We start from the raw sequence: 115,056 nt of genomic DNA, 5'->3' as shown, positions 1-115,056 counted from the left end.
CCGCAAGCGAGTGGTAACGCACCGCCTCGAACGGCTGCGGCAGCCCCTCGAACAGGCCGGTCCCGTCGTGCAGCACTGGTGAGGTACGGCCGTGCCGGGGTTCCGGGGCGCGCCCCACGGTGGCGCCGTGCTGGAGCGCGATGCCCTGGTAGCCGAGGCAGACTCCGAGCAAGGGCAGGTCGCAGCGATCCACCAGCTCCCGGCAGATGCCGAAGTCGGCGGCGTGGGCAGGGCTTCCCGGACCGGGTGAGAGCACCACGTTGTCGAACTCAGCGAGTCGGCCGAGCCGCCAGGAGGGGTCGTCGTTGCGGACCACCACCGGATCCTCCCCATTCACCCTGGCGAGGGAGTGGAAGAGGTTGTACGTGAAGGAGTCGTAGTTGTCGACGATCAGAGTGCGCACGGCTGCTCCGCGGCGAGCCGTCCGGTGCCGTCGGCCGTCCGGTCGCCAGCCACCTCCCACAGCATGTGCTCGACCATGTCGCCGGCGTCGGGCACGGTCACGCTGCGCAGTAGCCTCAGCTCCCGCCCGGTCTCCCTTGCGATGCGCCGCAGTGCGGTGAGGTCGCCTCGGCTGGAGAAGTGCAGAAGGGCCCGGCCGCCAGGGGCGAGACGGTCCGGTGCCTGTGCCAGGTACCGGCGGTGGGCCGTGTACCCGGGGTCGACGTAGGCCCGTTCGTGGACCGAGCGGTAGCGGTAGTCCGGCGGGGCGAGCACGAAGTTGGAGTGCCAGTAGACGGTGTCCACGCGCTCATCCGCCGGGAGGCCGGCGAAGAGGTCGCTGTGGACGGCACGGACGCGATCGGCTACGCCGTGCCGGGCCGCATTGAGCGCCGCGTTCCGTACCGCGTGGGGGTTGATGTCCGAGGCGATGACGCGCTCGCAGCCGGACAGCGCAGCGCTGACCGCGATGGCGCCGGTGCCGCACCCGATCTCCAGCAGCGAGCCTGCCCACGGCCACGACGGGGACCCGGACAGACCCAGCAGGGCCATGGCGACGGCGGTCGACGCGGTGTGCGTCGGGTCGAAGACCTGGTCCAGCAGGTCCCATTCGCGGCCGTTCATGGTGAAGACGTTCGGGCGGTCCTCCCGGGTGAGGGAGTCCCAGCTGCGCTGGAGTGAGTTCTGGTAGCTCCGGACTTCTGACATCAGGTCCCCTGTTTTCCGGTGGCATCAGGACCCGTGTCCACGTGCATCACATCGGTAGCCGGGCGCCGCCTCGACACCCCCTGTGCTGATCATGACGCGAGGTAATGGATTGGCAAAGGTGATCGCGTCACACTTCCCTCACGCGATCCGGTGCTCCGGCCACCATCTCTGCGCCACCCCTCTGCCGCAGCGCCTCGGTCCACTGCCGTGCGATGGGGTCGAAATCCGCAAAATCAGCCATTTCTAGTAGCCTGGGCCAACGATTCGAAGTTGATCTGGGGGCTATGCCTTTGACATGAGGGAGTCATCGTGACGGCGACCACGCAACAGAACCGTCCTGATGCCCTGGCAGTGCTCGAACTTCTGGCCCGCCGGGAGCCTCCGCGGCGCTTTGAGGAACTTCTCCAGCGCGCCCGCCGGAACGGCACCTCCGTAAAGGACATGGAAAAGCTCGACCGGGCAGTCCGTCTCGGCCTGGACATCCATGACCTCTTCGGTCGAGCTCAACAACGGGAGGCCGGGCTTACCGCGCTGGTGGACAACGCCCGCCAGCTGACCCACTCGCGCGACCAGGGCGACCTGCTCAAGGAGGTGGCCCGGCGGGCCCAGCGGCTGCTGCACGTCGACATGGCGTACATCGGCCTTCACGACGCGAACGACGGCACGATGACCATCCGTGCTTCGGAAGGCGATACCACCGCCCTCAACGTCGGGCTCACGGTACGCCGCAGTGCAGGTCTCGGCACCGCGGTCCTGGCCGAACGCGCTCCGTTCTGGACCCCCGACTACCTGGTCGACGAGCACATTCAGCATTCCGAAGAGATCGACGATGTGGTCGAGGCGGAGGGTATCCGCGCCATCATGGCGGTCCCGCTGCAGTGCTGCGGCAGCGTAATGGGCACGCTCTACGGCGCCGACCGCGAGGTGCGGCACTTCCGTCCGGACGAGATCAGCCTGATGTGCTCACTGGCTGATCTCGCAGCCGTCGCCATCGAACAGACCGCGGAGCTGGCGAAGGCCCGGACCGAGGTCCGGGAGCTGGAGCGTGATACCTCACAGGCCAGGACCGTGCTCACCACGGAGCAGCAGCTCGAAGCCGTCCATAGTCGGCTGATCGGCCTCGTCCTGGACGGCCGCGACCTGCATGCCATCGCCGAGGAGGCGGCCGTGGCGATGCGCGGCACGGTGGCTGTACGTGACCCCGGCGGCCGACTGCTGGCTGCCATCGGCGAACCGCCCCGCTGCGACGAGGTGGAGCTGGCCAAGTGCCGGCTGGACGCACACGCCGGCGGTGAGCCGGTCCCGCTGAGCGACGGCGCTTGGATCGCCCCGGTCGCCGCCGGTGGGGAGAACCTCGGCACTATGTTGCTGGCCCCCGAGGAGCCGCCGGCCGCCCCCTCCGATGTCCGGCTGCTCTCTCTTGTCACCCAGGCCATGGCGCTCGCCCTCCTGCTGGAGCGCAGTACGGCGCTCGCCGCCGGGCAGGTGCGCGACGAGTTTCTCGACGAGCTGCTGGCCGGACCGCGCCGACCGTGGCGGCAGGTCGAAGAGCGGGCCCGCCGGCTGAGCATCAACCTCGACGACTCCCATGTCGTCGTGGTGACCCGCCCGGAAGGCGGCTCCCGAGGCCGGGCGGTCGTCTGGGCCTCTTCATACGCACACCGCAAGCAGGGCCTCAAGAGTGTCCATGACGGCTGCATCACCCTGCTGCTCCCGGGGGACGATGCGAACGCTGCTGCCAGGGCCATCTACGACGAACTCTCATCGCTCCTCGGCCACCCCGTCACAGTCGGCGCGGCCGGCCCCACATCCGGCCTCGACACCGTCCGCCAGATACACCGCGAAGCCCAGTACTGTCTCCAAGCCCTCACGGACCTCGGCAGCACCGGCTGCTTCGCCACCCCCCAGCAGATGGGCTTTCTCGGCGTCCTCCTCTCCGACACCTTCGACGTCGAGGACTACATCCACTCCGTCATCGGTGCCGTACTCGACTACGACACCCAGCGCTTCACCGACCTCGCGCACACCCTGGACGCCTATTTCGCAGCGAGTGGCAGCCCCCGGCACGCGGCCCGGTCCCTGCACGTCCACCCCAACACGGTCTCCCGCCGGTTGGATCGGATCACCGAACTCCTGGGCCCCAACTGGCAAAAGCCCGACCGCGCGCTGGAGATCCAGCTGGCCCTTCGGCTGAACCACACCCGTCGCACACTCCGGGACCATCGTTCAGCCGCCCGTCAGGCGGATAGCCCTGGCAGCACGAGCGGGTCCCCCAACTCCCGCTCATAGAATGCTTTGTGGCTGGACCGGTCGGAACTCCACGACTCTCCTGGCCCGGAGTGCAGCACCACCTCCGCATGGGCCGCGGAGGCGAGCGTCATATGCCGATGCCAGCCGGGGAAGGACCGACCCTCGAAGTCCCTTAGTCCCAACCGGTCGCCCACCCGCTCCACATCGCGGCCCACCTTCTCGGCAAGCTTGACCAGCCTCAACAAGGAGCCGGCCAGGCGTCCTGGCGAGCTGGGCCACGTGTCCGGCAGATCGGCCAGCCAGATCCGCGCCGGCCCGCGCCGCAGATCGTCGTGCCATTCGCCCAGCAGCACGCTCCTCCGGGCGAGCCAGGTCGGCTGGGGGCCTGCCCCCGACCGGGCGAGCCGTACGGGGACCGCTACGGCGAGCGTGGTCCGGCATACGCCGGGCACGACCGGATGCGTCCACACCACTGGGCGGGCCTGCCCCTTGACCGACTCAAGGATCCGCCGTGCCGTGAGCGAACCCAGGCCGGATCCGGACCGCGCCGAATCGGCCGGCACCAGCCGCGTCCGGTCATCGATCCGCATGAGCAGCGGAACCCCAGCCTTCGCGAACGATCGGGCAGCCACACCGGGATCACTCACCTCGACGTCCAGAACCACCGGCTTGGCCGACAGCCCCCACGCCTGCACGGCCTCAAGGCCCGTGGCAATGGCACACTCCCACGGCGTCGCCTCACCTACGCCCCGGGGTATCTCCGCCCGCGATCGCTGTACCTGGTCGTCGAGCCAACTCGGCGGCAGGAACAAGCGCCAGCCGACCGGAACACTGAGCTCCTCCGAAGCAAACCAAGCGCCATGTGCCAACTGGCCATTCATCATCTGTCCGCGGTCGACAATGAGCTGCCGCCCCACACCTACCGATTGCGTCCCCGACTTGGCAATCGGCAACGACTGCACCACCCATGCCTGTTGGGTCGCCACGCACTCCATGAAACTCGCCAGCGCGGCCCGCATCGGCTGCCAGTCCCACGTGGAACGGGAGATGAAGTGGTGCAGGCTCTGCTCAGCGGCGGTCCCGCCCTGCAGCGTGGCGATATTCCGTATCGACTTACGCCCCTGGGTCGTCAGCAGCCCGCTCAGGTACTGATCCGCCTTCTTGCGCTGATCGCTACGGCGCAGGACGGAGAACAGCGCTGCCCGCAGATCCGCACACCCGCTCCCGCCCTCTCCGTTCTCTTCGGCACGGGCGGGCTCCACATGCTGCCCAAGAGAATCCCTCAGACTCAGCGCAACTGCTTGGTTCACAACACTCCGTCCGCGGTTCGGCCGCCTGGCGACTGACCCTTCAACGGTGGCCGTTGCCCACCGCCAGGACGAGGTGCACCGATCACACAACCACGCCCGGAAAGGAGCGCGGCAGCACCGCGGAGCACGGAGCCGGAGCTGGTTCACCCCCACCTCAGCGAGCCGTACCGCGAGGCGACCACGGCGGAAGTCCGGCTACTTCCCTCAGATCCGGCGTGAGTTCATGAGCACCGAGTTCCGCGTCGACCGCAAGACCATCGGGTTGCTGGACCACCGCCCCGCGATGGGTTCCGGAGCGCGCGTTGCCTTGCCGGAACCGAATACTTCCCAACGCATCCGTCGCGATACCCCGGCCCACAGTGCGATCCTGCCTTGCCCGTCCTGGCCTCGTGCCTTCTTCACGGAGTCCCAGCTGAGACCTGACGAAGTCGGCGGGAATCCTTGCGTCCGGGCATTGGCCTTGAAAAGCTCCTCCGCAACGAGCCATCTCGGGGCCCTAACCCTGTGAATGGCGTCCTATCGCTACACGAAATGAACCAACGTGAACGTCGTCGCTTCGTATCGCCGTATGACCGGAGAGCACCCCGCCGCGGTCGGCGTGGCATCCGTTCGCCCCGAGCCGCATCTGGGTTCGGGTGGCCGGTCCGAGGTGCAGTTCCGGAACGACGCCGTTGCCGAGATGCTGCAGGGGCGTGGCTCGTACGCGTAGGAGAGTAAGCCAAATCCCGTACGCCGCCGTCAGTACTCAAAGCGTTAAATTGCTGATTTCCGGCGGAGTGCACGGACAACGGGGGAGAAGGCACGCAAGTTCGCCTTCCATGGCTTCTGCGGCGGTGCCGCAAGCAGGACGGCAAGCGGCTTGATCGCTTGATCACCCTCGTCGCCGAGGGCAGCGCACTGCTTGCGCTGACTGCTCACACTCGCCTCGTGGTCGATGTGCCATAACCGAGCCGTTACTGCGATTTCCGTACCCCTGGACGACCTCTTCGTCAGGCTGGTTCCCGACGCGCTGCAGGAAGTTCGTGTCACGCATTACGCACGAAAGGGCTTCCGCGTGACGTGCGTCTCCTCGTTCGAGGAATCCGTCATGTATCAGCACATTCCCGCTGGATATGGGATGAGGCCAGTGATGTCCGCCTCCGCATTCGTCTCATGAGAGGCACCCGCGGCTCATGCCGCTGTCTGCCGCCCCCGCAAAAGGAAATGAAATCCCTTGATCACTGCAAAAGACCTGACCAAGGTCTACCGCTTGCGCGGCCGCGAGGTAACCGCCCTCGACGGCGTGGATATGCATGTCCGCGAGGGCGAGGTATACGGCATCCTTGGGCAGAGTGGCGCAGGCAAGAGCACCCTGATCCGTTGTGTCAACATGCTGGAGCGGCCGACTTCGGGGACCATCACCGTGGCAGGCGAGGAACTGACCACGCTGGCCGGCCGCTCGGGCCGGGCGAACTCGGCGCTCCGCAGGGCTCGTAGCCGCATCGGTATGGTCTTTCAGCATTTCAATCTGCTGTCTTCGCGGACCGTTCAGGAAAACGTAGAGCTGCCGTTGGAAATGCTCGGACTCCCGTCAAGGGAGCGCGCAAGGAAGGCAGTTGAACTGCTGGATCTGGTCGGTCTGGCGGACAAGGCGAAGAGCTACCCGGCGCAGTTGTCGGGTGGACAGAAGCAGCGTGTCGGAATTGCCCGCGCACTGGCCGCCGACCCGAAAGTTCTTCTTTCGGACGAGGCAACCTCTGCTCTCGACCCGGAAACCACGCGATCGATTCTCCAGCTGCTGCGTGACCTCAACCAACAGCTCGGGCTCACCATTTTGCTGATCACGCACGAGATGGACGTCGTCAAGACGATCTGTGATTCGGCCGCGGTGATGAAAGGGGGCCGGGTCGTCGAATCCGGCACCGTTCCCGAGCTTCTTGCGGCGCCAGGATCAGAGTTGGCGAAGGAGTTGTACCCGGTTGCGGGCGAGGTAGCCGCCATGGACCGGACCGTTCTCGATGTGACGTTCCACCAGGGGTTGGAAAACCAGTCCGTGGTCTCTCAGCTCTCCCGTATGCACAACGTCGAAGTGGAGGTCCTCGGGGCGTCGTTGGAGAGCGGTGGCGGACGCCAGCGAGGGCGGATGCGGATCGCGTTGCCCAAGCAACCGGCGGATAACTCGGCGTCAATCGACTTCCTGCGCGAGCGGGGAATACGGGTGGAGGAGATCCGACTGATGACCGGCGATGCCGTGGCCGCGCATGACAACAAGGACGTACCGGCCATGGAGGGTGCAAAGTGAACTGGAGCCATATGCAGCCTCTGCTGTTCCGCGGGCTTGTGGAGACCCTCTATATGGTCTTCTGGTCGTCGCTGATCGCCGTCCTGGCCGGCCTGCCGCTCGGCGTCCTGCTGGTGTTGACCGAACGAGGCGGACTGCTGCAGAACGCGGCAGTGAACAAAGTCCTCGGCGCGGTCGTGAACGCCGCTCGCGCCCTGCCGTTCATTGTTCTGATGGTGGCGCTGATCCCGTTCACCAAGTGGGTGACCGGCGCCACGATCGGCGCGGACGCGGCGATCGTGCCACTCGCGATAGGTGCCATCCCCTTCTTCGCCCGGCTGGTGGAGACATCGGTACGGGAAATCGACAACGGTCTGGTGGAAGCGGTGCAAGCCATGGGAGGCAGCACCTGGACCGTGATCCGCAAGGTACTGCCGGAGTCGTTCCCCTCTCTGGTGGCCGGGATCACCACCACAGTCGTCACGCTCATCGGCTACTCGGCGATGGCTGGTGTGCTCGGGGCAGGCGGCATCGGCGACCTGGCGGTCCGGTACGGCTTCTACCGCTACGAGACCGACGTCATGGTGATCACCATCGTCATGCTGATCGTGCTGGTCACGATCGTCCAGCTGATCGGCGATCTGATTGTCCGCAGCCTCCAGCGACGGGGCCGCGCCGCCGCGTCGGCCGTACGGCTGCGACTGCTGAAGACGCGTCGCAGCGCCGCGGCGGGCACCAAGGGGACGAACCATGCGCTGTGAGTCTGCCCGTACGGGCCGCTCCAAGGGCCTTCCCGCGGGACTCGCCAAGGGCCTTTCCTTGGTCGCCGCCGCTGTGCTGGTGCCCGGTCTGGCCTCCTGCGGGCTGTCGATCGGGGACAAGGACGCGCTGGTCATCGCCGCCAGCCCGGTGCCGCACGCGGAGATCATCAATTACGTCAAAGAACACCTGGCGGACCGCGTAGGACTGAAACTGGAGGTGCGTGAGTTCACCGACTTCGCGACGCCCAACCTGGCGACCGATGAAGGTTCGGTCGACGTCAATTACTTCCAGAACAAGCCCTACCTTGACGACTTCAACAAGGAGAGGGGCACCCATGTGGTGCCGGTCGTCAACGTCCAGCTTGAACCCTTCGGCCTTTACTCGAAGAAGATCAAATCGGTGGACGAGCTGACCACTGGGGACACCATCGGCCTCCCCAACGACACGGTCAACGAGGCCCGGGCCCTGCAACTTCTGGAATCCAAGGGAATTATCAAGCTTCGGAACGGTGCCGGAACTTCCGCCACCCCGAACGACATCGTCAAGAACCCTAAGAATCTCCGATTCAAGGAGTTGGAGGCGGCGGGAGTATCCCGGGCGATGGACGACGTCGAAGGCGTCATGCTCAACGGTAACTACGCCTTCCAGGCCGGGCTCAAGCCGTCCAAGGACGCGCTCGTGCTGGAGTCTCCCAAGAACAATCCGTACACCAACTTCATCGCCGTCAAAGCTGGCCACGAGAGCGATCCACGCGTACAAAAGCTGGCCAAGCTTCTGAACTCCGATGAAGTCAAGAGATTCATCGAGCGCAAGTATCAGGGCTCCGTCCTCCCGGCCTTCGGGAAGCCGTAGAAAGCCCTTACGCGCACCTTTTCACCTCCCCTATTCCCTTGATTCAGTGACGCCACTTCGTCGCGCACGAAAATTTCTAGAAAGGAAACTCCGTGACCATCACGGCAGATATCCAGGAAAAGAACATCGCCTCCTACGGCACCCCCGTCTACTCCCTCTTCCAGGCGATCGAGGTCGACACCCTGGAGCGCAAGAACCTCGAACTTCTCGCGGCAGGGACTCTGGGCGCCATGCGGGTCCGGGACTTCTTCACACCGGAGCAGTGCGCTGAGATCATGCGGTCGCTCGAAGACTGCGAAATGGGCAGCTATGACGAGCAGCTCGTGCAGCCGCGGGTTCCCAAGCTGGGCCCGGCCACGTACGACTACTACACCCGCTACGCGGACAAGCAGCTCCCGGACGCGTACTGGGAGCACACCGAGCAGTCGAACAAGTCCCGCGCCACCCTGCTCTTCGGCGGCGATCCGCTGGATGCCGCCACCGAGAAGATCGGCAAGGCGTGGGGCGGTCCGATCGCCAACGCCACCTCCGAGGGGCGTGCGATGTTCGCCGGTATGATCCGCGAGTCCATCAAGGGCGTACGGATGCACTTCGACGAGATCGTCCGTGAGATCCCTGGTGCGGTTGACGAGCCCCCGATCTGCCAGCTGGCCTTCAACGTCCACCTCGCCATGCCCGAGTCGGGCGGCGACACGACGATCTACCGCCGGCGCTGGAAGCCCACCGACGAACTGCCGGAGAACCGGGACAGCTACGGCTACGCCGAACACATCGCCGCCGACGAACCGGCCCTCACAGTACGTGCGGCCGTGGGCGACGCGATGTTCTTCGACCCGCGCAACTACCACATCGTGCGGCCGAACACGGCTGAGGGACGCCGGGTCACCCTGTCGTTCTTCGTCGGCATCACCGGCAGCGGCAAGTTGATCGTCTGGTCCTGACCCCCGCTGGCACGCCGGGAGCTGCCGCCGCACCTCTCTCCCGGTGCGGCGGCAGCTCCCGGCCCGTGAACGGCTCGCCGGCGCAATCAACGTATCCGACGCAATCGAGAAGGCACACGCGTGCAGAATTCGCTGCTCAGTTTCCTGGGAGTCGCCGCGCTCCTGGTCATGGCTCCCGGTGTTGACTTCGCCCTAGTACTGAAGAACTCCCTGGTTGCGCGCCGGCAGGGGGTAGCGACTGCCCTCGGGGTCGTCAACGGGATGCTGCTGCACACCCTGCTCGCCGTCGTCGGCCTCACCGCGATCCTGACGTACGACCTGGCCGTGCTGCTGTTGTACGCGGTGAGCGGTGGCTTCCTGGTCTACCTCGGGATACGCGGCCTCGTGAGTGTCATCCGTACCTTCCGCCGATCCCGAGAATCCGCAGCCCAAGGGGAAGTTGGATCCGAGGAGCCCAACACACTCGGCAAGGGACGGACAGTAGCCGCCTTTCGGAGCGGATTCCTCGTCAACGCGCTCAATCCCAAGGCGCCGGTGCTGTTCCTCAGCATCATGCCGCAATTCATTCCGTCCGGAGCATCCCACGTTTCCTACACGTTGCTGCTCGGCACCGTTGTCATCGCTTGTGGTCTGCTCTGGTTCCCGATGGTGGCAGTGACCGCGCACCGGCTGGGCCCCCTGCTCACCCGCCCCAAGGTCCGGGTAGCGGTAGAAGGCGCCACCGCCGTGGTCATTCTCTCCTTGGGGGTTCTCCAGTGGGCCGCGCTCTTCTCCTGAACCCGCTATCCACAGGGAACTCCCTTCTCAACGCAGCCCATACCCCCTGCCCGTCGACACCTCGGGGAGTCTCAGCACCATGACCAGGCACGGTGACACCTTCCATCGTTCCGGGAATACGCCGCTCTCCCGGTCCCGGGCACAGGCTGCTGGTCCCGCCGTGGCCGAATACCGCGACCGGGTCGCGAGGATGGCGGAGACCCGGAACCAGGTCCTCGTCCTTGCCGGTGCCCGTATCCGCCCCGGCGACACGGTGGCCACTCTCGGGGCCGATGACCGACAGCTCGCCGCGGAGGCGGTCCGCCGAGCAGGACCGACGGGGCGGGTGGTCACCGTGGACGTGCCTGCCCAGCCCCTCGCGACACTGCCGGTGGCGGCCCTGCGCGCGGTCAGCGAGTCCGTCGAGGTGCCCCTGGAGGACGGCGCCGCGGACGTGGTGATCTCACGGTCCCCAGCCACTTACCTGACGGACCTCCAGGGCGTGTTGAGGGAAGGGGCACGGGTACTGCGGCCCGGTGGCAGACTGTCCGCCTGCCAACCGGTCCATGCGCGCCGCCGCTACCACGTCCGACTGCACGGGCTGGCTCCGCGTGAGCTGGCCGCGCTGGGGGCACGGGCCAGGGCGGGTGCGGCCGAGGTCTTCGCAGCCGAACGGCTGTCGGCCGCGGCCGAGTCGGCCGGTCTGCTGACCGAGAGTTCGGCGTTCGAGGACACGGTCCGGCAACTGCACGGCGTAGCCGAGGTCGAGGCGCACCTACGGCTTCGGGACAGCGGGGCACTCACGCTTCTGGAACATGCAACCGCCGCTCTTGGCACCCGAGGGGCGCAGCGCTACCTCGACGCCTGGCTCGATGCGGCCCGTGAGCACGGCACGATCGCGTACACCACCCCCGTGGTGTACGCGACCTTCCGCAAGCCCGAGCCCCGACAGGACGGATGACGGGCAGGCGCTGACGTGCAGCCGCATGAGCCGTCGGCCCATTGGCCTACCGGTGCACGAGATCGCCCGGATCGGTATTCGCACCGCACAGCACCACACACACCTTTTCTCCGGGTGCGGGGACGTAGGCACGGGACAGCAGTGCCGCGAAAGCAGTAGCACCGGCCGGTTCCACTGCGATCCGGTACTCGTCCCACAGTCGCTGCCGTGCCGCGGCAATCGCGTCGTCGGGGACGAGGACCGAACGGGTCTCGGGGCGCTGCGCCCAGTACAGGGCGGCCGGCGAGATGACACGGGCGCCCAGGGCGTCAGCGGCGATGGATCGTACGGACACCGGGACCGGGGCTCCCGCCAGGAGCGCCGCATTCAGCGCGCGGGAGTGCTCCGGCTCGACGGCTACGGTCCGTATGCCGTAGTGGTCGGCGACTGCGGCGGTACCGGCGAACAGCCCGCCACCACCGGCCGCCACGATGACGGTGTCGAGGCCGGGCAGGGTGGTGCGGACTTCGTCGAGGAGGGTGCCCGCCCCCGCCGCGATCAGGGGGTGATCGTACGCATGCGACTCCAGGGCGCCAGTCGTCGCCGCGTAGCTGCGGGACGCTTCGAAGGCCGCGGTGTACTCCGTCCCAACCTGATGTACCTGAGCGCCGAGCGCCCGAAGTCCGGCCACCTTCACCGCGGGTGAGGTCTCGGGCAGGAAGACGGCGGCCGGGATGCCGTGCCGGGCTGCGGCCCAGGCGCAGGCCATCCCTGCGTTGCCTCCCGAGGCGATAACAACACCGGCCTCCGGCATCGTTCCCGTCTCCCTGTGCGCGGTCGTGAAGTTCGCCGCGCCACGGGCCTTGAAAGTGCCCGTGTGCTGCATGAACTCACAGGCGAACCACACCTGGCCACCGGAAGCGTCCGGATCGGCGGGGGCGAGCGACACCGGACGGACCTGCCCGGCGATACGGGTGGCCGCGGACTTCACATCGCCGTAGGTGAGCTGGGGCATAGCAGCGAGCCTCCAAGATCTGGGGAGCCCGGTGTGCGGTGCGCACCGGTGCCGCCGCGGGCTCCTCGACGGCACCGGTGAAGCCCGGCGCTGAAGGGCAGGTTCAGCCGGCCAGTTGGGCGAGGACTTCAGCCTGGGGGAGCTGGGCCAGGAACCGGCCAGGAAGGATCACCTTGCCTCGGCGCCGACCACTGCCGATGAGCACGTACGGACTACCCGCGACCGCCTCGTCGACCAGCACGGGCCAGTGCGCCGGCAGACCGAGCGGGGAGATGCCGCCGTACTCCATCCCGGTCTCCGTGACGGCGATGTCCATAGACGCGAAGCTGGCCTTACGGGCACCGAGGTGCTTGCGCACCGTCTTGTTGACGTCGACCCTGGTGGTCGCCAGCGCAACACATGCGGCGAAGGTCACCTCCTCGCCACGCTTGGCACTGACGATCACACAGTTCGCGGAGGCATCCAGCGGTACGTCATAGGTCTCACAGAAGACGGACGTATCAGCCTTCTCCGGATCGGTGTCGACAACCAACACCGACTCCACCGGCTCGGCTCCCTGCCATTCCCGCAGGGTCGCGGCTGTGGACGCTGCCAGTAGCTCCGGACGCTCAACGGCTCGCCAGGCTGCCTCGAAACGACCGAACGGCGTGGTCAGAGAGTTGATCATCGTCTCATGGTATCCGCTCCTCGCACGGGACCTCCGTCTCGACCGGCTCACCGATGCGGCCATCCCGTACGCAGCAGATGCCATCTGGGAACCGTCCGCACTCCCTGCCGCGGATGACACGTCATCGGATGACGTGCAAACCCCCGCAGACACCCTGGTGCAAGCGCTCAGCGCCAACGCCGGCCACCAGCACGAACACCCTGACTGCTCAACCAGTCGCTTACGGCCTCGTTCAGCACCGTCCACCACCCGCCCGACACCTTGCTCCACAGCAGGGACACGTAGGTCAATCGCCAGACCAGGGCGAAGGGTGAATGCCCTGGTGGTCGAACATCAACGGTCCTCATGCCACAGGACGCAGACGGCAAGCCGGACATTCGGCTCGGGAAGGACGACAACCTCGACCGGCCAACGCTGCGACCCGTGATCGGGGCGGGATGCGCCTGCCCGCCCCGATAGCTCCGCCCGACACCAGCCGAGTGGCCACCCGCCGCTGCCACACCTGTGACGCCCACGCATAGGACACGGCGCGCCACATACCTGGCCAGCCGCCCGTCATGCGTGAGCGATGCGTGAGCGGATGGCGGAACATGAGGCGCCGAAAGCCGGACCCAGCATCCGGCCGGACGACGTTGACCTGCGAGAACAGCGCCACCCGGCACGAGCGAACACCCTCGATCACGGATTCGATCCCACTCCTAAAGCGGGTGTCGCAGGTTCGAATCCTGCCGGGGGCACCGGTGAAGAGGCCATCCAGGACGGTTCCTGGGTGGCCTTTTGGTGTTCAGGGGCGTTGGTTGAAAGGAACTGTGCGGCCGGGGGGCGGAGTTCTAGGGTCCTGGCCATGGTGGCTGCGACTGTGCGTGAGTGGTACGAGGAGGAGGGGTGGGGGGTGCTCGACTCCGCTGAGACTCCGGGTGGGTGCTTCGGGCACTTCTCGGACATCGAGATGAGCGGGTTCCGCACGCTGTCGGCCGGGCAGCGGGTCGAGCTCGAATGGGAAGCCCCCGGCTTCCAGCAGGACGGGTACGACTACCGCGCGCTGCGTATCGTGCCCCGGCTCGGCTGACTCCCCTCCTCGTCCCCCTCCCTCTCTCCCCCCGCGATGTCGACGGCGGCGACGACCGGCGGGGGTGGAGTTATCCACAGGGTCTGCGAGGGGTGGGGTGGAGCTCGTAGGCTTTCGGGGTGGTTCGGCTGACGTGGGAGTGATCGTGGACGTGGACGTAGCGGCGGAAGGTGCCCGGGAAGCGGGCGAGGCGGTGCAGGTGCTGCGCCGGGTGTTCGGGTACGACGCGTTCCGCGGGGATCAGCAGGAGATCATCGAGCATGTGATCGGGGGCGGGGACGCGGTCGTCCTGATGCCCACCGGCGGCGGGAAGTCGCTGTGCTACCAGATCCCGTCGCTGGTGCGGCCGGGCGTCGGGGTGGTGATCTCGCCGCTGATCGCGTTGATGCAGGACCAGGTCGATGCGCTGCGGGCGCTGGGAGTGCGGGCCGGGTTCCTCAATTCGACGCAGGATTTCGAGGAGCGGCGGCTGGTCGAGGCCGAGTTCCTGGCCGGGGAGCTGGATCTGCTGTATCTGGCGCCGGAGCGGCTGCGGGTCGAGCAGACGGTGCAGCTGCTGGACCGCGGGAAGATCTCGCTGTTCGCCATCGACGAGGCACACTGTGTGGCGCAGTGGGGCCACGACTTCCGGCCGGACTACCTGGCGCTGTCGATGCTGCACGACCGCTGGCCGGACGTGCCGCGGCTCGCGCTGACCGCGACGGCGACGCAGGCCACGCACACCGAGATCACCTCCCGACTGCGGCTGGACGAGGCCCGGCACTTCGTGGCCAGCTTCGACCGGCCCAACATCCAGTACCGGATCGCGGCCAAGAGCGAGCCCAAGCGGCAGCTGCTGGACCTGCTCCGCGGGGAGCACTCCGGGGACGCCGGGATCGTGTACTGCCTGTCCCGGGCCTCGGTCGAGAAGACCGCGCAGTTCCTGGTGGACAACGGGATCGACGCGGTGCCGTACCACGCGGGGCTGGACGCCCGGGTGCGCGCGGAGAACCAGGCGCGGTTCCTGCGGGAGGACGGCCTGGTCGTCGTCGCCACCATCGCGTTCGGGATGGGCATCGACAAGCCCGATGTGCGGTTCGTGGCCCATCTGGATCTGCCGAAGTCGGTGGAGGGGTACTACCAGGAGACCGGGCGCGCGGGGCGGGACGGCCAGCCGTCCACGGCCTGGCTGGCGTACGGGCTGCAGGACGTGGTGCAGCAGCGGAAGATGATCGACGGGTCGGAGGGGGACGACGCGCACCGGCGCCGCCTGTCCGCCCACCTGGACGCGATGCTGGCGCTGTGCGAGACGGCGGCGTGCCGGCGGGTGCGGCTGCTGGCGTACTTCGGCCAGGAGAGCACCCCGTGCGGCAACTGCGATACGTGCCTCACGCCGCCGGAGACTTGGGACGGGACGGTGCCGGCGCAGAAGCTGCTGTCGACGGTCGTGCGGCTCAAGCGCGAGCGGGGGCAGAAGTTCGGGGCGGGCCAGATCATCGACATCCTGCTCGGGCGGAAGACCGCCAAGGTCATCCAGTTCGATCATGACGCGCTGAGCGTCTTCGGCATCGGCGAGGATCTGCGCGAGGCCGAATGGCGGGGCGTGGTGCGGCAGTTGCTCGCCCAGGGGCTGCTGGCCGTGGAGGGCGACTACGGCACGCTGGTGCTCACCGAGGCGAGCGGTGAGGTGCTGCGCGGCCAACGCGAGGTGCCGATGCGGCGGGAGCCGGAGAAGCCGGCGCGGGCGGCCAAGGCGAAGACCAAGGGCAAGCGGGCGCCGGTGGACCTGCCGGAGGAGGCGCTGCCGGTCTTCGAGACGCTGCGCGGCTGGCGCGGCCGTACGGCCAAGGAGCAGGGCGTTCCCGCGTATGTGATCTTCCATGACGCGACGCTGCGGGAGATCGCGGTGACGCGGCCGACCAGCATCGCCGAGCTGGGCACGATCAGCGGAGTCGGCGAGAGCAAGCTCGCCAAGTACGGGGAGCCGATTCTGGAGGTGCTGACCGGAGGCGGCGCCGCGGACGCGGGCACGGACACGGACGAGGGGACGATCGAGCGGGCGTCGGGGACGGCCGCGGCGGCGTCGGCAGGCGCGGCGGCGATCGAGGAGGACGAGGTGCTGCCGGAGCCGCCGGACGACATCGACTGGTGAGGGTCGGCGCCTCCGGCCCACGGCTACGGGGTGCCCGGCGGGGGCTGGGGCGGAAAGGTCAGGACGGCGCGGGCGCCGCCGTCGGGGGCGTTGCCGAAGTGCAGGTCGGCGCCGAGGACGGCGGCCTGTCCGACGGCGATGGTCAGGCCGAGGCCGTGCCCCCTGCCCCGGCCGGGGGCGTCGGTGCGGAAGCGCTGCGGGCCGTGGTGGAGCAGTTCGGCGGAATAGCCGGGACCGTGGTCACGGACCTCGATGGTGGGGGTGCCGCCGGGCGGGGCGTCGACGGTGACGGTGACCGGCGGCCGGCCGTGCCGGTGGGCGTTGAGGACGAGGTTGGCGAGGATGCGGTCCAGGCGGCGCCGGTCGGTCTCGACGACCGTGTCGGCGCGGATCCGCACGTCGGCGTCGAGGCCGGTGGCGCGTACGGAGCGCAGCACCAGCGGGCCCAGTTCACAGGCGGCGAGGTCGGCGTGCTCGATGCCGGAATCCAGTCGGGAGATCTCCAGCAGATCCTCGGTGAGCCGGTGCAGGGCGCGCAGCCGGTCGTTGATCATCTCCTTGGGGCGGCCCTCCGGGAGGAGGGCGGCGGAGGCGAGGATGCCGGTGAGCGGGGTGCGCAGTTCGTGGGCCACGTCGGCGGTGAAGCGCTGCTCGGCCTGGAGGCGGCTCTGGAGGGTGGCGGCCATGGAGTCCAGGGCGGCCGCCACGGCGGCCAGCTCGTCCTGTGCCGCGCGCCCGCCGCGTGGGCTTCGACCCGCGGTTTCGCCGACCCGGGCGTCCAGGTCCCCGGCGCTGATCCGGCGGGCGACGGCCGCTGTGGTGGTCAGCCGGCGGCTGATGTGCCGGGCCAGGAAGAGGCCGGCCGCCGCGACGGCCGCGGCGGCGAGCACGGCCGAGCCCCAGATCGCGGTGTCGAACTTGTCCAGGGTCCAGCGGGTGTTCCCGTAGGGCGACCAGACGGCCATGATCTGGTCGTCGGCGGGCGCCGCCGCCCACATGACGGGCCGTCCGCGATAGCTGCCGACCATGCTGCCGCGCCGCCCCTTGCGCACCGACTGCCGTAGCGCATCGGGGAGTTCGGGCGGATCGAGGACGGAGTTGATGCCTTCGCGCGAGGTGCCGTACTCGAAGAGGTCCAGGGCGGTGTCGAGGTCGGCGCGGGTCTCCTTGCGGACCTGTCCGACGGTCTGGCGGGCCACCGCGTTGTGGACGAGCACGCCGAGGACGGCGGCGACCGCGCAGCACACCGCCGTCACGGTCAGCGAGATCTTCCAGCGCAGCGAGACGGCGGGGCGGGGGCGCCTCACGGGGGATTCCCGGTGAGGCCGACGGCGGGGGCGGGGGGCGGCGCGGGGGCCGGCGAGGAGGGCCGGCTCTTGCGGGCCACGTCGAGGGTGAGGTCCCACAGGCCCATGGAGCGGCCGTCCCAGACGTAGTCGGTGACGCTGACGTAGCGCGGGTCCTTGGTCGGTTCGCGGATCGCGAGGTGACCGGCCGCGAGCGCGACGCCGGCCAGTACGCCGCGCAGGGCGAGGATCCGGGTGACCACGGCGTGCCGGACGGTGTAGACGCGCAGCTCGCTGGTGCGGCGGTCGAGGTCGACGACGGCGATCAGGTCGGGCTTGCCGTCGTCGGTGAGGTCGTGCAGCTCCGGGCGGCGCACCGAGGCGGGGCGGGGCGGGGTGCCGCCGGAGGAGGTGAAGTCCGCATCGAGGACGGCCAGCGGGTCGGCGTCGGCCATGGTGCCGCTGGGGATGCGGGGGAGGGTGGGGAGCGGCTTGAGGACAGCCGGGTTCTCGTTCTCGCGCAGCGGGGCGGGCGAGTACCGCGGCCAGAGGGCCAGCGGCGCGTTCACCCGGCGGGCCCGGCCCTCGTCCTTGAGGCCCTCGGGGCTGGCGCATCCGGCGAGGAGGGCCGAGGGGAGGAGCGCGAGGGTCAGCGCGAGCGGCGCGGCGAGGGCGCGCGGGACGGGCGCCGGGGTGCGGGGGCGGGCGGCCGGCGCGCGTCCCGCGGGGCGGAGCGCGGGACGCGAAGCGGGGCGAACGACGGGGCGAACGTCGAGGCGAAATAGGGACATAGCCTGACCAAGCTACCCAAGGTGAAGGGCCCGGGAATCTTCGGGACGGCCGTTCCGGCGGTGCGCACGGACGGTTGGGCCGGGTGGCGGGCCGGACGGTGGCCGGAGCGGGCCCGGCCGGGACGGTGACCCGGGCGGCGGGCGGGAGCGACACACCCGTGCGGCCGGTCCGTGCGGCCGGTCCGTGCGGCCGATCCGGCGGCTCCGTCACACGACTGTCCGGAGAGGTGGGGCTGGCTGTTACACAACCTACGGATCACCGTTATCGACCCTCCGTAGCGTGCTCTCACGTACCGCATCCCCGGGCAGCCGCCGGCTGCCCCCGTCGAGGAGTCCCCATGCGTGGTCAGCACCGCTCCGTGATCCGTTCCGCCACCGTCGCGACCGGTGCGCTGGCCGTCATGCTGCTCCCCTCGGGCGCCGCGTTCGCCGCCGACATCAAGGCCCCGACGGAGAGCCGGACGTCGATCATCCTCCCCGACGAGGGGCTGGCCGGACTCGCGGAGAAGGCCGGGCACCTGCCGAAGGCGGACCTCATCGGTGGCGCCGCCGCGCTGGGCGCGGTCGGCGTGGGCGTCGCGCTGCAGCGCCGCCGGCAGGTGTCGGCGGAGCGGGCGCACTGACCCCGCACTGGGCGCACTGACCCCGCATCGGCCACACCGGCCGCACTGACCGCGCACCGGCCGTCGGCACGACGCCGGCGCCGGTACCGGCCCGAGCCCCGGCGCCCGGCCCCGGCCGCCTAGGCCCCGTCGTCGCCGACGGACCGGTCGCCTCCTCCCCCGGCCAGGTGCTGCACCTCCCCGTAGGCCGGGACCTCCCCGTACACCGGCCCCCCGTCGACGCCGTAACCGGGCGACGCACCGCCGCCGTCCGCCGGCGACTCCGCCGCGCCACCCCCTGACGCCGCGCCACCCCCTGACGCCGCGCCGGCCCGGATCGCGTCCGCCGCCGCGCAGGCCGCCCCCAGGGCCGTACGGAATAGCAGCGAGCCGGTGCTGATGCGGCGCACACCGAGGTCGGCCAGTTGGCGGACGGTGTGCCGGCCGGGCGCGAAGAGGACGTTGAGCGGTGCGGCGACGGCGCGGACGAGCACCGCGATGTCCGCGTCGGCGGTGACGCCCGGGACGAAGACGCCGTCCGCCCCTGCGGCGGCATAGACCTCCGCGCGGGCGAGCGCCTCCGACAGCGGCGGCGGGCTGTCCACCAGCCAGTGGGTGTCGATCCGGGCGTTGACGAAGAGGTCCGGGGTGCGCTCCTTCACCGCCGCGATCAACTCGGCCTGGCGGGCGGGGTCCTGCAGCCCTCCGCCGCCGGGCCGCCCGTCCTCCAGGTTGATCCCCGCCGCGCCGTGGCGCGCCAACTCGGCCGCCAGGTCGGCGACCTGGCCGGGCCCGCCGCCGAATCCGCCCTCGATGTCGACGGTGTACGGGCAGGGCAGCCGGCCCGCGAGCCGGCGCGCCAGGGCGAGGGTGGCGGCCCGGACCTCGGGGCGGCCCTCGCCGTCCGGGTAGCCGTGCGCGGCGGCGACGCCCAGGCTCGTGGTGCCGATCGCGGGGTGTCCGGCGTTGGCGAGGGCGACGGCCGAGGCGCTGTCCCAGGCGTTGGGGAGCAGCAGCGGACGGCCGGGGGCGTGGTGCAGGGCCCGGAATGCCTGGCAGGCGGCAGAGGCGGCGCGGGCGCCGTCGTCCGGGGTGCGGGAGGCGGCGGGGTGCGGGGTCGGCCGCGGCGTGCCGTCCCCGTGCTGGCGCGGGTCACTGGTCATGCGGGCACCGTAGGGCGATGACGTATCGGTGGTGGCCGAAGTGTCGCGGCGGACAATGGAACCATGACGTCGCCGAAGCGGACATCGGAACGGACACCGGCCGCCGCACCGGAACGGGCGGAGCCCCGGGGGTGGGCCCCCGGGCGGCGGGCGGCAGCCGGGACGGCGTCGGCGCGGCCGGGCCCCCCGGCGGCCCCCGACCACAGCCATGAGCTGTCCCGGTTGGCCGCGCTGCTGGCGGACCGCACCCGGGCCGCGTTCTGCCTGGCGCTGCTCGACGGGCGGGCCTGGACGGCCGGCGAACTCGCCGCCTACGCGCGGGTGGCGCCCTCGACGGCCAGCGAGCACCTGTCCCGGCTGATCGACGGCGGGCTGCTCGTCGAGCGGCGGCAGGGCCGGCACCGCTACGTCCAGCTCGCCGGGCCGCGCGTCGCCGAACTGCTGGAATCGGTGACCGCCCACCTCGACCCGCCGGCAACGGCACCGCGCGGGCTGCGGGCGGCCACCGCGTCCGCGGCGCTGGCCCGCGGCCGCACCTGTTACGACCACCTGGCCGGGCGGCTCGGCGTCGCCCTCACCGACGCCATGACCGTGCGCGGCCTGCTGGACCAGGACGGCGGTTTCGTACTCACCGACACCGGCCGGGAGTGGTTCGAGGGCGCGCTGGGGATCCCGGCCGACGCACTGCGCGCCGGCCGTCGCCCGCAGGCCCGGGGCTGCCTGGACTGGACCGAGCGCCGTGCGCACCTCGCCGGCACGGCCGGCGCGCGGCTGTGCGAACGACTGCTGGAGCGGCGCTGGATCCGCCGGATCGGGACCGGGCGGGCGGTCCGCCTCACCCCGGAGGGCACGACCGCGCTGCGGGAGCTGCTGGGGCTCGACGAGGAGGCGGCGGGGCTGGTGTGACGGCGGCAGCTCCCGCGGCCGAGCCGGCCGGGGCCCGGCGGCGCTGTCGGGCCCGCGGGCTCAGCAGCGGTCCCCGCCCCCGGGGTGGCTCACCCGCGCGTACAGGGTGATCCGCGCCCCGGGCACCGCCGCGCTGCGGCAGACCGCGAACGCCGAGCGCAGCGTGGCCCGTTTGGCCAGCTCCTGGTCGCTGGTGTCGAGCGGCTGCCCGGGCGGATCGCCGGCGACCACGATCCGACGACTGGTCAGCATCCGGTCGCGGATCTCGTCGCCCGACACCTCCGTCCCGTAGAGGCTGTGGGACGCCACCGGACTCCGCTCCAGGGCCAGATCGCGCAGTCCCCGGAAGTCGTGCGGCCGGGTCGCGCGCCAGATCCGGCGGCGGGACGGCGTGAAGAGCAGCCCGTCGCCCGGCTCGGACATCCGGCGGACGGCCTGCGCGATCGCGGTCACGTCGTCGTCCCGGCTGTCCGGGCTGCGCAGGTGGACGTCCACGGGCAGCAGCGCGACCAGCGCCAGCGCCACCGCGGCCGGCCACCGCAGCCGCCGGCCGCGGGTCCCGCCCGCCGCGCCGGCCGGCCGCAGCAGTCGGGCCAGCGCGGCGCCGGCGAGCAGCGCGAAGCCGACGACGTAGTAGAGGACGTAGCGGTCCACGTAGGCGGGCTCGACGTTCGACAGGAGCAGCAGCAGGGCCGTGGGGAGGAGCAGCAGCGGGAGGCCGAGGGCACGCAGGCCGATCGGGCCGCGGGCGCGCACCGGGACGCGGGCGCAGAGCGCGCCGAGCGCGGCGAGCAGGGCGAAGGTGAGGAGTTGCACCGGGTCCGGCCACATGAGCCAGCTGATCTGCGCCGACTGGCGGGTGCTGAAGACGGCGACGGGGGCGAGCAGCACGAGGACGGCGCCGGCCGCACACGTCCAGGACCGCCGGTCGCGGCGGGGCAGCCGGGCCAGGACCACGGCGGCGCCGTGCGCGGGCAGTGCCAGTGCCGCGAACTCGTGCAGCAGACAGGCGCACAGCATCAGCCCGGTGTAGCCCAGCCACCGCGCGCGGCACGGCCGGGACACGGCCAGGACCAGCAGGTACGACGCCCAGACGACCAGCGCGCAGACCGCCGCGTACGAGCGGCCCTCCTGCGCGTACTGCTGGACGACCGGGATCAGCGCGAAGGTCAGCCCCGCGCACAGCCCGGCGCGCCGGCCGACCAGGCGCTGCCCCAGCAGGGCCACCCCGGCCGCGGCTGCGGTCATGGCCACGACGGACGGCAGTCGCAGGCCGATCACCGCGCCGAGGGCGTCGCCGAGGGCGACGTCGTAGACGGCGAACCAGCAGTGCATCAGCGCGTAGTACAGGCCGTGCACGCAGTCGACGTGCAGCAGCGTCGCCCCCAGGTCGGGCAGGCTGCGGTGCGCCATGTCGTAGGTGACCGCCTCGTCCCGCCAGACGGCGTCCTGGCGGCGGATCCCCCACGCGCCCAGGAACAGCATCAGCCCCGCGGGCCCCAGCACCACCGCGCTCCGCGCGGCCCGTGCCGGGCGGGCGGCGGCGAGGAACCCGGCGGCAGCGGAGGGGTGCGGCGGGAACGCGAGGGCCGCCCCGGCTCCGGCGGAGGACGGTAGTGCCCGGGTTGCCGGGTGCGGCTGCGACGGCTGGTGCGGCTGCGGCGCTTGCGACGCGTCGATGGCGGGCTCCGGTCACCTCGGGGGCAGCGCGGCCGGACGGCCGCCGGGCGAACAGGCGAAACGGCCGGACCGCCGGAGGGATGCTAGCCATCCTCCCGGCGGTCCGGCCGTCATGCCGTCATCTCAGCCCAGTCGCGTCAGCTTCGCCCCGAAGGAGGGTTCGACCAGGTCCTTCTGGAGGGCCACCGGCACCCGCTGGGCCTCCGCCCCGGTGCCGACGATCAGCTCGCCGACCACGGTTCCGGCCTTGGCCTGGTGCGGGACGGTCTTGCCGCCGGCGCCGACCTGCAGCCCCACCTTCTGGCCGGGGACGCCGATCGCCGTCAGGTCCTTGGTGGCCACGACCGGGGTCTGACCGCCCAGGCCGTCGTCCACATAGCCGACGACCTGGCCCTTCTTCACCGCGGTGGCCGAGGTCAGGGCGTTGCGCACCGCCTCGATCACCTTCTTGCTGTTGTCCTGAACCATCGTCAGGCTGTTGGAGCCGTTGGGGTCCAGACCGTTGAAGTGCTGGTCCATCATCGTGCCCAGGATCAGCCGGTCCTTGCCGTCCACCGTCTTGTACGCCGCCCACGACAGCGTGCCGCCGGCCGCCGAGCTGGAACCGGTCTTGATGCCCTTGACGCTCAGCCCGGCCACGATCAGACGGTCGTTGTTGTTGTTGATCCGCTCCGGCAGACCCGGGATGTCGGCGTTGGGCAGGGCGACTATCGGCCGGAAGGCGTCGAACTTCATGACCGCCTCGGCCAGCTTGAGCTGGTCGACCGCGGTGCTGACGGTCTTGGGGTCCAGGCCGCTGGGGTCGGTGTAGGTCGTGTTCGTCATGCCGAGTTCCTTGGCGGCGTCGTTCATCTTCTTGACGAACGCCGCCTCGGAGCCGGACTGGCTGTCCCAACGGGCCAGCAACCGGGCGATGTTGTTGCCGGACGGGATCATCAGCATCTTGAGCATGTCCTGCTCGCTGAACTTCTGACCCGCCGTGAGCCCCTTGATGCGCGACTCGCTCTCGGAGGTGCCCTGCTCCACCGTCTTGGCGTCGACCTCGATCTGCGGGCCCTTGTCGTTCTTGTCCTTCAGGGGATGGTCCCGGAGGATCACATAGGCCGTCATGATCTTGGCGACGCTCGCGGTCGGAACGGGCTTCTCCTCGCCGAACGTCCCCAGGGAGCCGGAACCGACGACCTTCACCGCCGCCTGCCCCTTCGCGGGCCACGGGATGGAGAGCTGGCCGCCCTCGAAGGTGTACGACGACTTGGCGTCGCCCACGGTCAGCGTCGGGCCGGGCAGCGGCCGCACCGCCTGGACGACCGCGAAGACGATCACCAGCAGCACCGCCAGCGGCGTCCAGATCTTGAACCGCCGGACGACGGCGCGCAGCGTGGTCTCGGGCGGCGGCGGGGTGTTGGTGAGCTTCGCCAGCAGGTCGAGCGGCGGCAGCGGCTGCTGACGGGTCCGCTCGGATTCGACCTCGGCCGCGGACGTGCCGGGCGCGTCGGGGGCACCGGCGTCGGGCTTCCGGTCGGACGCGGCCGGCGCGGCGGCCGGCATCGCACCGGGCGCCTTGCCCGCGGCCTTCTCGGCGGCCTTCTCGGGAGCCTTCTCAACGGCCTTTTCGGAAGCCTTCCCCGGGGCCTTCCCGGGGGCCTTCGTCGGCGCACCGCCCGGCGCCTCGCCCTTGGCGGCGCCGTCCGCCGCTCCCCCGTCCTTCGCCGGCCCCTTCTTCTGGTCCTGGTCCTTCGGGTCCGTGCCCGGGGTGCTGCCGGGCTTGCCCAGCGGGGCCTTGGGAGCGGTCTTGCCGATCGACCGCCCCGCCGAGCCGTCGTCCGCCGACTTCAGCGCCACGAACTGGCTGGTCCGCTCGGCGTCCCGCTCATCGGCGTCGGCAACGCCCTCGGCGGCGTCCTTCGCCGCGTCCTTGCCCTTGGCAACGTCCTTCGCCTCGGCGTCGGCCCCCTTGGCAGCGGCGCCCTTGCCGGCGTCCTTGCCGAGCTTGAAGACGGCGGTGGCCTGGTCGACGGGACCCTCCGCGGACCCCTTGCCGGACTCCGCCGGCTTCTTGGCCTTCGCTACGGCAAACACCCGCGTCGCGTCATCGGCCGGCGCCTCCTCGGCGCCCGCGCCCTTCTCCGCGTCGTCCTTCGCGGCCTCGGCCTTCTTCGCCTCGCCCTTCTTCGTGTCGGCCTTCTTCGCCTCGGCCGTCTTCGGCGTGACCGTCTTGAAGACGGCAGTCGCCTGATCGACGGCCTTGTCGTCGGAGGCGCCGTCAGCGTCGGAGGCGGCGTCGACACCGGAAGCGCCGTCGACGTCGGAGGCGCCCGCAGTCGACGAGTCCTTCCCGGAACCCTCCTCGGAGCCCTTCCCGGACTCCTTCACCGCGGTCTTCGCCTCGTCGGCCGCCCCGGCCTTCGCGTCCGCCGGCGCACCGGCCCGCAGACGGCCTTCACCGTCCTTGGCCTGCCCTTGACCCTCGGCAATGCCCTTCGTGGCCTCCTGGGCCGCCTCAGGCGCCTTCACGGGCTCCTTCGCGACCTTGGCCCCGTCGGCCTCACCGGGCACCTGCTCGCCGGAAGCCTCCTTCGACGCCCCCTGGGCACCCTTCTCGGAACCCTTCCCGGCATCCTCCGCGGAGTCCTTCTCGGAACCCTCCGCGGAACTCTCCTCGGAAGCCTTCTCGGAGCCCTTCCCGGAGCTCTTCACCGAACTCTTCCCGGAGTCCTCGCCGGAGTTCTTACCGGACTCCCCCGCGCCGTCCCGTTCCCCCCGCTCCTCGCGGAGGACCGCCAGCCGCGGGTCCCGTTCGGTGCGCGCCGTCTCCCCCGACGACTGCTCCTTGCCCGACTTCTTGTCCGACTTGTCGGGGGACTCGCCCGCCACCGATGTCTCCTTCACTACGTCGCACTGCCCTGCCTGGTGCCAGCTGGTACCGAACGGAACCAGTGTTCCCAAGTGTCCTGTGTCCGAACTGCCGCTTCCCACTGCCACGCGAACCGGTCCCGGCCGCGCCTCTCGGAAGACGTCGCCGACCCGCTAGACGAGAACGACATACCTACCGGTTCCCTACCGAACCCCCCAGGCACCCTCGACAGATGAATGTGAGAGGGGTCACCCTGTCATTCATCCACGCGGGGAGGCTTGGATGGGCAGGAGCCGCAGAACAATTCCGGAGGAGCTTCTGCTGCTGGCTTTGGACCCGGCCACGGGCACCACAGCGCAGCCGCAGTCGCTCGACCTCGGCCTGGCCGGGGCCCAGCTAGTAGAGCTGGCCCTGGCAGGACGGATAGCCCCAGACGGGGATCGTATCGCCGTGGTGATGGCACGGCCGACAGGAGATCCGACTCTGGACTCCGCGCTCGAACTGCTGCGCCGTCGCGGCAGTCCGGTGCGCGCGGTCCACTGGATCGGCGGGCCCCGACTGGGGCTGCGCCAGACGTATCTCACCCATCTCGAACGGTGCGGCATGGTGCATGCCGTGGCCGGCCAGATGTGCGGGGTACTGCCGACGACGCGCTACCAGGCGACGGAGACGGCGATCAGCCGGGAGATCAGGGCCCGGCTCGACAACGCGATCCGCACCGGCGTCCCACCGGACCCGCGGACCGCGGCGCTCGCCGCGCTGGCCCACGCGGTCGGCCTCGGCAAGCACCTCTACCCCGGGAACGAGGGGCGTTCATCGCGCTCCCGGCTCCGGGATCTGATCCGCCACGACCCGATGGGCGGGCTGGTCGCACACGCCGTCATGGATGTGCAGAACGGCGTCGCGGCGCAGCCGCGGCGGGGCTCGGCACCGGGCAACGGCCCGGGCGCCCGCAAGACGGCCCGTTCGACGACCGACGCGGCCGGCGTACCCGGCCAGTCGCGGCGACACGGGCACGGCAGCATGGCCAGGGTCGGCGCCCACTGAGGCCACCGGCGCCGCGACACGCGGACCGGATGCCGTCGCGCACCACCGCACCACCAGGGCCGCGCCCCGCAACATCCGGGTGCACCCGCCGGCGCCACGCACCACCCCTTCCCGGACCCGTTCGGGAGCCGCAGTAAGAGGCGCGGGGTGGCGGGCCGAGCCGTTCGGACGACGGCGCGGCCCGCCACCCCGTGCGCATGTGCGCTCGCCTTCTGTGTTCATTTGACTGCGCGGTGTCCACGGAAAGTGGCAGTCTGCTCAAGAAGAAATGACAGCAGTGCGGAGCCGGAGGTGCGCGTACCGTGGCGTCCAACGTCAACCCGACCGTCAGGCGCCGTCGATTGGGCCAGGAGCTGCGCAGGCTCCGGGAGGACAAGGGCCTGACGGCGGAGCAGGTGGCCGAGCGGCTGCTGGTCTCCCAGTCGAAGATCAGCCGACTGGAGAACGGCCGCCGCAGCATCAGCCAGCGCGACGTCCGCGACCTGTGCGGGGTCTACGAGGTCGAGGACCGCCGGATAGTGGATTCGCTGATGCAGATGGCCAAGGATTCGCGCCAGCAAGGCTGGTGGCACGCCTTCGGTGACATTCCGTACAGCGTCTACATCGGTCTGGAGACCGAGGCCGCGTCGCTGCGGACGTACGAATCCCTGCTGGTGCCCGGTCTGCTCCAGACGCCCGGCTACGCCGAGGCGGTGATTCCCGGCACGATCCCGGAGCTGGCGTCGGAGGACCTGGACAAGCGCATCCAGGTGCGGATGCGGCGCCAGGAGCGGGTCCAGGACGGGGAGCGCCCGCTGCGTCTGTGGGTCGTGCTGGACGAGAGCGCACTGCGCCGGGTGGTCGGCAGCCACCTGATCATGCGCGAGCAGTTGGAGCACCTCGCCGAGCTGAGCAAGCTGCCGCATGTGACGGTGCAGGTGTTGCCCTATGGCGCCGGTGCGCACGCCGGGATGTCGGGGACGTTCTCGATCCTGGAATTCGACGACGCCGCGGATTCCAGCGTGGTCTACATCGAGGGGGTCACCAGCGATCTCTATCTGGAGAAAACCAACGATGTGCACAAATACACCATCATGTACGAGCATCTGCGGGCGCAGGCACTGAGCGCGGAAGCGAGCCGGGAGTTCATCGCCGAGGCCGCGAAACGGCATGCGGACGCCGTGAGTTGAGGGCGAGAGCTCGGGATGCCGGTGCGGACGGTGCGGAATGTTGAATTCCGGTGAACGGGGCCGCACGGTACACCTGGGCCACCGCGCCTGAAAAGAGATCGCGGAATACGCCATTCGGACGAGTGAACGACCCTCTGCGGCCAGTGATGTTGGCGCGTAGCGTCGTTCTCACCGAATCCGCGGTAACTCAGAGTAAGGTGAAGTCACAATGGCCGTTAAGCCCAATTCCGCGTTCTCCTGGACCAAGTCCTCGTACTCCGGCGCCAACGCCTGCGTGGAGATCGCCGCGCCGACCACCGCGGCCATCGCTGTGCGCGACTCCAAGGACCCCGAGGGCGCGCGCCTGACCTTCGACAACTCCTCCTGGAGCAGCTTCGTGTCGGACATCGCCACGGGCGCGTTCGACCTTGCCTGACCTGAGGCGTCACCGACTACCGTCCGTGTGACACCAGCGCGGATACGAGCCCTCTCGACTGGATCGCCGTCCCGGCCGAGGGGGCTCGGCCATGTCCGCGCGACGACGGATGCCGGGGACCGCCGCGGGCGGTCATCGGCTGCGCCGCTCAGCGGAGTTCGGCTACGTAGCGATCCGTACCGGGGATGGTCGGGATGAAGGGGGCCACCAGCTCGACGCGGCCCAGGCCGGCGGCGGCGACCTCGGCCGTCAGGTCGGTGAAATGCGCCGCCCAGGCGCGGCGCGGGTCCTCCTCCAGGAACCACAGCAGGGTCAGCCGGGTGTCGACGCCCTCGACCTGCTGGACGTAGGACATCCGGTCGCCGGGCAGCGGCGTCGGGCGGAAGACGGTGACCAGCGCCGCGGGGGAGCCGGCCAGGCGCCGCGGCAGATGGTGGGAGCGCAGCCACTCCAGCAGGGCGGTGCGCGCCTCCGGGCCGTCCGTGTCGATCACCTCCAGGACCAGCCCGGCGTAGGGGTGGTCGAGCGCGTGGAAGTCCCGGGGGCCGGCCGCGCCGTCGCGGTAGACGGTCGCCGCGTGGTCCTGGAAGGCGGTGAAGACGTGCGTGCGGTCCTGGTGGACCCGGCCGTCGCGGTTCAGGCGCCGGTTGATGGCGACGGTCCACCTCATGTGGACGTCGTAACGACCTTCGGTGAGCCAATAGGTGGAGAGGTAGCAGCCGGCGGTGACCGGCCTGGCCACCGCGGAGTGCTCGGGGTAGCGCAGGAGTTGCAGGTCCCGGGTGGCGACCCAGCGGCGGCCGGCGAAGATCCAGGGCATGGCCATCGCGCCGGCGATGAAGTGGTCGTCCTCGTACCAGCGGTTGTAGGCGTGCTCGTGGCCGGGATGCGGCTCGACCATGGTGATCAGCGCGTGGCCGGGGCGGACGCCGTAGGGGCCGGTGGCGGGCAGGGCGGCGTAGGCGGCGAGTTCGTCGGCGGTGGGGGTGGCGGCGGTGGGGGTGGCGGCGGTGGCGTGCGGGGGTGCGGCCTCCCGCTCGGGGTGGGGCGCGTCGGTCGTCATGACGGACAGCTCTAGCTGACGTTGCGTCAGATGTGGAGGGGTGGGGACGGGGCGGATCCCGGAAGGGCGGACCAGTATGCGAACACCCCTGCACGGTTGGCCGAAAAGTGTCTAAGCTGCCTGGCGTCTGCAGCTAACGATGGTTAACGCAGCGTACGAGCGATTGGAGCTGCCATGTCGGACCAGGCCCCGCCCCTTGTCTCCGCACCCGTCCCCGAGCTCGCCGCGCGGGCGGCCCGGACCGGCAGCTCGCCCGTACGCGACATCCTGGCGCTGACCGCCCGGCCCGAGGTGATCTCGTTCGCCGGTGGGCTGCCGGCGCCCGAACTCTTCGACGCCGAGGGGATATCCGCGGCCTTCCGGGACGTGCTGGCGCAGGCGCCGCAGCGGGTCCTGCAGTACTCCACCAGCGAGGGCGATCCGGCGCTGCGGGCGGCCGTCGCGGCGCGCACCACGGCCCGCGGGCTGGCCACCGACGCCGACGACCTGCTGATCACCACCGGCTCCCAGCAGGGGCTGACGCTGCTGGCCACGGCGCTGTTGGAGCCGGGCGACGTGGTGCTGGTCGAGGACCCCTGCTATCTGGCGGCGCTGCAGATCTTCTCCCTCGCGGGCGCCCGGGTGGTGGCGGTGCCGACCGACGACGAGGGGCTGGACCCGGCGGCGCTGGACGAGGTCGCCGCCCGCGAGAACCCCAAACTGCTCTACGTCATCCCGACGTTCCAGAACCCCACCGGGCGCACGCTGAGCGCGGAGCGGCGGGCCGCGGTCGCAGAGGTCGCCGCCCGGCGCGGGCTGTGGATCGCCGAGGACGACCCGTACGGCGAGCTGCGCTTCGAGGGGGAGCCGCAGCGCTGGGTCGCGTCGTTCCCGGGGGCCGAGGACCGGACGGTGCTGCTGGGCTCGTTCTCCAAGGTGATGGCGCCGGGGCTGCGGCTGGGCACGCTGCGGGCGCCGGCCGGGTTGCGGCGGGCCTGTGTCGTCGCCAAGCAGGCCGCCGATCTGCACACCTCGACCGTCGATCAGGCCGCCGCCGCGCGGTACCTGGCGGCCTCGGACCTGGACGCGCACCTGGCGCGGGTCCGCGGCGCCTATCGGGAGCGGCGGGACGCCCTGCTGGCCGGGCTGCCCGCGGCGCTCCCCGAGGGCTCGCGCTGGAACCGCCCGGCGGGCGGGATGTTCGTGTGGGCGACGCTGCCGGCGGGGTACGACGCGACCGCGCTGCTGGCGGAGGTGGTGCGGCATGACGTGGCGTACGTGCCGGGGGCGCCGTTCTTCGCCGGGCGGCCGGACCCGGCGGCGATCCGACTGTCGTTCGTGACCCACGGGCCGGCGGAGATCGGCGAGGGGCTGCAGCGGCTGCGTGCGGGGATCGCGGCGGCGCGGCGGGCCGCGTAAGCCGGGCGGCTGCCCAACGGGCCTGTCGGCGGCGGAAATTCCGCTTCCCTCGGGCCCGGCGCTGCCGGACACTGGAAGGTCCACGGCATATGCCCGCGGGGCGCGCCCCGCGGGCATATGGACCAAGGACCTCCCAGGAGGCCGGATGACCAGTGGCCCCGATGTGCGGGATCCGGCGGATCCCCCGACTCCCCCGTCCCCCTCTCTCCCCCGGCGGCTGCGGGCCCGGCTGCGCGACGTCGGCTGGCGGCTGCGCGGCGCCGGGCGCTGGCTGCGCGCGCACGCCCGGCACGCCCTGGTGGTGGGCGTGGCGACCTCCGTCGTGGGCGCGCTCGCCACGTTCGCCGTCGACCAGCTGCCCAAGCTCTACCAGGACCCGCCGCCCCGTTGCCCGGGAGCGGGCTGCGAGGGCAAGGACCCGCAGTCCACCGGGTGCGGGGTGGAGGCGGCGACCTTCGAGCCGGCGGTGGGCAACCCGGTCCGCCTGCACCTGCGGTACAGCAGGCGGTGCGGTGCCGTCTGGGCGCGGATCGTGGCGGGGACGGTCGGGGACTCGGTGACGGTGAGCGTGACGGGCGGTGCGTCCCACAGCGCCTTCATCGCCTCCCACCACGACGTGTTCACGCCGATGGCGTCGGTGGGCGACGCCTTCCGGGTGCGGTTCTGCGCGGTGCCCACGACCAGCCCCAACCGCTCGCGCTCGTGGGTCAAGTACTGCTTCGAGGCGACCGAGGCGTCGCCCTGGGAGTGAGGCGCGGGGCCGGCCACCCCTGTGTGCGCCGGCCTTCCCCTCCTCGTCGGCCGCGCCTACCCTGACCACCCACCACCGATCTGACGTTGCGTCAGATGTCGGTCGGTCCGGACGGCAGGAGGGTGCCGCATGCTGCTGCGCGACAAGACCGTCATCGTCTCCGGCGTCGGCGCCGGGCTGGGGCACCAGGTCGCGGCGGCCTGCGTACGGGACGGCGCGCGGGTGGTGCTCGGTGCGCGCACCGAGGCGAACCTCGCGGCGACGGCGGGCCGGATCGACACCTCGGGCGACCGGACGGCCTGGCGGGTGACCGACATCGCCGACGAGGCGCAGTGCGCGGCGCTGGCCGGGCTGGCCGTGGAGCGGTTCGGCGGGATCGACGCGGTGATCCATGTCGCCGCGCTGGACGGCCACTTCGGCGGCCTGCGGGACGCGGACTTCGACGCCTGGCAGCGGGTGGTGGACGTCAATCTCTTCGGCACGCTGCGGATGACCCGTGCCTGTCTGCCGGCGATGACGGCGCGCGGCGGCGGCTCGGTGGTGATGATCGGCACCCAGTCGTCGGTGGCCGCGCCCTCGCAGGTGCGGCAGGCGGCGTACGCGGCGTCCAAGGGCGGGCTGGTGTCGGCGATGTACTCGCTGGCGCGGGAGCTGGGACCGGACCGGATCCGGGTCAACACCGTGCAGCCGGGCTGGATGTGGGGCCCGCCGGTGGCCGGGTACGTCCGGCACACGGCGCGGACCGAGGGGGTGCCGGAGGCCGAGGTGCTGGGGCGGCTCACCGGGCGGATGGCGCTGCCGGAGCTGGCGACGGACGCGGACGTGGCGGAGGCGGCGGTCTTCCTCGCCTCGGACCGGGCGCGGGCCATCACGGGGCAGTCGCTGCTGGTGAACGCGGGCGAGCTGATGCGGTAGCGGGCGAGCGGCAGCACGGTCCGCCGCACCGGCCGTACGGGTCCCGTACCCGTACGGCCGTTTCCGCTTGTCCGCCGCGCCGCCCCACACCCTCCGCGGGAACGGGAAGAGCTCGGGTCGAAGTTCCTCCCACTGACCTGCGTTCATATGCATGACCGTCATGACTCTTGACCGGTGTGCGCGCCGGACGGTTCAATCCCGGGAGTTTCCCGTTGCCGAGCGGGTACTTGGCACCGCAGGACCGCATCACGGCGAAGTGATTCCACATCCGGAGCGTTCACAAGGCGGACCCCTGGAGGGGGCATGAACAGTCTCGACTGGGGCGTGCTCATCGGCTACTTCGGTGTGATGGTCGCGATCGGGGTGTGGTCGCACCGGCGGGTCGCGGACGTCGGCGACTTCTTCACCGCCGGGGGCCGGATGCCGTGGTGGCTGTCCGGCATCTCGCACCACATGTCCGGCTACAGCGCGGTGATGTTCACCGGTTACGCGGGCATCGCCTACCAGTACGGCGTCACCTCCTACGTCACCTGGTCCTTCCCGATCGCCGTCGGGATCGCCATCGGGGCCCGCCTGTTCGCCGGCCGGCTCAACCGCCTGCGGTCCCGGCTCGGGGTCGCCTCGCCGCTGGAGTACCTCAAGAGCCGCTACGACCTGCGCACGCAGCAGGCGCTGGCCTGGTCGGGCGTGCTGCTGAAGATCGTGGACGTGGGGGCCAAGTGGGCGGCGATCGCGACCCTGTTGTCGGTGTTCACCGGAATCCCGCTCGACCGGGGCATCCTCGTCACGGGGGCGATCACCGGTGTCTACTGCACGGTCGGCGGGCTGTGGGCGGACGCCCTGACCGAGCTCGGGCAGTTCGTCATCCAGCTGCTGGCCGGGGTCGCCATGCTGGTGACGGTGGTGCGTGCGCTGGGCGGCGCCAGCGGGCTGTGGACGGTCTGGGACCGCCTGCCGGACGGGCACGCCCAGCCGACCGCCGGCCCGTACACCCTGACCTTCCTGCTGGCCTACCTCTTCATCAAGACCTTCGAGTACAGCGGCGGGATGTGGAACCAGGCCCAGCGCTACATGGCCACCCGCGACGCCCGGTCGGCGCGCCGGTCGGCGCTGCTGTCGGCGGGGCTGTGGCTGGTCTGGCCGGCCGTCCTCTTCTTCCCGATGTGGGCGGCGCCGCTCCTGGTGACGAGCGGGCGGCCGGACGCCTCGGACGCCTATGCGCTGCTGGCCGGACGACTGTTGCCGCACGGCCTGTTGGGGCTCGTCGTGGTCGGGTTCTTCTCGCACACGATGGCCATGTGCTCCTCGGACGCCAATGCCGTCGCCGCGGTCTTCACCCGGGACATCGCGCCGGCCGTGTCGGCCCGGGCCCGGGGGTGGTCGCATCGGGCCGGGTTGCTGGCGGCGCGGCTGTCGACGGTGTGTTTCCTGGCGCTGTCGATGGCGCTCGCCACGCAGGTGGACTCGCCGGCGTTCAAGGGCATCATCACCGTCGTCATCACGTGGGTGGCCGGGCTGGTCGGACCGGTGTCCATCCCGTTCCTGCTGGGGATGGTGCCGGCGTTCCGCAGGTCGGGGCCGGTGGCGGCGCTGGTGTCCTGGGCGGCCGGCCTGTTCGCCTTCTGGCTGACCGACTACGGGCTGGCCGACGTCCCGCTGCAGATCCAGATCGTCGCGCCGGTGGCGACCTCGCTGGTGCTGTTCTGCGTACTCGGTCTGGTGCGGCCGGAGCCGAGCGCCGAGCGGGACGCGCTGCTGGCCCGGATCAACGGCGGGGACGAGGGGGCGGGGGCGGCCCGGGAGACGGCGGTGCCGGGCGGGCGGTGACGGGCGGGGCCGCCCCTCAGGCGCGCGGGTAGCGGGCCAGCCAACCGGGGGCGGAGCCCGCGGGCCCGTGGAGAGTGGGACCCTGGGTCATCTCCATGGCGAAGTCGTCGGCGAGTTGGAGGATGGTGGGGCGGCCCTCCACTTCCACCAGCCAGTCCGGGGGGAGCGCGGTCTCGCCGTGCAGGGTGCCCAGGAGGTTGCCGCAGATGGAGCCGGTGGAGTCGCTGTCGCCACCGTGGTTGACGGCGAGCAGCAGGCCGTGCCGGACGTCCTCGGCGACCAGGGCGCAGTACACGCCGATGGACAGGGCCTCCTCGGCGGTCCAGCCCTCGCCCAGCGACTCGACCCGGGCGGCCGTCGGCATGCCCTGCCGGACGGCGCCCAGCGCGCGCTTGAGGGCGTCGGTGGTCTCCTCGTGGTCGGGGCGGGTGGCCAGGTGGGCCAGGGACTTCTGCACGGCGCCGTCGAGGTCCTCGCCGCGCGCCAGGGCATGGCTGATCACGGCGAACGCGCCGGCCGCGAGGTAGCCGGTGGGGTGGCCGTGGGTCTGCGCGGCGCATTCGACGGCGAGCTGGAAGACCAGTTGCGGCTCCCAGCCGACGAGCAGGCCGAACGGCGCGGAGCGCATCACCGCGCCGCAGCCCTTGGAGTCCGGGTTCTTCGGCTGGTCGAGGGTGCCCATCACCTCGTCGCCGAGGCCGCTCAGGCAGGCCCGGCCGGGGGCCCGGCGGGCGTAGAGCCACTCCTCGCGGGCGAGCCAGCCGTCCTCCTCCTTGCGCTCGTCGGGGCCCCAGTCGCGCTGGGTGGCGGCCCAGCGGAGGTAGGCGCGGTGCAGGTCGGTGGGCGGGTGCCAGGCGCCGGTGTCGCGGCGGACCTGGGCGCGGATCAGGCCGTCCACGGTGAAGAGCGTCATCTGGGTGTCGTCGGTGACCGCGCCGCGGCGCCCGAAGGCGGGCACCAGGGTGGTCACGCCGTCCTGGCCGTGCGCCTCGCGGATCGCGTCCAGCGAGTCGAACTCGACGGCCGCGCCGAGCGCGTCGCCGATCGCGCCGCCCAGCAGACAGCCGCGCACCCGGCTGCGGTAGTCCTGCTGTTCGGCGCGGCCCCAGATGGCGGCGCCGCCTGCCGCTGCGCTCATGTCCACACCTCGCTCCGCTCGGCCTCGACGGTCCCGGGGCCTGGCGGACGCCCCTGGCGCAGCACTGTATCGACCGAGAATGATCGAAACTGGGCCGGGTTTGCTTCAGGTCCGTATCGTGATGTGACACATGGGACGGCGCGCCGCCCGTCGAACCGACCCGGGCGCGCATCCCGGGCCCGACCCGGGTGGGGCCGGCCGGGGGCTTCCGCTGGCGGGTTTCCTCTCCGACCGGGCGTTCGATGATGGCCGTGCCGTCCGCTGGGCATGCTCTCACCATGTCCGAGTACGAGTGGGATCGCACCACCATGGCCGTCGTCGCCTCGGCCCTGTCCGGCGACAGCGACGGCGCGGTGGAACTCCTTCGGCCGCTCCCCCAGCGCGATGTGTGCCATGTCGCGGTACGACTGGCCGCGATGGCCGCGGATGCCCTGATCGTCGCCGCCCAGGACGCCGGTGGGGACCGCGCGGAGGCACTGTCGCAGTGGCAGCAGTGCATCCTCCAGCACGAGGCGGAGCACAGCGGGGAATGAGCCGTGGGCGGCCGGGCGGGGTGCGACTCCCCCGCCCGGCCGGACCCGGGCCCGCCGCCGCTCACTCCACGACGGGCAGCAGCTCCGGCAGGTGGCCGTCCGAGGCCAGTGCGGCGGCCTGGCGCTCCTCGGGGACGTCGGCGTAGGTCGTCGTCCGGGGGCGGGCCGGGCGGCCGGCGAGCTCGGCGATGCCGATCAGGTCCTGGATGGAGCGGTAGGAGCCGTAACTCGAACCGGCCATACGGGAGATGGTCTCCTCCATCAGGGTGCCGCCGAGGTCGTTGGCCCCGGAGCGCAGCATCTCCGCGGCGCCCTCGGTGCCCAGCTTCACCCAACTGGTCTGGATGTTGGTGATGTGCGGGTGGAGCAGGATCCGGGCCATCGCCGTCACCGCGCGGTTGTCGCGGGTGGTGGGACCGGGGCGGGCGATGCCGGCGAGGTAGACGGGGGCGTTGGTGTGGATGAAGGGCAGGGTGACGAACTCGGTGAAGCCCTCCACGCCCTTGGACTCCGCGGACTGCTGGATCCGCGCCAGCAGCCGGAGGTGGCCGAGCCAGTGGCGGGGCTGGTCCACATGGCCGTACATCATCGTCGACGAGGAGCGGATGCCCAGCTCGTGGGCGGTCTTGATGACCTCGACCCAGGTGGCGGTGGGGAGTTTGCCCTTGGTGAGGACCCAGCGGACCTCGTCGTCGAGGATCTCGGCGGCGGTGCCGGGGATGCTGTCCAGACCGGCGGCCTTGGCCTCGGACAGCCACTCCCGGATGGACAGGCCGGTGCGGGTCGCCCCGTTGACCACCTCCATCGGCGAGAAGGCGTGCACGTGCATGCCCGGGACCCGCTCCTTCACGGCGCGGGCGATGTCGAAGTACGCCGTGCCGGGCAGGTCGGGGTGGATGCCGCCCTGCATGCAGACCTCCACCGCGCCCACGTCCCACGCCTGTTGGGCGCGGTCGGCGACCTGGGAGAGGGAGAGGGTGTAGGCGTCGGCGTCCGTGCGGCGCTGGGCGAAGGCGCAGAAGCGGCAGCCGGTGTAGCAGACGTTGGTGAAGTTGATGTTCCTGGTGACGATGTAGGTGACGTCGTCGCCGACCGTGGCGCGGCGCAGGTCGTCGGCGATCCGGCAGAGCGCGTCCAGCGCCGGACCGTCGGCGTGCAGCAGGGCGAGCGCCTCGTCGTCGGTGAGCCTGGTCGGGTCGTCGGCGGCCTGCGAGAGGGCCTGGCGGACGTCGGCGTCGAGCCGGGAGGGCACCATGCCGGGCGCGGCGGCCTCGCGCAGCGCCTCCCAGTCGCCGTAGACCTCGTCGAAGTCGTCCCGGCGGTCGGCCGTGCGGCCCTCGGTGTCGATGGTGCGGTGCAGGTCCGTGCGCCCGGAGGAGACGAAGCCCGCGTCGGGCTCCTGCCAGGGGAGGCCCGCCACCACGGCGTCCTCCCGGGCCAGCCCGGTCTCCGGGTCGGCGAGGGCGGTGACGTGCGGCCGCAGCCGCGGGTCCAGCCAGGGCTCGCCGCGCTGGACGAACTCCGGGTAGACCGCGAGGCGTTCGCGCAGGCGGAAGCCCTCGGCGGTGGACTTCTCGGCGAGCGCGTCGATCTGGGGCCAGGGGCGCTCGGGGTTGACGTGGTCCGGGGTGAGCGGGGAGACGCCGCCCCAGTCGTCGATGCCGGCCCGGATCAGCCGGCCGTACTCCCCGTCCACCAGGTTGGGCGGCGCCTGGAGGCAGGCGGACGGGCCCATGATGTGCCGGGCGACGGCCACGGTGGCGACCAGCTCGTCCAACTCGGCGTCGGGCATCCCGCGCATCGCGGTGTCCGGCTTGGCGCGGAAGTTCTGCAGGATCAGTTCCTGGATGCCGTGGTAGGCGCGGGAGATCCGGCGCAGCGCGAACAGCGATGCGGCGCGCTCCTCGTAGGTCTCCCCGATGCCGATCAACAGGCCGCTGGTGAACGGCACGGAGCTGCGCCCGGCGTCCTCCAGGACGCGCAGTCGGACGGCGGGCTCCTTGTCGGGCGAGCCGTAGTGCGGGGCGCCGGGCTCGCTCCACAGGCGCTCGGCGGTGGTCTCCAGCATCATGCCCATCGACGGGGCGACCGGCTTGAGCCGCTGGAAGTCCGTCCACGACATCACGCCGGGATTGAGGTGGGGCAGCAGCCCGGTCTCCTCCAGGATGCGGATCGCGATGGCGCGGACGTAGGCGATGGTGTCGTCGTACCCTTCGGCCTCCAGCCACTCGCGCGCCTCGGGCCAACGCTCCTCGGGCTTGTCGCCGAGGGTGATCAGGGCTTCCTTGCAGCCGAGTTCGGCACCGCGGCGGGCGATGGCCAGCACCTCGTCCGGCGACATGAACATCCCGTGGCCGGCCCGGCGGAGCTTGCCGGGGACGGTGGCGAAGGTGCAGTAGTGGCACTTGTCGCGGCACAGGCGCGTCAGCGGGATGAAGACGCTCTTGGAATACGTGATGACGCCGGGGCGGCCGGCGGCCTCCAGGCCCGCGTCGCGCACCCGGGCCGCCGAGGCGCACAGGTCCGTGAGGTCCTCGCCGCGTGCCTGGAGGAGCACCGCGGCCTCGGTCACGTCCAGCGCCACGCCGTCCCGGGCCCGCTTGAGCGCCCGGCGCATCGCGTTGGCGGTCGGCCGCGGGGCCGCCCCGCTCTGGGCGTCCCGGCCCGATGCCTGGTCAGATCCCCGGTGGGGCCCCTGGTCGGATCCCTGCGCGCTGGAAGTCATGCCCCGAGCATACGAGCGCCCACCGACAACTCGGCCGCCGGCCACGGAGCCGGTGATGTGCTGCTGGTCACGTGAAACGGAGGTTTCCTCCGGAGGGTTCGCGGCGCCTCCGGGGCACCACCCGGTGGCTGCCCGCGGGCACCACCTGGCCGGTGGGCATGCCCGCGAACCGGTCCGGGCGAGCCGGACCGGTCGGTGTGCGCGGCTGTCGGCGGCGCGGTCAGAGGGAGGACAGCAGTTCCTCGGAGTAGGTCCGGGTCAGGAACTCCATGCTGTGGCCGTCGGGGTCGTCCACGTAGAGGCCCCGCCCGCCGTCGTGGTGGTTGATCTGCTGCGGCTTTGAATGCCGCGGGTCGGCCCAGTAGGGCAGATCGCGCTGCTGTATGCGGGAGAAGATCCCGTCGAACTCCTCCTCCGTCACCAGGAACGCGTAGTGCGTGGCGACGAACTCCCGGCCGCCGGCGACGTGCTCCGCGAAATCGAGGGTCACGCCGTTGTCCAGTTTGAGCGCCGCGAACGGGCCGAACGCCTTGGGTTCGGGGGCGTCCATCAGGTCCGCGAGGAAACGGGCAGAGGCGAAACGGTCCTTGCTGTGCACGATCGTGTGGTCGAGGCTGGGCATGGCGTCTCCTAGGTCTCCGAGAGCTCGACGGAACTCCCTCGGGGAAGCGGTCCGTAGTGCCTTCACCAACGACGTTACGCCCGGCGGCACCGGGGCGGATCGGTCTGCGGTACCGCCCTTGCGGGGTGCGCCGTACGCCGATGGTCCTAGGGCGGTCCGATGGATCGGGGCCGGGTCGGGGCCGGGGTCGGGGCCCATCGGGACGGCTCCGTGCCGCGCTCACCCCGAGTGGCCGCGGCTCACGGGGAGTGGGCGGTGTGCGGCGGGCCGGTCCGGGCCGGTGGGACTGTGGTCGGGGCTGCGGCAGAGGCCCTGCCCACGGGCACCGGGCGGGGCCCCTCACAGATACTGCGCGAAGTCGTCCAGGGTGCGCAGGATCTCCGCCTCACCGGCCGACGGCAACTGGAGGACCACCTCCGGCAGCCCCAGTTCCTGGTAGTGCGCCAGCTTGCCGGGCGTGGGGCGGACCGCGTACGGCACCACCTCCGGCTCGCCCGCGCGCCCGGCGTCCTGCCAGGCGCGCCGCAGGGCCGGGAGGGCCTCCGACAGGCCGCGGCCGCCGACGGGCAGCCAGCCGTCCGCGGTGGCCGCGATCTCCGCCAGGAGCTTGGGGCCGGCCGTGCCGCCCAGCAGGATGCGCGGCGCGCCACCGGCCGGCTTGGGGTGGGCGAAGGAGGCCCGCACGGAGCCGAACGCGCCCTCGTAGGCCGTGGGTTCGTCGGCCCACAGGGCGCGCATCAGCGCCAGCCGGTCGCGGACCAGCTCCCGCCGGGTCGACCAGTGCACCCCGTGGTCGGCGGCCTCCTCGACGTTCCAGCCGTAGCCGACGCCGAGGGTGAGACGACCGTCGGAGAGGTGGTCCAGGGTCGCGACCTGCTTGGCGAGGTCGATCGGGTCGTGCTGGGCGACGAGGGTGATGCCGGTACCCAGGCGGAGCCGCTCGGTGACCGCGGCGGCCTGGCCGAGGGCCACGAACGGGTCGAGGGTTCGGCCGTATTCACGGGGCAGCGGCTCGCCCATGGGGGCCGGGGTGTCCCGGGAGACGGGGATGTGGGTGTGCTCGGGCAGATACAGCCCGTCGAATCCGCGCTGTTCCAGCTCGTGGGCCAGTCGGACCGGCCGGATCGTCTCGTCGGTCAGGAAGATCGTGGTCGCGATCCGCATGCTGGCGTACCTCCGCGTCGGGCGTTGGGGGCGGTCGGGCGGTTGGAGTGACCGCATGTTGCCGCACCGTCGACGAGTTATCCACAGGGCTTTTGCCGCGTGTCACACGCGCGTAGAACAGTTTTCACACCGCGGAACGACGCGGGGTGAGGACACGAGGGCGGCACGCGGCGGACGGCCGGCGCGCGCACGCACCGCGCTCCGCGGCGGACCGGCCGCGGCGGGAAGGAAGCTCGACGACGACAGGGGGACGGAAATGGAACGACGCGAGGTGCTGAAACTGTCGGCGGCGGCCGGCGCGGCGGGCGCACTGACGCTCGGCCGGGTCAGCTTCGCCGAGGCGGCGCCCGCCGCCGGGCCCGCCGGCGGCGGGTCGGCCGAGCAGACCCGCACGGTCACCGGCCATCTCCCCGTCGGCGCACCGGACTTCGTCTATCTGCCGGTGGACGTCCCGCACGGCGTACGGGAGATCGCGGTCGCCTACCGCTACGACAAGCCGACCGTGCCCGAGGGCACCGCGGGGAACGCCTGCGACATCGGCATCTTCGACGAGCGCGGCACGGAGTTGGGCGGCGCGGGCTTCCGCGGCTGGTCCGGCGGGGCACGGACGGAGTTCTTCCTGCGCGCCGACGACGCCACCCCGGGCTACCTCCCGGGCCCCGTCGACGCCGGCACGTGGCACATCGCCCTCGGCCCGTACACCATCGCCCCACAGGGCCTGGACTACGAGGTCACCGTCACCCTGCGGCACGGCCCCGCAGGGACGACCCCGACACCCGTCCACCCGCCGGAGCGGGCCCGGGGCCGCGGCCGGGCCTGGTACCGCGGGGACAACCACCTGCACTCCGTCTACTCGGACGGCAAGCGCACCCCGGCCCGGATCGCGGCGCTGGCCCGGGCCGCCGGGCTGGACTTCATCACCACCACCGAGCACAACACCACCGCCGCCCACCGCGCCTGGGAGGGGCTGTGGGGCGACGACCTGCTGATCCTGACCGGCGAGGAGGTCACCACCCGCAATGGGCACGTGGTGGCGATGGGCACCGACCCCGAAGTCCTCATCGACTGGCGCTACCGCGCGCGGGACAACGCCTTCGGCCGCTACGCCCGCGCCATCCGTCGGGCCGGCGGCCTGGTCATCCCGGCGCATCCGCACGCCACCTGTGTCGGCTGCAGCTGGAAGTTCGGGCTGAACGACGCCGACGCGGTCGAGGTGTGGAACGGCCCCTACGGCCCGGACGACGAGATCACCCTCGCCGAGTGGGACAACACCCTGGTCGCCCACGCCCGTGGCGGCGGCGCCTGGCTGCCCGCGGTCGGGCACAGCGACGCGCACCGCGATCCGGACGTGGTCGGCCTCCCGCAGACGGTCGTGCTGGCCGACGACCTCTCGCGCCGCGCCCTCCAGGACGGCATCCGGGCGGGCCGGGTCTGGATCGCCGAATCCTCCGGGATCGACCTTGCGCTCACCGTCACGGGAGAGCGCGGCGAACACGCCGGGATCGGCGAGCGCCTGGCGGTGCCCGGGACGGCCGCGGTCACCGCCCGGCTGACGGTCTCCGGCGTGCCCGGCTGCACGGCCTCCTTCGTCACCGACCAGGGCCGCCGGCACTCCGCCCCGCTGCCACCCTCCGGAGCGGGCACGATCACCTGGCGGACCACCCCCGACAACGCCGCCTATCTACGCGCCGAAATCCGCCACCCGTCCTCGACGGCGGACCTCCCGGGCCCGATGGCGGCACTCACGAACCCGATCTTCCTGGGACGGAGGTGAGCGAACGGCCGTCAATGAACTGACGTTGGGCACGGGCCGGAGGCCGGGGCAACGGCCGGAGGTGGGGGGCGGGGGGGGCGGGGGGGCGGGGGCGGCCCCCCGGCGCCTAGTCCTCGACCACCAGTGCCGGTGTGGACCGGGTGAGGATCTCGCCGCGGAAGAAGGCCGGGTTGCGGCGTTGCATGGCCAGCATGAGCACGACGCCGAGGAGGAGCAGGCCGACGCCGATGAGGAACACCGAGCCGATGCCGAAGACCGAACTGCCCGATCCGTATGCGGGGTTCCACATGTCGAGCAGCGTCTTGGCGAAGACCGACGCGAGCAGCAGTCCGCCCAGCAGCGGGAAGACGCCCTTGAGGAAGAGGTCGCGGACGGAGTTGCGCAGCTCGCGGCGGAAGAACCAGGCGCAGGCGAAGGCCGTGATCGAGTAGTAGAAGCAGATCATGAGGCCCAGCGCGTAGATGGTGTCGATCAGCACGTTCTCGCTGATGAGGCTCATCACGGCGTAGAAGACGCCGGTGGCGGCGCCGGCGGCGATGGTGGCCCGGCCCGGGGAGCGGAAGCGCGGGTGGATCTTGGCGAAGGAGGCCGGCAGCGCCTCGTAGGTGCTCATCGCCAGGACGGTCCGGGCGACGGGGATGAAGGTGGTCTGCAGGCTGGCCGCGGCCGAGGCGAGGACCGCGACGAAGAGCAGGACGCCGAGCACGGTGCCCATGACGGGGTTGGCGAGGGCGGCGAAGACGTTGTCGGCGGTGTGCGGGTTGCCGAGGCCGAGGCCCTTGCCGCCGACGCCGGCGAACATCTGGGAGCCCACGGCGGTGAGCAGGTAGGAGCCGATCAGTACGAGCATCGCGAGCAGGGCGGCGCGGCCGGGCGTCTTCTCGCTGCCGGCGGTCTCCTCGTTCACCGTCAGGCAGGTGTCCCAGCCCCAGAACATGAAGATCGAGAGGGAGAGTCCGGCGGTGAAGGAGGAGAACGACTTGACCGCGAAGGGGTCGAGCCAGCTCCAGGAGAAGCGCAGGGAGCCGGTGAGGTCCCCGGAGCGTGCCTTGATCACGGCCATCGCCACGAAGACGGCGAGGACGGCGAGTTGGAGTCCGACGAGGGTGTACTGGACGCCCTTGGTGGCGGTCATTCCGCGGTAGCTGATGGCGGTGGCGACGGCGATGAAGGCCAGGCAGGTCAGGACGTGGGCGATCCGGTCGTGGTCCAGGGCCGCGACGGTGGGCGAGCCGGTGAGTTCGCCGAGCAGGAGGTAGAAGAACGAGGTGGCGACGCCGGCGAGGTTGGAGAGCACGATGATCGTGGCGATCACCAGGCCCCAGCCGCACATCCAGCCGACCCGCGGCCCGAATGCCTTGACGGTCCAGGTGAAGGAGGTGCCGCAGTCGGGGACGGCCTTGTTCAGCTCGCGGTAGGCGAAGGCGACCAGCAGCATCGGCAGGAACCCGGCCAGGAAGACGGCGGGCATCTGCACGCCGACCTCGCCGACGGTGGGGCCGAGCGTGGAGGTGAGGCAGTAGACGGGCGCGACGGTGGAGATGCCGATGACCGCGCTGCCGAGCAGGCCGACGGAGTTGCCGCTGAGGCCCTTGCTCCGGGTGTCGCCGGAGCCGCCGTGGGGGCTACTGGCGGTAGCGGCGACGCTCGTTGCCGTGTCTCCGGTCTGGGGCCGGGGGTCTACCTGAACCATGAACAGGACGTTAAGTGCTGCTGTTTCCGCATCCGGAAGATCACCCTCCGGTCCACTCGGCTTCGCTACACAGGAAGATTTGCCGTCCCAGACATCCATTCGCAAGAAGAATTTGAGTTGAACCTTGGACTTCACGGGCGCGACTGAAGCCTTCCGCATTGCGAGAACCGCAGCACCGCCCGTTTTGTCCCGGTTCTAAATTTTCCCGTCCGAATTTCGAACGTCACATTCCAGCCACCGGACTGTCATCCGAGCCCCGCCACCGTCCGCATGGCGTCGCCTCCCCCGGCCGCGCCCCGGAAGGAACCCTCACCCCGGCCAGACGATCGCCTGGAGTTCGCTGTACGCGTGCAGCGCGTACGAGCCGACGTCGCGCCCGACGCCGCTGCGCTTGAAGCCGCCGAACGGCGCCTCCATGTTCCGCCCGACGGTGTTGACGCCGACCCCGCCGGCCCGCAGCCGGCCCGCCACCCGGAAGGCGCGGGCCACGTCGCCGGACCAGACGTAGTCCAGCAGCCCGTAGTCGCTGTCGTTGGCCAGCGCGATGCCCTCCTCCTCGTCGTCGAAGGGGACCACCGTCACCACCGGCCCGAAGATCTCCTCGCGGACCGCCCGCATCGCGTTGGTGCAGTCCGCGAAGAGCGTCGGCGCCACATAGAAGCCGCGCTCCGGCCCCGGCCGCTCGCCCCCGGTGACCAGCCGCGCCCCCTCCTTCACCGCCAACGCCGTGTACGCCTCGATGCGGTCCCGGTGCGCGGCGGAGATCACCGGGCCGACGACCGTGGCCGGATCCCGCGGGTCGCCGACGGTCAGCTGTTCCGCGTACCGCGCCAGACCGGCCACCAGGCGCTCGTAGATCCCGCGCTGTGCCAGTACGCGGGTCGGCGCGGTGCAGATCTGGCCACTGTAGAAGGAGAAGGTGGTGCCGATCCCGGACACCGCGGACGCCAGGTCGGCGTCGTCGAAGACCAGTGCCGCGCCCTTGCCGCCCAGCTCCATCAGCTGTCGCTTCATCCCGCGGCCGCACTCCTCAGCGATCCGTCGGCCGACCGCGGTGGAGCCGGTGAAGCTGACCATGTCCACGCCTTCGGCGGCCACCGCCGCCTCGCCGACCTCCGGCCGCGCCCCGCTGACGACGTTGACCACCCCGGGCGGAACCCCGGCCTCGGCCAGCGCCTCGGCCATCCGGTACACCGACAGCGGGTCCTGCGGGGCCGGCTTGACCACCACCGTGTTGCCCATCGCCAGCGCCGGCGCGACCTTGCCCGCCGGGTTGGCCCACGGGTTGTTGTACGAGGTGATGCAGGTGACGACGCCCACCGGGCGGCGCACCGCGACCGCCCCGAAGACGCCGGCGCCCCCCGCCCCCATAGCCTTGGCGGCATGGGAGGTGCCCCCATGCCCGGCCGCGTTGATCTGCGGCGGCACCGCGCTCTCCACCGGCTCCAGTGCGCCGCGGGCATACCGCTCGAACCGGGCCGCGGACACCCCGACCTGGAGGGCGCGCGCCGTCCCGGTCGTCGCGCCGCTCTCGGCCTGCGCCAGCTCCGCGTAGCCGGCGAACTCCCGGCGGATCACCCGCGCCGCGCGGTCCAGGACGGCCGCGCGCTCCTCGGGTGCGGTCCGCGACCAGCCGTCGAAGGCGTCCCGGGCCGCGTCCACGGCCGCCGCCACCTGCGCCGGGCTCGCCTCCGGGGCGGGCGCGACGACCTCCTCGGTGGCCGGGTCGACCACGTCGTAGTACCCGCCCTCGGGTTCCACCCACTCCCCGCCGATGAACAGCCGCTGTTCCGCCGCCCCGGTCGTGCGCGCGTCCGTGCTCACCTGGTGCTCACCGTCCTCGTGTCCCGCCCCGACCGCAGTACGGTCCCGGGCACCGCGCCGGTCACCACGTCGTCCCGGATGGTCTCCACCCCGTTGACCCGTACGCTGACCACTCCGATCGCGCGGGAGTCCAGCCGCGGGCTGTCCCCGGGCAGGTCGTGCACCAGGGTCGCGGCCCCCGCGTCGATCCGCTCGGGGTCGAAGAGCACCAGGTCGGCGTGGTGGCCCTCGGTGATCCGGCCCCGTTCGCGCAGTCCGAACAGCCGGGCCGGGTCGTCGGTCAGCATCCGCACCGCCTGTTCCAGTCCGACGAGCCTGCGTCCGCGCAGGCAGTCGCCGAGGAAGCGGGTGGTGTACGGGGCGCCGCACATCCGGTCCAGGTGCGCGCCGGCGTCCGAGCCGCCGAGCAGGACGTCCTCGTGCTGCCAGGTCTGCCGGCGCAGGTCCCAGCTGTCCGGGTCGTTGTCGGTCGGCATCGGCCAGAGCACGGTGCGGAGCTGGTCGTCGGCGCAGATCTCGACCAGGCAATGGAAGGGGTCCTGGCCGCGCTCGGCGGCGATGTCCCGCACCACCCGTCCGGTCAGGCCCTTGTTGGCGGCGGAGTAGGTGTCCCCGATGACGTACCGGGCGAAGTCGGTGAGCCGCCGGAAGACGCCGGCTTCCTTGCTGTGCGCGCGGCGCAGCATCTCGGCGCGGACGTCGGCGTCGCGCAGCCGGGCGATCCGCTCGGGCACCGGGAGGCCGAGGATCTCGCCCCAGCCGGGGATGAGGTTGAGGGCGCAGAAGGTGCCCAGCGACATGTTCATCGGGGTGAGGATCGGCATGGTCAGTGCCACGATGCGGCCGCCGGCGCGGCGGGCCCGTTCGCTGGCGACGAGTTGGCGGGGCACGCGTTCGGGGACCGCGGCGTCGATGGTGAGCACGTTCCAGTTCAGTGGGCGGCCGGCCGCCGCGGACATCTCGACGAGCAGGTCGATCTCGTCGTCGTCGAACCGGTCCAGGCAGCCGGCGACGATCGCCTCCAGTTGGGTTCCCTCGTGTTCGGCGACGGCGCGGGAGAGCGCGAGCAGTTCGTCGGGGCGGGCGTGCCGGGAGGCGACGGGTCTGCCGTCGCCGTCGGAGTGGGTGGCGGACTGGGTGGTGGACAGTCCCCAGGCCCCGGCGTCCATCGCGTCGTGGAACAGCCGCAGCATCGCGTCGAGTTGGGCGTCGGTGGGCGTTCCGCCGATCGCGTCCGGGCCCATCGCGTGGCGGCGGAGTGCGCAGTGCCCCACCATGAAGCCGGCGTTGACCGCGATGCGGCCCTCCAGGGCGTCGAGGTATTCGCCGAAGGTGTGCCAGTTCCAGGGTGCGCCCTGTTCGAGCGCGACCAGCGACATGCCCTCGACCTTGCTCATCATCCGCCGGGTGTAGTCGGCGTCCTCGGGCCGGTCGGGGTGGAGGGGGGCGAGGGTGAAGCCGCAGTTGCCGCCGGCGACGGTGGTGACGCCGTGGTTGAGGGACGGGGTGGCGTAGGGGTCCCAGAAGAGTTGGGCGTCGTAGTGGGTGTGCGGGTCGATGAAGCCGGGGGCGAGGACCAGCCCGTGTGCGTCCTCGCTCGTGCCGGCCTCCTCGGTGACGGTGCCGGGTTCGGCGATCACGGCGATCCGCCCGTCCCGGATGCCGACGTCGGCCGCGAAGGCGGGCGCGCCCGTGCCGTCCACGACGGTCGCGGCCTGGATGAGGTGGTCGAGCATGGCGTGCGTCCTTTCTCGGGTGCGGGGCGCGCGCGGGACGGGCGGGTGGCGCGCGGGGCGGGTCGGGTTCAGCCGGCTGTGGTTCCCGCCGCCTGCCGGAAGCGGGTGGTCCGGTGCACCGGGTCGGTGTCGATCTTCGGGATGACGTGCTCGCCGATGAGCTTGATGGTGTTGACGGTGTCCTCGTAGGACACCCCGATCGGCAGTCCGAAGGAGAGCTGGTCGGCGCCGGCCTGTTCCCAGCGCTTGCACTGCCGCAGCACCTCGTCGGGGTCGCCGCAGATCATCAGCTCCTCGGCGATCAGCAGCTCGATGATCTCCTCGGTGTACTCCGGGAGCAGTTCGGGCCACTGCGGGATGCCGTCGGGGCGCGGGAAGGTGTCGTGGTAGCGGAAGAGCAGCGACTGGAGGTAGTTCAGTCCGCCGCCGACCGCGATCCGGACGGCCTTCTGGTGCGTCTCGGCGCAGATGGCGGTGGAGGTCACCATGACGTTGTCGTTGACGAAGTCGCCGACCGGTTCGGCGTCCTTGACCGCGTTCTTGTAGGAGTCGACGACCCACTCCATGTCGGCGACCTTCTGGACGCTGAAGCCGAGGACGCCCAGCCCCTTCTTGCCGGCCATGGCGTACGAGGACGGCGACCCGGCCGCGTACCACATCGCCGGGTGCGACCTCCCGTACGGCTTGGGCAGGACCTTGCGGGGCGGCAGCTGCCAGTGCTTGCCCCGGAACCCCTGGTACTCGTCCTGGAGCCACATCTTGGGGAATTCCGCGATGGTCTCTTCCCAGATCTCCTTGGTGTGGTTCATGTCGGTGATGCCCGGCAGGAACCCCAGGATCTCGTGGCTGCCGGCGCCCCGGCCGGAGCCGAACTCGAACCGCCCGGCGGAGAGGTGGTCGAGCATGGCGACCTTCTCGGCGACCTTCACCGGGTGGTTGACCGGGGCGAGCGGGTTGAAGATGCCCGAGCCGAGGTGGATCCGTTCGGTCGCGTGCGCGAGGTAGCCGAGGTAGACGTCGTTGGCGGAGAGGTGGGAGTACTCCTCCAGGAAGTGGTGCTCGGAGGCCCAGGCGTATTTGAAGCCGGACTTGTCCGCCTGGATGACGTACTGGGTCTCCTCCATGAGTGCGTGGTGCTCGGCCTCCGGGTCGGCCTGCGCACGCGCGGCGGGCACGTAGCCCTGCACAAAGAGCCCGAATTCCAAGGGGGTTCACCGTCCCTTATCCGCTGCTGCGGCTGTTTCTGACGTACCGTCAGATTGACTGTCCCGACTGTTCCAGCGGCACCAGGGCCCGTCAATACCCGCAACCGGCAAACCTGACGCATCATCAGTTACGGCGCCGACGGGCACCGTCCGGCGCTCCGGCACGCTCAGAACGGGCTCACCCCCGCCAGCCACCCCCCGTCGATCACGAACGGCTGCCCCGTGATGTACGACGAGTCCTCCCCCGACAGGAACAGCGCCAGCCGGGCCACCTCCTCCGGCCGTCCGATCCGCCCCAGCGGCACCAGCTTCCGGTACAGCTCGTCCACCGCCCGCGCGGCCTCCCGCGGGTCCGCCGACGGATCCAGCGCGGCCGGATTGGTCATCGGCGTGTCCACCGCCCCCGGGCACACCGCGTTCACCCGTATCCCCTGGGCCGCCAGCTCCAGCGCCGCCACCCGGGTCAGCCCCACCACCGCGTGCTTGGTGGCGGCGTACGCCCCGACGAACGCCATCCCGGTCAGCCCCGCGTACGAGGCGGTGTTGACGATCGTCCCGCCGCCGGCGGCCGCGATCCGGGGCGCCACCGCCCGGATCCCCAGGAAACACCCGGTCTGGTTGACCGACAGCACCTGCTGGAACTCCTCCAGCGGGGTGTCCACCAGCGCGTTGAACCGCAGGATCCCCGCGTTGTTCACCAGCCCGTCGATCTTCCCGAACGCCTCCTCGGCGGCCTCGACGAGCGCCGCCCAGTCCCCCTCCTCCGCCACGTCGAGCGGCACGAACCGGGCCCGCTCCGCGCCCAGTTCCGCGGCCAGCACCTTCCCCTGTTCCTCCAGCACGTCCCCGAGCACCACCCGCGCCCCCTCCGCCGCGAAGAGCCGCGCCTCCTGCTCCCCCTGCCCGCGCGCCGCCCCGGTGATGACGATGACCCTGCCGTCGAGCTTGCCCATGCCTGCGCTCCCGTGGTGTCGGTACGAAGGGCGGCCCCCGCGCGCACACCCGCGCGCCCGGCCGCCCGACCGGTCAGCCGCCCAGCCGTTCAGGCGCCCACTCGCCCAGCCGCTCAGTCGTTCAGCAACGGTCCGACCTCGGCCCCGAAGGCCGCGATCTGCGCGACCAGTTCCGCGCGGCTGCGGCTGCGGAACCGCACCTGGATCTGCCGCACCCCCATCGCCGCGTACTCGCGCAGCGACCCGGCGATCCGCTCCGGCGTCCCGGCCAGCGTCCGCCGCCCCACGTCCCACCCGGGCTCGCCCACATACACCGGCTCCGCGATCGCCCCGATCTCGATCGGCTCGACCACCCCGGCCTCCGCCCGGAGCCTGTGCAGCGTCGCGATCTGCCGCGGCAGCCGGTCCCGCCGGTCCCCCTGCGGCAGCCAGCCGTCCCCCCGCACCGCGGCCCGCCGTACCGCCGCCGGGGACGAGCCCCCCACCCACACCGGCGGGCGCGGCGTCTGCACCGGCCGCGGCGCCTGCCCCAGCCCCTCGAACGCGAAGTGCTCCCCTTTGAACTCCAGGAACTCCTCCTCCCCCAACGCCGCCTTCAACGCGTCGATCGTCTCGTCCAGCACCGCCCCCCGGCGCGCGAAGTCCACCCCGACCGCCTCGAACTCCTCCCGCACGTGCCCGGCGCCGACCCCGAGGATCAGCCGCCCCCCGGACAGGTGGTCCAGCGTCGCGTACTGCTTGGCGCCGAGCAGCGGATGCCGCAGACCGACCACCGCCACATGGCTCAGCAGCCGCACCCGTTCCGTGGCGGCGGCCAGGTAGGAGAGGGTGGCCACCGGGTCGTACCACGCGGTCCCCATCGCCCCGGCCAGCCGCCGCGGGATCGCCACGTGCTCACAGCAGGCGACGTACGCGAACCCGGCCCGGTCCGCCGACCGCGCCACCGCCACCAGGTCCTCCGGCCCGGCCGACGCCTCCCACCCCTCCGCGAAGAGCGTGCTCCGCGCCTGCACCGGAAGCTGCATCCCGTACGCCAACCGCCCCTGCGGCAGCACCTGCACCATGACCGCACCCCACTCATCTGACGGATCGTCATCTATGGATCGGTGCGGTCATGGTGAGGGCTGACGCCCCATCACACAAGGGCCGGCAGCGCCCACCGGGCGCCACGCGGCCCGGGACGCGGGGCGCCGCGCCGCCGGGGGCACGAGGCGCCACACCACCGGGGACACGGGGCGCCACACCGCCGGGGATCAGCGCGTCGGCGCCGACGGCCCCCAGAGCCCCTCCCCCGTCAGCCCCAGCAGCTCGATCGCGTTGCCGCGGACGATGCGCTCGACGACGCCGGGGGCGAGGTGGGACATCTGGACCTCGGCGACCTGCCGCGACCTGGGCCAGGTGGAGTCCGAGTGCGGGTAGTCGGTCTCGTAGAGGACGTTGCCCACGCCGATGGCGTCGAGGTTCTTCAGCCCGAAGGCGTCATCGAAGAAGCAGCCGTGGACATGGTCGGCGAAGAGCTCGGACGGCGGACGGAGCACCTTGTCGGCGACACCGCCCCAGGCGCGGTTCTCCTCCCAGACGACGTCCGCGCGCTCCAGGATGTAGGGGATCCAACCGATCTGCCCCTCGGCGTACATGATCTTCAGGTGCGGGAAGCGGTCGAACTTGCCGCTCATCAGCCAGTCGGTCATCGAGAAGCAGCAGTTGGCGAAGGTGATCGTGGAGCCGACGGCGGGCGGCGCGTCGGCCGAGGTGGACGGCATCCTCGAGGACGAGCCGATGTGCATGGCGATGACCGTGCCGGTCTCGTCGCAGGCCCGCAGGAAGGGGTCCCAGTAGTCGGTGTGGATGCTGGGCAGCCCCAGGTGGGGCGGGATCTCGCTGAAGCAGACGGCGCGGACGCCGCGGGCCGCGTTGCGGCGCACCTCCTCGGCGGCCAGTTCCGCGTCCCACAGGGGCACGAGGGTCAGCGGGATCAGCCGGCCGCCGGCCCGCGGGCCGCACCACTCCTCGACCATCCAGTCGTTGTAGGCGCGCACCCCGAGCAGCCCCAGTTCGCGGTCCTTGGCCTCGGTGAAGGTCTGACCGCAGAAGCGGGGGAAGGTGGGGAAGCAGAGGGCGGACTGGACGTGGTTGACGTCCATGTCGGCCAGGCGTTCGGGGACGCTGTAGGAGCCGGGGCGCATCTGCTCGTAGGTGATGCCCTCCAGCCTGATCTCGTCGCGGGAGTAGCCGACGGCGGTGTCGAGACGGGTCAGCGGGCGCCGCAGGTCCTCGTAGACCCACCAGTCGGCTATCGGGCCGTCGTCACCGGGGGCGCCCATGGTGGGGGCGAACTTGCCGCCGACGAAGGTCATTTCCTTCAGCGGGGCGCGGACGATGCGGGGCCCGGTGTCGTGGTACTTCGACGGGAGGCGGTCCCGCCAGACGGTGGGGGGCTCCACGGTGTGGTCGTCGACCGAGATGATCCGGGGGAACGCTCCCGCGGGCCCCTTGGACTCCTCGGGTTCCTCGTCCTGCCTGGGTTCCGTAAGCCGCTTGGTCTCCATGGGCGTTACGGTAGCGCCGATCTGACGGTCCGTCAGTAATGCGGACGGGAGGTGACGGGCCGACTGGACGTGGGGGAGGGGGAGGAGGGGCGGGGAACGGACCGGCCTGCCGTCCGGGCGAGGGAAGGACGGTGAAGACGAGGGCGAAGAGGGCGACGAAAAGGACGGTGGAGGAGAGAAGAGGAGCGGTAGGAGAGGTGGGAGAGACGGCGGGAGAAGGAGAGGACGGGAGGGAAAGAGGAGAACCGCCGGTCCCCCGGTGCGTGCAGGCAGGCGGGTCGGACGGCCGGTACCGGTCCACCGGCAGAAACAAACCAGCCAGCCGGAGATGTTGCCCGAAGAGCCGGGCAGAGGGGCCACGGTGTGTGGCCGGCGCACGGGAAGGGCGGCGGACGAGCGGACCGGCAGAGCGCGGGAACGGGTGGCGAGCGGGCCGGAACACCGCGTGGAGCAGGGCGAATATGCCGGCCGGCCCCCGGACACGGTCGACGGGAAGGAACGGAGGGCTCCCCTCCACGGGGCCCGCAGGGCGCCGCAACACCCCCGCCGCACCGCACGGGGAGGCTTTGTGCACGCTCCGGACCCCTACTGACGTAGAGGGCCGCGACAAGGCAGACTGACCGTTGCGCACAGCGCAAACGCACGGACGACCATGACAGCGCGGACGGACGGGACACGGCAGGGGGACACCATGGACGACGGTCCGGGACAGGTGCGGGAGCGGCTCCGCTTCACCGTGCTCGGTCCCGTGCGGGCCTGGCGCGGCGAGACGCCGCTGGCGGCGGGTTCCCCGCAGCAGCGCGCCCTGCTCGCGGCGCTGCTGCTGCGCGGCGGTCGGACCGCCACCGCGCCCGAGCTCGTCGACGCCCTGTGGGGCGACGAACCGCCGCACGCCGCGTTGGCCGCACTGCGGACATACGCCTCCCGGCTCCGCAAGGCGCTCGGCGCCGACGCGGAGGCCCTGGTCAGCGAGTCCGGCGGGTACGCCCTCCGGCCCGTGGACGGCCACCCGCTGGACCTCGACCACGACGCCGCGGAGCAGTTCGCCGCCGAGGCCGAGAAGGCGAAGGCCGCCGGCGACCGCGGCCGGGCCCGCGAACTCCTCGACGCCGCCCTGCACCTGTGGGACGGCGAGCCGCTGGCCGGGATCCCCGGCCCGTACGCCGAGAACCAGCGGGCCCGCCTCCAGGAGTGGCAACTGTCGTTGACCGAGGCCCACCTCGACCTGGAGACCGGCTGCCACGCCGAGGCGGTCTCCGAGCTCACCGCGCTGACCGCCGCGCACCCGCTGCGCGAGCGGCTGCGGGAGCTGCTGATGCTGGCCCTCTACCGCAGCGGCCGACAGGCCGAGGCGCTCGCCGTGTACGCGGACACCCGCCGGCTGCTCGCCGACGAGCTGGGCGTGGACCCCTGCGCCTCGCTCTCCGAACTCCACCAGCGGATCCTGCGGGCCGACGCCGAACTGGACGCCCCGGCCACCGCCGACCCCGGCTCGCCTGAGGCCACCTTCGTCCGGCCCCGTCAGCTTCCCGCCACGGTCGCCGACTTCACCGGCCGGGCGGCCTTCGTCACCGAGCTCAGCGACCAGCTGGCCACGGCCGAGGGCAGCGTGATGGCGGTCTCCGCGGTGGCCGGCATCGGCGGGGTCGGCAAGACCACCCTGGCGGTGCACGTCGCGCACACCGCCCGGGAGCACTTCCCGGACGGCCAGCTCTACGTCGACCTCCAGGGCGCGGGACACAACCCGGCCGAGCCGGAAGCGGTGCTCGGCGCCTTCCTGCGCGCCCTGGGCACCGCGGACTCGGCCATCCCGGACGGGTTGGAGGAGCGGGCGGCCCTGTACCGCTCCGCGCTCGCCGGACGGCGCGTCCTGGCCCTGCTGGACAACGCCCGGGACGCCGCCCAGGTCCGCCCCCTGCTGCCCGGTACGGCGGGGTGCGCCGCCTTGATCACCAGCCGGTCGCGGATGATCGACCTGGCCTCGGCGCACCTGGTCGACCTCGATGTGATGAGCCCCGAGGAGGCCCTGACCCTCTTCACCCGCATCGTCGGCGAGGAGCGCGTCACCTCCGAGCGGCAGGCCGCCATGGCGGTCGTCGGCGCCTGCGGGTTCCTGCCGCTGGCCATCCGGATCGCCGCGTCCCGGCTGGCCGCCCGCCGCACCTGGACGGTCTCCACCCTCGCCAGCAAGCTCGCCGACGAGCGCCGCCGGCTGGACGAGCTGCGCGCCGGCGACCTGGCCGTGAAGGCCACCTTCGAACTGGGCTACAAGCAGCTGGAGCCGGCGCAGGCCCGCGCCTTCCGGCTGCTGGGCCTGGCCGACGGCCCGGACATCTCGCTGACCGCCGCGGCGGCGCTCCTCGACCTGGACCCCGTCTCCACCGAGGACCTGGTCGAGTCCCTCGTCGACGCCTCCCTCCTGGAGTCGGCGGCGCCCGGCCGCTACCGCTTCCACGACCTGGTCCGGCTCTACGCACGTGCCTGCGCCGAGCGGGACGAGCACCCCCCGACGGAGCACGAGGCGGCACTGTCAAGGCTGTTGGATTTCTACCTCGTGACGGCCTCGCGGATGTACGAGCTGGAACGCCCGGGCGACCGCCTCATCGCGCACATGGAGCGCGTCACCCATCCAGGACTGGAATTCCCGGACCGCGCCTCGGCATTGGAGTGGCTGTTCAGCGAGGCGGGATGCATCTTGGCCTGCGCACAGCAATCGACGGGCCCCCGTGCCGTGCGGCGTGCGGTGGACCTGCTGCTGCTGACCCGGGACCTCGCCGAATCGGGTGCCGACGCGCTGCAGTACGAGCAGACCAACATCGCCCTCCTCGCAGCCGCCCGCGACGCCGGTGACCAGCGCGCCGAGGCACGCATCCACACGGCACTCACCAACGTCCACACCCTGGCCGGCCGCTTCGACGAGGCCGAGGAACACGCCAAGTCGGCGATGCTCCTGGGGGTGGCCTCGGAGGACCCGTTCTCCTCTTCCTACGCGCCGAACGACCGGGGCATCATCGCGACCACCAAGCATCGTTACGACGACGCCGAGGCATACCTCACGCAGGCGCTCTCCGCCTTCCGTGACGACGGCAACAAGCAGTCCGAAGCGAGCGCGCTGTGCAACCTCTCCCGCCTCCACATGGACACCGGACGGCTGGACAGCGCGATCCGGCTCGCCCAGACCGGTATCGCGATCTACCGTGAGCTCGGGGCACAACGGCGGCTGGCGAACGGCATGTACGCGCTGGGGCTCGCGTTCGCCCGCGCCAAGCGCATGGACGAGGCGACCACGCAACTCACCGATGCCCTGACGATATTCCAGGAGAGCAGGCAGCGGTTCTGGGTGGGGATGACGCACTTCCGACTTGCGGAGATCTCCCTCGCCGACCACCGCCCCGCCCAGGCCGCCGCCAGCGCGGAGCAGGCCCTCACCGCGCTGCGCGGCCTGGGCGGCGGGTGGTGGCGAGCCAACGTCCTGCTGTTGCTCGGCCGCACGCTCCACGAACTGGGACACCTCAGGCGGGCGCGGGCCTGCTGGGAGGAAGCCCTCGCCATCTACGAAAGACTAGGTGTTTCGGAGACCGCCGAAGTGCAGGATCTCCTGCGGCACGCGCCGGTGGCCTGAGCACCGCCGGAGACATTGCAAAGGGCGTTTATCGATCGTTCATCGCGGCGGGCCACTCTTCTATACATCGAACCGCCGCCTCGGGGGGCAAGCGGCTCGGTGACGCGGCCCCACCGTAAGGTGTTCGGCCCAGGCATGCCCGTCCGGCAACCAACGGGGGAGTTGCCGGCCGGGCGTGGCCTCCAAGCGCCCATACACAGGAGTTGATCGACGTGGCCACCGAGAACAAGGCTCCGGAAGCAAACGAACGAGACATCGTCAAACCGATGGACAACCACACGCCCATCGCCGCTCCCGGCCTCGGCAAGAAGAAGGCACCCAGGAAGCCCGGCGAGATGCTGCCCGCGGACAACCACACGCCCATCATCAATCCGAGGTAACGCCGAAGCGGACCTATGTCACCGGGGGACCGCAGGGGCCGTTTCGATGGCTGGAGGGGAGCCATCGATGACGGCCCCTGCGGCATTTCCAGATTTCCCGCCGATCCAGCCAGACTATGACAAATACTCGCCGTTCGGTCGAACATTCGACTCAATGAACACTAGCGTCACTTGATGCGCCAGCACCCCGCATCAAGTCAAAGGAGTAGACGTGACCCGCGCCAAGACATTCCTCACCGGCCTCGCCCTCGCGGCGGCCATCGCCGCCGGCGCCTCCGCCCCCGCCATAGCCGACGACCGCCAACCGACCCAGTCCGACTTCGCACCCCTCGATCACCACCTGCCCCTGGCACCGGCGGACCACCACCAGCCCTGATCCCGCGTGGCACCCACACCCTGCAACGCGACGGCAGTGCGGGCCATGCGCAGATACGGCCCGCACTGCCGCTTCATGTGAGCAGCGGACATCGCATACCTGACGCTACGTCAGTTCTGCTGCTACAGTCACGCCGCACCCCGCCCATCCACCCCAGGAGGCGCGCCGTGTTCGAAGACGCTCGTATACACACGTTGTGGGAACTGGTCGAGTACCGGGCGCGGGCCTCCGGGGGCGCGCCGATGTTCTACGACGGGGACGGCGGGCGGGCCGTGACCTTCGGCGAGGTGCGGGACGCGGCGCTGCGCGCGGCGGCCGGATTCCGGGAGTTGGGGATCGGGGCCGGGACGCGGGTGATGTGGCAGCTGCCGACGCGCATCGACACGGTGATCGCGTCGCTGGCGCTGGCCCGGCTCGGGGCCGTGCAGACCCCGGTGATCCCGCTGCACCGGGCCCGGGAGGTCGGGTTCGTGCTGGCGGAGTCGGCGGCGGAGTTCGTCCTCGTGCCCGGGGTGTGGCGGGGGTTCGACTTCACGGCGATGGTGCGCGACGCGGTCGGGGAGCGCACCGACGTGCGGGTGGTCCCGTTGGCGGACGGGCTGCCGGACGGGGATCCGGGCGGGTTGCCGACCGCCCCGGAAGGGGACGACGAGCGCACGCGCTGGGTCTACTACACGTCCGGGACGACCTCCGCACCCAAGGGCGTCGAGCACACCGACGCCTCGCTCATCGCGGGCGGGGTGGGGCTGGCCACCGCGCTGGGCATGTCGGCCGACGACATCGGCTCGATCGCCTTCCCGTACGCGCACGTCGCCGGGCCGGACTACGTCATCGCCATGCTGGTCAGCGGGTTTCCGGCGGTCGTGCTGGAGGCGTTCGACGCGGACCGGGCGGCCGAGGTCTACCGCCGCCACGGGGTGACCATGGCGGGCGGCAGCACCGCCTTCTACCAGGCGTTCCACGACGCATCGCGGCGCCGCCGGGCGGCCGCGCCGGACGCCGGCCCCCTGATCCCCTCGCTGCGGCTGCTGTCCGGCGGCGGCGCGCCGCTGCCGCCCGAGCTGTACCGGGCGGCCGGGCGGGAGTTGGGCTGCGCGATCGTGCACGGCTACGGCATGACCGAGTCTCCGATGATCGCGATGGGGACGCCGTACGACACGGACGAGCAGCTGGCGCACACGGTCGGCAGGCCGGTGGCGGGCGCGCGGGTGCGGATCGTCCGGGCGGACGGGAGCGCGGTGGCGACCGGTGGGACCGGCGAGGTGACGGTCTCGGGGCCGATGGTGTTCCGGCGGTACACCGATCCGGCGCTGACGGCCGAGGCGTTCACCGCGGACGGCTGGTTCCGGACCGGCGATCTGGGGCACCTGCGCGCCGACGGGCATCTGGTGCTGACCGGGCGGCTGAAGGACATCATCATCAGGAAGGGCGAGAACATCTCCGCCCAGGAGATCGAGGACCTGGTGCACACCCATCCGGCGGTTGCGGAGGCGGCGGTGATCGGGCTGCCGGACCGGGAGCGGGGGGAGCGGGTCTGCGCGGTGGTCGCGCTCGCCGGGTCGGCGGACGGGGCGGAGGCCCCCCGGCTCACCCTGGCCGACCTCACCGCGCATCTGCGGGCCGCCGGGCTGATGACGCAGAAGCTGCCGGAGCAGCTGGAGATCGTCGAGGTGCTGCCGCGCGGCGGCCCCCTGAACAAGGTGCGCAAGACGGCGCTGCGGGAGCGCTACGGACGCGCGCCGGGCGCACCGACGGGTTCCGGGGCGCCCGGGAGTCCTCACTGAGCAGACCGGCCACGGTGGCCGGTCCGGTGGGGGAACGGGTGCTGCGCGGCCGGGACCTGGCGCGCGCCACCGGCCAGGCGTACGCGCCCCTTGACCCTCACACCCGTGTCAGGGCTTAGGAACGGGGGTGTCCGACCGAGTCACCCGTTTCGGGAGCGGAGGCCCCCATGAGCGACGCCGTCACCACGCAGCACCCCACCGCCCACCCCGCCGTCCCCGGCACGGCCGCCGGGCGGCCGGACCGGATGCGGCTGCACGTCGTCCTGCCGTCCGAAGCGGGCACGATGCCCGCCCAGGAGCTGGTGCGGCTGGCCCGGGAGGCCGAGGAACTGGGGTACGCGGGGGTCTGGCTGCCGGACCACCTGCTGCCGCCGGGCCCGTACGGGCGTCCGCCGGAGGGCTACGGCGGGGTGTACGAGGCGTTGACCACGCTCGCCTACCTGGCCGCCGCGACCGAACGGATCACGCTGGGGACGTCGGTGCTGATCGCGCCGCTGCGCGAACCGCTGCTGCTGGCCCGGCAGTCGGCGACGCTGGCGCGGCTGAGCGGCGGCCGGTTCGTGCTGGGCGTCGGCGTGGGCTGGCATCCGTACGAGTTCGCGGCGGCCGGCGTCGGCTTCGGCGACCGGGGTGCGCGGACGGACCGGACGCTGCGGCTGGTGCGGCATCTGCACACGGGAGCGGGCGGGCCCTACGAGGACGGGCAGGTGGCCTTCGACGGCCGGGCGGTGTTCGAACCGGTGCCGCGGGAGCCGGTGCCGTTCCTGATCGGCGGGAACTCGGACGCGGCGCTGCGGCGCGCCGCGGAGTTCGGCGGCCACTGGCAGGGGGTGGGGCTCACCCCCGGGCAGTTCGCGCCGCGGGCGGCGGAGTTGGCCCGGCGGGCCGCGGAGCGGGGGACCCGGGTGACGGCCGGCACCCGGATCGGCTGGGACGGCCCGGACCGCACGGTGGCGGACGTGGCCGCCGAGGTCGCGGAGTGGGAGGCGGCGGGCGCGGCGGACCTCGGGGTGTGGTTCGGGTCGGCGGACGGCGGGTTCGCGGACCGGATGCGGGCGCTGGCGGAGCGGACCGGGGTCGCCGGCGGCCACGTCGCACGGTGAGGCGCCGCGCACGGTGAGGCGCCGCGCCGGTGGCGATCCCGTCGCGCCGGGACGGCGGTCGGCCGTTGCGGGCGGGTGCGTCGTCGGACGCCCGGCCGCGGAACGGCCCTCCGGACGGGGGCGTCAGCCGATGGGGTTGACGAAGGTGGCCGGGTGGGTGGCGCTGCGCTGGTCGACGAGCGTGCCCCAGGGCCACTCGATCTTCAGCGCCTTGGTCTCGTTGGGCGGGGTGACCTCCACCCAGGCGGGCTGGTAGAAGCCCTCGTTCTCCTTGGTCAGGGCGATGTTGAGCGTGAAGTCGGTGCTGTCCCCGGGCGCCAGGGTGATCGAGCCGAACTTGGCCGACGAGCGGACCAGCGACCACCGCTCGCCACCGTTGACGGAGGTGAGGTCCACGCCCGGGAAGCCGCCGATCTCGCAGGCGTGGCTGCCCTTGTTGACCAGGTTGATGCTGGTGGTCGTCAGTGCGCCCCGTCCCGCTCGGCGCACGGACTGCCGTGCCGCAGCTGCCCCTTGACCACCTTGCCGCTCGCGTTGCGCGGCAGTCCCGCGACGAACTCCACCTCCCGGGGCACCTTGTAGTTCGCCATCTCGCGGCGGGACCAGGCGATCAGGTCGTCGGCGGTGACCCGGGAGCCGGGGCGGCGGACCGCGTACGCCTTGCCGACCTCGCCGAGGCGGCGGTCGGGGATGCCGATGACCGCGACCTCGGTGATGTCCGGGTGGCGCACGAGGAGTTGCTCTATCTCGGCGGGATAGGCGTTGAAGCCGCCGACGATGTACATGTCCTTGATGCGGTCGGTGATGCGGAGGTTGCCGGCCCGGTCGAGGACGCCGACGTCACCGGTGCGCAGCCAGCCGTCGGGGGTGATCGCGCGGGCGGTGGCGGCCGGGTCCTCGAAGTAGCCGGACATCACGTGGTAGCCGCGGACCAGGACCTCACCGGGCTCGCCGGGCGGCTGCGGGCGGCCGGCGGGGTCCACGACCCGGACCTCGGTGTCCGGCAGGGCGCGGCCGGAGGTCGCCGCGATCACCTCGGGCGGGTCGCCGCGGCGGCACATGGTGACCACGCCGGTGCTCTCCGACAGGCCGTAGGCCGTCAGGACGGTGGCCACCTTCAGCTCGCCGCGCAGCCGCTCCACCAGCTCCAGCGGGACGACCGCGGCGCCGGTGACGACCAGGCGCAGCGCCGAGAGGTCGTGCGCGGCGCGGTCGGGGTGGTCCAGGAGCTGCTGGTGCAGGGTGGGCGGGCCGGGCAGGACGGAGATCGCCTCGGCGGCGATGTTGGCGAGCGCGGTCTCCACGCTGAAGACCGGCTGCGGGACCATCGTGGCGCCGCGCAGCAGGCAGGCGACGACGCCGGCCTTGTAGCCGAAGGTGTGGAAGAAGGGGTTGACGATGAGGTAGCGGTCGCCCTCCTCCAGGCCGGCCAGTGCGCTCCAGACGGCGTAGGCCCGCAGGGTCTGGCCGTGGGTGATCACGGCGCCCTTGGGGTGGCCGGTGGTGCCGGAGGTGAAGATGAGGTCCGAGGGGTCGTCGGGGCCGAGGGCGTCGGTCCGGGCGCGGACCGTGGCGGGCGGCACCGCCGCGCCGCCGGCGAGGAAGGCGCGCCAGGTGGTGAAGTCGGCGGGGGCGTCGTCGGCGAGCACCACGACCTGTTCCAGGTGCGGCAGTCCGGGCAGCGGGCCGCGGCCGTCGCCCCGCTCGGCGGCGCGGCGCAGCGAGGCGACGTAGGACGTGCCGAGGAAGGTGCCGGTGACGAAGAGGATCTTGGTGCGGGTGCGGCGCAGGATGCCGGCCGCCTCGGCGCCCTTGAAGCGGGTGTTGACCGGGACGAGAATCGCGCCGGAGGTCACCGCGCCGAGGGCGGAGACGATCCAGTCGAGGGTGTTGGGCGCCCAGACCGCGACCCGGTCGCCAGGGGCGACCCCGGCGGCGATGCAGGCCGCGGCGGCCCGCTCCACCCGTGCGCCCAGCTCGGCGTAGGACACCCGGGTGCGGCCCTCGACGACGGCCTCCCGGGGGCCGTACCGTGCGGCGGCCGCACGCACCAGGTGGCCCAGTGAGCCGTACGCCAAGTCCGCCCGCGCATCGAGCCGTTCGCCCATCGCACTGCCTCCCGCTCCTGGCAAATACCCCGCTCCGCACTAGCTGACTGTCCGTCAGATTAGCGGTACCCTCCTCCGCTGTCAGCAGTGACGACCGACCACGGAGGTGGCGATGGGGGCGACCCTCAAGGACGCTACGGCGATCGTCGGCATCGGACAGACCTCCTTTGCCAAACGCCTTCCGGAATCCGAGAAGCGCTTGGCGTGCCGGGCGATCGTCGCGGCCCTGGACGACGCCGGCATCGCCCCCTCCGAGGTGGACGCCTTCGCCTCGTACACGATGGAGGAGACCGACGAGGTCGAGATCGCCAAGTCCATCGGCGCCGGGGACGTCACGCACTTCTCCAAGGTCGGCTACGGCGGCGGCGGTTCCTGCGCGACGGTGGCACACCTGGCCGCCGCGATCGCCACCGGGCAGGCGAGCGTCGGCGTCGCCTGGCGGTCCCGCAAGCGCGGCTCCGGACCACGGCCGTGGACCAACACCCGCGTCCAACTGCCCACCCCGGCACAGTGGACCCGGCCCTTCGGCCTGCTCCGCCCCGCCGACGAGATCGGCATGCTGGCCCGGCGCTACATGCACGAGTACGGCGCCACCCGCGACCACTTCTTCAACGTCGCCCTCGCCTGCCGCAACCGCGCCAACCAGAACCCGGCCGCGATGATGTACGACCGCCCGCTGACCCGCGAGATGTACATGACCGCCCGCTGGATCAGCGAACCGCTCTGCCTCTTCGACAACTGCCTGGAGACCGACGGCGCACTGGCCTGCGTCGTGGTCGCAGCCGGGCGCGCCCGCGACTGCCGCCGGCGCCCCGTCTACGTCCACGCCGCCGCGCAGGGCCTGCCCGCCCAGCACCACGGCATGGTCAACTACTGGAACGACGACCCGCTCACCGGCCCGGCCTGGACCGCCGCCCGCCACCTCTGGAAGGGCGCCGACCTGGGCCCGCAGGACATCGACGTGGCGCAGATCTACGACGCCTTCACCCCGCTGATACCGCTCTCCCTGGAGGGCTACGGCTTCTGCGGACGCGGCGAGGGCGCGGCCTTCACCGAGGGCGGCGCCCTGGAGATCGGCGGCCGACTGCCCCTCAACACCGGTGGCGGCGGCCTCTCCGAGGCGTATGTGCACGGCTTCAACCTCATCACCGAAGGCGTCCGGCAGCTGCGCGGCACCAGCACCGCACAGGTCCCGGACGCCGCCACCTGCCTCGTCACCGCGGGCGAGGGCGTGCCCACCTCCGCACTGCTGCTGAGGAGTTGATACGCGATGCGCGCAGAGCGCTCCCCGCGCGGAACCACCGCCGGGACCGAATCCATGACCGTCCGTGATGCCATGAACACAAGCCTGCCACCCGCCACCGACACTCCCCCCGACCCCAGCGCCGACCTGCTGCTGCCCGTCCCCGACGACGACGGGGCCCCGTTCTGGGAGTACGCGGCCCGCGGCGAACTCCGCGTGCAGACCTGCTCCGACTGCGACGAACCGCGCTTCCCGCCCCGCCCCTGCTGCCCGCACTGCCAGTCGTTCGCCGCCCACTGGCAGCGGATGAGCGGCCGCGGCCGGATCTGGTCCTACGTCCTGCCGCACCCGCCGCTGCTGCCCGCCTACGCCGCCCAGGCCCCCTACAACGCGATCATCGTGGAGCTCACCGAGGCCCCGCGGATCCGGCTGGTCGGCAACCTCGTCGCCGCCCCCGACGCCGCCCTGAACTCCGTGGACCCGGCCCGGCTGCGCATCGGCGCCCCGGTGAAGGCGGTCTTCCACGCCCTGCCCGGCGGGCCGACCGTCCCCCGCTGGGTCCTGGAGCGGCCGTGACGTCCCCCGGGGTCCGCACCGAGACCGACGACGGGGTCGCCCTGGTCACCCTGGACCGCCCCGACCGCCACAACGCCCTCGACCTGGCCACCGCCGCCGAACTTGCCGGCCTGTGGCGGGAGTTCCGCTTCGACGACACCGTGCGGGCGGCGGTGCTCACCGGCGCCGGCGGTCGCGCCTTCTGCACCGGCCTCGACCGCTCGGCCGACGTGCCCCAGCCGTCCTCCCCGTACTCCCTCGACGACCCGCTGCTCCGGATCGGCCCGAAGGCCAACGACCTGTGGAAACCGGTGCTCGCCGCGGTCGAGGGGATGGCCTGCGGCGGCGCCTTCTACCTGCTGGGCGAGGCGGAGTTCATCATCGCCGCCGACGACGCCACCTTCTTCGACCCGCACACCACCTACGGGATGGTCAGCGCCTACGAGTCCATCCTCATGGCCCAGCGGATGCCCTACGGGGAGATCGCCCGGCTCGCCCTGATGGGCACCGCGGAGCGGCTCGGCGCCCGGCGCGCCCACGACATCGGACTGGTCTCCGAGCTGACCCCGCCCGGCGCCGCGGCCGAGACCGCGGTGCGCCGCGCCGCGGTCCTGGCCGCGCAGCCCACCGAGGCCGTCCAGGGCACCGTCCGCGCCCTGTGGGCCGCCAAGGAGGCGACCCGGGCGCAGGCGCTGGCGCACGCCCCGCAGCTGATCTCGCTCGGCAACCTGCCGCCGGACCGCCAGGCCGCGCTGTTCACCACCCGCCCCCGGGGCACCGGGGCCGCCCCGCCGCCCGTCAGGTGACCGCCGCCCACCGGGCGCGGCACCGCCGGGCCCGGGTCACATCTTGGACTTGGTGGCCCGGGTGATCTGGCAGGTGTACCAGAACGCCTGCCAGGAGGACTGGTTCAGCGTGTACTTGGCGGTGTAGGTCTCGGTGGCGCCGGGCGCCACCACGACGCTGCGCTGGTGCTCCCCGTAGGTGGAGCCGTCGGCCGGCTTGTCCTTCATCCAGTCGATGCGCATGTCGTAGGAGAACGTGCTGGTCGTCGACGGGTTGGTGATGGAGACCGTGTAGGTGAACTGGCGCAGCGAGGAGGAGAAGTCGCAGCCGCTGCCCCGGACGTCGGACCGCCCGTCGGGGTTGTAGGTCTCCTGCGTCGGGGACGGCGAGTAGGTGTCGTAGCTGGGCGTGTACGACGGCGTCGGGTGGTACGGGTCGTAACTGGCGGAGGGCGACGCCGTCGCCCAGTCCGGCGGCGGCACATTGATCTTGGGCCGGCCGAACGCGCAGCCGGCGAGCGCGGCGAGCGAGACCGCCGCCAGCCCGGTCGCGACGCCCGCCCTGATCCCCTTCCGGACGCGGTCCCCGGTGCCTCCGGCGGGCCTGCCCGTGCGCGTGCGCTGCTCCATGTCCTTCGACCATCCCCCGTTGCTGCGTCCTAGACGCGCCACCCCCAGGGTTGACGCGTGCACGGCACCCTAGCAAGGGCCGGGGACGGTCCGTACGGGGCCCTCGGCGGAGTCGGGCCGCATCCGGCCGAGCTTGTCTAGCGGGGGCAGACGGGCAGGCGTAGCGTCGGTCACGAGGCCGACAGGACGAGTCGAAGCGAGGCGACGCCGGTGGTGCGCAACGTTCTCGGCTCCCTGATCGCCCTCGTCGGAGCGACGGCCGCCGTCTGGAGCCCCTTCCGTCCCTGGTACGACGGCCGTCACGGCAGCGACGTCCGGATCGAGGACCTCTTCAACGGCCTCACGGACAACGGCGCCACGCTCTTCGGCTCCCTGGTGCTGCCGATGGTCTTCGCCGGGCTGCTGACGCTGGTCGGCGTGGCGCTGCGCTCCCGCCTGCTCGTCACCCTCGCCGGGCTGGTGGTCCTGGGCTTCACCGTCCTGTGGATGGTCCGCCAGGGCCAGCACGCGGGCGAACTCACCGCCGGCACGCACGGGCTGGGCGTCGGCGTCGCCAACGCCCTGGGCGGCGGCGCCCTGCTGATCCTGGGCGCCCTGGTGATGCGCGGGCGCACCCGCCGGGTCCCCGCGCACGAGGACGAATACGACGAGTACCGCGACGCGTACGACGACGGGCACCCGTCCTCGTACACCCCGCACCGGCCGCCGCCCGCCCCCTGGGACCCGGGCCCCCCGCCCACCCAGGAGCGGCACCCGGAACCGTACGGACCCGCGCCCGGCGCCCCCGGCCCGACCGGGCCGCACAGGCCGACGCCGCCCGTGGAGTGGGGCCGGGACCAGCCGCAGCCGGGCCCGGAGCACGGCGAGGACGACCGCCCGACCTGGCCGGGCGGACCGCAACCGCCGCCGAACGACCACGGGCCGACCGGACCGGGCCGGCCCTAGAGTCGTCCGACGGCCCGGCCTACGGGCGCCGGGCCAGGCCCGTCCCCTTGGCGGCGTCCAGCGCGTACACGCAGCGGTCCTTGCTGCAGGCGTAGACCACGCCGCCGACCGCCACCGGCGAACCGGTGATCTCCCCGCCGGTGGCCAGCTTCCAGCGCAGCTGACCGCCCATCGCGTCGAGGGTGTACAGGCAGTGGTCGGCCGACCCGAAGTGCACCCGCCCCTCGGCGACGACCGGGGAGCCCACGACCTCGGCGCCCGCCTGGAAGCGCCAGCGCGGGGTGCCGGTGACCGCGTCGAGGGTGTAGAGCGCCTTGCCGCTGCCCAGATGGACCGCGCCGTGCGCGACCAGCACCGGCTCGGAGGACTGGCGGGCCTCGGTGGCGATCCGCCAGCGGTCCCGGCCGTCCGCCGCGTCGAGGGCGTAGACCGTGCCGAGGTAGTCGGCGAGGTAGAGGCCGCCGCCGGTGACCGCGGGGCCGGGCGCGAAGGCGGGCGGGCTCAGGAAGGCCGCGGGCGCCTCGAAGTGCCAGCGCACGTCGCCGCGGGCGGCGTCCAGCGCCAGCACCCGGGTGCCGGCGACCACGTACACCACGCCGTCCGGCGCGGGCAGCAGCCGGACCGGGACACCGCCGCAGGACGCCGCGTCGCCCACCGGGTACGACCAACGCTCGGCGCCGGTGCGCGCGTCCAGCGCCTTCAGCCGGGCCTCGGCCCAGACGTAGACCGTGCCGTCCTGCTGCACGGGCGCCGCGTCGGGGTTCTCGAAGTCGGTCTGGGCGCCGGTGAGGTCCCACAGCAGCTCGCCGGTGGTGGCGTCCCGTGCCTGGACGCCGCCGCCCCGGGTGCTGGTGACGACGGTGCCGCGGTCGGCGGTCAGCGCATAGACCCAGCCCTCGCTGCTCAACCGCCAGCGCTCGCTGCCGTCGTCGGCGTCCAGTGCGTAGAGGGTGGGCCCGTCGGAGGCGTGGATCCGGCCGTCGGCGACCGCCATCGCCCAGGCGACGTCGCGGGTCTTGAACTTCCGCCGCCCGCTGGCCACATCGAGGGCGTGCACCTCGAACGACGTGACGTAGAGCAGCTCGCCGGAGACCACCGGGGTGCCCCAGACGTCGTTCGACATCCGGAACCGCCAGGGGCGCCAACGGCCCGGGTCGGCGGACGGGGCCTCCACCGGGGCGACCGGGGCGGCCGGTGCGGCCTCGCCCTGGCCGCTGCCGGTGGGCGCGCCCTGCTGCGGCACACCGGCCGCCGGGGCGCCGGCCGGCGGCCGGACCCAGTTCGTCGCGGCGGCCGCGGCGCGCTGCTGGGGGGCGTCGGCGGCGCGCGGCCCGGGCCCTATCGGGGCGTGCGAACCACCGAGCCGCACGGGACCGCCGGCGCCCTCGGGAGCCGGCGGAGCGGACGGCGGGGCGGCGGCGGCCACCGGGGCCGGGGCGCCGCGCGGGTCGGCGCGGTGCGCACCGGGGCCGGCGCCGATCCGGCCGGGCCAGCCCTCGGCGGCCGGCCGGCCGCTCTCAGCCCGCTGCGGCACGGGCTGCGGCGGGGCCTGCGGCATCGGCGGCGCGGCCACGGGTTCCTGACGGCCGGCGTCGCGGGGCGCGGCGGCCGGCCTCGGGGTGCTCTGGGCGACGGCGCCCCGGCCGCCGCCGCGCCGCCGCTCGATGAGCGCCACGGCACCGGGCGGCAGCCAGGCCGAGGCCGTGCCGCTGTCGTCGCTGCCGGAGCTGAACAGGTGCGGCGCCAACTGGGACTGCAGGTCGGCCGGGGACGGCCGGTGGGCCGCCTCCATCTGCATACAGGAATCCATCAGCGGCCGGAGGTCGTCCGGCAGCCCGGCCAGGTCGGGGCCCTCCCGGAGCAGCATGAAGACCGTCTCGACGGGGTTGGCACCGTGGAACGGCGCGTGCCCGGTGGCGGCGAAGACCAGGGTGGAGCCGAGCGAGAAGATGTCGCTGGCGCCGGTGACGCTGCGGGAGTCGCGGGCCTGCTCCGGCGACATGTAGGCCGGGGTGCCGACCGCCACGTTGGTCATCGTCAGCCGGGTGTTGGACACCCCGGAGGCGATGCCGAAGTCGATCACCCGGGGGCCGTCCTCGACCACCAGGACGTTCGACGGCTTCAGGTCGCGGTGGACGAGCCCGGCGCCGTGGATGGACTGCAGCGCCTCGGCGATCCCGGCGGCCAGCCAGCGCACCGCCTGGACCGGCAGCGGACCGCACTCATTGACTATCTCCTCCAGGGAGGGCGCGGGGACGTACGCCGTCGCCAGCCAGGGCACCGCGGCCCTCGGGTCGGCGTCGACCACGGCCGCGGTGTAGAAGCCGCTGACCGCGCGGGCCGCCTCTACCTCGCGGGTGAACCGGACCCGGAACAGCTGGTCCTCGGCGAGTTCGGAACGGACCGTCTTGATCGCCACGCGCCGGCCGGACGCCGACCGCGCCAGATAGACCAGGCCCATGCCGCCGGCCCCGAGACGGCCGAGCACCTCGAACGGGCCGATCCGCCGGGGATCGTGCTGCGTCAGCTGCTCCACCACTTGCCTGCCACCTCCCCGTGGGGCATAAAACGAGACTCTCAATAGCCACGAGCCGCCGAGAGCCACTGCCCCGGGCAGCGTCTCACCGCCTGGCCGAAACGGCCGTACGCACCCTGATTCTTCCTGGCCGGGCCGGCGGTTGCGAACCCGGGGCCTGTCGGCCGTGTCACGACTCACCCCCTGCGATACGCAACAAGGCCATTACCCGGCGTATTCCACCCCGCCCTGACGTGCGTCGATACGTCCGGGGACGGGCGATTGCCGACGGGTTACCGGCCGGTTGCGGGCCGTCTAAGAGCAGCCTGCGCGGAATTTCCGCCGCCCATCGCCCCATCCGGACGGACGGATTCCGCGAGCGCGGGTCGACGACAGGGCCTCCGCCGGCCCGTCGACACCCGGTGGACACCCGGACCCACGACCGGTCCGCCGTGGCCGAAATCGTTCCATTTCCCCGCCCATATCCGTACGCATGCCTTCCCCCGCGGCCCGCCGTGCGTCAATGGATCAATTCTGCGCCGCCCACGGCCATTTCGCGGCCAGGACACCACGCGTGGCGGGCGGATTCCCGTCTCGTCCCCGACGGGCGCCCGCGACCCCCGCCGCCACCCGTTGTCCACCAAAGTTGTCCACAGGCTGTTGATAACAACATTCACTGGATCGGACCAATGACCGCGCACCCGGCTCCGGCCACGATCCGACCCGCCACCAGGGCGACAACGGGCGCCCGACGGCCCGAACTCCCCGGTCCCCATTTGCAGGCAGCCAAATCGCGCTCCGATCACCCCTCGGTAAGCTGACGGCATGACAGGACAAGTTCGAACCGTCGACGGCAGAGTTGCCGGCCGCCGCGGACAGGCGACGCGGCAAAAGCTTCTCGACTGCCTCAGTGAAATGCTCAGTTCGTCCCCCTATCGGGACGTCAAAGTCATCGATGTGGCCCGAAAAGCGGGCACTTCACCCGCGACGTTCTATCAGTACTTCCCGGATGTGGAAGGCGCGGTCCTCGAAATCGCCGAAGAGATGGCGAAAGAGGGCGCAAGCCTGACCGATCTGGTCGCCGAGCGTTCCTGGGTGGGCAAGTCCGGATGGCAGGCCGCCGAGGAACTGGTCGACGGCTTCCTCTCCTTCTGGCGCAAGCACGACGCGATCCTGCGCGTCGTCGACCTGGGCGCCGCCGAGGGCGACAAGCGGTTCTACAAGCTCCGCATGAAGATCCTCAACGCGGTCACCAACTCCCTTACGGAGTCGATCCAGGAGCTCCAGGCCAAGAACAAGGTCGACAAGGACGTGAGCGCGGCGGCCATGGCCGGCTCCATCGTCGCGATGCTGGCGGCGGTCGCCGGCCACCAGAAGGGCTTCCAGAGCTGGGGCGTCAAGCAGGCCGAGCTCAAGCCCAACCTGGCACTGCTGGTGCACTTCGGCATCACCGGCAAGAAGCCCACCAAGTAGCGGGCCTCCCCGCGTCCGGCCCACGAGTCCGCGTCGGGCCGCCGCGCCACCGGGAACGCCGTACGCCTACGGCCGCATCGCCGGTGCCGCCGAGCCGGGAGCGCTGAGCCGCAGCGTCGCGCCTCGGCCTCCACTCTGCCGCCGGGGAAGCCGGAGCTTCCCCCATGTCCCGCTGTCTCCGGGACAGTTCGCCCTCCGTCCGGTGTCCGTCCTGCCATAGCTGTACCGCACACACAGCGGGTGCCGACCGCCCCCAGGGGCCGTGACGGCACCCGCTGCGCGTGCGCAACCGCCGGCCACCGCACCGTCAGCGCCGGTCCGACCGATCCCTCCGGTCCAGCCGGAACAGCCGGATCTCCCGTTCCACCCGGGCCTGATAGGCCGCGTACGGCGGCCAGAACGCGACCGCCGCGCGCCAGGCCCGTTCGCGCTCCTCCCCCGTCAGCAACCGGGCCCGCACCGGAATGTCCCGGCCCCGCCAACTCACCTCCGCCTCCGGGTTCTTCATCAGGTTCCCGGTCCAGGCCGGATGCCCGGGCCGGCCGAAGTTGCTGCCGATCAGCAGCCAGCCGCCGTCGTCCTGCGGCATGCAGGCCAGCGGGGTGCGCCGCGGCCGCCCGGTGCGGGCACCGGTCGCGGTCAGCACGACACCGGGCAGCAGCCGGGTGCTGAGCAGTGTCCTTCCGCCGGACAGCCGGTGCACGGCGCGGTCCAGCGCGGGGACGACGTGCGGCGCGACCCGTGCGAACGCCCGGGTCGAGGAGATCTTCTGCACCAGCCGTGCGCGACCGGCCATCAGGCGCCGACCGCCGCGCGCACCGCCGGGCCGACGAGGGCGCCCGCATCCGCCCCGTCCCCGTCCCCGGACGCGAACAGCCCGGCCTGCTCGGCCGCCCGGGCCCGCAGCCGGTGCACCGGCCCCAGCAGCAACTCGTCACAGGCCGCCCGCTTGAAGTAGAGGTGCGCCGCGTGCTCCCAAGTGAAGCCGATGCCGCCGTGCAGCTGCACCGCCTCGGCGGCCACCGCGCGCAGCGCCTCCAGCGCCTGCGCCAGCGCCAGCGCGCCCACCCCGGGCTCGGTGACGGCGCGCCCGCCGCCCGCCGCCCAGGCCGCGTAGTACGCCGCCGAACGCGCCGCCTGCACCGCCACGTACAGGTCGGCGAGCCGGTGCTGCACTGCCTGGAAAGAGCCGATCGGCCGGCCGAACTGGGTGCGCTCCTTGACGTGGCCGACCGTACGGGACAGCGCCGCGTCGGCCGCGCCGACCGCCTCGGCCGCCAGGCACGCGGCGGCCGTCGCCCCGGTGGCGGCCAGCGCCGCGGCCACCGCGTCCGTCGCACCGTCACCCCCCGAGGGGTCCTCGCCCAGCAACTCGGCCGCCACGTCCCGGAGTTCGATGCGGGCCTGCGGCCGGGTCTCGTCCATCGCGGTCTGCCGGGTGCGCAGCAGTCCGGGCGTCTCGGCGCCGTCCGGCCCCTTGGCCCGCACGGTGAAGAGCAGGGTGCGGCTGCGCGCGAAGCCGCCGGCGTGCGCGGCGACCACCAGCACGTCCGCGGTGTGCCCGCCCAGGACCTGCTCGGCCTCCCCGTAGAGGCGCCAGCCGCCGCCGGCCCGTGGCTCGCCCCCGCCCTTCGGCGGCAGCGCCCCGTGCTCCTGTGACCACCGTGCCTGGATCCCGCCGGCCCGGCCGCCGCCGGCCCAGTCGCCTTCGTTGGGCCCGGTCAGCGCCAGCGCGGTGCCCAGTCGCCCGCCCGGCACGACGAGCGCGGCGGTCGACTCCCCGGCCGCGAGGGCGGGCAGCAGCTCGGCGCGCCGGCGCTCCCCGCCCAGCGCCAGGATCAGCGGGGCGGCGAGCACCGCGGTGCCGATCAGCGGCGCCGGGAGGACGGTGCGGCCGGTCTCCTCGCAGGCCAGGGCGAGTTCGGTGGGGCCGCAGCCGGCCCCGCCGTACGCCGCGGGCAGGGCCAGGCCGGGCAGTCCGAGCTGTTCGGCGAGCCGCCGCCACAGCGCCTCGTCGTAGCCCGCCGGGGTGCGGACCGCCGCCCTGACCTCGTCCGGGCCGCAGCGCTTGTCCAGCAGTGTGCGCAGGGTGCGGCGGATCTCGTCCTGCTCCTCGGTGAACGCGGCATCCATCGGCGGGCTCCTCCCGGCCGTGCGGCGACACCCGTCCGCCCGGACGGGGTCCGAATCTGACGGCCCGTCATAGTAGGGAGGAGGGGCGAACTTTCCTAGGGCGAAGCGCCGGAGACTCCCCCTGCCCACCCCAACGGATCTGATGTACCGTCAGATTCATGTCGCTGACGTCAGGGACCCCCGCCGGACAACGCAAGGTCGCCGTCGCCGGAGTCGCACTCTCCGACTGCGGGCGGGTGGACGAGGCCACCCCGTACGCCCTGCACGCCCAGGCCGCCCGCCGGGCCCTCGTCGACTCCGGGCTCGACCGGTCGGTGATCGACGGCTTCGCCTCGGCCGGCCTCGGCACCCTCGCCCCCGTCGAGGTCGCGGAATACCTGGGGCTGCGCCCCACCTGGGTGGACTCCACCGCGGTCGGCGGGGCCACCTGGGAGGTGATGGCCGCGCACGCCGCCGACGCGATCGCGGCCGGGCACGCGAACGCCGTCCTCCTGGTCTACGGCTCCACCGCCCGCGCCGACATCAAGGCCGGGCGCCGCACCGCCAACCTCTCCTTCGGCGCCCGCGGCCCGCTCCAGTTCGAAGTCCCCTACGGGCACAGCCTGATCGCCAAGTACGCCATGGCCGCGCGCCGCCATCAGCACCAGTACGGGACCACCCTGGAACAGCTGGCCCAGGTAGCCGTCCAGGCGCGCGCCAACGCGGCCGGCAACCCGGACGCCATGTACCGCGAGCCGATCACCGTGGACGAGGTGCTGTCCGGGCCGATGATCGCCGACCCGTTCACCAAACTGCACTGCTGCATCCGCTCCGACGGCGGCTGCGCGGTGCTGCTCGTCGCCGAGGACCGCGTGCCCGACCTCGCCAAACGCCCGGTCTGGGTGCTCGGCTCGGGCACCGCCGTCTCGCACACCACGATGTCGGAGTGGGACGACTTCACCGTCTCCCCCGCCGCCGTCTCCGGCCGGCTCGCCTTCCAGCGCGCCGGCGTCCGCCCCGCCGAGATCGACCTCGCCGAGATCTACGACGCCTTCACCTACATGACCCTGGTGACGCTGGAGGACCTGGGCTTCTGCGCCAAGGGGGAGGGCGGCGCCTTCGTCGAGAAGGGGCGGCTGCTGCGGGACGGCGAACTCCCGGTCAACACCGATGGCGGCGGGCTGGCCGCCTGCCACCCCGGTATGCGGGGACTGTTCCTGCTGGTCGAGGCGGTCCGCCAACTCCGCGGCGAGGCCGGCCCGGACCGCCAGGTCCGCAAGCCGGGCGGCGCCCTGCCGCAACTGGCCGTCGCCTCCGGCACCGGCGGCTGGTTCTGCTCGTCGGGGACGGTGGTGCTGGGGGCGGGGTAGCGCGGGCCCGCATCCGCTTGCGCACGCGGCACGGGTGACCACCGCCGGCAGTTCGGCCTAGATCCTCGGCGACCGCACCGGCCGGGACGACGAGGTCATGCCCGCCTCGGGGCAGGGCACGGGCATGGCGATCACGCTCAAGGAGTACCCGGCGCCGCCGGCGCGCGGTGCCGCCGGCCGTCCCGCCGCGGCCTCCGGTCCGCGCCCCGGACACCGCGCGTACGCTGCCTGACATGCCCGATCACACGGATCACCGCAACGCCGGAACCACCCCGGAGCCCGGCACCGGGGCCGCCGACACCGAAGCCGAGGCCGCGGGCAGCACCGGGGCCGCCGGGCGCGCCGACGCCGAGGCCCGCGCCTTCCGCGAGGTGCTGCGCGGCCTGCGGGTCTGGCCGGGCGAACTGCCGTCCTTCGCCCCGGAGCAGGCACCCGCCGAGCCGCTGCCGCTCTTCCGGCAGTGGCTGCGCCAGGCCGCCGAGGCCGGCGTTCCCGAGCCGCACACCATGTCCCTGGCCACCGCGGACGCGGCCGGCGACCCGTCCGTGCGCATCGTGATGCTGCACGACGCGGACGAACGCGGCTGGCACTTCGGCACGCACCGCGGCAGCCGCAAGGGCCGCGAGCTGGCCGCCCGCCCGCGGGCGGCGCTGGCCTTCTACTGGGCGGCGGTCGGCCGTCAGGTACGGGTCCGGGGCACGGTGACCGCCGCGGGCCCGGAGGAGAGCGCGGCCGATCTGCACCACCGCTCCACGGGCGCGCTGGCCGCCGCCCTGGTGGGCCACCAGAGCGAGGTGCTCGGCTCGACCGCCGAACTGGCGCGCGCCGCGGACGCCGCCTGGGAGCACGCCCGGCGCGAACCGGACGCGCCGGTCCCGAGCTGGACGCTGTACGTGCTGCGCGCCGAGGAGGTCGAGTTCTTCCAGGGCGACCCGCACCGACGCCAGCATGTACGTCTCAACTACCGTCGCACGGAGGGTGGTTGGGAGCGGGAACTGCTCTGGCCGTGAGGCGGAAGGCACACGGCCGGACGACCACCGGCCACCGGCCACCGGCCACCGGCCATGTCTACAGCCGCTGGTACATGATGTGCAGCCCCACGTATCCCCGGGTGGGGTGGTGGAAGCCCTCGGGGATGGTGGTCATGATCTGGAAGCCGAGGGACCGCCAGAGGGCGACCGCGCCGGTGTTGCTCTCCACCACGGCGTTGAACTGCATCCCGCGATAGCCCTCGGCGCGCGCCCAGGCCAGCGCGTGCTCGCCCAGGGCCCGTCCGGTGCCGCGCCGGCGGTGCCGCGGGTCCACCATGAAGCTGGCACTGGCGATGTGGGCGGCGTTGCCCATCTGGTTGGGGTTCATCTTGGCCGAGCCGAGCACCGTCCCGGAGTCGTCGACGGCGACGACCGTACGGCCGGGCGGCGGGAGCATCCAGAGCGCGCGGGCCGCCGGCTCGTCGATGTCCGGGGGATAGGAGTAGGTCTCGCCGGCCCGCACGACGGACCGGAAGAAGGGCCAGACAGCGGGCCAGTCGGCCGCGTTCGCGTCTCGGATCAGCACCGGGAAAGCCTCCCGTGCGCATGACCCGGGCCGCCACTCTATTTGTCAGCGGCACCCGGGGCCTTCAGGCCGGCCGGAACACCGCTGTCGCGAACCCGGCGCCCTCGCCGTCCACCGCCGGACCGCCGCCGGACCGCTGCGCCGGCGCGGTGCGGAAGTGCACCGCGAGCGGCATTCCGATCCGCAGGTCCGCCTCCGCGCAGTCCGTCACCTCGGTCATCATCCGGGGCCCTTCGGCGAGTTCGACGACCGCCGCGACGTAGGGGACGCGGTCGCCGAAGGGCGGGAGGTCGTTGCGGTGCACGACGGACCAGGTGTAGAGGGTGGCGCGGCCGCCGGCCGGCTCCCAGACGACGTCCTCGCTCCAGCAGCGCGGGCAGAACTCGCGCGGATAGTGGTGCGCCGCGCCGCACCCCTCGGCCCGGCACCGGCGCAGCAGCAGCCGCCCTTCGGCCGCCGCCGCCCAGTACGGCCGGGTGAAGGCGTCCACCTCCGGCAGATCGAACCGCACCCCCATGCGTACAGCACCCCCATCGACGCCCCGACATGTCCTGACGGTACGTCAGTTCAACTCATCGGCGATGCGGGCGCAAGAGGGCGGGCGCTCCGCCCCTACGGCCCGCCACCCGCCACCCGCCGTCCGCCGTCCGCCGTCCGCCGCCGCGAAGCTTTACCGCGCACACCCATTCCTGACATGACGTCAGTTCAGTAATCTGACTATGCGTCAGCTACTGCTGAGCGCGGTAGGGCGCGCAGTCCACGAGAGCCGTCACACAGGAGCGGGCGTCTGCGATGCTTGGATCGACTCACGGCACCCTCACCACGCACTCCCGGCCGGCCCGCGTCGTGGCCTGCGGGGAGCACCCACCCCACACCGTCCACGGCATCAGCGACCCCGGCGCCGACGGTGCCGGCGGCCCGGGCACCGCGGCCGGCCCGGTCGTCGCCGACCAGGACGTCAGCGGTCGCCCGCTGCACGCGCCCGTACCGGACCTGGATCGTTTCTTCCGGCCCGAGTCGGTGGCGGTGATCGGCGCCTCGGACAGCGAGGGCCGGCCCAACACCGGCATCACCCGGCAGCTGATCGCCTGGGCGGAACGGGTCGGCGCCCGGCTCCACCCGGTCAACCCCGGACGCGAGCGGGTCTTCGGCCTGCCGTGTCACGCCGGTGTCGGCGAGCTGCCGGAGACCGTCGACCTCGCGGTGCTGCTGGTCGGCGACCCGCTGCCGGTCATCGGGCAACTGGCCGAGGCCAAGGTGAAGTTCGCGGTGGCCTTCGCCTCCGGCTTCGCCGAGACCGGCGAGGACGGCGCCGCCGCCCAGGCCCGGCTGGCCGACGCCGTCGCCCGCTCCGGCCTGCGGCTGCTCGGGCCCAACACCAACCTCAACGCCTTCGAGAACTTCCGCGACGACCTCGACGGCCCGGCCATCGCCCTGATCACCCAGTCGGGCCACCAGGGCCGGCCGGTCTTCACCCTCCAGGAGCTGGGCATCCGCCTGTCGCACTGGGCCCCGACCGGCAACGAGGCCGACCTGGAGACCGCCGACTTCCTCTCCTACTTCGCCTCCCGTCCCGAGGTCGGCGCGATCGCCGCCTATGTGGAAGGGCTCAAGGACGGCCGCAGCTTCCTGCTCGCCGCCGACCGCGCCGCCCGCAACAAGGTGCCGGTGGTCATCGTCAAGGTCGGCCGCACCGAGACCGGCGCCCGGACCGCCGCCTCGCACACCGGCAAGCTCACCGGCGCGGACGAGGTGGTGGACGCCGCGATGCGGCAGTACGGCGTGATCCGGGTGGACGGCCTCGACGAGCTCCAGGACACCGCGGCACTGCTGGCACGGGCCAGGAAACCCACCGCCGAGGGTGTCGCGGTCTATTCGATCTCCGGCGGCACCGGCGCGCACTTCGCCGACCTGGCGACCGCCGCGGGCCTGACCCTGCCCACCCTGTCCGACGCCAAACAGACCGAGCTCCACCAGTGGATACCGGGCTACCTCAACGTCGCCAACCCGATCGACAACGGCGGGCACCCGGTCGGCGACTGGCGCGGCCGCAAGATCATCGACGCGCTCCTCGCCGACCCGTCCGTCGGCGTCCTGATCTGCCCGATCACCGGCCCCTTCCCGCCCATGAGCGACAAACTGGCACAGGACCTCGTGGACGCGGCGGAGCAGTCGGACAAACTGGTGTGCGTCGTCTGGGGCTCGCCGGTCGGCACCGAGGACGCCTATCGCCACACCCTCCTCGGCTCCTCCCGGGTGGCGACCTTCCGCACCTTCGCCAACTGCATCACCGCCGTCCGCGCCTACCTGGACCACCACCGCTTCACCGCCCACTACCGCTCCCCCTTCGACGACGCCCCCCGCACGCTCTCGCCCTCCGCCCGCAAGGCCCAGGCCCTGCTGCGCCCCGGCCGGCAGCTCAGCGAGCACGCGGCGAAGCAGCTGCTGCGCGCCTACGGCATCCGCGTACCGCGGGAACAGCTGGTGACCAGCGCGGCGGCGGCCGTCCGAGCGGCGAGCCTGGTCGGCTATCCGGTGGTGCTGAAGGGCTCCGGCCCCGAGCTGGCCCACAAGACCGAACTCGGCCTCGTCAAGGTCGGACTGACCTCGGCCAGCCAGGTCCGCGACGCCTATCGGGAGCTGACCGAGATCGCGCGCTACGAGGATCTGCCGCTGGACGGCGTACTCGTCTGCCAGATGATCGAACGGGGCGTCGAGATGGTCGTCGGCGTCACCCCCGACCCGCTCTTCGGGCCGACCGTCACCGTCGGACTCGGCGGGGTGCTCGTGGAGGTCCTCCGGGACATCGTGGTGGGCGTGCCGCCCTTCGGGGAGGCGCACGCCCGCGCCATGCTCCGCGAGCTGCGCGGCCACGCCCTCCTGGAAGGCGTCCGCGGAATGCCGCCCGCGGACACCGACGCCCTGGTCGAGACCGTACTGCGGGTGCAGCGGATGGCCCTGGAACTCGACGGCGAACTGGCCGAGTTGGACATCAACCCGCTGGTCGTCCTGGAGCGCGGGCAGGGCGCGGTGGCACTGGACGCCCTGGCGATCTGCCACTGACCGCCGGCCACCGCGCCGGCTCCCCCGTCCGACCACTCCCCTGGAGCCGCTCCCCCATGACGTCCGCACCGTCGTCCCCCCGCCCTGCCGCCGGCGGCCCCTCCCGGCCCACCGGACCCGCCGGACCCGCCGAACTCACCGAACCCGCCGACTCCTTGATACTGCACGCCACTGACAACGGCGTCGCCCAGCTCACCCTCAACCGTCCCGACGCCCTCAACGCCCTCACCCGGGACATGCGCGAACGCCTCATCGACCTGCTCGCCGACGCCTCCGCCGACCCCGACGTGCGCGCCGTGCTGCTCACCGCGACCGGCAAGGGCTTCTGCTCCGGCGCCGACCTGCGCGGCGCGCCGGCCGCCGGCGACCGGGTCGCGGGCGATGTCGCGCGGATGATCCGCGGCGGCGCCCAGCGGTTCATCGCCGCCGTGCTGGACTGCGAGAAACCGGTGATCGCCGCCGTCAACGGCACCGCCGCCGGGATCGGCGCACACCTCGCGTTCGCCTGCGACCTGGTGCTGGCCGCCGAATCTGCCCGCTTCATCGAGGTGTTCGTACGCCGCGGCCTGGTACCGGACGGCGGCGGCGCCTATCTGCTGCCGCGACTCATCGGCCCGCAGCGCGCCAAGGAGCTGATGTTCTTCGGCGACGCCGTGCCGGCCACCGAGGCGGCGCGGCTGGGGCTGGTCAACCGGGTCGTCCCGGACGGGGAGTTGGCCAAGGCGTCCCGGGAGTGGGCCGAGCGCCTCGCCGCCGGCCCCACCCGCGCCCTCGCCCTCACCAAGGCGCTGGTCAACGCCTCCCTGGACGGCGACCGCGGCGCGGCCTTCGCGGCCGAGGCCACCGCCCAGGAGATCAACATGACGACGGCGGACGCCCAGGAAGGCGTCGCGTCCTTCGTGGCGCGCCGCCGGCCCACGTACCGGGGGAGGTGACCGGGGCGCCGCCGCCCCCCAGGGGCGCGCGCCGCCGCCTCCCGCCCGTTCACCACGGGCGGCTCATCCGCCCTCCGCCGGGCACTCCGGGACCTCCCGGGTATTACGGGTCCGCACCCCCGGCAGCCACCCCTGCGCGCCCTCCCCGGTGCGCACCCGGTACCACCGGCTGGAGGTGATCCCCGCTTCGTCCCGGATCAGTTGCCCGTCCGTCACCACGCAGCGGGCCGCCAGCACCTCCCCGTGCCAGACCCGCCCCGCGGTGTTCCCGCGGGCCGCGTACGGCCGGTGCGGGTCCTTGGCCAACCGCAGCGCGCACTCCAGGGTGTGCGGCGTCCGGCAGGCGGCCTCGCTGTTGTAGACCGTGAGCGGCACCGTCCGCGGCGGCCCGGCCGGTCTGACGTCCACCGCGCCCGGCCGCAGCAGCACCCACCAGACGCCCAGGACCACCACCGCCACCGCTGCCGCGACGCCCAGCACCACGGCATACGGGCGCCGTCGCGACAGCCAGACCACGGCGGCGCCGCCCCACGGCGCCAGGGCCGTCGCCCGGCCGTCCGCCGCGGGCTCCCTGACCCGCTCCCACAGGCCGCCGGGCGTCTCGATCTCCTCGTCGGCCGCCCGCAGCTTCGCCCGCAGCAGCGCCTCGGCCTCGCCGTGCCCGCCCGCGCCGTCCCGTGGCCCCGCGCCCACCGTGCCGCTCACCTCCCGGCCTGCCCGTGCTCCGATTCAACGAGGTACGCGCGCAGCCTGTCCAGGGCACGGGCCCGATGGCGGGCGGCGGTGCCGCGATGCACCTTCATGATCTTCGCGGCCTGGTCGATCGTGTACCCGTCCAGGTCCACCAGGATCACGATCCCCGCCTGCCGGTGCGACAGCCGGCCCAGCAGCCGCACCGCCTCCAACTCGGCATGCCGGCGCGCCATCCCGCCGTCCCACTCGCCGGATCCGCCGCCGGCCCCCGGCCCCGCGCCGGCCCCGGCCGCGTCCCACTCGTCCACTTCCTCCACCAGCACCTGCCGCCGCTCCTTGCGGTAGGCGTCCCGGGCGACGCTGAGGACGGCGGTGAAGGCGTAGGCATACGGCTCCGGGTGCGCCAGGAGGCGCTGGGGGCGGGCGGCGAGCTTGAGATACGCCTCGTGCACCACGTCCTCCGCCGACTGCCGGGTCCCGGCCAACATCACCGCCCGCCGGTAGAGCCGGGGCAGCAGCCCGCAGAAGAGCTCGTCGAACGCCGCCGACGCGGTGCCCCCGGGGCCCGGTGGCCCGGAGGAACCCGACCGGCCCGAGGGTGGGGACGGACTGACGGGCCCGCCGGATCGGGCCCCCTGGGAACCAGCGGCCGACCAGGAGGTCGGCGATGTCGCATCGGCCATGTACCGGAACACTCCCCCGTGCTTGGCTACGGCGCGGCCGAGGTGGAAGGTACCCGTGCGCTCGGCGACCAATCAGGAACGCGGCCCCAATCTCCCCCCAACCACCATGATCCGGCCCGGCCTTCCGGGCCAAACCACCCTTGCGAGTGGCTCCCGCCCCTTCCCATCTGACGCTCCATCAGATTCAATCGCCAGTATGATGGGACACGCCGGAATGGCGGCCACCGCCATCCGCTACCTCCGCTCCGTCGGGGCCCCCACCGCCGCCGCGCCGCCGGCCCCGCACGCCCGCTCCGTCGGCGCGCGCCCTCCATTGCGCGCCGTACGCGAAGACGAACGCGCCCCCTTGGATCCGGCTGAATTCCGCTCCGTCCTGGGCCACTTCGCCAGCGGCGTCACGATCATCACGGCCCCCGCGGAGACGGGCCCGGCGGGCTTCGCCTGCCAGTCCTTCGCCTCCCTCTCCCTGGACCCGCCGCTGGTGGCGTTCATGGTGGGCCGCACCTCGACGACCTGGCCGCGCCTGGCGCGGGCCGGCGTCTTCTGCGTCAACGTCCTCGGCGCCGCGCAGGGCGACCTGTGCCGCGCGTTCGCCGTCAGCGGCGCCGACAAGTTCGCCGGCGTCCGCCACACCCCGGCCCCGGTCACCGGCTCGCCCCGGCTCGCGGACGTCCCCGCCTGGATCGACTGCACGATCCACGCCGTCCACACCGGCGGCGACCACCTCATCGTCGTCGGCCGCGTCGAGGCCCTGGGCACCGACCCGACCGCCGCCGCCCACGGCCCGCTCCTCTTCCACCGGGGGGCGTTCGGGCGGTTCACCCCCTGAAGGAGCGCCCGCCGGGGCGGTTCGGGCGGGCCACGGGTCGCCCGAACCGCCCCGGCGGGCCGACGACGGCCTACTCCCCGAAGCGCAGGACCGCCCGCGCCACCCGCCCGTGGTGGGCGTCGTCCGCCGCCTTGGCGAAGTCCGCCACCCCGTACGTCGCGGTCACCAACTCGTCCAGCAGCAGCCGCCCTTCGCGGTACAGCCGGGCGTAGAGGGCGATGTCCCGTTGGGGGCGGGAGGAACCGTAGCGGCAACCGAGGACGGACTTGTCGAGATACAGCGAGGAGACGAGGAAGGACGCCTCGGCGGTGGCCGGCGGCACCCCGAGCAGCACCGCCTGGCCGTGCCGGTCCAGCAGGTCGATCGCCTGCCGGATCAGCCGGGTGCTGCCCACGCACTCGAAGGCGTGGTCGGCGCCGGTCGGCAGGATCTCCTTCACCGCCCTGACGGTGTCCAGCACCGCCGACGCGTCCACGAAGTGGGTGGCCCCGAACTGCCGCGCCGCCGCCTCCTTCGCGGGATTGGCGTCCACCGCCACGATCACCGACGCCCCCGCGATCCGCGCGCCCTGGAGCACGTTGAGGCCGATCCCGCCGGCCCCGATCACCACCACCGAGTCGCCGCGGTCCACCCGGGCGCGGTTCAGCACCGCGCCCACACCGGTCAGCACCCCGCACCCGATCAGCGCGGCCGAGGTCAGCGGGATCTCCTTCGGGATCTTGACCGCCTGCACCGCCTTGACGACCGTACGCTCCGCGAACGCCGAGTTCGAGGCGAAGTTGAACAGCTCCGTGCCACCGCGCCGGAACGGCTTCGCCGGCATCCCGATCGCCTTGCGGCACATCGTCGGCCGCCCCCGGTCGCACTCCGCGCACGCCCCGCAGTTGGCCAGCGTCGACAGCGCCACGTGGTCACCGGGCGCCACATGACCCACTCCCGCCCCGACGGCCTCGACCACCCCCGCGCCCTCGTGCCCCAGCACCACCGGCACCGGAAACGGAATCGTCCCGTCGATCACCGACAGGTCGCTGTGACACAACCCGGCCGCCCGGATCCCCACCAGCACCTCGCCCGGCCCCGGATCCCGCACCTGGAGATCGTCCACGACCCGGGCCTGCTCACCGTCGAATATGACGCCCTTCATTCCCGCTCCGCTCCGGGCATTCCCCGCTCCGCTCCGGGCATTCCCCGCTCCGCTCCGGGCATTCCCCGCTCCGCTCTGGGCAGGCCGAGCACCCGCTCGGCGATGATGTTGCGCTGGATCTCGTCCGAGCCGCCGTAGATCGTGTCGGCCCGGGTGAACAGGAAAAGTCTTTGCAGCGCGTCGAGTTCGTACGGCGCCCGTGGGGACCAGTCCACCGGCCCCACGGTCGCCGCCGCGCCCCGCACCCGCATCACCAGCTCCCCGAGTCGCTGGTGCCACCCGCCCCACAGCAGTTTCGCCACGCTCGGCGCTCCCTCGGTGCCTCCGGCGGCGCCCAGGGTCCGCAGCGCGTTCCACCGCATGACCTTCAACTCCGCCCACTGGCGCACGAGGTGCTCGCGCAGCACCGGATCGCGGACCGCGCCGCCACGGACTGCCGCGCCGACCACTTCGGCCAGCTCCCGCGCGAACCCGATCTGCTGGACGAGCGTCGACACCCCGCGCTCCAGGGCCAGCAGCCCCATCGCCACCCGCCAGCCGGCGCCCTCGCCGCCCACCACGTGGTCGGCCCGCGCCACCGCCCCGTCGAAGAACACCTCGTTGAACTCCGCGGTCCCCGACATCTGGCGGATCGGCCGCACCTCGATCCGCCCCGGCTGATCCATCGGCACCAGCAGGAACGACAGCCCCCGGTGCCGCCGCCCGGCCGGATCCGTCCGCGCCAGCACGAAGCACCAGTCGGCCTCCCCGGCCAGCGAGGTCCACACCTTCTGCCCGCTGATCCGGTACCCGGCCCCGTCCCGCACCGCCACCGTCCGCAGGCCGGCCAGGTCCGACCCGGCCTCCGGCTCGCTGTAGCCCTGGCACCACAGCTCCTCGCCGCGCGCCACGGCCGGCAGGAACCGCTTCCGCTGCGCCTGGTCCCCGTACGCGATCAGCGTCGGCGCCAGCAGGTTCTCCCCGATGTGCCCCACCCGTCCCGGCGCGCCGGCCCGCGCGTACTCCTCGGCCCACACCACCTGCTGCGTCAGCGACCCGGCCCGGTTCCCGTACTCCCCGTGCGCCCGGTCCCACCCCAGCCCGATCCAGCCCCCACCCCCCAACTCCCGCTCCCAGGCCCGCCGCACGCCCGCCCCCACGTGCTCGCTCCCGGGCCCGCCCCGCGCCCCCAGCGCGGCGAACTCCCCCACCAGGTGCCCCGCCAGCCAGTCCCGCGCCTCCGCCCGGAACGCCTCGTCCGCGCTCCCGAACCCGAACTCCACCTGAGCCCTCCCACTCGCACCAGCCGTCACGACCCCGAACCACCCACCCACCCACCCACGGGAGGGGACGGGGCTACCGAACAGCCCCGCGCGGCGGACCCGCGCCGCAGGCGCAACGGAGCACCCACGGCGGGACGGCCGACAACGCGGGAACAAGCCCGGCGCGGCTACCCGTTGGGCCGCTCCCCCGCCCGCGCGGCCCGCGCCATCTCCGTCAGCTGCGCCAGCATCGGCATGGGGTCCGTGCCGACCGGCCCGGCGATCACCTCCGCGACGCGCTCCGGCGTCCACCCGCCCTTGTCGGCGTAGACGGAGCGCAGCTCCCTCGGCTGGGCCCACACCGCGATCTTCGGCCCGGCCACGGTGTAGACCTGGCCGGTGACCCCGTCGGACCGGGCCCGTTCGCTCAGCAGGTAGACGACGAACGCCGCCACGTCCTCCGGTTCGCCGATCTCCTTCAGTTCCATCGGGACGTTGGCCGACATCCGCGTCCGGGCGACCGGTGCCACCGCGTTCGCGGTCACTCCGTACTTGTGCAGGCCCAGCGCCGCGCTGCGCACCAGCGAGATGATCCCGCCCTTGGCCGAGGCGTAGTTGGCCTGGGCGACGCTGCCCTGGTGATTGCCGCTGGTGAAGCCGATCAGTGTGCCGGACTTCTGCCTGCGCATCACCGCCGCGGCGGCCCGGAAGACCGTGAAGGTGCCCTTGAGGTGGGTGGCGACGACCGGGTCCCACTCCTCCTCGGACATGTTGAAGAGCATCCGCTCGCGCAGGATGCCGGCCACGCACACCACGCCGTCGATGCGCCCGTACTCGGCCAGCGCGGTGTCCACGATCCGCTGGCCGCCGGCCATCGTGGAGACGTCGTCGGCGACGGCCGTGGCGGTGCCGCCCGCCGCCTCGATCTCCTTGACCACCGCCTGTGCCACCTCGCTACGGGGCTCGCCGCCCTCGATGGAGACGCCGTAGTCGTTGACCACCACCTTCGCGCCCTCGGCGGCGGCCGCCAGGGCGACGGCCCGCCCGATGCCGCGGCCGGCCCCCGTGACGGCGACCACCTTGCCGGCCAAGAAGTTCCCCATGCCGCGCCCCTTCCCACGGTTTCTGACGGACCGTTAGATTTTTGAGCAGACGCGGTACGAGCACAAGACCCCGGACGCAACCCCGGACGCACGGTTCGCACCCGAGCCCGGACGACAGCGGCCGTCCCCGCCGGCCCCGCCCGTCACCCACCCCCCACCCCGAGGAGCACCCATGCCCCTGCCCCAGGAGTTCCACGACATCGCCCGGCGCGTGAACAACTGGGGACGCTGGGGCCCGGACGACGAGCTCGGCACCCTGAACCTGATCACCCCGGACGTGGTGCGCGCCGCCGCCGCGACCGTCCGCACCGGCCGCCGCGTCCCGCTGGCGCTGCCGCTCCGCCAGGACGGCGTGCAGACCGGCGCGATCCCGGGACGGGTCAATCCGCTGCACACCATGGTCGCGATCAACCACGAGATCTTCGGCCCGGGCACCGTCGCCACCTCCGACGACACCGTCACGATGGGGCTGCAGGCCGCCACCCACTGGGACGGCCTGACCCATGTCTCGCACTCCGGGCGGCTCTACAACGGGCGGCCCGCCGACACCGTCACCGCGCACCGCGGCGCCACCGCGCTGGGCATCGAGAAGGCCACCCCGATCCTCTCCCGCGGGGTGCTGCTGGACGTGGCCCGGGCCCGCGGCACCGACCGCCTGCCGGGCGGGCACGCGGTCACGCCGGAGGACCTGGAGGCCGCCGAGGAGTTGGCCGGGACGACGGTCCGGTCCGGCGACGTCGTCCTGGTGCGGACCGGGCAGTTGCGGCACTACCTGGCCGGCGACCGGGAGGCGTACGCGTTCCCCTCGCCCGGACTCTCGGTGCGCACCCCGGAGTGGTTCCACGCCCGCGAGGTCGCCGCGGTCGCCAACGACACCCTGACCTTCGAGATCTTCCCGCCGGAGGTCGAGGACCTGTGGATGCCGGTGCACGCCCTCCACCTGGTGGAGATGGGCATGCTCCAGGGCCAGAACTGGAATCTGGAGGAGCTGTCGGCGACCTGCGCACAGGAGGGCCGCTACGCCTTCCTGCTGTCCGCGGTGGCCGAGCCGTTCGTCGGCGGCACCGGCAGTCCGGTCGCGCCGGTGGCCGTCCTGTGAGGTCCGGCGCCGCACCCCCGGCGCGCGAGCGACCCCGGACCGGCCAGGCGGCGGCGCGCGCTGCGCGCCCCGAGCACGGCACCGCGGGCCGCCACCTGGCTCCGGGCCGCGATCCGCACTCGACAAGGCCACGGGTCGTCGACCCGGTACGACCTTGCCGTCCCCTCACGGCGCATCGCTTCCCCAAGAGTGATCACCAGGGAACGCCACGTCAACACCTGGTCTGGACTAATTCCGCGTCAGGCGAACCGATTCAGCGATTTACGACCGGTTTGTGGTGACGCTCGTTACGGCGCAAGCAGGGTCATATGCCCCCAGATCCGCACCGGCCGCCATCAGTAGCGGCTGCCCGCGGTCCACTTCGCACCAGATCCGCTTGCCGGCCCCCTCCCGCTGCCAGCCCCAGCGGTCCGCGAGGCCGTCGACCAGCTCCAGACCGCGGCCGTTGGTGTCCTCGCCGTCCGCGTGCCGGGGGCGCGGCGGGCGGGCGCTGACGTCCACCACCTCGACCCGTACGGTGCCCACCACGGCGCCCGTCCCGGAGAAGCACATCCGCAGCCGGGCCGCCGAACCGGTGTGCACCACCGCATTGGTGACCAGCTCGGAGATCAGCAGGATCAGCGTCTCGGCGAGCGGTTCGTCCGCCCCTATGCCCGACCCCGCGAGCCTCGACCTGGCCCACCGCCGGGCCCGCCCCACTTCCGCGGGGTCGGGCCGCACTTCCAACTGCACCTGAAGCACCTGCACCGCTCACACCATCCGAACCGGCGGAAACATCGCCTCGCGCCTCCACGGAGTCACGGTGCGTGACTCCGGCGAAGCACAGCATGGTTGACGTTCAGTCACCGCAACAACCGCTTCGGGCATATTCCAGCGCAAGGGAGTATGCGTGCGGCATACTGTGCGACGCACAGCGCGGGGAGTCGAACATGGGGGGTCATCGGGGCCTCGCCCGAGGCGAGCGGCGCGCAGTCGATGCCCCGGAGCCGTCCTTCCGACGGCACCGTGACATTTGCGCCACAGAACCACTCGCACCCCACGGAGCGTACCCGAGCACAGCGCCGACTCCCCCGTGTGACGAGTCACGCCTAGGACACAACCCGATATCGACCCTCCGTGACCACTTATGCGTGAGGGGCCCGACATTTCGCACACGGGTTGCCAGAGTCTGACATCGACGGCCCGGCCAGCACGCTCCGTACGCGTCCGCGGACGCGTAGCGCACCTCCTCACCTCACCAGCGCGTCCGCCAGGCGCTCCTCCGCCTCCCGCGCGCCGCCCCACCGCTCGGCCCGCAGCCAGGCCCGTTTGAGGTGCAGATGGACATCGGCCTCCCAGGTGAAGCCCATGCCGCCGTGCACCTGGAGGCAGTCCCGGGCATTGCGCACCGCGGCCTCGTCCGCCAACAGCTTGGCGCCCACGACGTCCAGGGCGTCCTCGGTCACCGCCGCCGCGTAGACCGCGGCCCGGGCCAGCTCGGCGCGGACCAGCATTCCGGCGCACAGGTGCTTGACGGCCTGGAAGGAGCCGATCGGCGCACCGAACTGGGTGCGCTGCCGGGCGTGCGCGACCGCCGTCTCGACCGTCCGGGCCGCACTGCCCAGCTGTTGGGCCGCGGTCAGCAGGGCCGCCTCGCGGCGCAGCCGGGGCACGTCCAGGCCGGGCTGCGGGACGGTGCACGCAGGGCCGGTGACGCGGGCGAGCGGGGTGAGGGGGTCCACGGAGGCGAAGGGGGCGCGGGCGACGTCGGCGGGCGCGCTCCGGTGCGCCCGGGCCGCGTGCGCCGGCGCGTCCCCGTCCAGGAAGATCAACGCGTCGCAGTCGGCCGGGTGTTCCCACAGCACCGGATCGGCCGCGCCGTCACACAGCGCGACGATCCGCTCACCGGTCGCCACCCCGTCCATCGCCCCGGCCAGCAGCTGCCCGGCCACCAGCGGGCCCGGCAGCAGCGCCCGGCCGGCCTCCTCGAAGACCAGGACGGCCTCCGGCAGCCCCAGCCCGACGCCGCCGTCCTCCTCCGGGAGCCGCAGGGCGAAGAAGCCGGCGTCGGCCAGCTCCCGCCACAGCCCGCGGTCCAGCGCCGGGGCGTCGACGGCGGCGCGCAACCGGTCCCGGTCGAAGCGGCCGGCGAGCAGTTCCCGGGTGCCGTCCCGCAACGCCCGCTGATCCGCGGTGAGTTGGAAGTCCACCGGTCGCTCACCGCCCCTTCGGCAGGCCGAGGATCCGCTCGGCGACGATGTTCCGCTGGATCTGCGAGGTGCCCGCGGCGATGGTGTACGCGAGGGCGGAGAGCCGGTCGGCGACCCACGGGTGGTCGGCGTCCAGCGCCCGTCCGCCGAGCACCTCGGCCGCCGCGTCGTAGAGCTCCTGGCGGGCGTGCGAGTAGCGCAGTTTGAAGACCGAGCCGCCGGCGCCGGGGACGCCGCCGGACCCCTGCGCCTCGCTGACGTTCCACTGGGTCAGCCGCCACAGCGCGGCGAACTCCGCGTTCAGCCGGCCCAGTCGGCGGCGCAGCACGGGGTCGTCCCAGCGGCCGTCGGCGCGGGCGGTGCGGGCGAGCTCGGCGAGCAGCCGGCGGCAGGCCACCACCTCGCCGACGAAGGCGGTGCCGCGCTCGAAGGAGAGCGTCACCATCGTCACCCGCCAGCCGTCGTCCTCGGCCCCGACGCGGTTCCCGACCGGTATCCGGACCTCGTCGAGGAACAGTTCGGCGAACTCCGCGGAGCCGGCCAGTGTGCGCAGCGGCCGGACGGTCACCCCGGGGGCGTCCATCGGCATCGCCAGCCAGCTGATGCCGCGGTGCCGGGGGGCCTCCGGGTCGGTGCGGACGAGCAGTTCGCACCAGTCGGCGACCTCGGCGTGCGAGGTCCAGATCTTGCTGCCGGTCACGACGTAGTCGTCGCCGTCCCGGACCGCCCGGGTGCGCAGCGCGGCCAGGTCGGAGCCGGCGTCCGGTTCGCTGAAGCCCTGGCACCAGATCTCCTCGCCGCGCAGGATCGGCGGCAGCCAGCGGGCGCGCTGGGCGGCGGTGCCCTCCGCGGCGATCGTCGGGCCGGCGTGCAGCAGCCCGACGAAGTTGGCGCCGACGTAGGGGGCGCCGGCCCGCTCGGTCTCCTCCAGGAAGATCAGGTGCTGGGTGGGGGTGGCCCCCTGTCCGCCGGCGTCGGCCGGCCAGTGCAGCCCGGCGTACCCGGCGTCGTGGAGCATCCGCTGCCAGGCCGCGTCGCGGGCCCGTCGGCCGGGCCAGTCGGTGGCGGCGGGCGGCGGCGGCAGCTCGGGCAGCACCTCGGCGAGCCAGCTGCGCAGCCGGGCCCGGAAGGCTTCCTCCTCTTCGGTGCAGGCGAGGTCCATCAGCGGTCCCGGTGCGCTGCCGGGAAGCGGGCCCCGCGGCGGGCGGCGGGTCCGCGCGCGGGGTCGTGGACGCCGGTGCCGCGCGGCGGCTTCGTCGGGTTCGCCATCGTTCCCCCTCGCCCGTGCCGGTCGCACCGCACCCGGATGCGCCGGGCACGCCAGATACCTGATGACCCGTCAGATTCCAGGCTAGCCGGGGACTCTCTGGACCGACAAGGCGCCGACCCCTAATCTCGGAGCCTCATCTGACACATCGTCAGCAGATGGAGCGGAGGGGATCCGCATGACCGGCAGCACCCTGTGGGACCTCGTCGTCTGGCGGGCCGCCCGGACGCCCGACGCCACCGCCCTCGTCCAGGGCGCGGAAAGCCCCCGGGACGAGCGCCGGATCAGCTTCGGGGAGCTGCGCGAGCGCGCCGAACGGGTCGCCGCCGGGCTGTCCGCGCGCGGCGTCCGCCCCGGCAGCCGGGTGGTCTGGCAACTTCCCACCCGGATCGAAACGGTGCTGGTCAGCCTGGCCCTGGCGCGGCTCGGCGCGGTGCAGAGCCCGGTCCTGCCGCTCTACCGCGAGCACGAGTTGGGCCAGGTGCTGCGCCGCACCCGCGCCGGCTTCGTCGTCGTGCCCGGCGTCCGGCGCGGCGTCGACCACACCGCGATGGCGCGCCGCCTGGCCGCGGAGCTGCCCGCCCCGCCGACCGTCGTCGAGGCGTACGACACCCTGCCGGACGGCGACCCGGCCACCCTCCCCGCACCGCCCACCGACCCCGACGAACCCCGCTGGATCTACTGGACCTCGGGGACCACGGCCGCCCCGCGCGGCGTCCTGCACACCGACCGCAGCCTGCGCACCGCCGGCGGCTGGCTGGCCGCCGCGCTGCGCCTGGGACCGGACGACGTCGGCTCGATGGCCTTCCCCTACGCCCATGTCGCCGGACCCGACTACACCGTCATGCTGCTCGTCCACGGCATCCCCGCCGTCCTGCTGGAGCACTTCGCGCTGCCCGGCGCGCTCGCCCCCTACCGCCGCCACCGGGTCACCCTGGCCGGCGGATCCACCGCCTTCTACTCCCTCTTCCTCGCCGCCCAGCGCGCCCTCCCGCCGGGCCGCCGACTGCTGCCGTCGCTGCGGCTGCTCGCCGGGGGCGGCGCGCCCAGACCGCCCGCGCTGTACCACGAGGTGGTGGCCGAACTGGGCTGCCAACTCACCCACGGCTACGCCCTCACCGAGGCCCCGATGGTCACCATGGGCGATCCGCACGACAGCGCCGACCTGCTGGCCACCACCGACGGCCGGCCGCCGGCCGGGATGGAGGTCCGGATCGCGCCGGAGAGCGGGGAGATCCTGCTGCGCGGCCCGGCCGTCTGCCGCGGCTACCTGGACGAACCGGCCCCGTTCGACGCCGACGGCTTCCTGCGCACCGGCGACCTCGGCCGCCTCACCCCCACCGGCCACCTCGTCATCACCGGCCGCCTCAAGGACATCATCATCCGCAAGGGCGAGAACATCTCGGCCCGGGAGATAGAGGACCTCCTCTACCGCCATCCGGACATCGCGGACGCCGCGGTCGTCGGACTGCCGGACCCCGAGCGCGGGGAGCTGGTCTGCGCGGTGGTCGAACAGCCGCCGGGCGCGGACGCGTTGACGCTCGACGCGGTCACCGCGCGGCTGCTCGCCCAGGGGCTCGCCCGCCACAAGCTGCCGGAGCGGCTGGAGGTGCTGCCCGCCCTGCCGCGCGGGGCGACCCTGCGCAAGGTGCTCAAACAGGAGCTGCGGGAGCGGTTCGGGGGCGACGGCGCAGGTGCGTGACACGGCCGGGGACGGGCGCCGGGCGGGGCGCCCGTCCGGCGGACGGGGCTAGCCGGGCCGGTACGAGCTGCTGGCCTGGGCGTACAGGCGGTCCACCTCGGTGCGGCCGGTGTCCGGGCCGATGACCAGGACGCAGTGGTAACGGCCGTCGCGGATCATCGCGAGGTTGCGGGCGTAGACCTGGCGACCGCTGCCGTCCTTCCAGGTGAAGGCGCCCTCGGCCATCGCCGTCTGCCCGACGTCTATCCGTCGCAGCCCGGAGACCGACGACCAGCCGGAGGCGCGGAACGCCGCCAACTCGGGCTCCTTGTCCTGCTGGTAGGCCATCGGATCGGGGCCGAACCGCGCGGTGGTGTCGCGGCCGGGCACCACCAGCAGCTCGTAGTCGCCGCCCGTGTAGCGCACCTGACCGCGGTCCGCCCCGGCGCCGCGCTGCCAGCCCTCGCGCACCGCGATCCGGAAGCCCGCGGGGTCGGTGCGCAGGGCGAAGCCGGCCGCGACGCCCCCGGAGGCGGTGGTCTGCGGCGCACCGGTGCCCGGCGCGCGCCCGGTGCCCTTGCCGTCGTCGCCGTCCCGGCCGGGCGAGGCGGCCGGGCTGCTGCCGGGCGTCACGCCCGAGGTGCCCGAGAGGCCCCCGCCCGACGGCCCGCCCGCCGCGTCCGCCCCGGACTTCGGCAGGAACATCACGGCGTAGGCGATCCCGGCGACCATCAGCAGCAGGATCACGGTGAGCAGCACCCGGCCCAGGCTGCGCGGCCCGCGACCGGCCCGCGGGCGCGGCGGCACGGGCCCCACCCCGACGTGCCCCAACAGCTCCGACGGCTCCTGCCCGGCACCGGACGGACGCCCGGCGGAGCGCGCGGGCCTGGCCGGCCGGAACGCCGCGGGCTCGGCCGAGCGCGGCGGATGCGCGCCCGCCGCCCGGCCCGCGGGCGCGGACCGCGGACGGGCGCGGAGCTTCTTCGGCCGCCCCCGACGGACCAGTTCGCCCCGCCGGCGGAGGATCGGCAGCCGCCGCGGATCGGCCGGCCCCGTGAGCGCGGGCAGGGCCACCGTCCGGCGGCCCAGATCCGGCTCCGGCGCCGTCCGCACCAGCGCCCGCAGCCGGTCGCGCAGTTCCTCGGCCGCCGGCCGCCCGGCCGGGTCCCGGCACAGCAGCGCCGCGACGACGGGCCGCAGCGCCCCGCCCTCCACGGCCTCGGCGGGCGGCTGCGCCCGCACCCACCGCACCAACTCCGCGGCGCTCTCCTCCGGATACGGCGGATGGCCCTGCACCGCACGGAACAGCAGCGCGCCCACCGCCCACAGATCCACCGCCGGCCCCATCGGCGCCGCGCTCCCGTCCGCCGGCCCGGCCTGCTCCGGCGCCCAGCGCTCGGTGACCGCGCCGACCACCTGGAGTCGCGCCTGCCGGGCCCGCTCGGCGGCGAGCCTGGTCGGCCCCGCGCCACCGGGCACCCGGCCCACCACCTCCGCGGCGCCGCCGGCGCCCGCCTTGACCAACGAGACCGCCGCGGCCGGCTCCTCGGGCACCGGGTCGTACCCGCACAGCGCCTCCTGGGCCGCGCCCACCGCCAGCCCCGTCAGGATCGCCCGGCCGTCGTCGCAGACCAGGACCGTGCGGGCGGTGATGTTGCGGTGCAGCCAGCCGTGCGCGTGCAGGGCGCGCAGGGCGGTGAGCAGATCGACGGCGATCTCCGCGGCGCGGTGCGGGCTCAGCGCCCGCGCGGCGAGCAGCGCGGACAGCGGGCGGGCGGGGAGGAGTTCGCCGACGATCCACAGGCTGCCGTCCTGCGCGAAGACGTCGAAGACCTGGTCGAGCAGCGGGTGGTCGGGCAGTTGGGCGGCGGCCGTCGCGGCCTGGAGGGCGTGGTGGACGACCGGGTCCCGGGGGCTGCGGTCGGCGCCCTGGGCGGCCCCCCGGCCGCGGACCGCCGCCGTCCGGCCGCCGCCGGCGAAACCATCCTGCGTACGCCCGTGCGCCGGATATCCGTCCGCGCCGGCACCGGCCGGCACCCCGGATCCGTCCGCCGCCAGCAGCTCCGCGTCCACCACCTCCGGCAGCGGCACCTGACGGATCAGCACTTCCTGCCCGCTGTAGGTGTCGAAGGCCCGGGTCTCGCCGAACTGGTCGGGGCCGGAGGCGTCGTAGGGGGCGTCCGCGGCGGCGCCGGGGGCGTCGCCGAACGGCCGCGCCGGCAGGCGGTAGCGCTCGGCGAGCACTCTCCCCGCGTACTCGTCCACGACGCGCCTCCCCTCAGCGTGCGCCGCGCCCGCCCGGGGCGGATGCGTACGACTGTGGACTTCTCACGATACGGGGCAGCACCGACAGTTGAGCCCGTCGGACCGCGACGCGCGCCGTGTCCGTCCGCGGCGGCCGGGGAGCGGGCGGTCCGGCCCCGACGGGCCGGCCCACCGCCCGCGTCGGGTCAGTCCTTGATCGCGAAGGTCCGGAAGGCGGTGTCCCGCAGCTCGCGGCACTCCTCGTCGTCCCAGCCGTCCGCCTTGCAGGTGATCATGATGGCGTAGCCGTGGTGGTCGTCGGCGCGGAAGCCGCGGTTGAGCACCCGCACGTCCTCGCCGCCCTGACGGCGGGTGAACGCCCAGTCCGCGACGGTCGGGTAGCCGCGCCAGCCGATGGCCTTGATGCCCAGCAGGTGGTAGTCCTCGCTGGAGCCGGCCACGCTGGGCTCCAGGCTGCGCCAGGACGCCGCGGCGTCCTTGCCGGGCGAGTCGTTGTAGTCGACCTGGATGCGCGGGAAGCCGCCGTCGGCGCTGTATATGGCGCCGGAGTTCTGCCCGGCCGTGTCGGTCTGCTTGAACCCCTTGGGCATCACCATGGTGAAGTGGAACCCGCCGTTGGCGACCTGCGCGAAGCCGTCCGGGATCGCCGCCCCGTCCTTCTTCCCGCCCTCGCCGCCGCCGGCACCCGGCGTGCCGCCCTTGCCGCCGCCCGGGGTGCCACCGCCCGGGGTGCCGCCCGACTTCGCCCCGCCCGGCGTGCCGGCGCCGTCCGTGGCCGGATCACGGCTGGCGTCGGCCGACCGGCTCGCGGCCCGGCTCGCGTCCGTGCCCTTGCCGGCCTTGCCGGAGGCGGAGCCGCTGTTGTCGCCGCTGCTGAACAGCAGTGCCAGCAGCGTGCCGAGGACGACGACCACCACGGCCGCCGCGATGATCAGCGTCCGGCGCGGCACGACGTCGGTCACCGAGGCGCGCGGCGGGGCGGGACGACCGTCGCCGTCGCCGGGTCTGGAGTCGGACCGGGCCGCCGCGGCGGCGTTCCGCACGGACGTCAGGGCCGCGCGCACCCGCTCCTTGGCGGCGTCCGCGTCGAACCCGGCGCGGGCCGGGGCGCCGTCCGCCGCTGCCTTGCTCGCGGCCGGCCGCGCCGCGGCGCTCTCCTCGGCGGACTCCCGCGCCGGCGCCGGCTTCGCCGAACCGCCGTCCGTGCGCGCCGCCTTCGACGCGCCCGGCGCCGCCCGGTCGGCCCCGGTGGCCGCACCGGTACCGGTGGCCGCACCGGCCGCGCTCGCCGCACCGGCCGAGCTGGCCGCGGTGGCCGTCGGCTTCGCCTTGGGCTTCTTCGGCGCCCGGGGCTTGGCGGTGTTCTTGGCGGGCTTGGCGGGCTTGGCACCGCCCGGCCGCTCCGGCGGCGCGGAGGGCAGCGTCATCGCCCGCGTCGCGTCCATCGGGGGCTCCGGCTTGGGCTCCGGGGCGTGGATGACCTCGTGCAGCAGCGCCCGCGCCCCCGCCTCGTCCAGCCGGCGCTCCGGGTCCTTCACCAACAGGCCGTAGATGACGTCCTCCAGCGGCCCGGCGCTCTTGGGCGGCTCGACCGGCTCGGTCATCACGGCGGTGAGGGTGGCGATCGCCGAGCCCTTGTCGTACGGGGGCACGCCCTCGACACAGGCGTACAGCAGCCCGCCGAGCGACCACAGGTCGGCGGGCGGGCCCGGCTTCTGGCCGCGGGCCCGCTCCGGCGAGATGTACGAGGGCGCGCCGACGAGCATGCCGGTCGACGTCACCGAGGGGTCGCCCTCGACCTGGGCGATACCGAAGTCGGTGAGCACGACCCGGCCGTCGTCGGAGATCAGCACGTTGGACGGCTTCACGTCGCGGTGCAGGATGCCCTGGCCGTGGGCGGCGCGCAGGACGTCGAGCACCGCGTGGCCGACCTCGGCGGCGCGGCGCGGGGTGAGCGGACCGTCGTCGCGGATGACCTCGGCCAGCGAGCGGCCCTCGACCAGCTCCATCACGATCCACGGCCGGTCGTCCTCGTCGACCACGTCGTAGACCGTCACCGCGGCGTTGTTGCGGATCCGGGCGATCGCCTTGGCCTCGCGCAGCGTGCGGGTGATCAGACGACGCTTCTCGTCCTCCTCGACCCCGCCGGGGAAGCGCAGTTCCTTGACCGCGACCGTGCGCCCCAGGACCTCGTCGCTGGCCCGCCAGACGGTGCCCATCCCGCCCCGGCCGAGAACATCGGCGAGCCGGTACCGGCCGGCGAGGAGCCTGCCCTCCTTGCCGTCCATCTCGACCTCGTCGCCCACTGAATCCCCTCTGCATTCCAGCCGAGTTGGCGGCCTCGATTCTCCATCGATCGCCAAACTGGCCCAACTCGGACAACCCACCCTGGCAGAGCCTTCATTCTCTCTCATCCGCGGCCGTGCGGAAGGCCCGGGTGGGTGCCGGAGGGTGCCGCGCACCCGTCATGATGGCCCCGACGACGGGAGTTCTTTTTTGCCGCTCCACCCTCCCCGCCCGATCACACCGGTTCCGCCGCGCCCGGTCGCGCTCACCGTCCTGGCCGTGCTGGCCGCCCTGGCCCTGACGGCGTGTACGAGCACCCCGCTCGCCCCCGTGGCACGCCCGAGGGCGGTCCGGGCGCCGGCCACCACCGCCACCGCGCTGCACCGCCTGGTGACCGACGGCGCGCCCGGCGCGGCCGCGCTGGCCACCCGGAACGGCCGCCTGTCCCTCCCGTCGCCCGACCACCGCCCCTCAACGGCGCCGCTGCGCGGCGGCACCTCCCAGTTCACCGCGGTCGGCGTCGCCGATCTGCGCAGCGGCCGGAAGATGGGCCGCCTGGACCGCTTCCGGGCGGGCAGCCTCACCAAGACCCTGGTCGCGACGGTGGTCCTGCAACTCGTCGGCGAGGGCCGGCTCGCCCTGGACGACCCCGCCGCGGAGCACCTCCCGCCCGGCGTGCCGCTCACCGGCGCGGGCGGCGCGAACGATCTGCGCCGGGTGACGATCCGCCAGCTCCTGGACCACACCAGCGGCCTGTTCAACTACACCGAGGACCCCCACCTCGCCGAACAGCTCCACGGCACGGGCTTCGTGGCCCACCGCTACGACCGCCACACCCCCACCGAGCTGCTGCGGATCGCACTCGCCCACCCGCCGACCGGCGCCCCCGGCACCCGCTCCCCCCGCCACAAGGGCACGGCAGGCGCCCCCTTCGCCTACTCCAACACCAACTACCTGGTCCTCGGCCTGGTCATCCAGGGCGTCACCGGGCACCCGTACGCCGAGGAGCTGCGCCGCCGCATCCTGGCCCCGTTCGACCTGCGCGGCACCTCGTTCCCCGGCGAGCGCCCGACGCTGCCCGCGCCGCACGGCCGCGGCTACACCCTGATCGACGGCCACCAGGTGGACAGCACCGACCTCAACCCCAGCCGGGCCGGCGCCGCCGGCGAGATGATCACCACCCTCGTCGACCTCAACCGGTTCTTCGCCGCACTGCTCGGCGGCAAGCTCCTGGCGCCCCGCCAGATGGCGCAGCTGCGCAGCGAGAAGGCCACCCACGGCGCGTACGGCCTGGGCGTCTACGCCACCCGTCTGCCCTGCGGCGTGACGGTCTGGGGCCACAACGGCGACATCAACGGCTCGTACGCGCAGACCGCCGGCACCGCCGACGGCCGGCACCTGGTCAGCTACCGGGTCAACACCGACGACCCGACCGACCAGGGCGACGGCACCGCCGTGCTGACCGCCGAGTTCTGCCCGTCCCGCGACCGACCGGACTGAGGCGGCACGGCCGGGCCGGACCCGGCCGCGCCACGGACTAGGGCCTGTCCGATGGGTCAGGGTCGGCAAGGCCGTGGCGTCTGGTGCGGTGCATCGCGAGGCGCCGGAGCGGCTCGATAGCGGAGCTATTGGGGCGTTTCGGCAACGCGGCGAGGTGCCGTACCAGACGCCCGCGGACCCGGCCCTGACCCATCGGACAGGCCCTACGTCAGCGGCACGATGTCCGGCGCGCCCAGCCGGGCCGCATCCGCCGTCAGGTCGTCGGGCTGGCGCTGGGATTCGCGCTCCGCCTCCACCCGCTTCTCGTAGTGCGCGATCTCCTTCTCGATCTGCGCGCTGTCCCAGCCCAGCGCCGGCGCCATCAGCTCGGCGGCCTCCCGGGCGCTGCGGGTGCCGCGGTCGAAGGTCTCGATGGAGATCCGGGTGCGCCGGGTCAGCACGTCGTCGAGGTGCCGGGCGCCCTCGTGCGTGCAGGCGTAGACGACCTCGGCGCGCAGATAGTCGTCGGCGGCGGCGAGCGGCCGGCCCAGCGAGGGGTCGGCCACCACCATCTCCAACAGCTCCTCGGACAACGAGCCGTAACGGTTCAACAGGTGCTCCACCCGGGCCACGTGCAGACCGGTCCGGGCGGCGACCCGGGCCCGCGCGTTCCACAGCGCCCGGTAGCCCTCGGCGCCCGCCAGCGGCACGTCCTCGGTGACGCACTCGGCGACCCGGGCGTCCAGCCCGTGCACCGCCTCGTCCACCGCGTCCTTGGCCATCACCCGGTAGGTGGTGTACTTGCCGCCCGCGACGACCACCAGGCCCGGCACCGGGTGGGCGACCGTGTGCTCCCGGGACAGCTTGCTGGTGGCGTCCGACTCGCCGGCCAGCAGCGGCCGCAGACCGGCGTAGACGCCCTCCACGTCGTCCCGGGTGAGCGGGGTGGCCAGCACCGAGTTCACGTGCTCCAGCAGATAGTCGATGTCGGCGCTGGAGGCCGCCGGGTGCGCCTTGTCCAGGTCCCAGTCGGTGTCCGTGGTGCCGATGATCCAGTGCCGCCCCCAGGGGATGACGAAGAGCACGCTCTTCTCCGTCCGCAGGATCAGCCCGGTCGTGGAGTGGATCCGGTCCTTGGGGACGACCAGGTGGATGCCCTTGGAGGCGCGGACGTGGAACTGGCCGCGCTCCCCGATCAGCGCCTGGGTGTCGTCGGTCCACACGCCCGTCGCGTTGACGATCTGGCGGGCCCGGATCTCGTGCTCCACACCGCCCTCGACGTCCTGCACCCGCGCGCCGACCACCCGCTCGCCCTCGCGCAGAAAACCCACCACCCGCGCCCGGTTGGCGACGTGCGCGCCGTAGGCCGCCGCGGTCCGCACCAGGGTGGTGACGTACCGGGCGTCGTCCATCTGCGCGTCGTAGTACTGCAACGCGCCGACCAGCGCGTCCCTCCGCAGGCAGGGCGCCACCCGCAGCGCCCGGCGGTGCGAGAGGTGGCGGTGGACGGGCAGCCCCCGGCCGTGGCCGGAGGAGACCGACATCGCGTCGTAGAGCGCCACGCCGGAGCCCGCGTACCAGCGTTCCCAGCCCTTGTGCTGGAGCGGATAGAGGAACGGCACCGGCCTGACCAGATGCGGCGCCAGCCGCTGGAGCAGCAACCCGCGCTCCTTCAGCGCCTCCCGCACCAGCGCGAAGTCCAGCATCTCCAGATACCGCAGGCCGCCGTGGATGAGCTTGCTCGACCGGCTGGAGGTGCCCGACGCCCAGTCACGGGCCTCGACCAGCCCGGTGTCCAGCCCGCGGGTCGCGGCGTCCAGCGCGGTACCGGCGCCGACGACGCCGCCGCCGACCACCAGCAAGTCCAGTTCCCGCTCCGCCATCTGGGTGAGTGCCTTGGCGCGCTGCGCCGGTCCGAGTGTCGCTGTCTTCACCACTGCCTCCCGCTGTGATTCGGAGCCGGACCCCCCGTCCGTCGATTCTCTCCGCGGTTGGTTCCGGCGACCACCTTCCGCTCAGGGCGGCAACACCCGGCCACCTCGATCCGCCAATACCCATTCTGGGTCAAATATCCGCTTAGTCTACTTATGTCCTTTTAGTGGTTCGGGCGGCCGCGCGCCGCCGGCCACCACCAGGACACCGCGCAGGGCCCACACACTCGCTCGGGAAGGACGGCCGCAGCATGCCCGCAGATCTCGCCGTCATCGGACTCGGTCACCTGGGTCTCCCCCTCGCCCAGGCCGCCACCACCGCCGGCCTCACCACCATCGGCTACGACCCCGATCCCCAGGTGGCCGCCCTCCCCGGCACCGGCGGCCCCCTCCCCCCCACCGAGGTCCGCCGGCTGCTGGCCGCCGGCTTCCGCACCACGGCCGACCCCGCCGCCCTGGGCCGGGTCCGCACGGCCGTCCTGTGCGCACCCACCCCGCTCGGCGCGGACGGCACCCTGGACCTGTCCGCCCTCGCCGACGCCGCCCGCACCCTGGCCACCCGCCTGCGCCCGCACACCACCGTCATCCTCGAATCGGCCGGTTACCCGGGCACCACCGAGAACTTCCTCCGCCCCCTCCTGGAAGCCGGTTCCGGCCTCACCGCCGGCCGCGACTTCCACCTCGCCTGCTCCCCCACCCGCCACGACCCCGGCAACCGCACCCACCACTACCGCAACACCCCGAAGGTCATCGGCGGCCTCACCCCCGCCTGCACCGAGGCCGCCGCCGCCTTCTACGGCCGGCTCACCGACAAGGTCGTCCGCGCCCGCGGCCCCCGCGAGGCCGAGACCGCCAACCTGCTGGAGACCAACTACCGCCACATCAACATCGCCCTGATGAACGAGATGGCGGTCTACTGCCACGAGATCGGCGTGGACCTGTGGGACGTCATCCGCTGCGCCGAGACCAAGCCGTTCGGCTTCCAGTCCTTCCGCCCCGGCCCCGGCGTCGGCGGTCACGCCGCCCCCATCGACCCCAACCACCGCGCCCCGCACGGCGGTTCACCGGGCGCACCGCTGCGCATGGTGGAACTCGCCCAGGAGATCAACGGACGGATGCCGACCTACGTCATCCAGCGCTGCACCACGCTCCTGAACGAGCACGGCAAGTCCGCCCGCGGCGCCCGCGTCCTGCTGCTCGGCGTCACCTACAAGCCCGACCTCGCCGACCTGGCCGGCACCCCCGCCCACGAGGTCGCCGCCCGCCTGCGCGACCTGGGCGCCCACCTCACCTACCACGACCCCTACGTCCCCCACTGGGAGGTCCACGGCCGCCCCGTCCCCCGCGCCGACTCCCTCTACGAGGCCGCCGCCACCGCCGACCTGACGGTGCTCCTCCAGCCGCACCGCACCTACGACCTCCAGGGCCTGGCGGTCAAGGCGCAACTCCTCCTCGACACCCGCGGAGCCACCCCCACCGGCGCCGCCCACCGCCTGTGACGCGAGAAGCCCGGCCGCGCCAACGCGCAGCCGGGCTTCACACTTCCTCAGACGGGGCCTACCGCCGCGGCGCGACCGTCACCTCGACCCGCTGGAACTCCTTCAGCTCGGAGTAGCCCGTGGTGGCCATCGCCCGCCGCAGCGCACCGAAGAAGTTCATCGTCCCGTCCGGCGTCGTCGACGGACCGCACAGGATCTCCTCCGTCGTGCCGACCGCACCGAGGTCGACCCGCTTGCCGCGCGGCACGTCCTCGTGGACCGCCTCCATGCCCCAGTGGTGGCCGCGGCCCGGCGCGTCCGTCGCCCGCGCCAGCGGCGAGCCCATCATCACCGCGTCCGCGCCGCAGGCGATCGCCTTGGGCAGGTCGCCGGAGTAGCCCACGCCACCGTCGGCGATCACGTGCACGTACCGGCCACCGGACTCGTCCATGTAGTCCCGACGGGCGGCGGCGACATCGGCCACCGCGGTCGCCATCGGCACCTGGATGCCCAGGACGTTGCGGGTGGTGTGCGCCGCCCCGCCGCCGAAGCCGACCAGCACGCCCGCCGCGCCGGTCCGCATCAGGTGCAGCGCCGCGGTGTACGTCGCGCAACCGCCGACGATCACCGGCACGTCCAGCTCGTAGATGAACTGCTTGAGGTTCAGCGGCTCGGCGGCGCTGGAGACGTGCTCGGCGGAGACCGTCGTCCCGCGGATCACGAAGATGTCCACGCCCGCGTCCACGACCGCCTTGGAGAACTGCGCGGTGCGCTGCGGGGAGAGCGCGGCGGCGGTGACCACACCGGCCTCGCGCACCTCCTTGATGCGCTGCCCGATCAGCTCTTCCTTGATCGGCGCGGCGTAGATCTCCTGGAGCCGCTTGGTGGCGGTGGCGCCGTCCAGCTCCGCGATCTCCGCCAGCAGCGGCTCGGGGTCCTCGTAGCGGGTCCACAGCCCTTCGAGGTTGAGCACGCCGAGGCCGCCCAGCTCACCGATGCGGATCGCGGTCTGCGGGGAGACCACCGAGTCCATCGGGGCCGCCAGGAACGGCAGCTCGAAGCGGTAGGCGTCGATCTGCCAGGCGATCGAGACCTCCTTCGGGTCGCGGGTGCGCCGACTGGGTACCACGGCGATGTCGTCGAACGCGTATGCCCGGCGGCCGCGCTTGCCGCGCCCGATCTCGATCTCAGTCACTGGTTCTGCCTTCCTACGGATACGCCCCCAGTATCCCCGACGGGGAAGACTGGGGGCGCATCCGGCCGCCACTCGGCGAAGCCGGCGTCGAGGAGACCGTCAGCTGCGCGCGTAGTTGGGCGCCTCGGTGACCATCTGCACGTCGTGCGGGTGGCTCTCCTTCAGACCGGCGGCGGTGATCCGCACGAACCGGCCCTTCTCCTTGAGCTCGGGGATGTCGGCGGAGCCGACGTAGCCCATGGAGGCGCGCAGACCGCCGACGAGCTGGTGCGCGACCGAGGCCAGCGGGCCGCGGTAGGGCACCTGGCCCTCGATGCCCTCCGGCACCAGCTTGTCCTCGGAGAGGACGTTGTCCTGGAAGTAGCGGTCCTTCGAGAACGACCGCGCCTGGCCGCGGGACTGCATCGCACCCAGCGAGCCCATGCCCCGGTAGGACTTGAACTGCTTGCCGTTGACGAAGACCATCTCTCCCGGCGACTCCTCGCAGCCGGCCAGCAGCGAGCCCAGCATGACGGTGTCCGCACCGGCCGCGATCGCCTTGGCGATGTCGCCGGAGTACTGCAGACCGCCGTCGCCGATCAGCGGCACGTTCGCCGCGTGGCACGCCTGCGCGGCCTCGTAGATCGCGGTGACCTGCGGGACGCCGATACCGGCGACCACCCGCGTGGTGCAGATCGAGCCCGGGCCCACGCCGACCTTCACGCCGTCCACGCCGGCGTCGATCAGCGCCTGGGCGCCGTCACGGGTGGCGACGTTGCCGCCGACGACGTCGACGCCGATGTTGGACTTGATCTTGGCGATCATGTCGAGGATGCCGCGGCTGTGCCCGTGCGCGCTGTCCACGACCAGGAAGTCCGCACCGGCCTCGACCAGCGCCTGCGCCCGGTCGTAGGCCGAGTCGCCGACGCCCACCGCGGCACCGACGATCAGCCGGCCCTCGGCGTCCTTGGCGGCGTTCGGGTACTTCTCCGCCTTGACGAAGTCCTTGACGGTGATCAGGCCCTTGAGCACGCCCGCGTCGTCGACCAGCGGCAGCTTCTCGATCTTGTGGCGGCGCAGCAGCTCGATGGCGTCCTCGCCGGAGATGCCGACCTTGCCGGTGACCAGCGGCATCGGCGTCATGACCTCGCGCACCTGGCGGCTGCGGTCCATCTCGAAGGCCATGTCGCGGTTGGTCACGATGCCCAGCAGCTTGCCCGCGGCGTCGGTGACCGGCACCCCGCTGATCCGGAACTTGGCGCACAGCGCGTCCGCCTCGGCCAGCGGCGCGTCCGGCCGGACCGTGATCGGGTCGGTGACCATCCCGGACTCGGAGCGCTTGACCAGGTCGACCTGGTTGGCCTGGTCCTCGATCGACAGGTTGCGGTGCAGCACGCCCGCGCCGCCCTGTCGCGCCATGGCGATCGCCATCCGCGCCTCGGTGACCTTGTCCATCGCGGCCGAGAGCAGCGGGATGTTGACCCGGACGTTCCGCGAGACGCGGGACGCGGTGTCGACGGCGTTGGGCAGCACCTCCGACGCGCCGGGCAACAGCAGCACGTCGTCGTATGTCAGCCCGAGCATGGCGAATTTGGCGGGCATACCCTCGACGTTGTCACTCATGACACCTTCCCCAATGCTCTTGCCTCAGCGCGGACTCCCATGCTAACGGCCTTGTACGGTGTCCCATTCCACGAGCAATGAGGGCCTCGTCACTCGTACTTTCCTACGGTGACTTCGCGCCGCGGACGAGCGGGGCGGCGTTCCATCGAACTCCGCGCTCTTCGGGGGCTACTGCTCGGCCAGCGCCCGCAGCCTGCTCAGGGCACGGTGCTGGGCGACCCGCACCGCACCGGGCGACATGCCCAGCATCTGCCCGGTCTCCTCGGCCGTCAGCCCCACCGCCACCCGCAGCAGGACCAGCTCCCGCTGGTTCTCCGGCAGATTGGCCAGCAGCTTCTTGGCCCACTCCGCGTCGCTGCTCAGCAGCGCCCGCTCCTCGGGACCCAGCGAATCGTCCGGCTGCTCGGGCATCTCGTCCGACGGCACGGCCGTACTGCCCGGATGCCGCATCGCGGCCCGCTGAAGATCGGCGACCTTGTGGCCGGCGATGGCGAAGACGAACGCCTCGAAGGGCTTCCCGGTGTCGCGGTAGCGCGGCAGCGCGCACAGCACCGCGACACAGACCTCCTGCGCCAGATCCTCGACGAAGTGCCGGGCGTCGCCGGGCAGCCGGGAGAGCCGGGTGCGGCAGTAGCGCAGGGCGAGGGGGTGGACGTGGGCCAGCAGATCGTGGGTGGCCTGCCGGTCCCCTTCGACGGCGCGTGCGACGAGAGCGCCGATCTCCTGCTTCTCGTCATCGCGCATCGGTCCATGGTGCCTTGACGCCGAACGATCCGCGGCATCAGGTCCACACTTGTGCACTGAAGCGTTATGCGCGGCAGGTGCGCCGGCTGTCATCTCGTGCGCCCTCCCCTCCTGCCCGACCGGCCCGTCCCCGAGGAACTCCATGCCTCAAGCATGCGGCACCGCGCGGGGAATCGGGCCGCCGTGGCACCGGGCAGCGGGCGGGGCGCCATGTCGCCCCGCCCGCCAGAGGGCGGGCGGGGATCTTCATTCCCCCGCATCGCTGCACGTCACGACGGTTCAGCGGACCAGGCCCCAGCGGAAACCGAGTGCCACCGCATGGGCCCGGTCGGAGGCGCCGAGCTTCTTGAAAAGCCGCCGCGCGTGCGTCTTGACGGTGTCCTCGGAGAGAAACAGCTCACGCCCGATCTCGGCGTTGGAGCGGCCGTGGCTCATGCCCTCCAGCACCTGGATCTCGCGGGCGGTGAGCGTCGGCGCGGCGCCCATCTCGGCCGACCGCAGCCGGCGCGGGGCGAGCCGCCACGTCGGGTCGGCCAGGGCCTGGGTCACCGTCGCGCGCAGCTCGGCGCGCGAGGCGTCCTTGTGCAGATAGCCGCGGGCGCCGGCGGCGACCGCCAGCGCGACCCCGTCCAGATCCTCGGCCACCGTGAGCATGATGATCCGGGCACCGGGGTCGGCGGACAGCAGTCGGCGCACGGTCTCGACACCGCCGAGGCCGGGCATCCGTACGTCCATCAGAATCAGGTCCGAGCGGTCGGCCCCCCAACGGCGGAGGACCTCCTCGCCATTGGCCGCGGTGGTCACGCGCTCGACGCCGGGCACGGTTGCAACCGCCCGACGGAGCGCCTCTCGGGCAAGCGGGGAGTCGTCGCAGACGAGGACGGAAGTCATGTCCGCCCTCCGCAGCTGATGCGCGTCACCTTGAGCCTCCAGGCTGGTACGTATCGTCACCTGGGCGGTTGGCGAACCCCTCGGACACCTGCCCGAGGACTACCTCTGCCAACCACCTCCGCACACTCAACGACGGTCACTCGAAAGAGTTACGGCTTCGGCGACCGAGTTCAGCACGCTCCGTGAGGAGCCGGATACGCAGACGACTCACTGAGCTGCCGGCATCCGCGCGTGCACCCTATGCCCTATTTGGCTCTGTTTCTTCCATTTTCGCGTTGACTGCGGCTAGATTCGCAATGAGTCATATTTACATCTACTTCGACAGTAGATGTAACGTCGTGAGCACCGAGCCCGATACGCATCGCCTCCGAGGGGACAAGCAATGGCAGATTTCTCCCGCCTCCCGGGCCCGAACGCAGACCTCTGGGACTGGCAGCTGCTGGCCGCCTGCCGCGGCGTGGACAGCTCGCTCTTCTTCCATCCCGAGGGCGAGCGGGGGGCGGCCCGCAGCGCGCGGGAGGCATCGGCGAAGGAGGTCTGCATGCGCTGCCCCGTGCGGGCCCAGTGCGCGGCACATGCGCTGGCCGTCCGCGAGCCCTACGGCGTCTGGGGCGGCCTCACGGAGGACGAACGCGAGGAGCTCATGGGACGGGCCCGGCACCGGATGGTCCCGGCCAGCTCGCTGCCCCGACACGCGACCATGCCGGGCGCCTGACCGACAGCGCCCCACACCATTCGAAGAAACGTTCCTGCACAATGCGCGGGCGACACCGCCCGCGGCGGTCAGCGCCCCGCGGCGTCCGCCAGCTGATCCAGCATCGCCCCGACCGCGGGCACGTGCGCCAGGTCCGGCAGCGTGAGCGCGACGATCTCGCGGTGCACCGGAGGCTCCATCCGCACCGTCGACGCCCCCTTGGGGCGCACCGACTCCAGCGTCAGCTCGGGCAGCGCCGCGACCCCCAGCCCCGCCCCGACCAGCCCGATCACCGCCGGATAGTCGTCGGTGGCGAAGTCGATGCGCGGGGTGAACCCGGCGCGCTCGCACACCTCGACCAGATGCGTGCGGCAGCGCGGGCAGCCCGCGATCCACGGCTCGTGGGCCAGGTCCGCGAAGCACGCGGCACCGGCCTTCGCCAGCCGGTGGCCGTCCGGCACCAGCCCGACCAGCCGGTCCGACAGCACCGGGCGGACCACCAGGTCCTCCCACTCCACCCCGGCGGACGGGTCCGCGCCGGGCACCTCGGGATAGCGGAACGCCAGCGCGATCTCGCACTCGCCGTTGCGCAGCAGCTCGATCGAGCGCGGCGGCTCGGCCTCGTCCAGCGACACCCGGACCCCCGGGTGCGCGGCCCGCATCCTGGCCAGCGCCGTCGGCACCAGCGTCGAGCTGCCCGACGGGAACGACACCAGCCGCACCCGCCCCGAGCGCAGCCCCGCGATGGCCGCGACCTCGTCCTCGGCCGCGCTGAGCCCCGCCAGGATGCCGGCCGCGTGCCGGACCAGCGCCTCACCGGCCTGCGTCAGCCGCATCTCGCGCCCGGTGCGCACCAGCAGCGGGGTGCCGGCGGACTGCTCCAGGGCCTTCATCTGCTGGCTGACCGCGGGCTGGGTGCAGCCCAACTCCCGCGCGGCGGCGGAGAAGGAACCGGTCCGGGCGACGGCGCGCAGCACGCGGAGATGACGGGCTTCGATCACCCTTCGAGCATAAGCGATTCTTGGACAGAACGTGAAAAATAGCCTGAAGGCTTTTGCCGGATGTCCTACTGTGCGCACATGAATGCGACGTTGCTGACCGTGAACATCGGGCGTGCCACCCCCTCCGCCCACAGCTCCGCCGAGGGCGGAACGGGCATCGACAAGCGTCCGGTGGACGGGCCCGTGACGGTGGCCGCCCCCGGCCCCAAGGGCACCGCCGGCAGCGGCCTCGCGGGCGACGCGGTGGTCGACCTGCGCCACCACGGCGGTGACGACCAGGCCGTCTACGCCTACGCCCGCGAGGACCTCGACGACTGGCAGCGGCAACTGGACCGCGAGCTGGCCAACGGCGTCTTCGGCGAGAACCTCACCACCGCCGGCCTGGACGTCACCGACGCCCGGATCGGCGAACGCTGGCGCATCGGCCAGGAGGTGCTGCTGGAGGTCACCTCGCCGCGGATCCCCTGCCGGACGTTCCAGGGCTGGCTGGACGAACGCGGCTGGATCAAGCGGTTCACCCAGGCGGCGGTGCCCGGTGCGTACCTGCGGGTCCTGGAGGCCGGCGAGATCCGCGCCGGCGACACCGTGACGGTCGAGCACCGGCCCGACCACGACGTCACCGTCGCGCTGATGTTCCGTGCCCTCACCACCCGGCGCGAACTGCTGCCGCGACTGCTGGCGGCGGGCGACGCCCTGCACGAAGAGGCCCGGGCGACGGCGACGAAGTACGCGGCGCGGACCGCGAACTGACCCCACGGGGCCCGGGCGACCGGGCCCCGGCGCCGCACCGGCCCGCCCACGCCGGAGGGCACGTGCCGCCCGGCGCGGCGATGCCCCTCGAACCGCGCGGTCGGTCCCGGCCCTACTTCGGGCCGTACTTCCGACCGGTGCGCGAGGTCAGGCCGCCCAGCACACCGCGCGGCGCCAGCTTCACGACGCCCATCAGGGCCTTGTAGCGCGGGTCCGGAACGGACAGCGACTTGCCGCGCGCCAGGTCCTTCATGGCCGCGTCCACGAGCTTGTCCGCGTCCAGCCACATCCAGCCCGGGATGTTGTCCGTGCCCATCCCGGCCCGCTGGTGGAACTCGGTCCGCACGAAGCCCGGGCACAGCGCCATCAGACGCACCCCGCTGCCCGCCAGGTCGCGCGCCGCACCCTGGGTGAACTGCACGACCCACGCCTTGCTCGCGCCGTACGTGCCGCGCGGGACGAACGCCGCGACCGACGCCACATTGACCACGGCGCCGCGCCGGCGCTCGCGCATCCCGCGCACCCCGGCCGTGGTCAGCCGCAGCACCGCCTCGCAGTGCACCTTCAGCATCGTCAACTCGTCGGCCATCGTGACCTCGAGATACTCGCCCTTGTTGCCGAAGCCGGCGTTGTTGACCAGCAGGTCCACCGGGCGCCTGGTGTCGGCCAGGCGCGCCTCGACGGCGGCGATGCCGTCCTCCGTCGCCAGGTCGGCGCTGAGCACCTCCGCCTCGATCCCGTGCCGGTCGTGCAGTTCGGTGGCCTGCTCCCGGAGCCGCTTCTCATCGCGGGCCACCAGCACCACGCTGTGCCCGTCGCTCGCGAGTCGGCGGGCGAATGCGGCGCCGATGCCGGCCGTTGCTCCTGTGATCAATGCAGTCGTCATACCGGAACGGTAGCGGGGGGCCGGCGCTTCCCACGTTGCGGCCGGGGTGGCGTTTGGCTTCCGTCGGTCCGCGGCGGCGGGCCGTGAACGGTCGGGGCCGCCGGCGGGTAGGCACCGACCGCCAGGGGCGGCGGAAGCCGAGCGTCCGCCCCGCCGCGACGCAGGAGGAGTCGAGAGATGCGCCCAGCACTGCTTCTGGCCATGGGGCCGGGTATCGCCGAGCGGTTGTTCGGGGAGCCGCAGCGGGTCCGGCTCGAACGGCTGGCCCGGACGGACTGCCGGCTCGTCGCCCACGAGTTGGCCGCGCCGGGGCCCGCGGTGGCCGCCGCCCTCGCCGAGGCCGAGGTGCTGCTCACCTGCTGGGGCGCCCCGCCGCTGACCGCGGAGGTGCTCGCGGCGGCGCCCCGGCTGCGGGCCGTCGTGCATGCGGCCGGGTCCGTCAAGCAGCTCGTCACCGACGCCTGTTGGGACCGGGGCGTCGCCGTCAGCTCGGCCGCCGCGGTCAATGCGCAGCCGGTCGCCGAGTACACGCTGGCCGCGATCCTGTTCGCCAACAAGCGCGTGCTGCACGCCGCCCACCGCTACCGCGCCCTGCGCGCGCCCCACGACTGGCTGGGCGAACTGGACGGCGCCGGCAACCACGGCCGCACCGTCGGCATCGTCGGCGCCTCCCGGATCGGCCGCCGCGTCCTTGCGCTGCTGCGCCCGTTCGACCTGCGGGTGCTGCTCCACGACCCGTACGTGGACGAGCAGGAGGCGGGGCGGCTGGGGGCCGAGCCGGTGGCGTTGGCGGAGTTGTGCGCGCGCAGCGACGTGGTCAGCGTGCACGCGCCGGAGGTGGCCGCCACCCGGCATCTGATCGGCGCCCGCGAGTTGGCGCTGATGCCGGACGGGGCGACGCTCGTCAACACCTCCCGCGGGTCGCTGGTGGACGAGGCGGCGCTGGTCGCGGAGTTGCGCGGCGGGCGGATCTCGGCCGTGCTCGACGTCACCGAGCCCGAAACCCCGCTCGCCGGCTCACCGTTGTACGACCTGCCGAACGTGCTGCTCACACCGCACGTCGCCGGGTCCATGGGCACCGAGCTGCGGCGGATGGCCGACCATGCCCTCGACGAGGTGGAGCGGTACGCGCGGGGGCTGCCGTTCGCGGATCCGGTGCGGCGGGAGGGGCTGGGGCACTCGGCCTGACGGGTTCCGGGTACGGGCGAGGCCCGGCCCGCTGGGGTGCGGGGCCGGGCCTCGTGGGGTGCCGGCGCGGATGCGGCCGGCGGTTGCGCAGGGGTCAGTGCGCGTGGCCGTGGCCGTGACCGGCGGCGGCAGCCTCTTCCTCTTCCTTCTTCTCGACGACCAGGGTCTCGGTCGTGAGCAGGAGGGAGGCGATGGAGGCGGCGTTCTCCAGGGCGGAGCGGGTGACCTTGACCGGGTCGATGACGCCGGCCTTGACCAGGTCGCCGTACTCGCCGGTGGCGGCGTTGAAGCCGTTGCCCTTGTCGAGCTCGGCCACCTTGGAGGTGATCACGTAGCCCTCCAGACCGGCGTTCTCGGCGATCCAGCGCAGCGGCTCGACGGCGGCGCGGCGGACCACGGCGACACCGGTGGCCTCGTCGCCGTCCTTGCCGAGGTTGCCCTCCAGGACCTTGACGGCGTGGACCAGCGCGGAGCCACCACCGGAGACGATGCCCTCCTCGACCGCGGCGCGGGTCGCGGAGATGGCGTCCTCCAGACGGTGCTTCTTCTCCTTGAGCTCGACCTCGGTGGCCGCGCCGACGCGGATCACGCAGACGCCGCCGGCGAGCTTGGCGAGGCGCTCCTGGAGCTTCTCGCGGTCCCAGTCGGAGTCGGTGGTCTCGATCTCGGCCTTGATCTGGGCGACGCGGCCCGCGACGTCAGCGGAGTTGCCGCCGCCGTCGACGAGGGTGGTGTCGTCCTTGGTGATGGTCACACGGCGGGCGGTGCCCAGCACGTCCAGGCCGACCTGGTCGAGCTTGAGGCCGACCTCCTCGGCGACGACGGTGCCGCCGGTGAGGGTGGCCATGTCGCCGAGCATCGCCTTGCGGCGGTCGCCGAAGCCGGGGGCCTTGACGGCCACCGCGTTGAAGGTGCCGCGGATCTTGTTGACGACGAGGGTGGACAGGGCCTCGCCCTCGACGTCCTCGGCGATGATCAGCAGCGGCTTGGAGGCGTTCGCCTGGATGATCTTCTCAAGCAGCGGCAGAAGGTCCTGGATGGAGGAGATCTTGCCCTGGTGGATCAGGATGTAGGGGTCGTCGAGGACGGCCTCCATGCGCTCCTGGTCGGTGACCATGTACGGCGACAGGTAGCCCTTGTCGAAGGCCATGCCCTCGGTGAAGTCCAGCTCCAGACCGAAGGTGTTGGACTCCTCGACGGTGATCACACCGTCCTTGCCGACCTTGTCCATGGCCTCGGCGATCAGCTCGCCGACCTGCGGGTCCTGGGCGGACAGCGCGGCGACGGCGGCGATGTCGGACTTGTCGTCGATCGGGCGGGCGGTCGCCAGCAGCTCGTCGGAGACGGCCTTGACGGCGGCGTCGATGCCCTTCTTCAGGGCGGCCGGGGAGGCGCCGGCGGCGACGTTGCGCAGGCCCTCGCGGACGAGCGCCTGGGCCAGCACGGTGGCGGTGGTGGTGCCGTCACCCGCGATGTCGTTGGTCTTGGTCGCCACCTCCTTGACGAGCTGGGCGCCCAGGTTCTCGTACGGGTCCTCGACCTCGACCTCGCGGGCGATGGTGACACCGTCGTTGGTGATGGTCGGGGCACCGAACTTCTTGTCGATGACGACGTTGCGGCCCTTGGGGCCGATGGTGACCTTGACGGTGTCGGCCAGCTTGTTGACGCCGCGCTCAAGGGCGCGACGGGCGTCCTCGTCGAACTTCAGGATCTTCGCCATGGCTGCTTCAAGTCCTCTCGTTGCGATCGTCGGCCTCGCCGCCGTGACCGCTCTCGCTCAAACGAACTGCGCCCCTGCCCCGGGTCGATGAGAACGCGGGAACCAGGGGCGCAGATCAGGGCAAATCTGGGTGACTTACTTCTCGACGATCGCGAGCACATCGCGAGCCGAGAGGACGAGGTACTCCTCGCCGCTGTACTTCACCTCGGTGCCGCCGTACTTGCTGTAGAGCACGACGTCGCCGACCTTGACGTCGAGCTCGACGCGCTTGCCGTCCTCGAAGCGACCCGGACCGATCGCCAGGACGACGCCCTCCTGGGGCTTCTCCTTCGCGGTGTCCGGAATGACCAGGCCGGAGGCCGTGGTCTGCTCGGCGTCGAGCGGCTGGACCACGATGCGGTCCTCAAGCGGCTTGATGGCAACCTTGGAACTGGCGGTCGTCACGATCCGACCTCCCCCTTCGGAGATCTCACGGGGTTAACTGTCTGAGGTGGCGACCAGGTGGATCCGTCGTCGCGGGTGCCGGACCTGCCCGTCGCTGTGTTGGCACTCCCCGAGGGAGAGTGCCAACGCTGAGACTATGACGCGGTTAGCACTCGGTCAAGCGGAGTGCCAGCGCGCCGTATACGCGTACCGTGTCTGCTGCCGGTGGCCGGGGGTGGAGTCGGACACACCTGCCGGCCGACGGCAACCGCGCCCGCGACCGGCCCGTCTTGCCCCTGGGACCGCTGGCCACCGGGCCACGACCCGGCCGCCCCGCGGCCCTGACCCATCGATCGCGGAGGAACAGTGCGCGGACTGACCAGCGCTTCCCGGAATCCCGGGGGACCGGAGAGCGACGCCGAGCGCACCATGACGTTCGCCGCGCTGGCCCACGCGCCGAACCGTCGGCGCACCGAAGCCTGGCTGCTCGGGTTCGTCGTCTTCATCACCGTCTTCGGCTACGCCTACACCGAGCTGTCGATGAAGGGGCAGCTCCCCGGCGGGCTGGCCGGCTTCGCGGTGAGCGTCTTCTTCATCGCGCTGGTGCCGCACCTGGTCGTCCGCCGGTTCGCGCCGCGCGCCGATCCGCTGATCCTGCCGGTGGCGACACTGCTGACCGGGATCGGGCTGGTGCTGCTGCACCGGCTGGACATCACCTACGCGGAGAAGCCCCGGCTGCACATCGCCCAGGCCGCGACCGGGCAGTTGGTGTGGACGGTCATCGGGGTGGCGGTCTGCATCGCGATCCTGATGGTGCTGCGCGACCACCGGCTGCTCCAGCGCTACATCTACCTGACGATGGCGGTCGCGCTGGTCATGCTGATGGCGCCGGCGTTCTTCGGCGCGGACAAGTTCGGCGCCAAGCGCTGGATCATGCTCGGGCCGCTGTCGCTCCAGCCCGGCGAGTTCGTGAAGATCATGATCGTGGTGTTCTTCGCGGGCTACCTCACGGTCAACCGCGATGCGCTGGCGCTGTCCGGGCGCCGGGTGATGGGCATGCAGCTCCCGCCGGGGCGACAGCTCGGGCCGATCGCCACGATCTGGGTGATCAGCCTGCTGGTGCTGGTCTTCGAGCGCGACCTGGGCACCTCGCTGATCTTCTTCGGCGTCTTCGTGATCATGCTCTACATGGCCACCGAGCGCACCAGCTGGGTGGTCTGCGGCCTGCTCATGGCCGTGGTCGGCGCCGGCGTCGTCGGCTCGACCGAACCACACGTCAAGGGCCGTGTGATGGCCTGGCTGCACCCGATGGACATCTTCCTGCCGGAGAACAAGCGGCCGCCGGGCCTGATCTCCGACCAGGCGGCACAGGCGCTGTTCAGCTTCGGCAGCGGCGGGATAGGCGGCTCCGGGCTCGGCCAGGGCCACCCCGAGCTGATCGGATTCGCCGGCAACAGCGACTTCATCCTCACCACCGTCGGCGAGGAACTGGGACTGGCCGGCGTGATGGCCGTCCTGCTGCTGTACGCACTGCTGGCCCAGCGCGGGATGCGGGTGGGGCTGACCGCCCGCGACCCGTTCGGCAAACTGCTGGCGGTCGGGCTCTCCGGCGCGCTGCTGCTCCAGGTCTTCGTCGTCACCGGCGGCGTCACCGGCCTGATCCCGCTGACCGGCAAGGCGCTGCCGTTCCTCGCGGCGGGCGGCTCGTCGATGGTCGCGAACTGGGTGATGGTGGCGGTGCTGCTGCGGGTCAGCGACAGCGCCCAGCGGCGCCGGGAGCCGGTCCGCCCGTCCCCGGAGCGGCCGGACGCGGACGCGACCCAGCGGGTGCCGCGGATCAGCGGGCCGCCCGCGCCCGGGGCCTGACGGCGCCGCTCCGCCGACCGGCCCGCGGGACCGTCCGCGGGCCGGCCCACCGGCTGGCCCACAATGGTGCGGGTGACCGACCTCGACACCTTCTCCGCGCTGCTCGCCCCCGAGGGCCAGGAACTGCTGGCCCTCCTACGGGACCACGACCCGGCGGACGAGCTGGCGACCGCCACCCGGCTCCGCCGCGACCATCCCGCACCGCTGGTCTCCGCCGCCCTCGGGCAGGCCCGGCTGCGACAGCGGGCCGCCGCGAAGTTCGGCGCGGACGCCGCGCGGATGTACTTCACCCCCAACGGCGTCGAGCAGTCCACCCGCACCTCGGTCGCCGCCCACCGCGCCGCCCGGCTCGCCGCGGCCGGCGTGCGGACCCTGGCCGACCTGTGCTGCGGGATCGGCGGCGACGCGCTCGCGCTGGCCCGGGCCGGGATCCGGGTGCTGGCCGTGGACCGCGACCCGCTGGCCTGCGCGGCGGCCCGGGCCAACGCCGAGGCGCTGGGGCTGGCGGACCTCATCGAGGTGCGGTGCGCGGACGTCACCGAGGTCGACACCGCCGGGTACGACGCGGTGTTCGTGGATCCGGCGCGGCGCAAGGGGGTGCGCGGTGGCCGAATTTTTGATCCGGAGGCGTACGCGCCGCCGCTGTCCTGGGCGGTCGGGGCGGCCCGTTCGGCGCCGTGCGCGGCGTTGAAGATCGCGCCCGGGGTGCCGCACGAGGCGCTGCCCGAGGACGCCGAGACGGAGTGGATCTCCGACGCGGGGGACGTGAAGGAGGCCGTGCTGTGGTTCGGCACCGGCCGGGGCGGCGCCCACCGGGCCACCCTGCTGCCGGCCGGCGACTCCCTGGTCGGCGCCGGCCTCCCGGACCCCGAGCCGGGGCCGGTGGGCGACTGGCTCTACGAGCCCGACGGCGCGGTGATCCGCGCCCATCTGGTCGCCGACGTCGCGGAGCAGGTCGGCGGGCGGCTGATCGACCCGACCATCGCGTATGTGACGGCGGACCGGCTGACGCCGACGCCGTACGCCACCGCCTACGCGATCACCGATGTGCTGCCCTTCAACGTCAAGAAGCTGAAGGCGCTGCTGCGGGAGCGCGAGGTGGGCGTCGCGGTGATCAAGAAGCGCGGGTCCGCGGTGGAGCCCGAGGAACTGCGCCGCAAGCTCAAGCTCGCCGGGCCGCACACCTGCACGGTCTTCCTCACCCGGGTCGCGGGGGCGCCCACGATGCTGCTGGGCCACCCCGCGGTGCAGGGCGCCTGACGCCGAGCGCTAGCCCAGGTCGGTCAGATCCTCGGCGTAGACCTGGGAGAGCGGCTGCGGGCCCACGTACTGCTGGCAGGCGCACGGCCGGGCCTCGTAGCGGGCGGGCCGCTGGTCCGCGTCCCAGGCGACGGCGGTCCGCACCAGCTCATGACACTTGCCCTGTTTGTCATGCTTGGCGAGGTGGTGCTCGCAGCCGCAGACGGGGGTCGGCGGCCGGTCCGCCGCCTCCAGGGCCAGGCGCTCCTCGCGGCGGGCCTCGATGAGGGCGAGCTTGCGCTTGTGGCGCGTCTTGAGCGCCTTGCGGACCGTGCCGCGCACCGCGGTGCCGGCGTAGATGGCCGGCCCGGCCAGGAAGAAGAGATACCACCAGTCCATCGCGCGTCCCCCGTCGTCCCCCGTGTGCGAACGGGGCGGTCGACCCGCGCCCCGGCCACCAGGATAGAGCGTCGCGCGACGCCTCCCACCAGCCGGAACGCCTACGGCCGGAACGCCTACGAGTAGAGGTTGTCCTTGCTCAACTCGTGGAAGTGGTCGTGGTCGTGCGCGTGCCCGTGGGTGTGGGCGTGCGGGTCCGGGACGTGGGTCTCGGTGACCGGCAGCGAGGAGTCCGCGGAGAGGTCCCAGGCGGACGCCGGGCGGTTGCGGGCCACCATCTCGGCGCCCAGCGCCGCCACCATCGCCCCGTTGTCGGTGCACAGCTTGGGGCGCGGCACCCGCAGCCGGATGCCGGCGTCCTCGCAGCGGCGCTCGGCCATCGCCCGCAGCCGGGAGTTGGCCGCCACCCCGCCGCCGATCATCAGGTGGTCCACGCCGTTGTCCTTGCAGGCCCGGACGGCCTTGCGGGTCAGGACGTCGACGACCGCCTCCTGGAAGGACGCCGAGACGTCCGCGACCGGCACCTCCTCGCCGGCCGCCCGCTTGGCCTCGATCCAGCGGGCCACCGCGGTCTTCAGGCCGGAGAAGGAGAAGTCGTAGAGGGGATCGCGGGGGCCGGTCAGCCCGCGCGGGAAGCGGATCGCTTCCG

At 72.7% G+C, this 115,056-nt stretch carries 95 protein-coding genes (2 of these 95 only partly in view); 44 read left to right on the top strand and 51 right to left on the bottom strand.

Features of this window, described 5'->3' with window-relative positions; all coding sequences use genetic code 11:
- On the bottom strand, window positions 1-403 hold the 5' portion of the coding sequence (gene pabB / locus SNOUR_RS23000) for an aminodeoxychorismate synthase component I (protein WP_067350241.1). It extends 1,751 nt beyond the left edge of the window; only the first 403 of its 2,154 coding nucleotides appear in the window; the start codon lies at window positions 401-403; its stop codon lies off the left edge, out of view.
- Window positions 391-1,149 carry a methyltransferase domain-containing protein gene (locus SNOUR_RS22995; protein ID WP_067350238.1) on the bottom strand — a complete coding sequence of 253 codons (759 nt, stop codon included), beginning with the start codon at window positions 1,147-1,149 and terminating at the stop codon, window positions 391-393. The genes pabB and SNOUR_RS22995 overlap by 13 nt, the downstream gene beginning before the upstream one ends.
- A 309-nt stretch (window positions 1,150-1,458) precedes the next feature.
- Between SNOUR_RS22995 and SNOUR_RS22990 the strand changes: the two genes are divergently transcribed.
- Complete coding sequence (locus tag SNOUR_RS22990; protein ID WP_067350235.1) at window positions 1,459-3,438, top strand: helix-turn-helix domain-containing protein; 1,980 nt, start codon at window positions 1,459-1,461, stop codon at window positions 3,436-3,438.
- Here the strand turns inward: SNOUR_RS22990 and SNOUR_RS22985 are convergent.
- Window positions 3,387-4,709 (bottom strand): IS701 family transposase, encoded by a 1,323-nt coding sequence (locus SNOUR_RS22985; RefSeq protein WP_446677942.1) that lies wholly within the window; start codon window positions 4,707-4,709, stop codon window positions 3,387-3,389. The two genes, SNOUR_RS22990 and SNOUR_RS22985, sit on opposite strands and share 52 nt — an antisense overlap.
- A gap of 1,213 nt (window positions 4,710-5,922) precedes the next feature.
- Here SNOUR_RS22985 and SNOUR_RS22980 point away from each other — a divergent pair.
- From SNOUR_RS22980 to SNOUR_RS22955, 6 genes are all read left to right on the top strand, one after another.
- The gene (locus SNOUR_RS22980; protein ID WP_067350229.1) at window positions 5,923-6,990 is read left to right on the top strand and encodes a methionine ABC transporter ATP-binding protein; all 1,068 of its coding nucleotides are present in this window, start codon (window positions 5,923-5,925) and stop codon (window positions 6,988-6,990) included.
- Complete coding sequence (locus SNOUR_RS22975) at window positions 6,987-7,730, top strand: methionine ABC transporter permease (RefSeq protein WP_067350226.1); 744 nt, start codon at window positions 6,987-6,989, stop codon at window positions 7,728-7,730. The genes SNOUR_RS22980 and SNOUR_RS22975 overlap by 4 nt, the downstream gene beginning before the upstream one ends.
- Window positions 7,720-8,583: a MetQ/NlpA family ABC transporter substrate-binding protein gene (locus tag SNOUR_RS22970; RefSeq protein ID WP_067350224.1), complete on the top strand. Its 864-nt coding sequence runs from the start codon at window positions 7,720-7,722 to the stop codon at window positions 8,581-8,583. Before SNOUR_RS22975 ends, SNOUR_RS22970 begins: the two co-directional genes overlap by 11 nt.
- A gap of 92 nt (window positions 8,584-8,675) precedes the next feature.
- Complete coding sequence (locus SNOUR_RS22965) at window positions 8,676-9,524, top strand: 2OG-Fe(II)-dependent halogenase WelO5 family protein (protein WP_067350221.1); 849 nt, start codon at window positions 8,676-8,678, stop codon at window positions 9,522-9,524.
- Between the two features lie 120 nt (window positions 9,525-9,644).
- Window positions 9,645-10,301 carry a LysE family translocator gene (locus tag SNOUR_RS22960; RefSeq protein ID WP_079142835.1) on the top strand — a complete coding sequence of 219 codons (657 nt, stop codon included), beginning with the start codon at window positions 9,645-9,647 and terminating at the stop codon, window positions 10,299-10,301.
- A gap of 79 nt (window positions 10,302-10,380) precedes the next feature.
- Window positions 10,381-11,241 (top strand): methyltransferase domain-containing protein, encoded by an 861-nt coding sequence (locus SNOUR_RS22955; RefSeq protein ID WP_079142834.1) that lies wholly within the window; start codon window positions 10,381-10,383, stop codon window positions 11,239-11,241.
- Window positions 11,242-11,287: 46 nt separating this feature from the next.
- Here the strand turns inward: SNOUR_RS22955 and SNOUR_RS22950 are convergent, their stop codons facing one another.
- A complete protein-coding gene (locus SNOUR_RS22950) occupies window positions 11,288-12,235 on the bottom strand; it encodes a serine/threonine dehydratase (protein WP_067350215.1) in 948 nt (315 codons plus the stop codon).
- Between the two features lie 103 nt (window positions 12,236-12,338).
- Entirely contained in the window at window positions 12,339-12,902 is a 564-nt protein-coding gene (locus tag SNOUR_RS22945) for a YbaK/EbsC family protein (protein WP_067350212.1), read from the bottom strand.
- Window positions 12,903-13,746: 844 nt separating this feature from the next.
- On the opposite strand from SNOUR_RS22945, the gene SNOUR_RS22940 reads away from it, so the two are divergent.
- Together SNOUR_RS22940 and recQ are read left to right on the top strand one after the other, a co-directional pair.
- Window positions 13,747-13,971, top strand: a complete 225-nt coding sequence (locus SNOUR_RS22940; protein ID WP_067350210.1) for a cold-shock protein — start codon at window positions 13,747-13,749, stop codon at window positions 13,969-13,971.
- A gap of 139 nt (window positions 13,972-14,110) precedes the next feature.
- Window positions 14,111-16,102: a DNA helicase RecQ gene (gene recQ, locus SNOUR_RS22935; RefSeq protein WP_376738593.1), complete on the top strand. Its 1,992-nt coding sequence runs from the start codon at window positions 14,111-14,113 to the stop codon at window positions 16,100-16,102.
- 23 nt (window positions 16,103-16,125) lie between these two features.
- Here the strand turns inward: recQ and SNOUR_RS22930 are convergent, their stop codons facing one another.
- Together SNOUR_RS22930 and SNOUR_RS22925 are read right to left on the bottom strand one after the other, a co-directional pair.
- Window positions 16,126-17,409, bottom strand: a complete 1,284-nt coding sequence (locus SNOUR_RS22930) for a sensor histidine kinase (protein ID WP_067350203.1) — start codon at window positions 17,407-17,409, stop codon at window positions 16,126-16,128.
- Window positions 17,406-18,179 (bottom strand): hypothetical protein, encoded by a 774-nt coding sequence (locus SNOUR_RS22925; RefSeq protein WP_174717892.1) that lies wholly within the window; start codon window positions 18,177-18,179, stop codon window positions 17,406-17,408. The genes SNOUR_RS22930 and SNOUR_RS22925 overlap by 4 nt, the downstream gene beginning before the upstream one ends.
- A gap of 338 nt (window positions 18,180-18,517) precedes the next feature.
- Here SNOUR_RS22925 and SNOUR_RS22920 point away from each other — a divergent pair, with 338 nt between their 5' ends.
- Window positions 18,518-18,802 carry a hypothetical protein gene (locus SNOUR_RS22920; protein ID WP_067350201.1) on the top strand — a complete coding sequence of 95 codons (285 nt, stop codon included), beginning with the start codon at window positions 18,518-18,520 and terminating at the stop codon, window positions 18,800-18,802.
- A 119-nt stretch (window positions 18,803-18,921) separates the two neighbouring features.
- Here the strand turns inward: SNOUR_RS22920 and SNOUR_RS22915 are convergent, their stop codons facing one another.
- Window positions 18,922-19,944: an isocitrate lyase/PEP mutase family protein gene (locus SNOUR_RS22915; protein ID WP_079142833.1), complete on the bottom strand. Its 1,023-nt coding sequence runs from the start codon at window positions 19,942-19,944 to the stop codon at window positions 18,922-18,924.
- A 63-nt stretch (window positions 19,945-20,007) separates the two neighbouring features.
- Here SNOUR_RS22915 and SNOUR_RS22910 point away from each other — a divergent pair, with 63 nt between their 5' ends.
- Window positions 20,008-20,850 (top strand): ArsR/SmtB family transcription factor, encoded by an 843-nt coding sequence (locus SNOUR_RS22910; protein ID WP_079142832.1) that lies wholly within the window; start codon window positions 20,008-20,010, stop codon window positions 20,848-20,850.
- Window positions 20,851-20,910: 60 nt separating this feature from the next.
- On the opposite strand, the gene SNOUR_RS22905 is transcribed toward SNOUR_RS22910, so the two are convergent.
- Together SNOUR_RS22905 and SNOUR_RS22900 are read right to left on the bottom strand one after the other, a co-directional pair.
- On the bottom strand, window positions 20,911-22,356 hold the full coding sequence (locus SNOUR_RS22905) for a glycosyltransferase family 39 protein (protein ID WP_312633319.1): 1,446 nt from the start codon (window positions 22,354-22,356) through the stop codon (window positions 20,911-20,913).
- Window positions 22,357-22,653: 297 nt separating this feature from the next.
- Window positions 22,654-25,404 carry a D-alanyl-D-alanine carboxypeptidase family protein gene (locus tag SNOUR_RS22900; protein ID WP_067350195.1) on the bottom strand — a complete coding sequence of 917 codons (2,751 nt, stop codon included), beginning with the start codon at window positions 25,402-25,404 and terminating at the stop codon, window positions 22,654-22,656.
- Window positions 25,405-25,666: 262 nt separating this feature from the next.
- On the opposite strand from SNOUR_RS22900, the gene SNOUR_RS22895 reads away from it, so the two are divergent.
- The 3 genes from SNOUR_RS22895 (at window position 25,667) to SNOUR_RS22885 (ending at window position 28,015) form a co-directional block, all read left to right on the top strand.
- On the top strand, window positions 25,667-26,431 hold the full coding sequence (locus tag SNOUR_RS22895) for a GOLPH3/VPS74 family protein (protein WP_067350192.1): 765 nt from the start codon (window positions 25,667-25,669) through the stop codon (window positions 26,429-26,431).
- Between the two features lie 302 nt (window positions 26,432-26,733).
- A complete protein-coding gene (locus SNOUR_RS22890) occupies window positions 26,734-27,600 on the top strand; it encodes a helix-turn-helix domain-containing protein (protein WP_067350190.1) in 867 nt (288 codons plus the stop codon).
- 208 nt (window positions 27,601-27,808) lie between these two features.
- Window positions 27,809-28,015, top strand: coding sequence for a DUF397 domain-containing protein (locus tag SNOUR_RS22885; protein WP_067350187.1), 207 nt, complete (start codon window positions 27,809-27,811; stop codon window positions 28,013-28,015).
- Between the two features lie 148 nt (window positions 28,016-28,163).
- Here SNOUR_RS22885 and SNOUR_RS22880 read toward each other — a convergent pair whose 3' ends face one another.
- Window positions 28,164-29,078: a hypothetical protein gene (locus SNOUR_RS22880; protein ID WP_079142831.1), complete on the bottom strand. Its 915-nt coding sequence runs from the start codon at window positions 29,076-29,078 to the stop codon at window positions 28,164-28,166.
- Between the two features lie 174 nt (window positions 29,079-29,252).
- Between SNOUR_RS22880 and SNOUR_RS22875 the strand changes: the two genes are divergently transcribed.
- From SNOUR_RS22875 to SNOUR_RS22860, 4 genes are all read left to right on the top strand, one after another.
- On the top strand, window positions 29,253-30,476 hold the full coding sequence (locus SNOUR_RS22875; RefSeq protein ID WP_067350184.1) for an aminotransferase-like domain-containing protein: 1,224 nt from the start codon (window positions 29,253-29,255) through the stop codon (window positions 30,474-30,476).
- A gap of 145 nt (window positions 30,477-30,621) precedes the next feature.
- On the top strand, window positions 30,622-31,227 hold the full coding sequence (locus SNOUR_RS22870; protein ID WP_067350182.1) for a DUF2690 domain-containing protein: 606 nt from the start codon (window positions 30,622-30,624) through the stop codon (window positions 31,225-31,227).
- 129 nt (window positions 31,228-31,356) lie between these two features.
- On the top strand, window positions 31,357-32,142 hold the full coding sequence (locus SNOUR_RS22865; protein ID WP_067350179.1) for an SDR family oxidoreductase: 786 nt from the start codon (window positions 31,357-31,359) through the stop codon (window positions 32,140-32,142).
- A 303-nt stretch (window positions 32,143-32,445) separates the two neighbouring features.
- Window positions 32,446-33,969, top strand: a complete 1,524-nt coding sequence (locus SNOUR_RS22860; protein ID WP_067350176.1) for a sodium:solute symporter family protein — start codon at window positions 32,446-32,448, stop codon at window positions 33,967-33,969.
- A 16-nt stretch (window positions 33,970-33,985) separates the two neighbouring features.
- Here SNOUR_RS22860 and SNOUR_RS22855 read toward each other — a convergent pair whose 3' ends face one another.
- Entirely contained in the window at window positions 33,986-35,107 is a 1,122-nt protein-coding gene (locus SNOUR_RS22855) for an ADP-ribosylglycohydrolase family protein (protein WP_067358653.1), read from the bottom strand.
- Window positions 35,108-35,385: 278 nt separating this feature from the next.
- Between SNOUR_RS22855 and SNOUR_RS22850 the strand changes: the two genes are divergently transcribed.
- Window positions 35,386-35,640 (top strand): hypothetical protein, encoded by a 255-nt coding sequence (locus SNOUR_RS22850; protein ID WP_039635538.1) that lies wholly within the window; start codon window positions 35,386-35,388, stop codon window positions 35,638-35,640.
- A gap of 61 nt (window positions 35,641-35,701) precedes the next feature.
- Here SNOUR_RS22850 and SNOUR_RS22845 read toward each other — a convergent pair whose 3' ends face one another.
- The 3 genes from SNOUR_RS22845 to SNOUR_RS22835 form a co-directional block, all read right to left on the bottom strand.
- Window positions 35,702-38,365 carry a bifunctional FO biosynthesis protein CofGH gene (locus SNOUR_RS22845; protein ID WP_079142830.1) on the bottom strand — a complete coding sequence of 888 codons (2,664 nt, stop codon included), beginning with the start codon at window positions 38,363-38,365 and terminating at the stop codon, window positions 35,702-35,704.
- Between the two features lie 220 nt (window positions 38,366-38,585).
- Window positions 38,586-38,987, bottom strand: coding sequence for a VOC family protein (locus SNOUR_RS22840; RefSeq protein ID WP_067350171.1), 402 nt, complete (start codon window positions 38,985-38,987; stop codon window positions 38,586-38,588).
- Between the two features lie 339 nt (window positions 38,988-39,326).
- A complete protein-coding gene (locus SNOUR_RS22835; RefSeq protein ID WP_067350168.1) occupies window positions 39,327-40,151 on the bottom strand; it encodes a TIGR03619 family F420-dependent LLM class oxidoreductase in 825 nt (274 codons plus the stop codon).
- Between the two features lie 256 nt (window positions 40,152-40,407).
- On the opposite strand from SNOUR_RS22835, the gene SNOUR_RS22830 reads away from it, so the two are divergent.
- Complete coding sequence (locus SNOUR_RS22830) at window positions 40,408-41,925, top strand: CehA/McbA family metallohydrolase (protein ID WP_174717891.1); 1,518 nt, start codon at window positions 40,408-40,410, stop codon at window positions 41,923-41,925.
- Window positions 41,926-42,031: 106 nt separating this feature from the next.
- Here SNOUR_RS22830 and SNOUR_RS22825 read toward each other — a convergent pair whose 3' ends face one another.
- The 7 genes from SNOUR_RS22825 to SNOUR_RS22795 form a co-directional block, all read right to left on the bottom strand.
- A complete protein-coding gene (locus tag SNOUR_RS22825) occupies window positions 42,032-43,618 on the bottom strand; it encodes an APC family permease (RefSeq protein WP_067350165.1) in 1,587 nt (528 codons plus the stop codon).
- A gap of 309 nt (window positions 43,619-43,927) precedes the next feature.
- Window positions 43,928-45,442: an aldehyde dehydrogenase family protein gene (locus tag SNOUR_RS22820; RefSeq protein WP_067350163.1), complete on the bottom strand. Its 1,515-nt coding sequence runs from the start codon at window positions 45,440-45,442 to the stop codon at window positions 43,928-43,930.
- The gene (locus SNOUR_RS22815; RefSeq protein WP_067350160.1) at window positions 45,439-47,178 is read right to left on the bottom strand and encodes an N-acyl-D-amino-acid deacylase family protein; all 1,740 of its coding nucleotides are present in this window, start codon (window positions 47,176-47,178) and stop codon (window positions 45,439-45,441) included. The genes SNOUR_RS22820 and SNOUR_RS22815 overlap by 4 nt, the downstream gene beginning before the upstream one ends.
- 68 nt (window positions 47,179-47,246) lie before the next feature.
- Complete coding sequence (locus SNOUR_RS22810) at window positions 47,247-48,383, bottom strand: LLM class flavin-dependent oxidoreductase (protein ID WP_067350157.1); 1,137 nt, start codon at window positions 48,381-48,383, stop codon at window positions 47,247-47,249.
- Window positions 48,384-48,550: 167 nt separating this feature from the next.
- Window positions 48,551-49,336 carry an SDR family NAD(P)-dependent oxidoreductase gene (locus SNOUR_RS22805; RefSeq protein WP_067350155.1) on the bottom strand — a complete coding sequence of 262 codons (786 nt, stop codon included), beginning with the start codon at window positions 49,334-49,336 and terminating at the stop codon, window positions 48,551-48,553.
- Window positions 49,337-49,449: 113 nt separating this feature from the next.
- Window positions 49,450-50,400, bottom strand: a complete 951-nt coding sequence (locus tag SNOUR_RS22800; protein WP_067350152.1) for a TIGR03619 family F420-dependent LLM class oxidoreductase — start codon at window positions 50,398-50,400, stop codon at window positions 49,450-49,452.
- A gap of 189 nt (window positions 50,401-50,589) precedes the next feature.
- Window positions 50,590-51,885 (bottom strand): amidohydrolase family protein, encoded by a 1,296-nt coding sequence (locus SNOUR_RS22795; protein ID WP_312633307.1) that lies wholly within the window; start codon window positions 51,883-51,885, stop codon window positions 50,590-50,592.
- Window positions 51,886-52,576: 691 nt separating this feature from the next.
- On the opposite strand from SNOUR_RS22795, the gene afsR reads away from it, so the two are divergent.
- From afsR to SNOUR_RS22780, 5 genes are all read left to right on the top strand, one after another.
- The gene (afsR, locus tag SNOUR_RS22790; protein WP_067350149.1) at window positions 52,577-55,507 is read left to right on the top strand and encodes an SARP-family global regulator AfsR; all 2,931 of its coding nucleotides are present in this window, start codon (window positions 52,577-52,579) and stop codon (window positions 55,505-55,507) included.
- A 212-nt stretch (window positions 55,508-55,719) separates the two neighbouring features.
- Window positions 55,720-55,887 (top strand): hypothetical protein, encoded by a 168-nt coding sequence (locus SNOUR_RS47220; RefSeq protein ID WP_167739064.1) that lies wholly within the window; start codon window positions 55,720-55,722, stop codon window positions 55,885-55,887.
- A 211-nt stretch (window positions 55,888-56,098) separates the two neighbouring features.
- Window positions 56,099-56,263 carry a hypothetical protein gene (locus SNOUR_RS46275; protein WP_159425895.1) on the top strand — a complete coding sequence of 55 codons (165 nt, stop codon included), beginning with the start codon at window positions 56,099-56,101 and terminating at the stop codon, window positions 56,261-56,263.
- A 167-nt stretch (window positions 56,264-56,430) separates the two neighbouring features.
- Window positions 56,431-58,047, top strand: a complete 1,617-nt coding sequence (locus SNOUR_RS22785; RefSeq protein ID WP_067350146.1) for a class I adenylate-forming enzyme family protein — start codon at window positions 56,431-56,433, stop codon at window positions 58,045-58,047.
- Between the two features lie 167 nt (window positions 58,048-58,214).
- Window positions 58,215-59,150: a TIGR03619 family F420-dependent LLM class oxidoreductase gene (locus SNOUR_RS22780; RefSeq protein ID WP_079142829.1), complete on the top strand. Its 936-nt coding sequence runs from the start codon at window positions 58,215-58,217 to the stop codon at window positions 59,148-59,150.
- Between the two features lie 123 nt (window positions 59,151-59,273).
- On the opposite strand, the gene SNOUR_RS22775 is transcribed toward SNOUR_RS22780, so the two are convergent.
- Together SNOUR_RS22775 and SNOUR_RS22770 are read right to left on the bottom strand one after the other, a co-directional pair.
- The gene (locus tag SNOUR_RS22775; RefSeq protein WP_312633305.1) at window positions 59,274-59,639 is read right to left on the bottom strand and encodes a DUF4232 domain-containing protein; all 366 of its coding nucleotides are present in this window, start codon (window positions 59,637-59,639) and stop codon (window positions 59,274-59,276) included.
- The gene (locus SNOUR_RS22770) at window positions 59,612-61,258 is read right to left on the bottom strand and encodes a FadD3 family acyl-CoA ligase (protein WP_067350142.1); all 1,647 of its coding nucleotides are present in this window, start codon (window positions 61,256-61,258) and stop codon (window positions 59,612-59,614) included. The genes SNOUR_RS22775 and SNOUR_RS22770 overlap by 28 nt, the downstream gene beginning before the upstream one ends.
- A 112-nt stretch (window positions 61,259-61,370) precedes the next feature.
- On the opposite strand from SNOUR_RS22770, the gene SNOUR_RS22765 reads away from it, so the two are divergent.
- The 3 genes from SNOUR_RS22765 (at window position 61,371) to SNOUR_RS22755 (ending at window position 63,862) form a co-directional block, all read left to right on the top strand.
- Window positions 61,371-62,522, top strand: a complete 1,152-nt coding sequence (locus tag SNOUR_RS22765) for a lipid-transfer protein (RefSeq protein WP_067350140.1) — start codon at window positions 61,371-61,373, stop codon at window positions 62,520-62,522.
- 72 nt (window positions 62,523-62,594) lie between these two features.
- Entirely contained in the window at window positions 62,595-63,077 is a 483-nt protein-coding gene (locus SNOUR_RS22760; protein WP_067358647.1) for a Zn-ribbon domain-containing OB-fold protein, read from the top strand.
- Window positions 63,074-63,862, top strand: a complete 789-nt coding sequence (locus tag SNOUR_RS22755; protein ID WP_067350137.1) for an enoyl-CoA hydratase/isomerase family protein — start codon at window positions 63,074-63,076, stop codon at window positions 63,860-63,862. The genes SNOUR_RS22760 and SNOUR_RS22755 overlap by 4 nt, the downstream gene beginning before the upstream one ends.
- A gap of 36 nt (window positions 63,863-63,898) precedes the next feature.
- Here the strand turns inward: SNOUR_RS22755 and SNOUR_RS22750 are convergent, their stop codons facing one another.
- Window positions 63,899-64,471 carry a hypothetical protein gene (locus SNOUR_RS22750; protein ID WP_067350134.1) on the bottom strand — a complete coding sequence of 191 codons (573 nt, stop codon included), beginning with the start codon at window positions 64,469-64,471 and terminating at the stop codon, window positions 63,899-63,901.
- A gap of 210 nt (window positions 64,472-64,681) precedes the next feature.
- Between SNOUR_RS22750 and SNOUR_RS22745 the strand changes: the two genes are divergently transcribed.
- Window positions 64,682-65,416 carry a hypothetical protein gene (locus SNOUR_RS22745; protein ID WP_067350131.1) on the top strand — a complete coding sequence of 245 codons (735 nt, stop codon included), beginning with the start codon at window positions 64,682-64,684 and terminating at the stop codon, window positions 65,414-65,416.
- Window positions 65,417-65,435: 19 nt separating this feature from the next.
- Here SNOUR_RS22745 and afsK read toward each other — a convergent pair whose 3' ends face one another.
- Complete coding sequence (afsK, locus tag SNOUR_RS22740; RefSeq protein ID WP_067350129.1) at window positions 65,436-67,955, bottom strand: protein serine/threonine kinase AfsK; 2,520 nt, start codon at window positions 67,953-67,955, stop codon at window positions 65,436-65,438.
- Window positions 67,956-68,756: 801 nt separating this feature from the next.
- Between afsK and SNOUR_RS22735 the strand changes: the two genes are divergently transcribed.
- Complete coding sequence (locus tag SNOUR_RS22735) at window positions 68,757-69,404, top strand: TetR family transcriptional regulator (RefSeq protein ID WP_067350126.1); 648 nt, start codon at window positions 68,757-68,759, stop codon at window positions 69,402-69,404.
- 307 nt (window positions 69,405-69,711) lie between these two features.
- Here the strand turns inward: SNOUR_RS22735 and SNOUR_RS22730 are convergent, their stop codons facing one another.
- Together SNOUR_RS22730 and SNOUR_RS22725 are read right to left on the bottom strand one after the other, a co-directional pair.
- Entirely contained in the window at window positions 69,712-70,200 is a 489-nt protein-coding gene (locus SNOUR_RS22730) for a nitroreductase family deazaflavin-dependent oxidoreductase (protein ID WP_067350123.1), read from the bottom strand.
- Window positions 70,200-71,537 (bottom strand): acyl-CoA dehydrogenase family protein, encoded by a 1,338-nt coding sequence (locus tag SNOUR_RS22725; RefSeq protein ID WP_067350120.1) that lies wholly within the window; start codon window positions 71,535-71,537, stop codon window positions 70,200-70,202. The genes SNOUR_RS22730 and SNOUR_RS22725 overlap by 1 nt, the downstream gene beginning before the upstream one ends.
- Before the next feature lie 158 nt (window positions 71,538-71,695).
- Between SNOUR_RS22725 and SNOUR_RS22720 the strand changes: the two genes are divergently transcribed.
- Window positions 71,696-72,886, top strand: a complete 1,191-nt coding sequence (locus SNOUR_RS22720) for a thiolase C-terminal domain-containing protein (protein WP_067350118.1) — start codon at window positions 71,696-71,698, stop codon at window positions 72,884-72,886.
- 233 nt (window positions 72,887-73,119) lie between these two features.
- Window positions 73,120-73,896 carry a pyridoxine/pyridoxamine 5'-phosphate oxidase gene (locus SNOUR_RS22715; protein ID WP_079142828.1) on the top strand — a complete coding sequence of 259 codons (777 nt, stop codon included), beginning with the start codon at window positions 73,120-73,122 and terminating at the stop codon, window positions 73,894-73,896.
- A gap of 58 nt (window positions 73,897-73,954) precedes the next feature.
- Here SNOUR_RS22715 and SNOUR_RS22710 read toward each other — a convergent pair whose 3' ends face one another.
- Both SNOUR_RS22710 and SNOUR_RS22705 read right to left on the bottom strand, forming a co-directional pair.
- Complete coding sequence (locus SNOUR_RS22710) at window positions 73,955-74,443, bottom strand: GNAT family N-acetyltransferase (RefSeq protein ID WP_067350115.1); 489 nt, start codon at window positions 74,441-74,443, stop codon at window positions 73,955-73,957.
- A gap of 64 nt (window positions 74,444-74,507) precedes the next feature.
- On the bottom strand, window positions 74,508-74,960 hold the full coding sequence (locus SNOUR_RS22705; protein WP_067350113.1) for a Zn-ribbon domain-containing OB-fold protein: 453 nt from the start codon (window positions 74,958-74,960) through the stop codon (window positions 74,508-74,510).
- A 275-nt stretch (window positions 74,961-75,235) separates the two neighbouring features.
- On the opposite strand from SNOUR_RS22705, the gene SNOUR_RS22700 reads away from it, so the two are divergent.
- Complete coding sequence (locus tag SNOUR_RS22700; RefSeq protein WP_067350111.1) at window positions 75,236-77,506, top strand: acetate--CoA ligase family protein; 2,271 nt, start codon at window positions 75,236-75,238, stop codon at window positions 77,504-77,506.
- A 56-nt stretch (window positions 77,507-77,562) separates the two neighbouring features.
- On the top strand, window positions 77,563-78,441 hold the full coding sequence (locus SNOUR_RS22695; RefSeq protein WP_079142827.1) for an enoyl-CoA hydratase/isomerase family protein: 879 nt from the start codon (window positions 77,563-77,565) through the stop codon (window positions 78,439-78,441).
- Between the two features lie 63 nt (window positions 78,442-78,504).
- Here the strand turns inward: SNOUR_RS22695 and SNOUR_RS22690 are convergent, their stop codons facing one another.
- Complete coding sequence (locus SNOUR_RS22690; RefSeq protein ID WP_067350108.1) at window positions 78,505-79,146, bottom strand: hypothetical protein; 642 nt, start codon at window positions 79,144-79,146, stop codon at window positions 78,505-78,507.
- Window positions 79,143-79,817, bottom strand: a complete 675-nt coding sequence (locus SNOUR_RS22685; protein WP_079143513.1) for an RNA polymerase sigma factor — start codon at window positions 79,815-79,817, stop codon at window positions 79,143-79,145. The genes SNOUR_RS22690 and SNOUR_RS22685 overlap by 4 nt, the downstream gene beginning before the upstream one ends.
- Window positions 79,818-80,013: 196 nt before the next feature.
- Here SNOUR_RS22685 and SNOUR_RS22680 point away from each other — a divergent pair, with 196 nt between their 5' ends.
- Window positions 80,014-80,646: a flavin reductase family protein gene (locus SNOUR_RS22680; RefSeq protein WP_376738536.1), complete on the top strand. Its 633-nt coding sequence runs from the start codon at window positions 80,014-80,016 to the stop codon at window positions 80,644-80,646.
- A gap of 70 nt (window positions 80,647-80,716) precedes the next feature.
- On the opposite strand, the gene SNOUR_RS22675 is transcribed toward SNOUR_RS22680, so the two are convergent.
- The 3 genes from SNOUR_RS22675 to SNOUR_RS22665 form a co-directional block, all read right to left on the bottom strand.
- Entirely contained in the window at window positions 80,717-81,790 is a 1,074-nt protein-coding gene (locus tag SNOUR_RS22675; protein ID WP_067350103.1) for a Zn-dependent alcohol dehydrogenase, read from the bottom strand.
- Window positions 81,787-83,052 (bottom strand): acyl-CoA dehydrogenase family protein, encoded by a 1,266-nt coding sequence (locus SNOUR_RS22670; RefSeq protein ID WP_079142826.1) that lies wholly within the window; start codon window positions 83,050-83,052, stop codon window positions 81,787-81,789. Before SNOUR_RS22670 ends, SNOUR_RS22675 begins: the two co-directional genes overlap by 4 nt.
- A gap of 167 nt (window positions 83,053-83,219) precedes the next feature.
- Window positions 83,220-84,134: an SDR family NAD(P)-dependent oxidoreductase gene (locus SNOUR_RS22665; protein WP_067350100.1), complete on the bottom strand. Its 915-nt coding sequence runs from the start codon at window positions 84,132-84,134 to the stop codon at window positions 83,220-83,222.
- Window positions 84,135-84,306: 172 nt separating this feature from the next.
- Between SNOUR_RS22665 and SNOUR_RS22660 the strand changes: the two genes are divergently transcribed.
- On the top strand, window positions 84,307-85,233 hold the full coding sequence (locus SNOUR_RS22660) for a cyclase family protein (RefSeq protein ID WP_067350098.1): 927 nt from the start codon (window positions 84,307-84,309) through the stop codon (window positions 85,231-85,233).
- 261 nt (window positions 85,234-85,494) lie between these two features.
- Here SNOUR_RS22660 and SNOUR_RS22655 read toward each other — a convergent pair whose 3' ends face one another.
- The 3 genes from SNOUR_RS22655 to SNOUR_RS22645 form a co-directional block, all read right to left on the bottom strand.
- Window positions 85,495-85,980: an ATP-binding protein gene (locus SNOUR_RS22655; RefSeq protein WP_067350095.1), complete on the bottom strand. Its 486-nt coding sequence runs from the start codon at window positions 85,978-85,980 to the stop codon at window positions 85,495-85,497.
- Window positions 85,981-86,462: 482 nt separating this feature from the next.
- Complete coding sequence (locus SNOUR_RS22650) at window positions 86,463-87,422, bottom strand: acyl-CoA dehydrogenase family protein (RefSeq protein ID WP_067350092.1); 960 nt, start codon at window positions 87,420-87,422, stop codon at window positions 86,463-86,465.
- 7 nt (window positions 87,423-87,429) lie between these two features.
- Window positions 87,430-88,584, bottom strand: coding sequence for an acyl-CoA dehydrogenase family protein (locus SNOUR_RS22645; protein WP_067350089.1), 1,155 nt, complete (start codon window positions 88,582-88,584; stop codon window positions 87,430-87,432).
- A gap of 283 nt (window positions 88,585-88,867) precedes the next feature.
- Here SNOUR_RS22645 and SNOUR_RS22640 point away from each other — a divergent pair, with 283 nt between their 5' ends.
- Window positions 88,868-90,391 (top strand): class I adenylate-forming enzyme family protein, encoded by a 1,524-nt coding sequence (locus SNOUR_RS22640; RefSeq protein WP_067350086.1) that lies wholly within the window; start codon window positions 88,868-88,870, stop codon window positions 90,389-90,391.
- 48 nt (window positions 90,392-90,439) lie between these two features.
- Here the strand turns inward: SNOUR_RS22640 and SNOUR_RS22635 are convergent, their stop codons facing one another.
- Window positions 90,440-92,635, bottom strand: a complete 2,196-nt coding sequence (locus tag SNOUR_RS22635; RefSeq protein WP_067350083.1) for a serine/threonine kinase C-terminal domain-containing protein — start codon at window positions 92,633-92,635, stop codon at window positions 90,440-90,442.
- A 185-nt stretch (window positions 92,636-92,820) separates the two neighbouring features.
- Window positions 92,821-94,941, bottom strand: coding sequence for a serine/threonine-protein kinase (locus tag SNOUR_RS22630; protein ID WP_174717890.1), 2,121 nt, complete (start codon window positions 94,939-94,941; stop codon window positions 92,821-92,823).
- 190 nt (window positions 94,942-95,131) lie between these two features.
- On the opposite strand from SNOUR_RS22630, the gene SNOUR_RS22625 reads away from it, so the two are divergent.
- Entirely contained in the window at window positions 95,132-96,421 is a 1,290-nt protein-coding gene (locus tag SNOUR_RS22625; protein WP_067350081.1) for a serine hydrolase domain-containing protein, read from the top strand.
- Between the two features lie 203 nt (window positions 96,422-96,624).
- Here the strand turns inward: SNOUR_RS22625 and SNOUR_RS22620 are convergent, their stop codons facing one another.
- Window positions 96,625-98,334 (bottom strand): glycerol-3-phosphate dehydrogenase/oxidase, encoded by a 1,710-nt coding sequence (locus SNOUR_RS22620; RefSeq protein ID WP_067350079.1) that lies wholly within the window; start codon window positions 98,332-98,334, stop codon window positions 96,625-96,627.
- A gap of 248 nt (window positions 98,335-98,582) precedes the next feature.
- Between SNOUR_RS22620 and SNOUR_RS22615 the strand changes: the two genes are divergently transcribed.
- The gene (locus SNOUR_RS22615) at window positions 98,583-99,830 is read left to right on the top strand and encodes a nucleotide sugar dehydrogenase (protein ID WP_067350076.1); all 1,248 of its coding nucleotides are present in this window, start codon (window positions 98,583-98,585) and stop codon (window positions 99,828-99,830) included.
- Window positions 99,831-99,888: 58 nt separating this feature from the next.
- On the opposite strand, the gene SNOUR_RS22610 is transcribed toward SNOUR_RS22615, so the two are convergent.
- The 4 genes from SNOUR_RS22610 to SNOUR_RS22595 form a co-directional block, all read right to left on the bottom strand.
- Entirely contained in the window at window positions 99,889-101,004 is a 1,116-nt protein-coding gene (locus SNOUR_RS22610) for a GuaB3 family IMP dehydrogenase-related protein (RefSeq protein WP_039635462.1), read from the bottom strand.
- A 99-nt stretch (window positions 101,005-101,103) separates the two neighbouring features.
- On the bottom strand, window positions 101,104-102,606 hold the full coding sequence (gene guaB, locus SNOUR_RS22605; protein ID WP_067350073.1) for an IMP dehydrogenase: 1,503 nt from the start codon (window positions 102,604-102,606) through the stop codon (window positions 101,104-101,106).
- Between the two features lie 168 nt (window positions 102,607-102,774).
- Window positions 102,775-103,350 (bottom strand): sigma-70 family RNA polymerase sigma factor, encoded by a 576-nt coding sequence (locus SNOUR_RS22600; RefSeq protein WP_067350072.1) that lies wholly within the window; start codon window positions 103,348-103,350, stop codon window positions 102,775-102,777.
- 279 nt (window positions 103,351-103,629) lie between these two features.
- Window positions 103,630-104,241 (bottom strand): response regulator transcription factor, encoded by a 612-nt coding sequence (locus SNOUR_RS22595; RefSeq protein ID WP_003948568.1) that lies wholly within the window; start codon window positions 104,239-104,241, stop codon window positions 103,630-103,632.
- Between the two features lie 382 nt (window positions 104,242-104,623).
- On the opposite strand from SNOUR_RS22595, the gene SNOUR_RS22590 reads away from it, so the two are divergent.
- Window positions 104,624-104,956 carry a WhiB family transcriptional regulator gene (locus SNOUR_RS22590; RefSeq protein WP_067350069.1) on the top strand — a complete coding sequence of 111 codons (333 nt, stop codon included), beginning with the start codon at window positions 104,624-104,626 and terminating at the stop codon, window positions 104,954-104,956.
- Window positions 104,957-105,024: 68 nt separating this feature from the next.
- Here the strand turns inward: SNOUR_RS22590 and SNOUR_RS22585 are convergent, their stop codons facing one another.
- The gene (locus tag SNOUR_RS22585) at window positions 105,025-105,936 is read right to left on the bottom strand and encodes a LysR family transcriptional regulator (protein WP_067350067.1); all 912 of its coding nucleotides are present in this window, start codon (window positions 105,934-105,936) and stop codon (window positions 105,025-105,027) included.
- 78 nt (window positions 105,937-106,014) lie between these two features.
- Between SNOUR_RS22585 and SNOUR_RS22580 the strand changes: the two genes are divergently transcribed.
- The gene (locus SNOUR_RS22580; protein WP_312633277.1) at window positions 106,015-106,686 is read left to right on the top strand and encodes an MOSC domain-containing protein; all 672 of its coding nucleotides are present in this window, start codon (window positions 106,015-106,017) and stop codon (window positions 106,684-106,686) included.
- Between the two features lie 112 nt (window positions 106,687-106,798).
- Here the strand turns inward: SNOUR_RS22580 and SNOUR_RS22575 are convergent, their stop codons facing one another.
- Window positions 106,799-107,572 (bottom strand): SDR family NAD(P)-dependent oxidoreductase, encoded by a 774-nt coding sequence (locus tag SNOUR_RS22575; RefSeq protein WP_067350062.1) that lies wholly within the window; start codon window positions 107,570-107,572, stop codon window positions 106,799-106,801.
- A gap of 177 nt (window positions 107,573-107,749) precedes the next feature.
- Between SNOUR_RS22575 and SNOUR_RS22570 the strand changes: the two genes are divergently transcribed.
- Window positions 107,750-108,760, top strand: coding sequence for a hydroxyacid dehydrogenase (locus SNOUR_RS22570; protein WP_067350057.1), 1,011 nt, complete (start codon window positions 107,750-107,752; stop codon window positions 108,758-108,760).
- A 94-nt stretch (window positions 108,761-108,854) separates the two neighbouring features.
- Here SNOUR_RS22570 and groL read toward each other — a convergent pair whose 3' ends face one another.
- Window positions 108,855-110,480 (bottom strand): chaperonin GroEL, encoded by a 1,626-nt coding sequence (gene groL, locus SNOUR_RS22565; RefSeq protein WP_067350054.1) that lies wholly within the window; start codon window positions 110,478-110,480, stop codon window positions 108,855-108,857.
- Between the two features lie 135 nt (window positions 110,481-110,615).
- Window positions 110,616-110,924, bottom strand: coding sequence for a co-chaperone GroES (gene groES, locus SNOUR_RS22560; protein WP_016571324.1), 309 nt, complete (start codon window positions 110,922-110,924; stop codon window positions 110,616-110,618).
- A gap of 408 nt (window positions 110,925-111,332) precedes the next feature.
- Between groES and SNOUR_RS22555 the strand changes: the two genes are divergently transcribed.
- The gene (locus SNOUR_RS22555; RefSeq protein WP_067358638.1) at window positions 111,333-112,769 is read left to right on the top strand and encodes an FtsW/RodA/SpoVE family cell cycle protein; all 1,437 of its coding nucleotides are present in this window, start codon (window positions 111,333-111,335) and stop codon (window positions 112,767-112,769) included.
- A 63-nt stretch (window positions 112,770-112,832) separates the two neighbouring features.
- Complete coding sequence (locus SNOUR_RS22550) at window positions 112,833-114,029, top strand: class I SAM-dependent methyltransferase (RefSeq protein WP_067350052.1); 1,197 nt, start codon at window positions 112,833-112,835, stop codon at window positions 114,027-114,029.
- A 9-nt stretch (window positions 114,030-114,038) separates the two neighbouring features.
- Here SNOUR_RS22550 and SNOUR_RS22545 read toward each other — a convergent pair whose 3' ends face one another.
- On the bottom strand, window positions 114,039-114,407 hold the full coding sequence (locus SNOUR_RS22545; protein WP_067350049.1) for a hypothetical protein: 369 nt from the start codon (window positions 114,405-114,407) through the stop codon (window positions 114,039-114,041).
- A 116-nt stretch (window positions 114,408-114,523) separates the two neighbouring features.
- Window positions 114,524-115,056: the 3' end of a tRNA (adenosine(37)-N6)-threonylcarbamoyltransferase complex transferase subunit TsaD gene (gene tsaD, locus SNOUR_RS22540; protein WP_067350046.1), read on the bottom strand. Its footprint extends 595 nt past the window's final position; only the last 533 of its 1,128 coding nucleotides appear in the window; the start codon falls outside the window, past its right edge; its stop codon occupies window positions 114,524-114,526.

The organism is Streptomyces noursei ATCC 11455, from assembly GCF_001704275.1.
Taxonomy (GTDB): Bacteria; Actinomycetota; Actinomycetes; order Streptomycetales; family Streptomycetaceae; genus Streptomyces; species Streptomyces noursei.
Note: the sequence above shows the minus strand (reverse complement) of the source record. Positions and strands in the feature narration are given on the sequence as shown.

Bases quoted from the DNA above. Each gene is read 5' to 3' on its own strand.
- guaB (WP_067350073.1), bottom strand. From the start codon at position 102,606: ATGAGTGACAACGTCGAGGGTATGCCCGCCAAATTCGCCATGCTCGGG.
- SNOUR_RS22955 (WP_079142834.1), top strand. From the start codon at position 10,381: ATGACCAGGCACGGTGACACCTTCCATCGTTCCGGGAATACGCCGCTC.
- SNOUR_RS22730 (WP_067350123.1), bottom strand. From the start codon at position 70,200: ATGGCCGGTCGCGCACGGCTGGTGCAGAAGATCTCCTCGACCCGGGCG.
- SNOUR_RS22845 (WP_079142830.1), bottom strand. From the start codon at position 38,365: ATGACTTCCAGCGCGCAGGGATCCGACCAGGGGCCCCACCGGGGATCT.
- SNOUR_RS22885 (WP_067350187.1), top strand. From the start codon at position 27,809: ATGGCCGTTAAGCCCAATTCCGCGTTCTCCTGGACCAAGTCCTCGTAC.
- SNOUR_RS22720 (WP_067350118.1), top strand. From the start codon at position 71,696: ATGTCGCTGACGTCAGGGACCCCCGCCGGACAACGCAAGGTCGCCGTC.
- SNOUR_RS22750 (WP_067350134.1), bottom strand. From the start codon at position 64,471: ATGGAGCAGCGCACGCGCACGGGCAGGCCCGCCGGAGGCACCGGGGAC.
- SNOUR_RS22600 (WP_067350072.1), bottom strand. From the start codon at position 103,350: ATGCGCGATGACGAGAAGCAGGAGATCGGCGCTCTCGTCGCACGCGCC.
- SNOUR_RS22925 (WP_174717892.1), bottom strand. From the start codon at position 18,179: ATGTCCCTATTTCGCCTCGACGTTCGCCCCGTCGTTCGCCCCGCTTCG.
- SNOUR_RS22700 (WP_067350111.1), top strand. From the start codon at position 75,236: ATGCTTGGATCGACTCACGGCACCCTCACCACGCACTCCCGGCCGGCC.
- SNOUR_RS22815 (WP_067350160.1), bottom strand. From the start codon at position 47,178: ATGCTCGACCACCTCATCCAGGCCGCGACCGTCGTGGACGGCACGGGC.
- SNOUR_RS22550 (WP_067350052.1), top strand. From the start codon at position 112,833: ATGGTGCGGGTGACCGACCTCGACACCTTCTCCGCGCTGCTCGCCCCC.
- SNOUR_RS22595 (WP_003948568.1), bottom strand. From the start codon at position 104,241: ATGACTTCCGTCCTCGTCTGCGACGACTCCCCGCTTGCCCGAGAGGCG.
- SNOUR_RS22685 (WP_079143513.1), bottom strand. From the start codon at position 79,817: ATGGCCGATGCGACATCGCCGACCTCCTGGTCGGCCGCTGGTTCCCAG.
- SNOUR_RS22870 (WP_067350182.1), top strand. From the start codon at position 30,622: ATGACCAGTGGCCCCGATGTGCGGGATCCGGCGGATCCCCCGACTCCC.
- SNOUR_RS22970 (WP_067350224.1), top strand. From the start codon at position 7,720: ATGCGCTGTGAGTCTGCCCGTACGGGCCGCTCCAAGGGCCTTCCCGCG.
- SNOUR_RS22665 (WP_067350100.1), bottom strand. From the start codon at position 84,134: ATGGGGAACTTCTTGGCCGGCAAGGTGGTCGCCGTCACGGGGGCCGGC.
- SNOUR_RS22715 (WP_079142828.1), top strand. From the start codon at position 73,120: ATGCCCGATCACACGGATCACCGCAACGCCGGAACCACCCCGGAGCCC.
- SNOUR_RS22840 (WP_067350171.1), bottom strand. From the start codon at position 38,987: ATGCCCAGCCTCGACCACACGATCGTGCACAGCAAGGACCGTTTCGCC.
- SNOUR_RS22615 (WP_067350076.1), top strand. From the start codon at position 98,583: ATGCCCGCAGATCTCGCCGTCATCGGACTCGGTCACCTGGGTCTCCCC.
- SNOUR_RS22695 (WP_079142827.1), top strand. From the start codon at position 77,563: ATGACGTCCGCACCGTCGTCCCCCCGCCCTGCCGCCGGCGGCCCCTCC.
- SNOUR_RS22590 (WP_067350069.1), top strand. From the start codon at position 104,624: ATGGCAGATTTCTCCCGCCTCCCGGGCCCGAACGCAGACCTCTGGGAC.
- SNOUR_RS22735 (WP_067350126.1), top strand. From the start codon at position 68,757: ATGACAGGACAAGTTCGAACCGTCGACGGCAGAGTTGCCGGCCGCCGC.
- SNOUR_RS22940 (WP_067350210.1), top strand. From the start codon at position 13,747: ATGGTGGCTGCGACTGTGCGTGAGTGGTACGAGGAGGAGGGGTGGGGG.
- SNOUR_RS22765 (WP_067350140.1), top strand. From the start codon at position 61,371: ATGGGGGCGACCCTCAAGGACGCTACGGCGATCGTCGGCATCGGACAG.
- SNOUR_RS22880 (WP_079142831.1), bottom strand. From the start codon at position 29,078: ATGACGACCGACGCGCCCCACCCCGAGCGGGAGGCCGCACCCCCGCAC.
- SNOUR_RS22680 (WP_376738536.1), top strand. From the start codon at position 80,014: ATGATGGGACACGCCGGAATGGCGGCCACCGCCATCCGCTACCTCCGC.
- SNOUR_RS22825 (WP_067350165.1), bottom strand. From the start codon at position 43,618: ATGGTTCAGGTAGACCCCCGGCCCCAGACCGGAGACACGGCAACGAGC.
- SNOUR_RS22675 (WP_067350103.1), bottom strand. From the start codon at position 81,790: ATGAAGGGCGTCATATTCGACGGTGAGCAGGCCCGGGTCGTGGACGAT.
- SNOUR_RS22660 (WP_067350098.1), top strand. From the start codon at position 84,307: ATGCCCCTGCCCCAGGAGTTCCACGACATCGCCCGGCGCGTGAACAAC.
- SNOUR_RS22920 (WP_067350201.1), top strand. From the start codon at position 18,518: ATGCGTGGTCAGCACCGCTCCGTGATCCGTTCCGCCACCGTCGCGACC.
- SNOUR_RS22995 (WP_067350238.1), bottom strand. From the start codon at position 1,149: ATGTCAGAAGTCCGGAGCTACCAGAACTCACTCCAGCGCAGCTGGGAC.
- SNOUR_RS22915 (WP_079142833.1), bottom strand. From the start codon at position 19,944: ATGACCAGTGACCCGCGCCAGCACGGGGACGGCACGCCGCGGCCGACC.
- SNOUR_RS22875 (WP_067350184.1), top strand. From the start codon at position 29,253: ATGTCGGACCAGGCCCCGCCCCTTGTCTCCGCACCCGTCCCCGAGCTC.
- SNOUR_RS22895 (WP_067350192.1), top strand. From the start codon at position 25,667: ATGGGCAGGAGCCGCAGAACAATTCCGGAGGAGCTTCTGCTGCTGGCT.
- SNOUR_RS22705 (WP_067350113.1), bottom strand. From the start codon at position 74,960: ATGGGGGTGCGGTTCGATCTGCCGGAGGTGGACGCCTTCACCCGGCCG.
- SNOUR_RS22580 (WP_312633277.1), top strand. From the start codon at position 106,015: ATGAATGCGACGTTGCTGACCGTGAACATCGGGCGTGCCACCCCCTCC.
- SNOUR_RS22575 (WP_067350062.1), bottom strand. From the start codon at position 107,572: ATGACGACTGCATTGATCACAGGAGCAACGGCCGGCATCGGCGCCGCA.
- SNOUR_RS22865 (WP_067350179.1), top strand. From the start codon at position 31,357: ATGCTGCTGCGCGACAAGACCGTCATCGTCTCCGGCGTCGGCGCCGGG.
- SNOUR_RS22770 (WP_067350142.1), bottom strand. From the start codon at position 61,258: ATGGGCGAACGGCTCGATGCGCGGGCGGACTTGGCGTACGGCTCACTG.
- SNOUR_RS22800 (WP_067350152.1), bottom strand. From the start codon at position 50,400: ATGGTGCAGGTGCTGCCGCAGGGGCGGTTGGCGTACGGGATGCAGCTT.
- SNOUR_RS22545 (WP_067350049.1), bottom strand. From the start codon at position 114,407: ATGGACTGGTGGTATCTCTTCTTCCTGGCCGGGCCGGCCATCTACGCC.
- SNOUR_RS22760 (WP_067358647.1), top strand. From the start codon at position 62,595: ATGAACACAAGCCTGCCACCCGCCACCGACACTCCCCCCGACCCCAGC.
- SNOUR_RS22725 (WP_067350120.1), bottom strand. From the start codon at position 71,537: ATGGATGCCGCGTTCACCGAGGAGCAGGACGAGATCCGCCGCACCCTG.
- SNOUR_RS22860 (WP_067350176.1), top strand. From the start codon at position 32,446: ATGAACAGTCTCGACTGGGGCGTGCTCATCGGCTACTTCGGTGTGATG.
- afsR (WP_067350149.1), top strand. From the start codon at position 52,577: ATGGACGACGGTCCGGGACAGGTGCGGGAGCGGCTCCGCTTCACCGTG.
- SNOUR_RS22645 (WP_067350089.1), bottom strand. From the start codon at position 88,584: ATGGACCTCGCCTGCACCGAAGAGGAGGAAGCCTTCCGGGCCCGGCTG.
- SNOUR_RS22910 (WP_079142832.1), top strand. From the start codon at position 20,008: ATGACGTCGCCGAAGCGGACATCGGAACGGACACCGGCCGCCGCACCG.
- SNOUR_RS22640 (WP_067350086.1), top strand. From the start codon at position 88,868: ATGACCGGCAGCACCCTGTGGGACCTCGTCGTCTGGCGGGCCGCCCGG.
- SNOUR_RS22795 (WP_312633307.1), bottom strand. From the start codon at position 51,885: ATGGAGACCAAGCGGCTTACGGAACCCAGGCAGGACGAGGAACCCGAG.
- SNOUR_RS22850 (WP_039635538.1), top strand. From the start codon at position 35,386: ATGTCCGAGTACGAGTGGGATCGCACCACCATGGCCGTCGTCGCCTCG.
- SNOUR_RS22945 (WP_067350212.1), bottom strand. From the start codon at position 12,902: ATGATCAACTCTCTGACCACGCCGTTCGGTCGTTTCGAGGCAGCCTGG.
- SNOUR_RS22835 (WP_067350168.1), bottom strand. From the start codon at position 40,151: ATGCGGATCGCGACCACGATCTTCCTGACCGACGAGACGATCCGGCCG.
- SNOUR_RS22830 (WP_174717891.1), top strand. From the start codon at position 40,408: ATGGAACGACGCGAGGTGCTGAAACTGTCGGCGGCGGCCGGCGCGGCG.
- SNOUR_RS22570 (WP_067350057.1), top strand. From the start codon at position 107,750: ATGCGCCCAGCACTGCTTCTGGCCATGGGGCCGGGTATCGCCGAGCGG.
- SNOUR_RS22950 (WP_067350215.1), bottom strand. From the start codon at position 12,235: ATGCCCCAGCTCACCTACGGCGATGTGAAGTCCGCGGCCACCCGTATC.
- groL (WP_067350054.1), bottom strand. From the start codon at position 110,480: ATGGCGAAGATCCTGAAGTTCGACGAGGACGCCCGTCGCGCCCTTGAG.
- SNOUR_RS22805 (WP_067350155.1), bottom strand. From the start codon at position 49,336: ATGGGCAAGCTCGACGGCAGGGTCATCGTCATCACCGGGGCGGCGCGC.
- SNOUR_RS22780 (WP_079142829.1), top strand. From the start codon at position 58,215: ATGAGCGACGCCGTCACCACGCAGCACCCCACCGCCCACCCCGCCGTC.
- SNOUR_RS22555 (WP_067358638.1), top strand. From the start codon at position 111,333: ATGACGTTCGCCGCGCTGGCCCACGCGCCGAACCGTCGGCGCACCGAA.
- SNOUR_RS22855 (WP_067358653.1), bottom strand. From the start codon at position 35,107: ATGAGCGCAGCGGCAGGCGGCGCCGCCATCTGGGGCCGCGCCGAACAG.